This window comes from Bremerella alba (assembly GCF_013618625.1).
Taxonomy (GTDB): Bacteria; Planctomycetota; Planctomycetia; order Pirellulales; family Pirellulaceae; genus Bremerella; species Bremerella alba.
On sequence record NZ_JABRWO010000014.1, the window covers coordinates 57,672 to 173,014 of the forward strand.

The 115,343-nt window shown below is 52.9% G+C and carries 75 protein-coding genes and 1 tRNA gene (2 of these 76 cut by a window edge); 22 read left to right on the forward strand and 54 right to left on the reverse strand.

What is annotated here, in order from left to right:
* From HOV93_RS26510 to HOV93_RS21905, 3 genes are all read right to left on the reverse strand, one after another.
* Positions 1–576 carry the 5' portion of a transglutaminase-like domain-containing protein gene (locus tag HOV93_RS26510; RefSeq protein WP_207398687.1) on the reverse strand. It extends 393 nt beyond the left edge of the window, so the window shows 576 of its 969 coding nt (coding positions 1–576); the start codon lies at positions 574–576; its stop codon lies off the left edge, out of view.
* Positions 569–1,534, reverse strand: a complete 966-nt coding sequence (locus HOV93_RS21900) for a transglutaminase-like domain-containing protein (protein ID WP_207398688.1) — start codon at positions 1,532–1,534, stop codon at positions 569–571. Before HOV93_RS21900 ends, HOV93_RS26510 begins: the two co-directional genes overlap by 8 nt.
* A 356-nt stretch (positions 1,535–1,890) precedes the next feature.
* Positions 1,891–2,130 carry a hypothetical protein gene (locus HOV93_RS21905; protein ID WP_207398689.1) on the reverse strand — a complete coding sequence of 80 codons (240 nt, stop codon included), beginning with the start codon at positions 2,128–2,130 and terminating at the stop codon, positions 1,891–1,893.
* Between the two features lie 217 nt (positions 2,131–2,347).
* Here HOV93_RS21905 and HOV93_RS21910 point away from each other — a divergent pair, with 217 nt between their 5' ends.
* The gene (locus HOV93_RS21910) at positions 2,348–3,355 is read left to right on the forward strand and encodes a hypothetical protein (RefSeq protein ID WP_207398690.1); all 1,008 of its coding nucleotides are present in this window, start codon (positions 2,348–2,350) and stop codon (positions 3,353–3,355) included.
* A 125-nt stretch (positions 3,356–3,480) separates the two neighbouring features.
* Here HOV93_RS21910 and HOV93_RS21915 read toward each other — a convergent pair whose 3' ends face one another.
* The gene (locus tag HOV93_RS21915; RefSeq protein WP_207398691.1) at positions 3,481–3,723 is read right to left on the reverse strand and encodes a hypothetical protein; all 243 of its coding nucleotides are present in this window, start codon (positions 3,721–3,723) and stop codon (positions 3,481–3,483) included.
* A gap of 367 nt (positions 3,724–4,090) precedes the next feature.
* On the opposite strand from HOV93_RS21915, the gene HOV93_RS21920 reads away from it, so the two are divergent.
* Positions 4,091–7,102 carry a tetratricopeptide repeat protein gene (locus tag HOV93_RS21920; RefSeq protein ID WP_207398692.1) on the forward strand — a complete coding sequence of 1,004 codons (3,012 nt, stop codon included), beginning with the start codon at positions 4,091–4,093 and terminating at the stop codon, positions 7,100–7,102.
* A gap of 37 nt (positions 7,103–7,139) precedes the next feature.
* Here the strand turns inward: HOV93_RS21920 and HOV93_RS21925 are convergent, their stop codons facing one another.
* Complete coding sequence (locus HOV93_RS21925; RefSeq protein ID WP_207398693.1) at positions 7,140–8,240, reverse strand: GNAT family N-acetyltransferase; 1,101 nt, start codon at positions 8,238–8,240, stop codon at positions 7,140–7,142.
* A 500-nt stretch (positions 8,241–8,740) separates the two neighbouring features.
* Between HOV93_RS21925 and HOV93_RS21930 the strand changes: the two genes are divergently transcribed.
* From HOV93_RS21930 to HOV93_RS21940, 3 genes are all read left to right on the forward strand, one after another.
* Positions 8,741–9,682 carry an AAA family ATPase gene (locus HOV93_RS21930; RefSeq protein ID WP_207398694.1) on the forward strand — a complete coding sequence of 314 codons (942 nt, stop codon included), beginning with the start codon at positions 8,741–8,743 and terminating at the stop codon, positions 9,680–9,682.
* Positions 9,683–9,769: 87 nt separating this feature from the next.
* The gene (locus HOV93_RS21935; protein WP_207398695.1) at positions 9,770–10,996 is read left to right on the forward strand and encodes a DUF58 domain-containing protein; all 1,227 of its coding nucleotides are present in this window, start codon (positions 9,770–9,772) and stop codon (positions 10,994–10,996) included.
* Positions 10,993–13,458, forward strand: a complete 2,466-nt coding sequence (locus tag HOV93_RS21940; RefSeq protein ID WP_207398696.1) for a transglutaminase TgpA family protein — start codon at positions 10,993–10,995, stop codon at positions 13,456–13,458. The genes HOV93_RS21935 and HOV93_RS21940 overlap by 4 nt, the downstream gene beginning before the upstream one ends.
* Here HOV93_RS21940 and ychF read toward each other — a convergent pair.
* The 11 genes from ychF to HOV93_RS21995 form a co-directional block, all read right to left on the reverse strand.
* Positions 13,448–14,539: a redox-regulated ATPase YchF gene (gene ychF / locus HOV93_RS21945; protein WP_207398697.1), complete on the reverse strand. Its 1,092-nt coding sequence runs from the start codon at positions 14,537–14,539 to the stop codon at positions 13,448–13,450. The two genes, HOV93_RS21940 and ychF, sit on opposite strands and share 11 nt — an antisense overlap.
* Positions 14,540–14,738: 199 nt before the next feature.
* The gene (locus tag HOV93_RS21950; RefSeq protein ID WP_207398698.1) at positions 14,739–20,666 is read right to left on the reverse strand and encodes a hypothetical protein; all 5,928 of its coding nucleotides are present in this window, start codon (positions 20,664–20,666) and stop codon (positions 14,739–14,741) included.
* A 140-nt stretch (positions 20,667–20,806) separates the two neighbouring features.
* A complete protein-coding gene (locus HOV93_RS21955) occupies positions 20,807–22,207 on the reverse strand; it encodes a type IV pilus modification PilV family protein (protein WP_207398699.1) in 1,401 nt (466 codons plus the stop codon).
* A 4-nt stretch (positions 22,208–22,211) separates the two neighbouring features.
* Positions 22,212–23,432 carry a pilus assembly FimT family protein gene (locus HOV93_RS21960; protein WP_207398700.1) on the reverse strand — a complete coding sequence of 407 codons (1,221 nt, stop codon included), beginning with the start codon at positions 23,430–23,432 and terminating at the stop codon, positions 22,212–22,214.
* A complete protein-coding gene (locus HOV93_RS21965) occupies positions 23,429–24,463 on the reverse strand; it encodes a type II secretion system protein (protein WP_207398701.1) in 1,035 nt (344 codons plus the stop codon). The genes HOV93_RS21960 and HOV93_RS21965 overlap by 4 nt, the downstream gene beginning before the upstream one ends.
* 13 nt (positions 24,464–24,476) lie before the next feature.
* On the reverse strand, positions 24,477–25,418 hold the full coding sequence (locus tag HOV93_RS21970; protein ID WP_207398702.1) for a prepilin-type N-terminal cleavage/methylation domain-containing protein: 942 nt from the start codon (positions 25,416–25,418) through the stop codon (positions 24,477–24,479).
* A 160-nt stretch (positions 25,419–25,578) separates the two neighbouring features.
* The gene (locus HOV93_RS21975; RefSeq protein WP_207398703.1) at positions 25,579–26,970 is read right to left on the reverse strand and encodes a type II secretion system F family protein; all 1,392 of its coding nucleotides are present in this window, start codon (positions 26,968–26,970) and stop codon (positions 25,579–25,581) included.
* A 72-nt stretch (positions 26,971–27,042) separates the two neighbouring features.
* Complete coding sequence (locus HOV93_RS21980) at positions 27,043–28,767, reverse strand: GspE/PulE family protein (RefSeq protein ID WP_207398704.1); 1,725 nt, start codon at positions 28,765–28,767, stop codon at positions 27,043–27,045.
* Positions 28,768–28,827: 60 nt separating this feature from the next.
* Entirely contained in the window at positions 28,828–29,928 is a 1,101-nt protein-coding gene (locus tag HOV93_RS21985; RefSeq protein WP_207398705.1) for a type IV pilus twitching motility protein PilT, read from the reverse strand.
* Between the two features lie 371 nt (positions 29,929–30,299).
* On the reverse strand, positions 30,300–32,021 hold the full coding sequence (locus HOV93_RS21990; protein WP_207398706.1) for a GspE/PulE family protein: 1,722 nt from the start codon (positions 32,019–32,021) through the stop codon (positions 30,300–30,302).
* Between the two features lie 265 nt (positions 32,022–32,286).
* Positions 32,287–32,961, reverse strand: a complete 675-nt coding sequence (locus HOV93_RS21995) for a hypothetical protein (RefSeq protein ID WP_207398707.1) — start codon at positions 32,959–32,961, stop codon at positions 32,287–32,289.
* A 176-nt stretch (positions 32,962–33,137) separates the two neighbouring features.
* On the opposite strand from HOV93_RS21995, the gene HOV93_RS22000 reads away from it, so the two are divergent.
* A complete protein-coding gene (locus HOV93_RS22000) occupies positions 33,138–33,992 on the forward strand; it encodes an outer membrane beta-barrel protein (protein WP_207398708.1) in 855 nt (284 codons plus the stop codon).
* A gap of 268 nt (positions 33,993–34,260) precedes the next feature.
* Here the strand turns inward: HOV93_RS22000 and HOV93_RS22005 are convergent, their stop codons facing one another.
* Positions 34,261–34,941 carry a hypothetical protein gene (locus HOV93_RS22005; protein ID WP_207398709.1) on the reverse strand — a complete coding sequence of 227 codons (681 nt, stop codon included), beginning with the start codon at positions 34,939–34,941 and terminating at the stop codon, positions 34,261–34,263.
* Between the two features lie 597 nt (positions 34,942–35,538).
* Positions 35,539–36,885 (reverse strand): hypothetical protein, encoded by a 1,347-nt coding sequence (locus HOV93_RS22010; RefSeq protein WP_207398710.1) that lies wholly within the window; start codon positions 36,883–36,885, stop codon positions 35,539–35,541.
* 210 nt (positions 36,886–37,095) lie between these two features.
* Between HOV93_RS22010 and HOV93_RS22015 the strand changes: the two genes are divergently transcribed.
* Positions 37,096–37,179 (forward strand) — tRNA-Ser (locus HOV93_RS22015).
* 193 nt (positions 37,180–37,372) lie between these two features.
* Entirely contained in the window at positions 37,373–38,542 is a 1,170-nt protein-coding gene (locus HOV93_RS22020) for a tyrosine-type recombinase/integrase (RefSeq protein WP_207398711.1), read from the forward strand.
* Here HOV93_RS22020 and HOV93_RS22025 read toward each other — a convergent pair.
* A complete protein-coding gene (locus HOV93_RS22025; protein WP_207398712.1) occupies positions 38,539–40,818 on the reverse strand; it encodes an AAA family ATPase in 2,280 nt (759 codons plus the stop codon). The two genes, HOV93_RS22020 and HOV93_RS22025, sit on opposite strands and share 4 nt — an antisense overlap.
* A 1,021-nt stretch (positions 40,819–41,839) precedes the next feature.
* Between HOV93_RS22025 and HOV93_RS26670 the strand changes: the two genes are divergently transcribed.
* From HOV93_RS26670 to HOV93_RS22040, 3 genes are all read left to right on the forward strand, one after another.
* On the forward strand, positions 41,840–42,037 hold the full coding sequence (locus HOV93_RS26670) for a helix-turn-helix domain-containing protein (protein ID WP_207398713.1): 198 nt from the start codon (positions 41,840–41,842) through the stop codon (positions 42,035–42,037).
* Positions 42,018–42,422 (forward strand): hypothetical protein, encoded by a 405-nt coding sequence (locus HOV93_RS22035; RefSeq protein ID WP_207398714.1) that lies wholly within the window; start codon positions 42,018–42,020, stop codon positions 42,420–42,422. Before HOV93_RS26670 ends, HOV93_RS22035 begins: the two co-directional genes overlap by 20 nt.
* Before the next feature lie 89 nt (positions 42,423–42,511).
* Positions 42,512–44,980 (forward strand): bifunctional DNA primase/polymerase, encoded by a 2,469-nt coding sequence (locus tag HOV93_RS22040; protein WP_207398715.1) that lies wholly within the window; start codon positions 42,512–42,514, stop codon positions 44,978–44,980.
* Between the two features lie 366 nt (positions 44,981–45,346).
* Here HOV93_RS22040 and HOV93_RS22045 read toward each other — a convergent pair whose 3' ends face one another.
* Both HOV93_RS22045 and HOV93_RS22050 read right to left on the reverse strand, forming a co-directional pair.
* The gene (locus HOV93_RS22045) at positions 45,347–46,108 is read right to left on the reverse strand and encodes a glycosyltransferase family 25 protein (protein ID WP_207398716.1); all 762 of its coding nucleotides are present in this window, start codon (positions 46,106–46,108) and stop codon (positions 45,347–45,349) included.
* Positions 46,109–46,294: 186 nt separating this feature from the next.
* Positions 46,295–47,062 (reverse strand): DeoR/GlpR family DNA-binding transcription regulator, encoded by a 768-nt coding sequence (locus tag HOV93_RS22050; RefSeq protein WP_207398717.1) that lies wholly within the window; start codon positions 47,060–47,062, stop codon positions 46,295–46,297.
* 182 nt (positions 47,063–47,244) lie between these two features.
* On the opposite strand from HOV93_RS22050, the gene rpe reads away from it, so the two are divergent.
* The 3 genes from rpe to HOV93_RS22065 are packed head-to-tail and all read left to right on the forward strand — an operon-like array spanning position 47,245 to position 51,244.
* Positions 47,245–48,981, forward strand: a complete 1,737-nt coding sequence (rpe, locus tag HOV93_RS22055; protein ID WP_207398718.1) for a ribulose-phosphate 3-epimerase — start codon at positions 47,245–47,247, stop codon at positions 48,979–48,981.
* Between the two features lie 59 nt (positions 48,982–49,040).
* Positions 49,041–50,108 (forward strand): galactitol-1-phosphate 5-dehydrogenase, encoded by a 1,068-nt coding sequence (locus tag HOV93_RS22060; RefSeq protein WP_207398719.1) that lies wholly within the window; start codon positions 49,041–49,043, stop codon positions 50,106–50,108.
* A 32-nt stretch (positions 50,109–50,140) separates the two neighbouring features.
* Positions 50,141–51,244 carry an alcohol dehydrogenase catalytic domain-containing protein gene (locus HOV93_RS22065; protein ID WP_207398720.1) on the forward strand — a complete coding sequence of 368 codons (1,104 nt, stop codon included), beginning with the start codon at positions 50,141–50,143 and terminating at the stop codon, positions 51,242–51,244.
* Positions 51,245–51,247: 3 nt separating this feature from the next.
* On the opposite strand, the gene HOV93_RS22070 is transcribed toward HOV93_RS22065, so the two are convergent.
* Entirely contained in the window at positions 51,248–56,173 is a 4,926-nt protein-coding gene (locus HOV93_RS22070; RefSeq protein WP_207398721.1) for a PVC-type heme-binding CxxCH protein, read from the reverse strand.
* A gap of 236 nt (positions 56,174–56,409) precedes the next feature.
* Between HOV93_RS22070 and HOV93_RS22075 the strand changes: the two genes are divergently transcribed.
* Complete coding sequence (locus HOV93_RS22075) at positions 56,410–57,795, forward strand: right-handed parallel beta-helix repeat-containing protein (RefSeq protein ID WP_207398722.1); 1,386 nt, start codon at positions 56,410–56,412, stop codon at positions 57,793–57,795.
* A 73-nt stretch (positions 57,796–57,868) separates the two neighbouring features.
* Here HOV93_RS22075 and HOV93_RS22080 read toward each other — a convergent pair whose 3' ends face one another.
* The 14 genes from HOV93_RS22080 to HOV93_RS22145 all read right to left on the reverse strand — a co-directional run bounded on the left by HOV93_RS22080 (position 57,869) and on the right by HOV93_RS22145 (position 71,975).
* On the reverse strand, positions 57,869–58,375 hold the full coding sequence (locus HOV93_RS22080; RefSeq protein ID WP_207398723.1) for a DinB family protein: 507 nt from the start codon (positions 58,373–58,375) through the stop codon (positions 57,869–57,871).
* 118 nt (positions 58,376–58,493) lie between these two features.
* A complete protein-coding gene (gene acpS / locus HOV93_RS22085) occupies positions 58,494–58,904 on the reverse strand; it encodes a holo-ACP synthase (protein WP_207398724.1) in 411 nt (136 codons plus the stop codon).
* Positions 58,905–58,920: 16 nt separating this feature from the next.
* The gene (trpS, locus tag HOV93_RS22090) at positions 58,921–59,904 is read right to left on the reverse strand and encodes a tryptophan--tRNA ligase (RefSeq protein ID WP_207398725.1); all 984 of its coding nucleotides are present in this window, start codon (positions 59,902–59,904) and stop codon (positions 58,921–58,923) included.
* 135 nt (positions 59,905–60,039) lie between these two features.
* Complete coding sequence (locus HOV93_RS22095) at positions 60,040–60,957, reverse strand: dihydroorotate dehydrogenase (RefSeq protein ID WP_207398726.1); 918 nt, start codon at positions 60,955–60,957, stop codon at positions 60,040–60,042.
* Positions 60,958–61,165: 208 nt separating this feature from the next.
* Entirely contained in the window at positions 61,166–61,384 is a 219-nt protein-coding gene (locus HOV93_RS22100) for a hypothetical protein (protein ID WP_105356031.1), read from the reverse strand.
* Between the two features lie 123 nt (positions 61,385–61,507).
* Positions 61,508–61,948 (reverse strand): HU family DNA-binding protein, encoded by a 441-nt coding sequence (locus HOV93_RS22105; protein ID WP_207398727.1) that lies wholly within the window; start codon positions 61,946–61,948, stop codon positions 61,508–61,510.
* 338 nt (positions 61,949–62,286) lie between these two features.
* Positions 62,287–62,718: a YkgJ family cysteine cluster protein gene (locus HOV93_RS22110; RefSeq protein WP_207398728.1), complete on the reverse strand. Its 432-nt coding sequence runs from the start codon at positions 62,716–62,718 to the stop codon at positions 62,287–62,289.
* A gap of 85 nt (positions 62,719–62,803) precedes the next feature.
* A complete protein-coding gene (locus tag HOV93_RS22115) occupies positions 62,804–63,964 on the reverse strand; it encodes an aminotransferase class V-fold PLP-dependent enzyme (RefSeq protein ID WP_207398729.1) in 1,161 nt (386 codons plus the stop codon).
* Between the two features lie 146 nt (positions 63,965–64,110).
* Positions 64,111–65,118 (reverse strand): GTP 3',8-cyclase MoaA, encoded by a 1,008-nt coding sequence (gene moaA / locus HOV93_RS22120; RefSeq protein WP_235990790.1) that lies wholly within the window; start codon positions 65,116–65,118, stop codon positions 64,111–64,113.
* A gap of 4 nt (positions 65,119–65,122) precedes the next feature.
* A complete protein-coding gene (locus HOV93_RS22125) occupies positions 65,123–65,566 on the reverse strand; it encodes a molybdenum cofactor biosynthesis protein MoaE (RefSeq protein WP_207398730.1) in 444 nt (147 codons plus the stop codon).
* 9 nt (positions 65,567–65,575) lie between these two features.
* On the reverse strand, positions 65,576–65,821 hold the full coding sequence (locus HOV93_RS22130; RefSeq protein ID WP_207398731.1) for a MoaD/ThiS family protein: 246 nt from the start codon (positions 65,819–65,821) through the stop codon (positions 65,576–65,578).
* Positions 65,818–68,799: an anaerobic glycerol-3-phosphate dehydrogenase subunit C gene (locus HOV93_RS22135; protein ID WP_207398732.1), complete on the reverse strand. Its 2,982-nt coding sequence runs from the start codon at positions 68,797–68,799 to the stop codon at positions 65,818–65,820. The genes HOV93_RS22130 and HOV93_RS22135 overlap by 4 nt, the downstream gene beginning before the upstream one ends.
* A 278-nt stretch (positions 68,800–69,077) precedes the next feature.
* Positions 69,078–70,220 carry a hypothetical protein gene (locus tag HOV93_RS22140; protein ID WP_207398733.1) on the reverse strand — a complete coding sequence of 381 codons (1,143 nt, stop codon included), beginning with the start codon at positions 70,218–70,220 and terminating at the stop codon, positions 69,078–69,080.
* A gap of 150 nt (positions 70,221–70,370) precedes the next feature.
* Positions 70,371–71,975, reverse strand: coding sequence for a hypothetical protein (locus tag HOV93_RS22145; protein WP_207398734.1), 1,605 nt, complete (start codon positions 71,973–71,975; stop codon positions 70,371–70,373).
* 271 nt (positions 71,976–72,246) lie between these two features.
* Between HOV93_RS22145 and HOV93_RS22150 the strand changes: the two genes are divergently transcribed.
* From HOV93_RS22150 to HOV93_RS22175, 6 genes are all read left to right on the forward strand, one after another.
* Entirely contained in the window at positions 72,247–73,197 is a 951-nt protein-coding gene (locus HOV93_RS22150) for an AAA family ATPase (protein ID WP_207398735.1), read from the forward strand.
* Positions 73,197–74,510: a DUF58 domain-containing protein gene (locus HOV93_RS22155; protein ID WP_207398736.1), complete on the forward strand. Its 1,314-nt coding sequence runs from the start codon at positions 73,197–73,199 to the stop codon at positions 74,508–74,510. The genes HOV93_RS22150 and HOV93_RS22155 overlap by 1 nt, the downstream gene beginning before the upstream one ends.
* Positions 74,511–74,615: 105 nt before the next feature.
* Entirely contained in the window at positions 74,616–76,481 is a 1,866-nt protein-coding gene (locus HOV93_RS22160; RefSeq protein WP_207398737.1) for a DUF4129 domain-containing protein, read from the forward strand.
* Between the two features lie 110 nt (positions 76,482–76,591).
* Entirely contained in the window at positions 76,592–77,230 is a 639-nt protein-coding gene (gene nth, locus HOV93_RS22165) for an endonuclease III (RefSeq protein ID WP_235990792.1), read from the forward strand.
* Positions 77,231–77,417: 187 nt separating this feature from the next.
* A complete protein-coding gene (gene dcd, locus HOV93_RS22170; RefSeq protein WP_207398739.1) occupies positions 77,418–77,990 on the forward strand; it encodes a dCTP deaminase in 573 nt (190 codons plus the stop codon).
* Between the two features lie 34 nt (positions 77,991–78,024).
* Positions 78,025–78,951, forward strand: a complete 927-nt coding sequence (locus tag HOV93_RS22175) for a TIM barrel protein (protein WP_235990793.1) — start codon at positions 78,025–78,027, stop codon at positions 78,949–78,951.
* A gap of 26 nt (positions 78,952–78,977) precedes the next feature.
* Here HOV93_RS22175 and HOV93_RS22180 read toward each other — a convergent pair whose 3' ends face one another.
* The 14 genes from HOV93_RS22180 to HOV93_RS22245 form a co-directional block, all read right to left on the reverse strand.
* A complete protein-coding gene (locus HOV93_RS22180; protein ID WP_207398740.1) occupies positions 78,978–79,817 on the reverse strand; it encodes a hypothetical protein in 840 nt (279 codons plus the stop codon).
* A gap of 139 nt (positions 79,818–79,956) precedes the next feature.
* Positions 79,957–81,093, reverse strand: a complete 1,137-nt coding sequence (locus HOV93_RS22185) for a 5-(carboxyamino)imidazole ribonucleotide synthase (RefSeq protein WP_207398741.1) — start codon at positions 81,091–81,093, stop codon at positions 79,957–79,959.
* On the reverse strand, positions 81,090–81,584 hold the full coding sequence (purE, locus tag HOV93_RS22190; RefSeq protein WP_207398742.1) for a 5-(carboxyamino)imidazole ribonucleotide mutase: 495 nt from the start codon (positions 81,582–81,584) through the stop codon (positions 81,090–81,092). Before purE ends, HOV93_RS22185 begins: the two co-directional genes overlap by 4 nt.
* 255 nt (positions 81,585–81,839) lie before the next feature.
* A complete protein-coding gene (locus tag HOV93_RS22195) occupies positions 81,840–82,865 on the reverse strand; it encodes an NAD(P)-dependent alcohol dehydrogenase (protein WP_207398743.1) in 1,026 nt (341 codons plus the stop codon).
* 784 nt (positions 82,866–83,649) lie between these two features.
* Complete coding sequence (locus HOV93_RS22200; protein WP_207398744.1) at positions 83,650–87,471, reverse strand: hydantoinase B/oxoprolinase family protein; 3,822 nt, start codon at positions 87,469–87,471, stop codon at positions 83,650–83,652.
* Positions 87,472–87,542: 71 nt separating this feature from the next.
* Positions 87,543–88,967, reverse strand: coding sequence for a hypothetical protein (locus HOV93_RS22205; RefSeq protein WP_207398745.1), 1,425 nt, complete (start codon positions 88,965–88,967; stop codon positions 87,543–87,545).
* Positions 88,964–90,445 carry a class I adenylate-forming enzyme family protein gene (locus HOV93_RS22210; protein ID WP_207398746.1) on the reverse strand — a complete coding sequence of 494 codons (1,482 nt, stop codon included), beginning with the start codon at positions 90,443–90,445 and terminating at the stop codon, positions 88,964–88,966. The genes HOV93_RS22205 and HOV93_RS22210 overlap by 4 nt, the downstream gene beginning before the upstream one ends.
* Complete coding sequence (locus tag HOV93_RS22215) at positions 90,430–91,782, reverse strand: aspartate aminotransferase family protein (protein WP_207398747.1); 1,353 nt, start codon at positions 91,780–91,782, stop codon at positions 90,430–90,432. The genes HOV93_RS22210 and HOV93_RS22215 overlap by 16 nt, the downstream gene beginning before the upstream one ends.
* Positions 91,783–91,831: 49 nt before the next feature.
* Complete coding sequence (locus HOV93_RS22220) at positions 91,832–93,322, reverse strand: SDR family oxidoreductase (RefSeq protein WP_207398748.1); 1,491 nt, start codon at positions 93,320–93,322, stop codon at positions 91,832–91,834.
* A 21-nt stretch (positions 93,323–93,343) separates the two neighbouring features.
* Positions 93,344–94,108: an SDR family oxidoreductase gene (locus tag HOV93_RS22225; RefSeq protein ID WP_207398749.1), complete on the reverse strand. Its 765-nt coding sequence runs from the start codon at positions 94,106–94,108 to the stop codon at positions 93,344–93,346.
* Positions 94,105–95,268: an aromatic ring-hydroxylating oxygenase subunit alpha gene (locus tag HOV93_RS22230; protein ID WP_207398750.1), complete on the reverse strand. Its 1,164-nt coding sequence runs from the start codon at positions 95,266–95,268 to the stop codon at positions 94,105–94,107. Before HOV93_RS22230 ends, HOV93_RS22225 begins: the two co-directional genes overlap by 4 nt.
* Entirely contained in the window at positions 95,259–95,942 is a 684-nt protein-coding gene (locus HOV93_RS22235; RefSeq protein WP_207398751.1) for a 4'-phosphopantetheinyl transferase family protein, read from the reverse strand. The genes HOV93_RS22230 and HOV93_RS22235 overlap by 10 nt, the downstream gene beginning before the upstream one ends.
* Entirely contained in the window at positions 95,939–106,714 is a 10,776-nt protein-coding gene (locus HOV93_RS22240; protein WP_207398752.1) for a type I polyketide synthase, read from the reverse strand. Before HOV93_RS22240 ends, HOV93_RS22235 begins: the two co-directional genes overlap by 4 nt.
* Before the next feature lie 467 nt (positions 106,715–107,181).
* Positions 107,182–108,015, reverse strand: a complete 834-nt coding sequence (locus HOV93_RS22245; RefSeq protein ID WP_207398753.1) for an MBL fold metallo-hydrolase — start codon at positions 108,013–108,015, stop codon at positions 107,182–107,184.
* A gap of 141 nt (positions 108,016–108,156) precedes the next feature.
* Here HOV93_RS22245 and HOV93_RS22250 point away from each other — a divergent pair, with 141 nt between their 5' ends.
* On the forward strand, positions 108,157–110,430 hold the full coding sequence (locus tag HOV93_RS22250; RefSeq protein ID WP_207398754.1) for an efflux RND transporter permease subunit: 2,274 nt from the start codon (positions 108,157–108,159) through the stop codon (positions 110,428–110,430).
* Between the two features lie 12 nt (positions 110,431–110,442).
* Here the strand turns inward: HOV93_RS22250 and HOV93_RS22255 are convergent, their stop codons facing one another.
* From HOV93_RS22255 to HOV93_RS22270, 4 genes are all read right to left on the reverse strand, one after another.
* Complete coding sequence (locus HOV93_RS22255) at positions 110,443–111,534, reverse strand: hypothetical protein (RefSeq protein ID WP_207398755.1); 1,092 nt, start codon at positions 111,532–111,534, stop codon at positions 110,443–110,445.
* Positions 111,535–111,562: 28 nt separating this feature from the next.
* Positions 111,563–112,933: an FHA domain-containing protein gene (locus HOV93_RS22260; RefSeq protein WP_207398756.1), complete on the reverse strand. Its 1,371-nt coding sequence runs from the start codon at positions 112,931–112,933 to the stop codon at positions 111,563–111,565.
* Positions 112,934–112,938: 5 nt separating this feature from the next.
* The gene (locus tag HOV93_RS22265) at positions 112,939–114,594 is read right to left on the reverse strand and encodes a protein kinase domain-containing protein (protein ID WP_207398757.1); all 1,656 of its coding nucleotides are present in this window, start codon (positions 114,592–114,594) and stop codon (positions 112,939–112,941) included.
* A 396-nt stretch (positions 114,595–114,990) separates the two neighbouring features.
* Positions 114,991–115,343: the 3' portion of a PepSY-associated TM helix domain-containing protein gene (locus tag HOV93_RS22270; protein ID WP_207398758.1), read on the reverse strand. It continues 265 nt past the right edge of the window; 353 of the gene's 618 nt are visible here — the last part of the coding sequence; its start codon lies off the right edge, out of view — the gene reads right to left on this strand; it ends in the stop codon at positions 114,991–114,993.

The following is a 115,343-nucleotide window of genomic DNA, read 5'->3' on the forward strand; positions in this document are numbered from 1 at the left end:
ACCATTTTCGTAAGTCACATTCTGGTGCACAAAGTCGTAATACGCTTTCACTTGCTCCCATGGCGTGGCATCGGGAATCGCCAAAGAACTAGTTGCGTTGGTGATCTTCGCGTCCCGGCTCTCGATAAAAGGGCTGGGAAGTAGGTACTTGCGTTGATCGCGATCAAGATCTTTGCTCGCTGGTAGCGTCAGTTGCTCAGGCTCACTTGGCGGCGCTACGCCTTGCCGGTGCACTTGAAACCGGAGCAATACCTTAGCCGTATCTCTAGCCAGCAAGCGAGGTAAATCGACGCGAGCCTGACGTGTGCCATCGAGATCGACGAATCGTAAATTTGCCCCGGCAGGGTGGATCTCTTGATGGACAAGTTCAACTTGTTGATCTTCCCAATTCGAGGGAACGGGAAACGTCGCTGTGACACCCAGTGCCGGTCCAGAGACCTGCAGCGTGAATCCGGTCTCATAGGATTCGCCGTCGGTCAGCTTTGTCGGAGGCGTTTCGATCGCTCCAAACTGGCCCCACGCGTTCGGGCAAATCGCCAGGACAAGCACTGCCGCATGTAAGAGACACTTAGCCACCGAGCACCTCGCGGACGAATTCGACCTTTGGTTTTCCTCCACCACGAATAGCTTTGCCGCTTAGTCTTTCATTCACAAATCGCACTGCATCCTTACGGCCAGGAATACGGAAGTTATCCCCCTTTTGTACGATCACCGGATGGTCTGGCATTTCGCCAAACGCACGATCGCCGGCGACCCGGCAAGGATACCAATGGCCTTCCCCCTCTTCGTCTTCCAGGTAAAACTCGGCATAGCTGGAACTTGGGATCCATACCGTGCGAGCAGGAACATCCGCGGCACGGCAAAGAGCGATGAATACACCGGTGACATCCTCGAAGTCCCCTTTCTTGTCACGCAGTGCGGTGACGGCGTTGGTCGGCTTCATTGAGGTATAGGTGATATTCTCTCGAACCCAATCATAGATCGCCTCGACCTTCTCCCAATCGGATTCGATGTCTTCCACGATGTCGTTGGCCTGTCGGCGGATCTCACCGTGGCGTGACTCGATGTATGGGCTCGACCCCAAGTAACGTCGCATGGCTAAGGGAAGCCTTTTGGGAATCTTCAAGCCTGAAGTGTCTTCGGGGGGTGCGGCCGAGCGCCGTTCAACTTCAACCGTGATTAACGCGACAGCCGTTTGGCCAGGGTTAACGCGTGGAACGGTGATCATCATCTCTTTCACGGTTCCCTCGACCAGGCGATAACCGACTCGCCCAATTTCGGGTGAAATCTGTTCATCGGCTAGACGTACCGTTTGTTCTGGCCAATCGGCTGGTACCGGGATGGTTGCCGTCAGTCCGCCACAAGGACCGCCGACCGCTTCGATTTTAACGCCGACCTGGTACTTGGTGGTTTTCGAACTACCTAAGACCGTTGCGGACTTGGCTTCATCCGGCTGGACGTTATCGAACTGGGCCCATGCCGTTTGAGGGCAAAGGACACTTAGAATGAGCAGGGCAAAGGATGATCTGAGCATGAAACTCTGGTGAGGTTGGAAGATCGAAAGGGGTTCGTCTCTTCCATGAGAACCGTCAGGCAAGCATTCCTTTTCCCACCGCTCTCTACTCTATCTTAGTCAGACAGGACGTGGCGGAGTAATCTGGGGAACGGATTCCGGAGAGTTGCCTAATCGTTTGGGAGTTCTAAGAGCGGCAACTGTTGTGGCAGTCGTGCGGATTAAGCGGACTTCAACAAACAAGCCGGGAATCAAGTGGCATTCGATCCGAAAAGAACGTTAGCCAACAAAAAAAGCCGCCTCACTATCGAGTTTGACTCGACACTGAGGCGGCTAATTGACTGTGGGTCCCTTGATGGAACATCAAGGTGAATCGTTTAGCGGGCAGGGGCCGGCAAAATGGATTCCGGCGATACGATCATGGATGAACCTTCGTTGTACGAGCCTTCGTACGAGATGGTTGGATCGTAGGTGGTTACCGCAGGGCCGACTGATTCAACAGGTCCGCAGCAACCACTGTTGCTCGATTGACCGCCGAATAAATTACCCCCGCAGCGGCAACCGGCGGTCGCGGCGAGTAATGCCACGCACGTCAGTAATAGCGTAAAGCGCTTCATGGGAGTTCTCCTCATGGGAACGTTGCGACTGGGGAAATGAACTAAGTACAGGTTTGGCTGCCAAACACTACCCCACAAATAACGATGTGCAACTTCAACATGAGAAATTCCTGCAACATTGATTGTTGAAAAAAAGCATCACACCGCGTCTTTTAGATGGTAGAGTTACGGCGATGGATTGCGTGACCGCCAAACTCCCCCCAAACCAGCAACTTTGATGAACGCATACGCTTTGCCCACCTGCTCAGTTCGTTCTGGTCTGTTTGTTGCCATCTTAATGTTGGTATTCAGCGCGAACGTGTCTGCTGAATCGACCGGATTTCGTGAGACTCTCGATGGCTACCCGAGCGGCTACGCGTGTAAAGCGCCTCGCCCTGGCGACGAGATCTTTCTTGTCTCGACCCGTTGTCTGCCTGGCGGTTGCGGGTGGGAATTGCCCATCGAGAAAATCCAGGTCTCGCAGTATTTGCCTGGCGAAGGTTGGGTTTCGATCGACTGGGAGACCTTCACTCAGATGCCATCGCCTGGCGGACTAACAAGCGTTTACGTCCACGGCAACTGGATGAATACCTATTGGGCCGAACGTCGCGGGTGGGAAATGTACCACGAAGTGACGCGGAACCTTTCGATGGATCAGAAAATCCGACACGTCATGTGGTCGTGGCCGACTCAGGAAGAAGCCAAGCCGCTGCAAACGGTTCGAGAGCATGCGGTGCGTGCGGACGACGATGCCTACTACCTAGCGTCGTATCTAATGACCCTGCCAACCCAAGAGCAAGTTTCGATCTCGGCGTTCAGTTTGGGATCGCGTGTGGTAACGGGGGCGTGCCACCTGATGGCCGGTGGATCGCTGCGCGGACGGTCTCTTCCACCGCATGAAACGAACGAGCACGGTTATCGCGTGGCGATGTTTTCCTCGGGCGTGACCTATTCGGCGATCTATCCAAGTGGACGCAATGGTCAGGCTCTTGATGTGATCGATCGCATGTACAGTGCTTACAACAGTGCGGACAAGATTCTGCGTTTTTACCGCCTGGCCACCCAGCGCAAAGGGGATAAGTCGGCAGGATCCATCGGATTCAGTTTGACGCATGATCAACGGCATCAGGTCGAACAGGTCAACGCGGCCAATATCCTGGGAAAAGAACATAGCTGGGATAACGTAGTTCGGGCGTTCTGTTTGATGGAACGCGCTCGCGATTATTTGCAATGGCGTGACGTCTAGCCGCGGAAGTGCCTGGATTTAGTTCAGGGGTTGAACGCGAACCAGGCAAGCGCGCAGCAAAACACCGCGCTGCTGGGTGAATGCAACGCGGTGCTCCGTGTTGTTTGCTGTGCAATGGAAACGACTTAGTAGTCGTAGTCGCCTTCCAGAGCTTCTTGTTCGGCCTTGTAGGCTTCCATGGCATCCGATTCACGTTGCAGCTTGAATTCCGGTCCTTCGGAATAGTACTGAACGTCGTCGCTCATGTAGTAAGGGCTGGGCAGTGTCTGTCCACCGACATCCACTTGGCAACCGGTACCGGCCAGCAGAGCAAGACATCCGAGACCGGAGTACAACGTGGTCTGAATCCAGGTGCGTTTGGTTTCCATCCTTGGAAGTCTCCACCAGGTCGGCGACAGGTTCGTCCTGAACCACTATCCAAATTTCGCCGCGGGCTGTAAGGGTCGCGTGAATGAACAACGCATAAATTGCGTAAAGTCGTTACATTCGATATCGACCCTTCGAGGGTGAAACTTTGCATCAAAAAAGAGAAAAACCCGTACAGGCATCCAAATCGGTTTATTCGGTGCAAATTAACTCCATTGTGATAGCACAATAGTCCGGTTGGGTTTCTGTTACGCAACCATTTTCGCTGTCTGGTGCCTAGCGTTTGTGTCTTTTTTTGTGAAACGTTTGCATGTGGGGGGTACAATGGCGTTAACACCACCGTTGACGCAATTCCCAAGGAGCTTGCCGATGTCATTGGCTAGCAGCCGTATAATCTTCGCGCTCATCCTCGCTACCATTGCCGGTCTCGTGACACCCGTCGAGGCCTGGGCTCAAAATCGAGGGAGAGGCTCCGTCGTCCCTAGTGATGCCTACTACGCCGGCTTTATTCCTTTCTATCAGGGAGATTACGAGCAGGCGGGAGAAGTGTTCAATGCCGCTGGACGTGCGGGGGTTCGATCTACGGAAGGGCGTTGGATTGACTCTATCTGTTACGCAACCATGCTCGGCGAATGCCATTTTCAAATGGGTAACAATGCCCAGGCACTCGAGAATTACACCACCGCGCTGCTTCTATTCGTGCAGCACTCTAACTGGATGCTGCGGATTAATCCCGAAAGTTTGGGGCCCATTGGGCCTGTCAGTAATGACCTGCGGAATAATGTGACTTGGGGAAAGTCGGGTCGAAATACACTGATCGGCGATTATCCCAATTCGCTTCCCACTTTTCAGGGACAAACCGACGCCCAGAACCAGGCGGCCGCTCGTGGTGGCGGAGTACTTTCGCCCGGCCGAATCATGCCAGTTCGAGCTAGTGAGATCGCGCGATGTATTGCTTTGGCGATCTACCGTCGACAAGAGATCCTGGGTCCCATCAGCCAATACGATGGGCTAACAGGGCAAGTCGTGGGTGTGTTGCAGCGTCGCCCGGCCCCGCCAAACCATTGGACCGGAGCATGGGTTGATGTGCAGCACGGTTTGGCTTTGGCGGCTGCTGGAAAGAGCGATGAAGCCGTCCAAACTCTCCAGCGAAGTCTAACGACAGCCGGCCAATATGATCACGATCTGACTTCATTGGCGCTTTTACAGTTAGGACGAATCGCCCTCGAGCAGCAAGACTTCCCGGCAGCGCAAACGTACTTTTTGGAAGCAACTTACTCGGCAGCGGCGTTTCAGCAGTTTCAGCAAATCGAAGACGCCCTGGATGGTCTGGCGAAGGTTAGCATGATCACCAAGGCGGGCCAAATGCCGCAGGGCCTACTGGCGATCGGGAACTGGAAGGAACTTCGTAAGCTCGATGCTCTACGGGCCAAGTTGAATTTGGCACTCGCCGAGGCCAACTCGTATATGGGCAACCTGCCAGGTGCCAATGGTGCTTTGGAGGATGCCAGGCGGGCCATGAACCGCCGTTCGATGAGCAAAGGACGCGTGGGCATTCGTTATGGATACCTCTCGTCGCTGCTGGCCTTTCAAGGAGGTAATGCTGCCGCTGGTGCCAGTAACTTTACCTCGGCTGTTGCTGCGAACCGGTCTGCTTCGACACGTGTTTACCAAACCGAAATGACCAACCAGCTTTTTGTATCGAATACGATCACCGAGCGATCTGCCCAACTTCTTTACGATGAACTCCTTCGAGAGCCCACCGATGCCGACTGGATCTCAGAGCCGTTTGAGACGCTTACGGTCCTGCTGACCCCCAATGCGACGGCGATGGAGAATTGGTTTAACACGGCCGTCATGCGTAAGCAACCAGAGTTAGCTTTGGAGTTGGCAGATCGTATCCGACGCATGAGGTTCTTCGCCACGCTTCCCTTAGGTGGACGTTTACTGGCGCTTCGCTGGGTGCTTGAATCTCCGGATGCCTCACTCGATACCAAAGGTAAATTGCAACGGCAAGATTTGCTGGCCAAGTATCCTGAACTGAAAACATTTCAAGACGAAGCCAATCGCCTCAAGGGTGAGTTACTACAAATTGACTTGCAACCCGAGGATAAAGACGCGTATGTGAAACAACGCGATCTCGTCGAGAAATTGCAGAACGTTTCCGATGGCTACGAAGTTTTGTTAGGTGCCATCGCACTGAGACGGACGCCAAGTCAGTTTCTGTTTCCACCTTTGAAGCCGACTGCCGAGATTCGCGAGAAGTTGGATGACACTCAACTCGTGCTGACATTCTTCTCAACGACTCGTAGCGTGCATGCGTTTTTGTTTACTAAGAAAGACTATGTGCACTGGACGCTCGACAATCCACGAGAGATTAAAGGGCAGATTGGGGACCTGCTTAAGCAGATAGGTTTGATCAAACGTGATGCCCCGGTTCAAGCGAAAGACCTGGCCGAAACCGAATGGAAAACGACCTCGGCCGAACTGCTCAAACGGTTCATTCCGGCCTTGAAGCCCGGTTTTTGGAATACCTATTCCGAATTGGTAATTGTTCCGGACGATGTGTTGTGGTACGTCCCCTTTGAAGCATTGCATACCGACGACGGTCTTGGGGCAGGGCACACGGTGCCGGTTTCGGAGGTCATTCCGATCCGATATGCTCCGACGGCCAGCTTGGCGGTGCCGCAAAAGGATGCTCGGCCGCGACCACAAAATACGGCGATTATCGTAGGGCGTTTGTTCAACTCGGACGAGTCTGACATTACTCTTGAGCAGTACGACCAGTTGAAGGATGCCTTCACGGCTCCTAGCAAGATCGACCGTCCACCGGTAGGAGCGACAAGTATGTTGGCCAAGGTCTGGGATCAAATGGTCGTGATTGATGACAGTGAAGATGCCAATCGAGGCGATATCTGGAACTGGTCACCGGCGCAAGCCGATCGAAGTAAGTCAGGTAGCGAGCTTGCCGCGTGGTTGCGATCTCCTTTAGGTGGACCAGAAGTCATCTACCTTCCCGGGTTCCATAGCGGTGCTGAGGACGCGTTGAAAGGGAATACAACCGGCGGCGATATCTTCCTGACTGCCTTGGGGCTTATGGCGACCGGTTCCGAAACGGTCGTCCTCAGTCGTTGGCATTCTGCCGGTTCCGCCAGCATGGCAACCGTCGAGGGAATCGCCAGACGCATCGCCGACATGCCAGCAAGTACGGCTTGGCAAGAGACAATGGCGGAGGTCCGAGACCTTCCGCTTGATCCGAATAAGGAGCCTCGTCTCAAGGGTAGTGGAGCAGCCATCCCGCAGACGCTAGACCACCCTTACTTCTGGGCCGATATGATGCTGATCGATACCGGCATCAACCCAAAAAAAGAAATGCAGTAGCTGCTTTCGATGTAGTGAAACCCAATGTTCTGAGGCATCAGGCAGCACTTCGATGGTATTTCCACCAGTGTCCCATTCTCAGAACATTGGCAGAGAGCGATAGCCTAGAGTAATGGCAGATCCGCTGTGACTCTAACGTTCGATTGATCCAGCGTGACTTGATCTCGAAGTGTTCTGGCCCGAGGTCAATGATCTTGTCGCCGCGATGGATCGAATCGCGAATCTGGTGCGCCAGCATCACAGTTCCTGGGGTGAGCTTTTTGCTATCTCGCTCGTATCCCATCCGCATACCTAGCAGATTGCCTTGATGATGGAGGTTGTAGCTGAACGCAATCATGCGATCTTCATGACGCAAGGTCATGATATCGATCATTCCGAGACGTGAAGCTTGTACAAAGCACTCTCGAAAGTAGGCGGCAGATTCTGGATGAGAGATCGTCGTTCCGGTAGTACTGCACGCTTGCCAAGTTCGCCGTGCAAGTAATACGCACTCGTCGTAAAGGGCAAAATTAGGCTCAGCGTTATCGGTCGGGCAAGTCGTTGGCCGAAATCGAATACTCTCGACCCCTGCTTCGTCTGCTCTGCGAAGTGTGCGACGAATATTCGCACGGAACTTGGAACTGCGCGTTGAAACGAACTCTTCAAAATCATCTGGAAGTTCGATTGCATACGATGGATTCCAGGGCAATACCTTAGGAGACATGCCATGGCAGCGCATGGTGTTGAAGATTCGGCCTCGGTCGACAGTCGGGTCGATAAAACGCAGGTCAAGCAAATCCCACGTGCGCGGTGTCGCTTGCAAGTACTGCATGGCTGCGTACAGCGTAGCGGTCTGGTCACTACCAATGGGGCCATAGAAAGGTCCCCAGCCATCAAGTGGATAGGTGAGGATACGTACAGGCCCTGCTTTGGTCCGCTCGGTCTGTTCGATAAGCGGCAGGATCCCCTTGATTTCGCAGTCTACCTGAACCAGTAGTACTCGCAACTTTTTGCCGTGACCAAAAAACTTCCAATAAGTTTCTAGCCAGGGCAGGGTTTGAAAGAACGTCGCTTGCGGGGTCTTAGCGAACAGGCGATTCCAGAAGAAAGCATAGCCCCGCAAATCTTCGATTTCGTTGACTTCGATTACTTCCGACATGGTTTGTTCCCAGGTTGATGCAGTAACAAGGACCCTGGGAAATCACTTGCAATGTTGATGCCACGCCTGGGGGGAGGTTTCCAGTTACTGCCAGAAATCTGCCTAACCTACTGGCAAGATAAGTCTTACGGCGACGAGTGCTTGTAAGACAAAAACTAGGGGAATGTTTCAGAAAAGCAACGCTGTTTCGCAACGGCAACATCCCTGGAAAGATGCCGGTAGAGAGATAGCTTCTGATATTGCGCACGATAGTAACCTTTGAAACTTTGCGGGGTTGCATTAAGTATTGCGCGCTGTCCTGAGAATCTTTTCGCAGACTCTCCGCGCGAAACGAGTCTTGGAACACTACTAATCCGCATCGTTTCGCTATAATGTGGCAGCTCAGACGAATGGTGACCTGTGGTACCAAATTGATGCCGCATCAGCGTTCGCCGGGTGCGCCTACCACGAAGCACACCGATGAATTTTAAGTGAAGATCAGCACGCGCAAGGGATGTTGAATGCCAGCCGAGCTCTTAAGCCTCGTATCCGAGTTGGAAGCGAATATCAATCAAGTTGTGGTGGGGAAACCCAAGGTCGTAAGAAAATGCCTGGTGGCATTACTCGCGGGCGAGCACATTCTGCTAGAGGACGTGCCAGGCGTGGGGAAGACCTTAGTAGGTAAGGCGCTGGCTCGCAGCTTATCTGGCCATTTCTGTCGCTTGCAATTCACGCCAGATCTTTTACCGAGTGATATCGTCGGCTCAAGTATCTTCAATTCGAAGACGAACGAGTTTGTATTCCACCCTGGGCCGATATTCTCAAATATTGTGATCGCGGATGAAATCAATCGTTCTTCCCCGCGAACGCAAAGTGCGTTGTTAGAAGCAATGAGCGACCATCAAGTTTCGGTCGATGGCGAAACGCACAACCTGCCACCTCCGTTCATGGTGATCGCCACGCAGAATCCCTTTGAATTCGAGGGAACTTATCCACTTCCTGAAAGCCAGTTAGATCGCTTCTTGATGCGGATCTCGATGGGGTACCCGGACCGTGCCGCCGAACGCACAATTTTGGAAACGCATCGCATTGGTGAACCGGTTCAAGACTTATCGCCGGTAGTGACGTGTGATCAGATTGCCCAGTTGCAAGATTCGGTGCGAAAGATCGAAGTGAGCGAGCCCATCAGCGAGTATTTGCTGGACATCGTCGATGGCACGCGAACGAGTGATGATTTAGAGGTTGGGGCGAGCACCCGGGCTGGACTCAGTCTGTTTCGCGCTGCTCAGAGCCAGGCCTTGCTGGAAGGTCGCGATTTCGTTGTTCCTGACGACGTAAAGCATCTTGCGGTATCTGTGCTGGCCCACCGAGTGATCCCCAAAGGATTTCTTCATGCGGGGCAGCGAGAAGCGGTCGAATCGATGGTCGGCCGGATTGTGGATGAAATTTCGATACCTGTGTAGAAACGTTTGTGCCGTTGATATCTACGGCAAAAGGGTTTCATACCGAAAGGACTAAGCAGCAGGCTTATGTCGGAGGCCGGTTCGAGGATGTTTTCATGGTTTCGCTTGCGTGGAGTCTCCATTACGCAGGAGGGGACCTACTATTTTCTCGTCTTTATCTTCATCCTTGCGGGGGCGATCGTACGTAGTAACATTCAGTTGCTCATGATCCTGGCCTGCATGCTGTTAGGTCCGTTGCTATTCAATCTATGGGTGGTCACCAGCAGTCTTCGGAATTTGAAATTCTCGCGACGGGTTCCTTCGCTTATTTCGTGCGATGAACCATTTTTTGTCGAACTTACGGCGATGAATGCCGGTCGACACGTTACCTATGCGGTCGTTATCGAAGACAAGCTCATCCAAGTTGAAGGGTATGACCCTGAGCCTGCCCAGGATGTGGATGTCTTCTTTGCCAAGATCAGCAACAAAGATGAAGCGGCTATTTCGTACAAGGCGGTCATTCGCAAACGGGGTAAGTACCAACTAGGTCCCCTTTCGGCGACAACCGCGTTTCCACTTGGGCTAATGCGAAGTACGCGAATCGACACATTGGTCACCACGATTGTGGTTATGCCTCGGCTAGGACTAATGACGCCTGCCTGGCGCAGGATGATCCAGCAGGAGAAATCAGGCTTCGCCTCGTCCCGTCGCCAGCATGGTTTGCTAGAAGGAGACTTTTACGGCCTACGAGAGTGGCGAAACGGTGACCCCAAACAGTGGATCCATTGGCGCAGCAGTGCCAAGCAGGGAGAACTGGTGGTGCGCCAATTTGAAAAGCAAAACCAGCAGGACTTTGTGTTAGTTGTCGATGCGTGGATTCCCGATACGCCAACCGATGAAGACAAGGACCGTGCCGAACGCGTCATCAGTATGGCTGCTACGGCTGTTCGCGAATTGGCATTAGTCGGAGGTTGTCAGCTTCAACTGATTAGTTGTGGAGAAACGACCGAGAGCATCGTTGGGAATGTCTCTCAAGCATTCGTCGTTCAGGCGATGCACGATTTGGCGGTCCTGGTACCCACAAGCGAGCTTGATATCGGCACCACGATGGCAAACTGCCTGCAGACCTCCAGGCCAGGGGCAAGGGTTGTGCTGCTTACCACTCGCAAGACCGACCTATCGGATACGGAAGTCTTTGCTGCCGTCTGGAATGATGCAAAACTGCGTAGTGAATTGGGCCGAGTGAAGACGGTCTCAGCGGGACGCGGCGATGACGAAAAATTCTTCCATATGCCATCGCTGCGAAATATCAAGAAAACGGAGAGCTTGTTATGAAAGTCGAGCGGCTTCTCCAGATAAGCGTTGCCCTGTTGGCGGCCCTGGGTTCCCTGTTTCTCGCTTTTGGACAAGGCGGAAACTCCTCGCTGCCATTGTTAGCGACGATCGGGGCGTTCTTGTCGGTTTACCTGACCGATATCAAGGGTTGGATTACGCTGAATCGAAACCTGGCAAACTTCGCTGCCTTGGTCGCGGTCGTGTTTTCCTTTTTCGATTTTTGGGACGATGACAGTTCCAAGCTAATTGCCATCGCCAAATTGCTCATCTATTTGCAAGTTGTTTTACTATTCCAGCCGAAGACTACCCGCGTTTATTGGCATCTAGCCGTATTGAGTCTGCTTCAAGTGGTGGTGGCTGCTGCGCTGGATTTTGGGGTCACTTTCGGTCTAATGCTGATTCCCTATATGTTCACAGCGTTAACGACGCTCTGCTTATTCTTTGTCTATCGCGAAACATTGCGAGTCGATCCCGAACTCAAAGCGGCACATGATGCCGTCGAAAACCGCCCGTTGTTTTCCTTTTGGACGAAGAAGCCCGCGGAATCGAATGATTCAACCGTTGTTTCCACGCCCATGATTACGCTGTCGGGGCAACTGCCTGGCAACTTGGCATCGGTCTTTTCTAGCGGAAAGATGTTTGTCCAAGTCTTGAAGATGGGCTTTTTCACGCTTTGTGCGACGGTTGTTTTGTTTTACTGCTTCCCGCGTTTCGATCAGGGACAATTATCGCAGTCGTTTGGTGGTGAGTTTGGCGCCACCACAGGATTCAAGGACCAGATCTCGTTAAACGACATGGGACGCATCCTGCAGAGCGATCGATTTGTGATGCGGGTCAGACTGTCCGACATTAACACCGAAACGGTTATCGATACAGAGTACGAGCCATACTTCCGTGGTACGTCTTTAAGTACCTATTTTCCCAACAGCAAGACGTGGATTGTTGGCAACCTGAAAAACTATCGGGTTAGCGAACTCAAGCCTCCTCCCTTGAAGACGAATTTGGTTCGTCAGCAGGTAGCCACGAACCAGTCGATTCACTTCGATCGGACCAACGAAGGCGTGTTGCTCTTTAGCATCTACCCGGCGTACTCATCACTGAACACCGCTCGCGATCTGGTGGACAATCAAACGCTCGGTATTGTCTCGATGGCGACCGACGCACAAGCCCAGGTTCGCCAACCAGATCAATACGAGATGCTGGTTCCTTGGAATCCTTTTGGGGCAGATGGGGATTTGATTCCATGCCGACATCCGCTCGACGATCGCCAGTTCTATCATTACGTCAATAACGATTTAACACAGGTTCCGCTTGATAAAGAGTTTGCCGATACACTCTTTCATGGTTTGACCGAAACTGCCGCAGAATTGGCCGCGGATATTCCTGGAAACGGCAACGAAAAGCCAACCCAGTTTGCGATTGCCCAGCGGATGGAGCGGCACTTCGTATTGGATGGTAACTATACCTATTCGTTACATGTGCCGGTGCATATGAAGAATACCCGGTTAGATCCAATCGAAGATTTCGTGGTCAATCACCGAACTGGCCATTGCGAGTTTTTCGCCAGCGCTTTGGCAATCATGCTACGTGCCCAAAAGATTCCCTCTCGGGTCGTGGTGGGCTATAAGGGGGGCGAGTTCAATTCGGTCGGCGGTTACTACGCGGTCAAACAGAAACATGCCCACGCGTGGGTCGAGTGCTTTTTGAGCCCAGAGAATCTTCCTGTTGGGGTCGCCAAAGAAAATTATCCCCACGGGGCATGGATGCGACTAGACCCGACGCCTGCCTCGCGTCCTTCGCCGAACAGGAAGGATAGCGGTACTATCTTCGATACCTTCCTCGATTGGTTCGACTATGTCGAATTGGCCTGGCGTGACTACGTGGTCAGCATGAATAGCGAACGTCAAGAGAAGGACATCTACAAACCACTGACCGACAATCTGGTCAAACCGTTTGAAGGATGGGTAAGCCGCGAGCAGTGGGCTTCGTTTTTTCGGGGTAGACTTGCCGCGATGGGCATTCACATGAGCGATGAGTGGTTTAGCGGATTTGCATCGATCTTTACGATGTTGGTGCTGCTCATGGTCGTGGTTGTATTCGAATTGATACGGACTCTCATTCGACGCTACTGGACGAACATTAAACGCCTGTTCATGCGTTGGTTCCCGAATAAATCGCACCGCACAGGGTTCTATTTTCGGGCCGAGAAACTGCTGTCCAAAGCGGGCTGGCAGCGAAAGGAATCAGACACCCCACGCGAGTTCATCTCTTCGGTCATCGCCGATTGCAAAACACGCGGGGTTGGCAGCGAAATGGTTTCCCCGTTATCTGATCTTACCGATTGGTACTATCAAATTCGCTATGGGGGCAAAGATTTGGCCCCGGCTCAGCAAGAGTCCATCAGTGAGCATCTGCTGCTGATCGAGCAGCAGACGCTCGCCCTGCGGAAGTCTAAACGTTGAACAGGAAGTGGCAGATGTCGCCATCGTTCATAACGTAACCTTTGCCTTCGACGCGAAGCTTGCCAGCTTCGCGTATGGCCTTTTCGCTTTTGAAAGCTTCCAGGTCTTCCAGCGAATATACTTCGGCCCGAATGAAGCCTCGTTCGAAGTCTGAATGAATCACACCAGCCGATTGGGGCGCCGTGGCTCCGATCGGAATCGTCCAAGCCCGAACTTCTTTCTCGCCAGCGGTGAAGTAGCTTTGCAGGCCAAGTAGCTTGTAGGTGGCCCGGGCTACGACCGCCAATGCAGGTTCTTCCAGGCCGACACTTTCCAGCATTTCTTTATGGTCGTCCTCGTCCAGCTCGATCAGTTCCGACTCGATCTTGGCACAAACGGGAACGACTTCACCCCCTTCTTCGGCGGCCCGTGCTCGAACGCGTTCGACCACTTCCCCTTCGCCGGTCAGGTTGTCCTCGTCGACGTTGGCCAGGTAGAGGACACTCTTGGCGGTAAGGAGCCCATAATTCCGCACGATGTTATACATTTCTGGATCGTGCCATTCGGCCGAACGCAGCGGCTTGCCTTCGGCGAGCAAGGCCTGGCACTGATTTAATATCTCTACCTTGGCCTTGGCATCTTTGTCGCCAGAGCGGGCCGTCTTGGCGGCTTTGTCGCGCGCCGATTCGACCGTTTGCAGGTCGGCCAGCATCAACTCGGTATCGATCGTGTCGATATCTCGAATTGGGTCGACACTTCCATCGACATGCACGACGTTCGGCTCTTGGAAGCAGCGAACCACATGGATAATCGCATCGACTTCGCGGATATGTGACAGGAACTTGTTGCCCAGACCTTCCCCTTCGGAAGCGCCTCGTACAATTCCTGCGATATCGACCAAACGTAAAATCGCCGGAATCACCTTTTGGGTTTTGATGTAGTGCTGAATCACGTCCAGACGAGGATCTGGGACAGACACAATCCCCACGTTTGGCTCGATCGTGCAGAAAGGGTAATTCTCGCTGGCGATGCCTGCAGCGGTTAACGCGTTGAATAGGGTCGATTTACCGACATTCGGCAGCCCGACGATTCCGGCTTCCATGAACTCTCGCTTGATTTGGCAAAAGATTCGCTCTTCAAGGCAACTTCGACGAGAAAGTGCCTGCTTGACGTGGGAACTAAACGGGTGATTTTAACCGAAATGAAAAAGGCGACTAGTCGTCATGACCGGTCGCCTTCATATGGTTTTCCGTTTGAGCCCTGTTCCTGCGGTCAGAAGTTGGGCTCAAAGTGCCTCCGACTTACTCGATAAATCGCTTCAGCATGATCGTATCTTCGACGTTCATGTCCTCGCCGGGCATGTAGCCCACAGGAACTGAACGGTCGATGATGTAGAACGCACGGTGACGATTGATCTCGCCGGTATCGTTCCCCAGCTCTTGTCCCAGGCTCCAACCATCCGGGTGAGTGGCATCGACCGTGGCTGGTTCCACCTCGAAGTAACCGATAGTGATCCAAACGGCAAAGACGTTCGACTGAGTCCCGGTGAGGTTCCCCAGGCGTTGGTAAGCCTGGTAACGAAGCATCGGGTTATCATCCGTACGGTAGTGCCGCATTTCGTCATTGCCCAAGCCAGGGGTGGTTAAGCGAAGGTCAAACAACGGTTCAACCGGCGAAGCACCTGGTTTGGATCGCAGCAGTCCCGCTTCAACCGGAGAGACTTGCAGTTTGGGGTCAGCTGCACCTGTAGAATCATTCAACTCTGCCATCATCTCGGCCGCAGCGGCCGGGCGGAACGGTTGGGAGAAACGCGAAGGGAAGGTGGTATCATGCGTCGTTCCCAGATAGCCCTGGCGGCTTTCTTGGAACTCTGCCCAAGTGGCGAATTCTAGACCCGGGTTTGATTGCCAGAACCTCGTATCGAAGATCGAATTGAAGACCGATTCGGTCGGAATCGTATTCAAGTTGATCTTGCCAGGTTCGCGGAACTCGGAACGACGATGGAATGGGAACATATAACCCAAACGGGCATCCGTCGTTTTCGTGTTATCCAACGGGTCCTTTCGGAGGTCGGTCGAATCAGGGTTGAACTGCGACATATTGAACCATTTGTTCGTGCCGTTGTATCGCGATGGGACATGCACGAAGTCAAACAGGCGAGACATCTGCATCGCCATCCTTGGCAAGTTCGTGGCCAAAGGATCGGCTGGATTAATATCTTGCGACCTCGATGAATGGAAGAAGTTGAAGAGATTCGCGAACGGAGCAAACCTGGCGTCCAGGCTTTCACCATCGGTGGAACCCGATTCAAAAAACATCGGGATGTCCACGTTTGAATTGTCTTTGCGAGCCCTCGAGTACTCGAACAAAAGCCGCTGAGGCGAACTGGTTGGCACCATCATCAGATCGTACTCACTGACGAAAGGTGCATTTGGCCAGTTGATGTAAGCCAACGGATTGTTTTCGCAGTTGATGACGACCGGCATGGTGCTATTGTCGTACGGGTCAACCCTACGACCGGTTTCCAGCGGATTCGGGCTCGGTTGGTAGATCGCTGCGACGCCTGTTCCTATCTGCGCACCCAGGTTGTGATTCACATATCCCAGCGTATGGACCACTTTGCGTCCGAAGTGCTCATCAGTTTCGGCGACGTCTGTCACCAGCACATCGTCGAGAGGACTCGGATGGATGGGTGGTGTTTGGTTGAACGACGGAATCAACTCCGTAACATTGCCCACCATCGCCGAAGTCCAGCGTTTGATCGTGCTAAAGTGATTTCCGCTCGAGAAACTTGGAGTTGTCGCGTCCCCCTCAAGCTCGGCAATGCCAGGGTTGTTGGCTGGGTTATCATCTTCGCGGCGTCCCTTTTCGCGACTAGCGAAGTAAACTTCGTTCGAGGCGCGGGGGTCGGTGTTATTCTCATCAGGATCCCATTCATTTTCAGCGGGCGGTGAACCCATGCCCATGTCCAGCCCAGCAGCGGCGTCAAAGCTGTCTTCGCCATTGAAAACGGTCACGTCAATTCCGAGATGATCCACCGAGATGTACGGATTGAGCGTGGCGTGATGGTCGCATAGAGGATTCGCTAGACGCTGGAGAATCGCTGTCTTGTAATCCTTGATAACATCAGGAGCCGATTTACTGCTCTTTCGGGGAGTGGTTCCCGTTTGGCCGATCGTGGCCGAAGCACTCAGTGGAAACTGGAAAGGACCAGCCGGCGTAGTACCTACTTCTGAGGTGTCGAAAGGGACATCCACCGCAGCATCCGCGCCAATGTCTCCGTCGGTGTAAAGATCGATTACATCTAAATTGGGAGCCACGTTCTGAATGGTCGGTTCTGGATAATAGGTGTCTCGCAGCGGTTCGGTGACACTCAGGCCGATGCCGATGGTCGAGAAACTTCCGCCGCCTGGCAGGCCATCGGGGTCATTTTCTGCGGCAGAGTCGTCGTAGCTGGGGGGGGCGCTGGCAACCACGGCAAAGTCTTGGTTGACTCCGTTTCGCGCACCTGTTGGCGAGATCATATTGGTAGAAGTATACACACCTTCTGAGTCGCCAGATAAGACGATCGACTGCGAACCAGGTATGTTCGATTTGTAATCGGGCATCCCCATCATCGGTGTTGGCTTCGAGCCGATATAGGTCGTCTTGCGTGGGCCAATTACGGAATAACTATCAGGCACAATCCGGCGTGCAGCGGCGCCAGGATAATAGAATTCGTTTTCTGCCGGGGCGCCCGGGGGCGTGGTGAAGTAGATGATACGATCGATGTCGTAATTTTCTTTCGAGCCCAAGGAAGTACCGTCCATTGCCAGAAAGCCTGGGTCGGAAGCCGGATCACTCGCGTTGGCAATCGAGTCCAGGGGCTGGAAGTTGATCGTGTCGGGACGTGTGGCGATCTCGTCGACTAGATTCGTGCGTGTGCCACCATTGGTTTCCAATTCCGTCTGCGTGATGATAATTCGCCAGACGGGGTCACCACCGGAAGTTTTCCGATCCAACGCCAAGCCGAAGGTGGCCGTGCTTACATCATACAACTCAGGTGGGAAGTAGCTGTTGTTCGATGCCATATTGCGTGGGTTGTACATCTCAATGAACAGCGAACCCTGGGGAATACGATATTGATCCAAGTCTTCGTCTGGGTCGGTCGTGGTGAAACGCGATTTTCCATCGGGATCCCATTTCGTATCCTTGGTTCGGCGATCGTGGAAAGCCAGCGTTTCCGACAACATCAACTCAGGTGCTTCGGCTCCCCATACGACGCGACGGAATAAAATATCCTCTTCGGTCGCCAAGTTGCCATCGACATTCCAAGGGTCGTTGTTCCCGGCGCCAACATCGTCAGTGAACGGATTGAGGTCATATTCAAACGGGGTCATCACGGCGTCACGATCTCGGAAATCGACCACGTTGATCGCCCATTGGGCAATGCGACGTTTGGTCAACTCTTCTTGTTCCGCTGGCGTCAGGCTGGTGTCAATCATCGGCAGCACGTAGTCTGGTTCCATCAGCAGAAGCACCATCACGTATAGGTAACGGGCCATCATCTGACGCGAGGCGCTGTACGACGTGGGATTGTTCGTGTTAATCGCCGGAAGCGATGGCGAGTTGCTTCCCACGCCGTTGCTGCCGGGGATCCCGTTGATGAACTGCGAATACGAAATATCGGAGGTTGTGCCGCCGGTTGGGTTGGTGGGGAATGCGATCGTAGCTGTGGATGCATTCTGCAGATCGAAAACGTTATCGGCCACCGCATCTGCGGGAGCTTCTAGAATGCGATTCAAATCGAACGGTTCGCCACGCATGATTTCGGGGGGCAACAGTTGATGGATCTTCTCATTTAAAAGCAATTTGTGGTTAGCGTTGGTGGGGTCCCAGCTATTTTCCTCGCGTAGCCGCTCTTGCAATAAAGTCACGAGTGTCGGGGCAGGGCGGCGGGCCGTATCTGCTCGTTGATCAAGCATCATGTTGAGCGGCGTGCCACTGCTGTCCTCGCTACGCTGATCGAAGGGGATATCGACCCGGTTGGCGGTCGGAACCTGAAAGCTAGACGTGGTGACCAAGCGGCGATTGGCGGCAGACGTGGCGGCTTCGGCTGGGGTGGCATTGGAAGTAAATGCGGCCGTGGCCAAGTTCAACAAGCGGTCTTCGTAGGCGTCTGGGCTGATGCCGGAACTGATTTGGCCCGAGTCGTATTCCTCGTACCGCACGATCCGCTCGAGTTCCTGGTAGGAGTACGGCGAGTCGTATCGATAACCATGCAGTGGGTCCGACTCGTAAGGGTCGTCGGTTCGTTCCGTGAAACCGGCTGGTGGAATCTGTTTGCCCAAGCGGTTTCCCTGGACTTCCGGCTGAAAACGTGGGCGGCCGGCGTAGTCGATATAGGTGCGCCCCATGCCGAGGCGATCCGAAGGCGTTCCAAACCGATTGTCGACGAGGAAGTTTGGAATCACAGTCACGTCCGTCGGCCAAAGCCCGGTGGCTGTGTTGAAGTCTCCTAACAGTCCCAGCGTATCCATCCGGCTGCGCACGTCATCGATAGCGTTCTCGCCAGGAGTTCCTGGGTTGGAGAAGTAGCCTGACATGCCAGCGTAGCGCGAGTTGATCAGGTCGAATGCTTCCTCAGCAGAGAAGATCCCTCGCAAGCTCACTTCAGCCGGGCCGTAGCCACTGCCTAAAACAAGTTGCATGTCTTGGGCGGTCGGGCCGGTCGCGTCCCACGAGGGTGAAAACAGGCTGTGCCTGTCCGATCCGCTAACCATCGCTGGCAGCAGCGTTTCGGCATCCGTTGCCGCGCCGGTGGGTGGAAATGTGCCGTTCTCGAAGGACTCGAACTGGGTGTAGAACCCGTGCGTGTTCAGATTGATCAGCCCGTCCATGTCCTTGACCAAGATGGCAGCAAGCGGCTTGTAGCGACGCCCCTGACTATCGGTCTTCAGCGGTAGGCCTACATCAATCCAAATACTGTCATTCACGCCGTCCAGGTCGTTGTCGATATCCCAACGGGCACCAGGTGTTGCGGCAAGAATATCAAAGTTGGGGTTGCTGCCGGTAAAGTTAGGGTGGTCTTCGATCAACGGCCGAAGGATGATCTTCCGGCGAATTTGCTTGACTGCTGTAATTTGTGCGTTGGTAGGAGCCGTGGACCACGAACTCGTATCAATATTGGGATTTCTTAGGAAGGCGTCCAAGTCGTCCAACATGCTTAGCGAGGAATCGGCCGCAACAAGCTGAGCAAACCAATACTCGATCAGATCCTGACGATGAAACGAGGGAAGAATCGCTTCTGTCTTATCCTGCACCGTCGCGGTTGTGCTTTGAACGATTTCCTGCGGAAGGAACGCCAGGAACATGTTTTGATAGTCCGCCACGTCGTACGGTTCGTCGGCACCGCCCGCTTCAATGGAATAACCACTGGCCATACCGGTTGGGAAGTTGCCCAAGATATTCGGCAGCAACGCAACCGGGTCGTCGTCAACATCCCGCAGATTCAAGGTACGCTTGTTCGTGCCAGTCGGTTCTTCCGGGTTGAAGCCATAGCCGGTACCGTTGAAAGGGGGATCGTTGACGACGAAGTCATCCCCATCACTGGGATTGATGCCGCCGTCGCCGTCGATGTCGATCAGGTTCTCGCGGGCCACGATCGGGTCTTGGTCGATGACGAACACGACCCCCTGGGCAACGGCCGGCGTTCCACTGGTATCGAATTTTTCACGGTATTGCAGGATTCGATGCGACTGGCCTTTGAGTTCGCCTGAGATGAACGTCAGGACCGAGCCGGTGTAGTACTGTTCGACGCGGAATAGCCCCGCATCATCGGCTACATCCTCGGCAACTTCAATTTCCCAAAGCTGGTTGATGTCGGTGCCTGCCGAATCTTGCGGACGCGCGATCGTTGTTGCGTCTGTCGAAGGATAGCTATCGTCATTAATTACGACCGATTGATTGCCCCACATGTCGCGGAGGATATCGTGACCGAGGGTGCTGCTGAGGGTTCCTGCACGGGGGCCGCGGAGCAATTGCATCATCACGGCATCGGCTTCGTTGGGCGCTTCAGCTTGCTGGATGTCGCGTTCCAGGTTGGCCTGGGCGCCCGTATTGAAGGCCAGCGCCGCCACCACAAACGTCAGCCCAACCATCGCAAAGAGGACCAGAATGCTAAGAACCACCAATAGCAAGGCACCGCGGCGCGGCTGCTTGGTTTTCATCATGTTCTGGGTGCGTTTCATAAGTCTTCTATCCTTGCTCGCTCTTGTGGAAACCAGCCCCCGCAAAGTTTCCGAGTTCGCTTTTATGTCAGGCTCGGCCTGGCTCGCCGAGTTGTGGGTTTAGCTTGGAATAGGAAAAGGAACCGTGATAAGTTGCCCGATCAAGGGGACCAAGGTGATAAGGTCTCGAGTCGAACCCGCTTCGAGTACACCCCAACAACACCATCGACGATGATCGCGTGAGTGGGCGAGCTAGGCAGCGTGGCCTCGTTTGTATCGACATCCGCGTCGGTATCAGCAACCGGCCAGTCGGGGCCGTTGATGGTCAATCGACGTGTGAAATTTCCGCTACCATCGGGCACCACTTCGTCGACCATGACAACCTTGTACCATTGGTAGATATCTCCTCGCGGATGACGTGTGTTGGTACCGCTAACTCGACGTGCAGGAAGTCGGCGGGCCAAGCAGATCCAATCACCATTGCTGATTTTAAGGGTGTGATCCTCCGCCAATTCCAGGGAACCGCCTTGTTGGAAGATGGTGACCTCTCCGGTCGAGTAACCGCCGCTACCAAAAAAATCGGTGACTCGCAGAACCCGTTCGTTCGTGTATTCAAGTGACTCAGGATCGGCGGAGTCTTCCCCATCGACGGCACCAGCGGGAATGGTTCCTAAGCGATTTCGCATGATAATCACATGGGCAACATACTCATCCGTAGCTGTTCGATTCGCGATGATTTGCAGATCGCCGGAGCCGCTAACCCCTGTGTTTGAATAATTTACCGGCGAGTTCAACCAGTTCTCCTGGTCTCGCGTCAGATTGCCAGAAAAGGTAGTTCGTTCATATGTCTCTATTGGTTCGGGGACCAACATGACCATCCAGCTATATTCACCTAATGCCTGACGTTTTACGTTTGATCCGCTTCGTTCAAAAAATCGCTGAAACGAAGGGAGCTCGCCATCGTTGGGACGATCGAAGGCCAGATCGTCGTTCGCTTGAAATGCCTGTTTAGCCTGCGGTAAGGATAAGCCGGCACCCGATCCGGTCAAACCTAGTCGCCACATCCGGATGAGTTTGTTGCCGTCTGCCGAAGGACCGTTAAACCGAGTGGTTCCGTTCCAGGTCGTGGTTATATTGGCGTCATCGTAAGGATCGACGCCCGTGCCGCCACGGGCAAACTTCGTCGGGTAGGGGAAAACGCGTCGCGAAGGGGCAACGCTAGTCCCACCTAAAAACATCGGGTCAATTAGGTATGGTTGACGGACAGGTAGATAAGGAGGAGTGTCGGTCATGAATGTTGGACTCGTACCACTCGCTTGGTCAACCCAGTTGTACGGATTGAACAAGCCCCGAGCTCGCGCTTCGTGAAACGCCCGAGGCCCGATGCTGGCGATGCGATCGGCGCGGACGCCGCGCTCGGTCAGGTGAGTACCCAACGGGATCAGCGCGACCAGTCCTAAAATACCCAGGCTGACCACCATGGTGGACATCATCACCTCGATTAAGGTGATACCCAGCCGTGGGTGAAAGCGGTTCTTGATGGTTGGCATGGTGAAGAGCATAAGCCTACTGGTTCCCTTCTCCCTGAACGAGGAGCACGCGTTTCGCATAATCGCGAGATGCGGCAATAATATCGTCGTTGATGGCCGCGTCGAGGGTCATGATGTCGAGCGCAGTCGGATCAAGGACTGAGGTCGGAATGACGCGGTTTCTGGTTGTAGAAACTTGCCCGGTAATGTAATTGACCGAAACCCACATCGACGTCCCGTCACCCAGGTTGGTTGTCAGGTCTTCAAAGTCCGAGTTGTAGTCGCCTGGGTAAATGAAGTGCTTGTAGTTCACACTGCCAAGGGCCACATCGCCGGCAAGGCCATCGGTCCCCAGGATTTCGATGGTATCGACCGCCTGGTCGTACTTGCCGACTAGCAGGTGGACGTTTCCTTGTGGGTACTCGGCATAGCCGTCGTCGAAATAGATTCGATAGATATTGCCACGAGGGCTGAACGTAAAGCGGATCGAGTTATAGCCGCCGGTGCCCGTCCAGGCAGCGAATTCGCGATCGACGTTCCCGGTGCCGGAGCAACTCAAGTCGATGCACATATCGGTCGGCAGCTGCAGCGGTGTCGCCATGCTGCGGATCGGCTGAGGGTAGATTTGGAATGGAACGGTTACGGTGCCGGTATGCGTTGGTTCTGCTTGCCCCGGATCCCAGGTCACTTTAAAGCTACGCGTACTTGTGTCCACAGGGCCCACAATGCGATACACGGGGCCGCGATACGCGAAGCGGATTTGATCGCCGTTACGAATGAAATCTGCGACGGTAATCATCGACGTGGACGCCGAGTCGGAGAAAGTAGCTGTGAAATATCCCTGAGGAGCCAGCGGTTCGTAGTTTGCATCTCCCGAAGCGGGCTTCACGACGGGGGTCACGCTCGTCACGGCCGTCGACGTGTCGCCGGCGTAGGTGGGTGGCGTTTCGATGGTGTACATCAATAGCGACGTATTCACGAGGCCGATGTCAGGTATGGATGAACCGGTTGTGCTTCGCACGTTACGTACAATCTCAACCCCGACAGGGCGATTGAGCTGAACGGCTCGAGCCTGAGCGGCGGCGATGTACGCATTGACTTGCCGGGCCGCTTCTCGTTGCTTCTTGCCCCGGGTGCCGGTCTTCACGGCAGTCGCGGCAATCCCCAGGAGGATGCTCATAATACCCAGGACAACCAACAGTTCGACAATCGTCATACCGTGGCGAACTTCGCAGTAGTTTCGCTTACGCAAACTCATTGACTATTCCCCGCGATCACGAGTTGGTGGTTGGTGATGTTATCGAAGAACTCGTCCACGCTATTACTATTTGAGTCGAACTCTGTACCCAAAAAGCTGCCCGTTCCGTTATCGTAATAAGGGTTGTTAGGTGGTGAACCAGTGATCGTCGCTTGGTTGTCCAAATCGTCGTCGTACTTCAGAACAATATCGAGTTGACCATCTGGCCCCTCGGACATAATTAGCGGATACAGTGGGAAGTGATCGTAGATCCCTGTTCCAGAAGTTTGGAGACGGCCACCACGTACGCCTAATGGGTCAAGTGGGTCGGGCGCATCATTGCGATGCAAGTTAGAACGGGGAGCAACGTAGCCTGGTGCCCACCGAAGGAAGTGAATCGGATTTCCCCAGCCATCCAAAAGCTCTGGCATTCCGTCTCCGTCAGTGTCCCCAATTTCGGAATCCTTGAAGAAATCGAGTCCATTCGTTTCACCATTCTGTATGGACTCGAGAATTAAGTACAAGCACTCAGAGTCGTCATTCTCTTTTGTCCAGCCCGTTGTGTCGTTAAACGTTCCGTCGGAAGTTCTATTCGCGACGGCACGACGATAGCGGTGCCAAAGACCTGGCTCGTTGGTAATTAGTGACGTTGGATCGCCTATGTCAATGACGTCTCCAGCGGCACCCAATTGGACATCCTGTCGATGACACGGCATTTCCATACGCATAAGTGCACGAAGGCGATCCACACGATAGCGAGCACGAAGCTTGGCCGTCTGTGATGTTGCGGTTATCGTACCGGAAACATCGGATGAGTAGGCCGGATCCACACGGCGATACCGATACTCTTCCCACCGCGGCATTAGCAGCTCGTGGATCTTTTGAACCTGGCTGCGGGTGCGGTTGATGCGGGCCTGTTCGGCGGCGGATGAGAGGCCCACCAAGACCAGGCTGCTGAGCATCGCGAGCACGCCCATCACGACCAGCAGTTCCACCAAGGTGAAAGCGGGACGCATCCGGTCTCTTGCGAATTGTCTTGCCGTAATAGGCATAGGAAAATTCCTTTTACAGGTCGGTGTCGCTCTCAAGCGTGGAAGCCTCGCCGAAGTTCACGATGTTGTCGAAGTCTTCCAGCGTGTAGGCGATACTGGCCGGGGCAACACTTTCAGCAGTGCCGGACCAGTACATCTTCATTTCGTCGGGGTCGTTGTAGGTGCCGAAGTCGCCATCTAAGCCGGCACATAGCAGTTGAAACTTGCCGTCTTCTGCCCAAGCAAAAGCGCCATTGGCGTTGATCGTGCCGTAAGGACGGGCAGTTCCTTCGGCCATACCGTCGATTAGCGGATCGGTAAAGTCGACTTCTGCCACGTTGCCCGCGCTGTCCTCATAGGTCTTGGAGTTGAAGTAGACGTATTCCGCTTCGGAGTAGCTGGGGTGGAACGACCACCAGCCGTCGTCGTCTTCGTCGGTCAGACGCGTCTGGTCGAATTCAAACAGGGGCGTGCGGTCGCCGGTGCCGGTGATCGGGTTTTCGATGTCAGGGCTGAAACCCATCAGGAACAATACGTAGGTCTCGGTTGGGTCCAACGCTTCAATGGTGTAAGCGTTTGCGGCCCCGGCCCCGTCACGGATCATACCGGTAGCAGCTGCAAAATCGCTGATGTAGGTTTGCCCCGCGGTGGTGCTGGGATCGAAGAGATCGGTCGCTTTGTTTCGCTGCCCAAACTTCTTGCGAAGATGGTTGTTGAACGCATTCTCGCGAGCCGCAACCGTTGGCAAGGCAATGGTGTTGCCGTCAGGCGGATAAGATCCGTATTGCTGTTTGTACAGATCAAGTGCCTGGGCGATCTGAGAGACTTCGATCTTCATGGCCGCATTTTGAGCGGCGCGAACGGCAGATTGAATACCGACGAGGGCAAGACCGGCCAAAATGCCGATGATGGTGATGACCACCAGCAATTCGACGAGGGTAAAGCCACGATGGCATGCGCGTGGACGGGATGTCATGGTAGACCTTTCCTGGTACGAAGCGGAGCTTCGCCCCTGTGTTGGTAAATGGACTGGCGCTACGGCACCAATCTGGCTGTTGAATTTCAAGATTTTGGTTTTCCAGTCATGGCGTCCCGAAGCCCCTGAACCGGGACGCCGCGTCAGTCGTTGGACGGTCTTAACTCAGGTTCTGAATCAAGTCGACCAGCGGAAGGAACAGTGCGACCACAATGAACCCGACTGAAAAGCCGAGGAACACGATCAGCAACGGTTCCATGATCTTGGTGAGTGAATCGGTGAGCACCGAGACGTCTTCGTCGTAGGTGTCGGCCACCTTGTACAACATGGTGTCGAGTTCACCCGTCTCTTCCCCCACGTCGATCATGTTGGTCACAAACAGTTCGACCATTCGTCGCCGCAGTGTCAGGAAGTACCAACCGGCACCAATGGCACCGGCCACGCCGACTGCCTGCCAAGCAAACGGCTGCATCGCAGGAATGAAGAAGAATGACGCAAAAGGGGCCACCGGAAAGACAACCCATAGGAAAAGCGCGATCGGATGGAAGGGAGCCCGACAGTTCTCTTCCATTGGCTTGAAGATCGATTCACCCTCTTTGACCGATTCTGAAACGTTGTGATACATACGCTCGAACATCGCGTTGCCGCTCGTATCGCGGGCAATGTTCAGGCATTCCAGAATGGGAACACCGGAGGAAATCAGTGTGCCCAGTGTTCGCGTGGTACGGGCAAGGACGTTCTTCTCGACCAGGCCGCCAAAGATGGGAATGTTCAGGAAGAACAAGTCCCAGCCCATACGGCCATGTTTAAATTTGCGAAGCAGCTTCACGAACAGGAACACGGCCACCGGAATCAGCGGGATACAGTACCAGTAATTGACCACCCCGTTACTGATGGTGATCAGCAACTCGGTTGGGGCGGGCAAATCGAGCTCGAATTCTTCGAAGATCTGACGGAACGTCGGCACGATCTTGATCATGATAAACGTCAAGATACCGACGGCCACGGTGATCACCACGCACGGATAGATCATCGCCCCTTGCACCTTGCGGCGAAGGTCGGCGTCGCGTTCCATGAAGTCGGCTAGACGCATCAGAATGACTTCCAACGCACCGCCCGCTTCACCAGCACGAATCATATTCACGTACAAGCGGTTGAAGCACTTAGGGCATTTGGCCATGGCCTCGGACAGGCCGGCCCCCGATTCGATGTCTTCGCAGACATCCATCAAGCTGTTTTTGAGTCGGCCTGGTTTGGCCTGTTGTTCGAGAATTTTGAGACTTCGCAGAATCGGCAGACCCGCGTTCTGCAGAATGGCCAACTGCCGCGTGAACGTGGTGAGTTGTCGATGGCTGACGCCGCCGATGGCGAAGCCCCGATTGGTTTTTTTACCCTGAGCTTTCTTTTCCCGCGACTTCTTTTCGTTAATCCGAGTAACGAAGTAGCCCATCTGCCGAATGGTAGCCTGGGCATCGTCTTCGGTCGGGGCCTCGATGACGTCGCGGATCTCCTGACCTTGAGCGTCCATCGCTTCAAATTGATAGGTTGGCATGGCTACGTCCGGCTTTTGCTTTTAGGGTCAAATTTGGGTGTACTTTGATTGCTGGCCAGCAATTGTTTTGTCTTAGTCGACGACCGTTTCGCGAAGCACTTCATCGAGGGTGGTTAGCCCATCAAATGCAAGTTGTAAACCGGCATCACGCAGCGGCGTCATGCCAAACTTCCGGGCTTCCTCTCGCAACTCGTCCGTCGACGTGTTTTGCATGATCATCGAGCGAATGTCATCGTTCATGATCATCAATTCAAAAATGCCAATACGGCCTTTGTATCCGGTTCCGTTGCAGTTTTCGCAGCCAGCCCCTTTGAAGAACTTGCGGCCTGCTAACTCTTCCTCTTTCAATTCCAAGAGGAAGAGGGCATCTTTGGAAGGCTCGTGTTCTTGGCGGCATTGGCTACAAACGCGGCGCACCAAACGCTGAGCCAAAATGGCTTCGACGGTCGCCGAGATCATGAACGTGGGAATTCCCATGTCCTTGAGACGCGTGATGGTGGACGGGGCGTCGTTGGTGTGCAATGTGCTGAACACCAAGTGCCCCGTGAGGGAGGCCTGAATCGCGATTTCGCCGGTCTCCAGGTCGCGGATCTCACCCACCAGAATTACGTCGGGGTCTTGTCGCAAAATGGCTCGCAAGCAGATGGCAAATGTGTTGCCGATATCTGCGTCGATGGGAATCTGAATGATACCTTCGATGTCGTACTCGACGGGGTCTTCCGTCGTGATCAACTTCTCGTTGACAGAGTTCAGTTCGCTGAGCGCCGAGTATAGTGTGGTTGTCTTGCCGGAACCGGTGGGCCCGGTCACCAGCACAATCCCGTTAGGCTTATGCATGACCTGACGGAATTCCTTGAGGGTTGCGTCCCCCATGCCCACTTTTTCAATGTTGAGCGAAACCACGCTGCGGTCTAACAGCCGCATCACGACGCTCTCGCCAAACATGGTTGGCAGCACACTCACGCGAAGGTCGACCGGGTGACCACCCACGGTCAGTTCGATGCGACCATCCTGCGGCATGCGACGCTCGGCGATGTCAAGGTTTGCCATCACTTTGATACGCGTGGTAATCGCGAAAGCCAAGTGACGCGGCGGGGGAACCATTTCAAAGAGGACCCCATCCGCTTTGATGCGGATGCGAAATTCTTCTTCAAAGGGCTCGAAGTGGATATCGCTCGCGTGGTCTTTAATCGCCATCAACAGCACCATGTTCAGCAGCTTGCGAACTGGGGCACTATCGGCGAGAGCTTCCGCGTCGGTAATATCGATCGGGCCGTCCCCTTCCAGGGCAGCGGCCGCTTTGGCAAGGTCGTTGTCGCCTTCTAAGTCGCGGACAAGTCCTTCGAAGCTCTCGGAATCTTCCGAGTAGTAACGATCGAGTGTTTTCTGGATGTCGCGTTCCGTGGCGACGACCGTTTTGACATCGTAACCCAAAAACTGCCGCAGCTCGTCTTGGGTCGACAGGTTCTGTGGTTCACAAGTTGCGACTGTCAGCTGGTTGTGGTCTTCCTCGTACGAAACCGGGATGACCTTATACAGTTGGGCCATCGGTTCAGTGATACGACGAAGCAAATCTGGGGCAATCGAAACATCGTCCAGGCTGATAACCTGCATGTGCAGCTGTTCAGCCAAGGCTTGGGCCAATTGGTCGTCGGTAATCAGATTCATATCCTCGGCGATCTTGCCAAGGGGCTGATGTTCGGCCTGGGCTTCTTGCTCTTCTAGCAGCAGTACGAGTTGCTCGTCGCTGATGAAGCCAAGGTCAACCAGAATCTGTCCAAGTCGGCGAACTGCCATGAAATCGTCTCGTTGTCCGTCAGGTAGTTAAAAGGAAAAGGAGAGAAGCGTTGCGACCGGTTATGCGGCACCTTCTTGATCGTCCACATTTCCACGTCTGGCGTCGGCGATACGTTTTGCCAGGTCATTGGGATTTTGGGCTTTGGCCAGGGCGTCTTCCATGGTGATACGATCGGCCCTCCAGTGATTGAACAGGGAGTCGTCCATGAGGATCATCCCGTGCTTTGAGCCTGTCTGAATCATCGATGGAATGCGGAATGTTTTGTTTTCACGGATCAGGTTGGAAATACCTGAGGTCACGTTGAGTAGCTCGTAAGCAGCACAGCGACCGCCGCCAATCTTGGGGCATAAAGTTTGAGCAAGCACGCCCAAAAGTGCCGAACCCAACTGCGTACGAATCTGATCCTGCTGACCAGAGGGGAACACGTCGATGATACGATCGACGGTACCTGCGGCACTGTTGGTATGCAGCGTTCCAAACACCACGTGCCCCGTTTCTGCCGCGGAGATAGCTGCTTCAATTGTCTCTAAGTCACGCATTTCGCCCACCAGGATCACGTCAGGGTCCTGACGCAACGCACGGCGAATGGCTTCCGAGAAGGACGGCACGTCAACGCCGATTTCACGCTGGTTAACGGTCGACTTCTTGTGGTAATGATAAAATTCGATCGGGTCTTCAATTGTGATGATATGGTGGTCAATCGTTTCATTAAGGTGATTGATCACTGAAGCCAGCGTGGTCGACTTACCAGAACCCGTCGGCCCGGTGACCAGGAACATGCCACGCGGTCGATGGCAAAGCTCAAGCACTTTCGCTGGCAGCCCCAACTGCTCGGGGGTGAGCATGTCATTGGGAATCTGACGCAACACCATCGAGATGTTCCCACGTTGTCGGAAAATCGACACCCGGAAACGAGCCAAGTCGGAAAAGGCAAAACCAAAGTCGGAACCACCTGATTCCTGAAGTTCCCGCTGACAGCGTTCTGGCGTGATACTTTTCATCAACGAGACGGTATCGTCTGGCTCGAGCGATTTCGTATCAAGCTGTCGCATACGACCGTGCAAACGAAACACAGGTGGCTGACCCACCGTGATATGAATATCGCTTGCGCCCTGCTTAATCGCGGCCTGCAGCAACTTGTCAATAAGAATCGTGGCCATTGGCTCCCTTTTACCGCTGATGGAACCATCACCCTGGCGGGCCGTGAAGTAGTGGCCCTGCTGGGGGTGTTGGTCCAGCCTCTATCAGATCACGGGCGCTGAGACGATGTCTGTTCTGGTCGCTGCCCATCCGAGGCAATCGCCAAAACTCCCAGTGTGCCAAGCCGACCGTGAACTGCTGATGAATTTAGATTGAAAAGCGTTGGAAAAGCTGTCCTGATAGCAGTATTGTTGGGTTCTGCTACCCAAGACTCAAATAAGTCGTGCTATTTTCGCGTTTACGAACCCATGGCACGTAAACGCTTGTTTTATCTCGATTTGCCGTTTTGTTGACGAGCAGGCTTATTGCTATGCCTTCTCGCCAGCCTTGGCTACTTCTCGACAACCTTGGCCACACGGAAGACTTCTTCTAATGATGTCTTGCCGAGCATAGCCTTTCTGACCCCGTCATCGAACAGGGTAGCCATGCCACTGGCGACGGCGGCCTTGCGGATATCTTGGGTCGCGGCTCCTTGGAACGCCAGCTCTCTAAGTCGTGCATTCATAGGCATTAACTCAAAAATACCCATGCGTCCCTTGTAACCGCTACGCTGGCAATTACCGCATCCTCGACCCTTCATGAAGGTCGCTCCTTCGGCCATCTCCGGCGTTATGCCAGCAGCATCCAGGGATTCCTGAGATGGTTTGATCGGGCCCTTGCATTTCTCGCAAATCACCCGGACAAGTCGCTGTGCCAGCACACCAATAATTGTACTAGAAACCAAGTACGAGGGAACACCCATGTCAATCAAACGTGTAATAGCACCGGGCGCATCGTTCGTGTGTAGAGTGCTGAAAACCAAGTGTCCAGTAAGTGAGGCTTGAATCCCCATAGAAGCTGTTTCACTATCGCGCATTTCACCGACGAGGATAATATTAGGCGCTTGACGCAGCATGGCCTTAATAATCTTCGCGAAATCGAGCCCAATCGAGTGACGCACCTGGGTCTGATTAATCCCAGGCAGGTAATACTCGACAGGATCTTCGGCGGTGATAATTTTTGTGTCGGGACGGTTCAGCTCGTTCAGAGCAGCGTAGAGGGTGGTGGTCTTCCCCGAACCGGTGGGTCCGGTCACCAGCACGATACCATTGGGCCGCTTGATGAGATTGTTGAACTTGATGAAGTTCGCGTCCGACAAGCCTAACTGGCGAACCCCCACTTTGATGCTGTCTTTATCCAGGATCCGCATCACGATCGATTGACCGTGATTGGTGGGGATGACACTCACGCGAAGGTCGATGGTCTTCGTTCCGACGTCTGCCTTGATTCGTCCGTCCTGGCAGCGGCGACGCTCGGCGATGTCGATGCTTCCTAGAATTTTGAGGCGAGACAGGATCGCCCCGAGCATACGTCTGGGGGGGCTGTCACGTTCAATTAAGCGACCATCGATGCGATATCGAATGCGGACGCGATCTTCAAACGGCTCTACGTGGATGTCGGATGCCCGGAGTTGGACCGCTTCGTTGATCATCAACTGGACCAGCCGCACCACAGGTGCGCTTGTCTCGTCGATAGTCTCGTCACCGGCCATGGTCATGGTGTCTTGTTCCATGGTGTCGGTGAAGTCGATCGCCGTATCGGTGAATTCCTGCAGCATTGTATCTGCAGACTCACCTTCCTGTTGGCCGTAATAGCGGTTGATCGACTCGAGAATGTTCTCGCGAGGTGCCAGAGCGATTTCGACCTTCCGGTTTAGGATAAATCGAAGTTTATCGATTGTCCCCAAATCGAGCGGGTCGGCGATAATGACCTTTAAGGCACCATCGTCCTCGGCCATCGGCATCACCACGTTTTCACGTGCGACCGATTCAGGCACTAATTCTACCGCTGACATCGGGATCCGGACTTCGTCTAGGTCAATAAACTCAAGACCGTGTTCTTCCGCAACGGCCTTCATCACGTCGTTCGCACCGACGTAGCCGGAACGAATCAGTGCCTCGGGAACCGCGATTCCCTGAGCATCGGCCATGGTTTCGGCCTCGCGCAATTGGTCGGGACCAACGAGGCCACGTCGAATCAGAATGTCCGCAAAATTTCCCAGGGTTCCAGCCAAAGCGCTATCCTCCGAGCGGAATAGTGAAAGAGAGTCGTTATTGAGAGAAAAAAGATAAGTGCATTACTAGCCTACCATGAGGCCAAGAATGCCGTTAAGCCTTTTGTGCGTGAATTTTACGTCTAATCACGCAATCTTATCATCCTTAAAGGGCAGGGGCTTCGTCAAGCTCCTGCCCTTCTAGGGGGGCGGTGTGTGCTTGCCTGCAAATGTATGACATCACGCAGAGATGTCCTGCCCCCGTGCGAGCTACTGAAAATAACAATTAGGGAGCCCTACGCTGAGAAGCGTCAGAGGGCTGGGATTGTTCGCTTGGGTTGTTCGGGGCGCCATACTGCGGGACAGGTTTTGATCGGATTGACGGCAGTGTGTGTGAAGGTGGCACGTTATATCCTGGCAAATCTTTCGGTGGATTGCCCGCAGGCCGGTAAGGCTCGGCTGCTCTTGGGGCATGGTACGGCCGTGTTGAATAGGGGTTGGAAAGTTCTCGGGCTGCTTCCCATTGGCGGCGAGCCATCCCTCGTAGTTGATCGGCGAGGGCAAATTCGGATAAATGTTCGGCCTGAGCAGCCATCTCCTCCAGGTGCCGCGCATCGTGGCGGAACTTATTGACCAACTCACGAACTTCTTTGTAGAGCTTGGTCCCGGGCCATTCTTCGTCAGAATTGTCACTTTCCGGAGGCTTCGCTTGAGAGTGATCTCGTTCGATCCCTAGCGTTTTGGACTCAATCGAGTACTCAGGCCCTAATTGCTTGCGGATCTCTTCGACTTCTTTAAGCATGGAGCCATTAGAGCCTTCTGCGAACTTCCACTTCTTTTTCGCCCCAGATGCTTTCGATGACGGATCCTCGAGTTGGAACGCGGGTGGGTTCTCTTCCGCTAGCGAGATATTAGTCGCGAAAAGGATCAAGGTTGCCGCCATGATTAAGTGGTTCTGCATCTTTCCGTTCCATGGATTGAAGGGGGGGGCTTTCAGCAAGCATCCCTAAAATTAGCAAATTCGACAAGGTTCACCAACTTTGACTCAAGAATCTGCATTGACGCCGAAGGAGGACGTTTCGATAATCCGCTGCCCGATTTGAGTAGCTATCAGTGAAAGTCCGCGAAGGTTGGTGGATGGGTCCTACGTTTAGTCATGGTTTCTTGGTGCTTCTGACGCTCAGCGTCATGGCTGGCGTTGCGCCTGTGGCAAACGCTCAGGAGTCGAACTCATCCGAAGTTTCAACGTTAGAAGAGATTGAGCCACTCCCCCAGTCGATTCTCGAAGCAGAGACGATCGACGTAGATTCAAAGCACGCCTATGAGCAGCCAGTCTCGACAGAGAACTGGTTCGGCGGAAAGCAGGGGCACGGTCAGTTCTCGCATCGCTTCGACCTGGTGCATGATCACCCGGACGACCCTGCCCGGCATATTGGTTTCGGGCAACCGCTGGCAGGTATGAGCTGGCGCAATCGCCCGATTCATGCGGATGTATTCGCTGGTGCGATCATGTTACAAAATCTCATTCCTGGTGAAGTCGAACAGGAAGGCTCGTTCTTCGATGGTGTGCGTTTAGGCTACGACTTCGATCACTACTGGGGAGCGGAGGTCCGATTAGGTTTGGCGGAAGGGCGTTTGACCTATCCAGCCAATGCCTCGTTCTCAGGAAAAAGCCAGCTGATTCTGCTCGACTATAACGTGCAGTTCTATCCGTGGGGTGACTCGGCCTGGCGACCTTACGCAACGCTTGGGCTTGGTGCCGCCGTGTTTCAATACGAAGACGCGATAGGACGAGATCGAGGTCAAGCTCAGGTATCAATGCCCTTTGGTTTGGGGCTAAAGTATTTCATTCATAAGCGGCTCGCTCTGCGATTCGAGTTGCTAGACAATATGACTCTTGGTGGCACCGACGCGAGTTCCTCAAGCAACTTCTCGGTCACCGGCGGGTTTGAATACCGCTTTGGCGGTAGTGCTCCTGGCTATTTCCGTTGATCGAATCTGTGGTGGAACTTGGGCGGTGTGATTCCGTCGTCTTAGTGAAGGAGTTCCGAAGCGAAAGAGTTTTTGCGACGAATTCCGCGAGTAGCCACGGATAGGGGAACGGAGTCCTTATAGGCGACTCTTAAGAGTAACCGTGAATCGTTCTCTCCTTCTGTAACTGAGAGAACGCGACGGCATAGAAACGGAGCGTTAACAAAAAAAGAGACGCGGTCACGATGTGACCGCGTCTCTTCAAAAGCCCCCCTGGCTATTAGTTTGGTTACATGCTTCCGCGACCAAGGTTGTGCGGATGGCGTCCGGTTGTGGAAGTTGGGTAGCTTCGCATCGATCCGGGGTTCATCTCGTACATGGTTTGATCGGATGGGGAAGCCGGCATAGGGGTGCCGTACTGCATAGGGACTTCCGAGTCGTACAGGATCGTCGACTCGCCTGGGAGCATTTGTTCATGGCTCACCATTTGCGATTTGGCTTGGCAGGCACAGCTGTTACAGGGGATGCCTTGGTCGCACATGCTAGAACAGCACTCATCGCCACGACGGATGCCTGTGATGCCGGGGCGGCAGCGACCGCCGACTGGGCCGACATAGTTACCAAAGCAGTCGCAGGGATCGCATTTAGGTGGATCGGAAATCCATTCGCCCCAATAGACTTCATCCGAGCAACCCGCCGAGCATGTCAGGTTGTTGCGTAGATGTTGGCGAATTTCTGCGAAGGGTGGTTTGGGCAGGCAAACTTCGTAGTTGGGGCCGCAGCTTTTTGCGCAGGTCGTAGGGCAACCACACGAGTCGCCGCAGGTGGCACCGCAATCGTCGCAAGCGCATCCGGAACTTGGAGAGAACTGCCCCATTTGGCATGAGTTGCAACTGGGAACGGTGCGGCAGCCGACCGTGGCCAGGAGGGCAACGGTGAATAAGCTGAGGATTAAGTGGCGTGACATCATGTCGAGAGCTTCCTGGTTCACATCAAACGAACCACCCTGAACTGTCAGGGCAGGGGGGAGTGGGAACGTGACTCAAGAACGACTATCGGCTAGGAAAGTTCGCATAATCGAGAGAATTGCCGTAATCGGCAAAGTTTGCCACAAAAAGGCGGGGGTGCTATCAATGCGGGCATGTCAGTCGGCGCATAAAAAAACCGCTGTGATCCGCCCCCAGATGCACAACGGCTTTCTGCTCACGATTGAAATCGTGGCATTTCGCTATGTAATAGCATCGGTCAATTGCATGACTTGCGCGATAGATGTTGCCGGGAAATTCGGGGAACCGCACTGTGTGAAGACGGCAGTTCCGGTCGGGAGGTCGCGCATAAAAAAAGCCGTCAAGTGGGGCAGGTACTTGACGGCCTTGACCAGGCGACCGAGGTCGCCAGTCATGATTGAGGAGAATGGACAGTGTCCATGTAGGTGTTGATCGGCATTGATCTCAAAAGATAATAATCGCTGGTGAGATCGTTGGTAAAACTTACCTTCCCGGTAACAACTTGAAGTAACTATCTGTCTGATTTGCTTTAGATTCTGGAAATCAGGAAATGGTTAGAATTACGTTTTACTATTTTGCGGGATGGAATGATCGTCCGGGGTGTCTGCCCCTTCCCCGCTGGGCAATGGTTCGAGTGCGAGGTCATCTGGTTTGGGGGAGCGACGAAAGAAGCTTCTCCAGATTGTATTCCAGGCGGTTTTGGCCATTGTACTCAAGCGGAAGTCTTGGATTTCGCTCGTCTTAAACACGGTGGCCAATGCTTCTTCTCGGCCGCGATAGGACGCAGGGAAGCGAACGATCAACTGGGTGCCCTTATACGTTTGAGTCAGCAGCCCTGGAAACAACGAGCCTTTCGCAATCACGTATGGTCCCGGTGCAATCGCAATCGAATGGGTAGGGCCGATAGAAAATCGGCGATATGCGAACGTCCACGTTTCGTCCTTCTTGACCAGCTTGCCAAGTGTCATCCAGGGCAGGGAGCCTCCGATGGATGCAAATGTCGTGAGTCGATCTCGATCTTGTTCGACCTTGTCTGAACGGAAAAGAATGACATCGCCAGCCAAGCGGAAGCCAAGAAGCGTTGTTCTTAAGGATCGCTCGAAGGTGAGCAGCGAAACGATCAAAATGGGAATTGCGATCATGCCGCCTAGTGCTGGGTGGATCCAGCAAGCGGCGTACATAAACAGTAAAACTCCGATTCGGCTAACACGCAGAAACGTGTCGACCAGTGGAAATGGATTGATAAGAATCAATACTTCAAAAACATTGCTCAGCACCCAAACACTTGTATAGAACGCGAACATCAGAATGATGATGCCGATGGTCAAGATCGTGCCGAGCGGTCCTCCTTCTGCTCCGAGGTTGATGTCCAGAAAATGGTAAACGAGTCGGAAACCAAGCAGAAAACCAATCAAATGAAACAGGATGCCTAGAATGTCCAGGGGCATCTTTAAATAGCTGGCAAACGTTAGGACCGTGTCCTTGAACGCCATTAGTAGCGTTACCAGGATAATGGGTATGAAGAACCATGGTTGATAAAGGAAAATCAGCTCTTCTCGCCGATCCGTTTCGGTGAGGAGGTAAACCGCAGGAGATGCGATCGATAGAACCATCAGTGGTGACAGGCCAGTTGCCGTGATCCCCACCAAATCTTCCAGGCCGTTCACTACGATGCCTGCCCGACGTTTTCCAAAGAAGTCTGCCAATATGCTTTGCGGCGACGTATAAACTTTGTCGTTCGGATCGTCATTGAGTGGATCGGCAGACGTTGAATAATTATCTTCAACGGGCACCACGGCATCTTGGGCGCAAGCTTGGGGTAGGTAATCAGAGAGCCCCCAGCCAGCTGCCAAAAGCAACAGGCAACCAATCCAGTTTCTGGAGTTTCGATGCGTGAGAGAAGTCATGCAAGTTGGCTTTGATTCACATCATTGTCATTCATCGTCCGGCCTATCATAACGTTATTGTGCGACACTATTCGAATATTGAGATAAGCGCACAAAAAACGGCAAATTGCTGACTGTCGATACGGCCGAGCAATCGTTTGTGCTTAGTTAAGTCAGCATTCGTCCCGTTGACATAAATCCGGGGGACCGTTAGCGTTAACGAAGATAAAAGGAGGCGAGCCGAATTGGTTAGGGAGCGGATTTGAAATCCGTCGCCGGTTACGCCGGTTGCAGGTTCGAGTCCTGTCGCCTCCGCTTGAGAAGCCCTTTGGTTTCAACGATTTACGTCAACGCCTTACGCATCGTAGCGTAAGGCGTTTTTTCGTTTCTTGAGGTGGCCGCACCGTATTTGCACGGGGTTTCGTGCAAATGCTGTGCAAATATGGTGCGGACAAAAACGCCTTCGTTGGTCGCTTTCAATCTCTCTCTAACCGGAGACGAAAGCGAAATGAAAGTCTGGCAAAAGCAAACGGTACGCTACGAACTCAACGGGAAGACTGTCCCTAAGGACACGCCGAAAGCAAAGCGGGTAACGATTCTCTCGAAACGCTTCTACGGTAGTCTCAAGACGCTAAGCGGGAAGACAAGGCAAGTCGCACTATGCGAAGACAAAGACGCTTCGATAACGCTTCTCCGTCGCCTTCAGACGCAAGAGGATAGAGATAAGGCGGTAGGCGTGGATCGACACGCCAAAGAGCAAAGACGACCGATTGAAGATCATCTAAGCGGATACGAAAAGCACTTGCGTTCTAAGGCCAATACGGAACGTTACGTCGTTCTAACGATGGGCCGTATTCGTCGCCTCTTGGATGCGGTTAAGGCGAAGGCGATAAACGATCTTGAATCAAGCCGCATTGCTAACACGCTATCGAGTTGGCGTAATCGCAAAAAGAAACCCGTCAGCGTAGTAACGTCGAACCATTATGCAAGAGCGATAAAGGGCTTCTCTCGTTGGCTATGGATTGAGCGTCGAACGCCAGACGATACGCTTTCGCCTCTGCGACTTCTAAACGCTGACGTGGATCGGAAGCGGGTACGGAGAGCGTTGACAGCCGACGAAGTTAAGAAGCTTATCGAAACAACGGAGAAGAGCGGTAAGCGTCTCCGTGGATTGATAGCGAAGGATAGAGCGATGCTTTACACGCTTGCCACTTACACGGGCTTGAGAGCGTCAGAGTTAGCGAGTCTCAAAGTTACTTCATTCGATATCGAGAACGGAACCGTTACTGTTGAAGCGGGATATAGCAAGCGAAGACGTAAAGACGTTCTCCCGCTCCATGCTTCACTTATTGAACGTCTTCGCCCTTGGTTAGAGAGCAAAGCGAAAGCGCAGGTAAGAACGTTGTTCGTTACAGACATTCATCACGCAGCCGATATGATGCGATCTGATTTGAAACGGGCGAATATCGACTACGTTGACGCAAGCGGGAGATACGCTGACTTTCACTCGCTACGCCATACGTTTATCTCTTCGTTGGCGAAGAACGGAGTTCATCCATCAAAAGCCAAAGAGCTTGCCCGACATTCGACTATCACGTTAACAATGGACGTTTACTCACACGTTGAGACGGATGAACTACGAGAGGCAATTAGCGTATTGCCCGATTTGCTCAGTTAGTTGTGTAACAACCTTAAAGCAGACCGTACCCAACTTCTTAGTTCGGTGTCTGTCAAAAGCTCACTGGAACTGGATGCGTCAACGTGGTGATGATCTGTCGCAAAATCATTTAGGTCTGTTAGTTCGTCTATTCGGTCCTGCCATTTCGCAAGTGCTGAGCCTTGGGGAGCGGAGCGAATGTCAGTAATCACCTGTCCTAAAGTCTTGCCATCGAGTGGGGTCCCAGGGCAGGTGATTTTAAGCAGTTCTTCTACGAATAAACGGATGTCTTTCACAACGTCTTTCGGACGTCCAAGATGCTCATCGTGGTACATCAAAAGTTGCTTGTATCGCATCACCCAATCTGAGCTAACCGCTTTCTCGATATCAAACTCCCGTAGCTCTGAGCCTTCTTTGGTTCTAAAGACATGAAAGCACGACTTGTCCCCATCTCTCTCGTTATGCTTTTCCCATACGTAGTGTAAGAATCGGGCATCGTGAGATAGTACGATAACTTGCTTGGCTTTTCGTCCGAGTCTGAGAATTATTTGCTGAGTACGAGTTCGTCTACCCTCATCTTGGCTTGTGAAAGGATCATCAAATACGACGATCTTATTTGCAATATCGGGGTCACGCTCAAGCTGAGCCACAAAGAACGAGAACGCTAGGGCCGAACGATCCCCCATGCTCAGAGTGTTTTTGAAGCTGGGTTTTTCGAGAGGCGTTTTCTGATCGCCGAGCGATATTCTTTGTCCGTTAATCCCAAGATAGTAGGACACACTCGGATTGCCCCCAAGGTACTGCGGTGTCGTTTTTTCTAGCGTGAATTCGGCCCCGAATGCATCAAGATATTGGTTAATCGCTTGCTCAAACTCGGGACAAATATTGTTGCTAAACTCATTGAGCTTTTCTCGGGCTTCGTCCTTCTTTTGGTCGAGTGTCTCCTTTTCTTTTTTGAGTCGTAGGTATTCCTCGCACTCTTTCTTGACGTCTTCATTGAACCGAAGTTTCTGAGCTTCGAGCTTTAATAACGCCGCTTGCTCTTCTCGCAAGTTGCCGGTTGAGAGTCGATCCTTTGTGTCTTGCGCCAGTGCATTAACTTGTTTAATGTCTTCGTTGTATTCCCTCACTTTGACAACGAACTCTTCCCACTGTTTCTGGGCATCCCTAAAGTCAGTTCCGAGTATTATCTCCTCAAGAGGCGACGCTGATTTGCGTGAACTGTAAGACGATAGAACCAGCCTCGTCGATTCCATTAATGGTGCTACGCCTTTCATCAGGTTGGGTGGAATAGCTTTCGGAAACCCAGCGTTTTTTCTCCATGCGTCCGCTAATAGTGCGTTCTCTCCTAATACCTTTTCAATTCTCGCAACTGCCGTCTCCCCAAACTCCATTGCGATCAAATCATGTAACCTTGCTGCACTTGACTTTAACGCAACATATTCTTGCGAGAAATAGCTTTTGAAAGCATGGAACAATTCAATCCCAGCTAACGGTTGATCGCAAAACGGACAGGTCTCTCCATTGGAAAATGAAGTACCTTTCTGAAGCCATTCTTCGCCCCCTTTCGGAAGACATCGATCGATATGATTTCGCACCGATTCTTCAGCACGATTTGAAAGGGTTTCAAGGGTGGACGCCAAGAATGACTCAAAGTCGTCTGGAATTTGAGGTACGCCAATCGTTTGTAGTAACCGACGATCAAGAATCGACTTGGCGTCTTCAAGTTGTTGAACTTCGCTTTTTTTGCTTGATAACTTGGCATCAATTTCTTTGTCTTCTTCGAAGGCAAGGAATTCAGAGAGAGAAACTCCCTTTGGCAAACGTGCTGAAATAACTTTCTCCGCACTTCGCAGGTCTCGCTGTTTCTCGACAATTTCCTTTGCCAATTTCTCGACCTTCTCACCTAATTGGCGTCCGTCGCTTCCCAACAGGACGTTGTACGCATTGCGTTTGTGGTCATGCAGCACGTAGTCACCCGCAAAGACGTTTTCATGCATGAAGGTCTTATCAAAAACGACAATATCAGCATGAGCGTTTGACCACTGGCCGTTCTTAAATCGAAAGTTGTCGTTGGCAAGACGAATAAGAATATCGGGACTATCGCTTGACCCTAGACTCGATCTGCCTTCCACGTACGCCGGATTGCCTTCTGAGAGCGATCTAAGGATATCGCAGAGTGTTGTCTTTCCTGCGCCGTTATCGCCATAAATTAGAGTCAGCTTCGCAGCTTCGATTGTTTGGCACGAATTGACGAACTTACCAACATTCTTAATTCGAATGATCTTCTCGATCATGGCTGCTTCTATCTTGCGAATGGGGTGGGCTAAATTATGAAACGAAGATACTCCCATCGCTCAAGGGTGATTTGCTCCACCCCAATGGGACCGGTCACAATATAGTGATGCGTACAGCAGATGTCGATAAGAAGAGCATCCGTTCCGTACCGTTCTAAAGCTTCTCGAATAACGCCTCACAGCACCATTAAGGCACGATCCTAGTTGGGCCGTTCAGTATGCAAAAATGGGCCTGAGCGACGTTCTATGAGCTTCTAAAGGCCGATTAGGACGTCAGGCTTCGGCCATTTTAGCGATTCGATTACTCGAAAACACGCACAAACGATCGGAGGAGATTGGGCGTGCAAGTCGCAATAGAAACCCAGAGGGGGATGTGACAAAGTGAATTTGCCGCAATTAGCATTGTTTCGCTGCTCGTTTCACGATGCACAGTTGCTTTTACCGGTCATCGCTGAGTTATGCATTTATAATATCTCGTTTTCTCTTTGCATAAAAAATACGTAGCACCCCGACCGGCTCGGACGCTGTGAGAGCTTAAAAAAACGACCCCTATACCCTCCCGTCTAATTGACACGCAAAACAACGAGATGTGTGTGGCGTATGGCGCTGAACGGGTACGCACTTTGCGTGGGGCATAGGGAGGGGATAACCCAAAAGAGAGATTCTAAGTTGCATTCTTCGCTCTCGCTTTTTCTCTCTGGGCAAGGGGCAACGGGCAACAGGACGTTTTAATAGCTCTCTCCTATTGCCCTCCTGTTGCCCGCGAAGAGGGCAACAGGTCATAAGTAACGTCCTGTTGCCTCTTGCCCTGTTGCCCCAAGGCTAAGCGGAAACGCAAAATGTGTAAATCTCTCGTTTCTGATGCCTCTTAACAAGTTCTACAATAAAACCAGAAAACGTTATTTGTAATTGCATAATACGCACTCTCTTATTCGTAACGACAAATTGCATAAGTCGATATTGTGTTAATTTCGCATCTTATCTATATTGCCACTCATGACACGCATGAAAGGAATTCATCATGCTTACACTCAAAGACGTAGCCGAGAGGCTACACGTATCCCGTGATACGGTTCGTCGAATCGTACTAAACGGAGAATTGCCCGCCTATCGGATTGGCGGCCAATACCGAATAACACAGAAGGACATTGACTCTTACTTGGGTCACAATCGTATAGACGAGAAAGAAGAGGCAGAAAATGCCATTGGAACAAATTAACAACAACGAGAGAAAGTTCGTCAACGAAACGTTGACGATAGAATCTAACAACTACGAAGTAGTACACGCTGGAATGTATCACGCACTTTTCAAGGGCTTGGAAGCCCTTGAAACGGACTACGGTAAAGCTTACCGATGGAGCTTTCTTATCGTCGGTGGCGAATACGATGGCAAGTATATCACCGAGCTATCGGATAACGAAAAAGCTCCATCGACACAAAATAAGACGGGTCGTTTTCTTTGCGCTTTGGCGAAAAGGAATATCGAGAAAGGCGTACAAGTGAACCCAAGCGACTACGTTGATAAAAAGTATATGCTGATAGTCGAACCGCATCTGAAGAAAGCGGGAGAAACGAAGATCACCACATTCTCGATGATTGACTAACTGCAAACGAAAAACGCCACACGTTGCGGTTCAACGTGTGGCGTATCGTTTCGACAAGAAAAAGGACAGTGTTAAATGATAAACGAGATATGTCTATTTATAACAACAAGATTGAAATTGCGCAAGCGTATTGCGATAAGGGATTACGTGTCTTTCCTGTTCACACGTTAGAGAACGGGCAATGCAGTTGCGGAAAAAGCGATTGCGACAACGTTGCTAAGCATCCGTTAACGGTAAACGGATTCAAAGCTGCAACGACCAATAAGAACAAGATGCTCGAATACTTTAGCGACAAATACGAGAGAGCGAATGTCGCTATAGCGACGGGAAAAGAGAGCGGCGTATTCGTTGTCGATGTTGACTCTATTAGGTCACTAACGGAACTCGAAAAGAAACATGGTGCGTTCCCACAAACGTGGGAAACGAAGACCGGAAACGGACGCCATCTGTTCTATCGCTTCCCGCAAACGGGAACCGTAAAGAATTCAACAAAGAAGATCGACAAAGAAATCGACATTCGAGGCGAAGGCGGTTACGTCATTCTTCCACCGTCTATGCACAAAGACGGAAAGCGATACGAGTGGATTCGCAATCCAGATAAACGTCTTGCTGACGCTCCCGCTTGGCTCTTGGCGTTGGTCGTTGACGACCAACGAGAAGCGAAGGCGGCAAACAAAACGTTTACCGTTGAAGCGGGAGCCAATGAGCGGCAACGGGCAATTTCGTATCTCGCTAAATGCCCGCCAGCGATAAGCGGAAGCGGGGGAAGCAACGACACGTTCGCTATCGTGTGCCGTTTGATAGAACTCTTCCCATCGCTCTCTGACGACGATCTTTTAGACGTTCTCGGAGAATGGAACGAGAGATGCGAACCGCCTTGGAGCGTCAAAGAGTTGACGCACAAAGTAACTTCAGCAAGAGCGAAAGTAGCGGATGCGGAGTTCGCGCAAACGACGCATGCTGACGAACCAAGCGAAGACGAGGAAGACGAGGAAGACGACGACTGGGACGTTGAAATCGTTTATCCCGAGAGCGAAGACGAAGAAGCGGATGATTGGCCCGTTCTCCATAAAGACGCTTATCATGGGCTTGCTGGCGATATCGTTAAGCGAATTGAGCCAGAGACGGAAGCGGACCCAGTAGCGTTGTTAGTTACTTTGTTAAACGCTTTCGGCTGCCTCGTTGGTCGTTCTCCGTATGTTGCGATTGACGGTTCAAAGCATCACGCAAATACGTTTGCTTGTATCGTTGGTCAAAGTTCACGAAGTCGCAAAGGAACTTCGTTAGGGCATATCCTTAACGTCTTGTCAGATAGTGACGTTGAACGAATCAATGGGCTTTCGACGGGCGAAGGTATTGTTAATCGTCTCCGTGATGCGGAAGACGGAATAACAGACAAACGCCTTTGGGTAGTTGAATCGGAATTTTGCCAACCGCTAAAAACGATGAAACGCAGCGAGAATACTCTTTCTCCCGTTATTCGCAATCTTTGGGATCGGGGCGAAGTATCAATTCTCACGAGAGCGAACCCGCTAAAAGCGAACGGTTGCCACGTTTCGATTCTCGGACATATCACACGGGAAGAACTTACGCAAAGCTTGGACAACGTTGACGTTTACAACGGGTTCGGAAATCGTTTTCTGTGGACGTTGTCGAGACGCTCTAAGAGCTTACCGTTAGGTGGTGAGGGGTTCGAGATAAACGATCTTAAAGAACGTCTCTCGGTTGTAACCCAAATAAGCAAGTTCATAGGCTCAATGGAATTCTCCCGTGATGCAAAGTTACTTTACGTCTCTCGCTACGATTCACTTGGAGAAGGAAGACGGGGATTATGGGACGCTGTTTGTTCGAGAGCAGAACCGCAGGTCGTTAGACTCTCGATGCTTTATGCGTTGCTCGATGGCGTGGCAACGATAGAAACGTGCCACTTGAAAGCCGCTCTAGCTCTCTGGGATTATTGCGATGATTCAGCACGCATAATCTTTGGTGCGAACGGTGGCGATAGCCTAGAGACAAAGGTATTGAGCGTTATTCGAGAGAGGTCAGGGATAAAGAAAAGCGATATCCGCAACGCAGTTTCGCATAAGCTGAAAGCTGACGATTTGAACGCTTCGTTGTCGTTCCTTGAATCACGGGGGAAGATCACGAAGAAAGTCGTTACCGAGAATCGTAGACGCTTTGAGCGTTGGTATCCTTGCCGTGGGCAAGGGGCAACGGGCAACAGGACGGAGGGCGATAGCGATTCTCCTAATGCCCCTGCCCAAGGGGCAACTGGTGAGAGCAACGGGCAACGTCCTGTTGCCTCTTGCCCCGATGCCCCGGCAACGCTTGCCGATCTTTTCGATTGGCGAAATATGAACGCAGCAGAGTTCGTGAAGAATGATACTGGTCTTGTTTGGGTCACTAAAGAAGAACGCTTAACGCCTTCGCTTCGTGCTGCTCTCGAAACGAACCAAGAGGCGTTAGCGTCTTTCGTGACAATCGTCAAAGAGGATAGCAAGCCGCTCTCGGAAGACGAGTATCTCGATCCGTTTATGAAAGAACTCACCGAACTCTGAGAGCGTAAAATGCGCTAACCGTTTCCCGTTTCCGTTGGACGAGAAACGGGCTATAGGGTAAGCTTTCTGTGCAAATATGATGCGGCCAACGATTTTCGTTTGTCGTAAGTCGATATTGGTAAGGCAGAAACGCTAAAAAGCGTTTGGGATTTGAAATCCGTCGCCGGTTATGCCGGTTGCAGGTTCGAGTCCTGTCGCCTCCGCTTGGAAAGCCATGTCGCCGTTTCTGGTTACATGGCTTTTGGCTTTTTCTGAGCAGCCGAGTTGGTTTTTAGTTCCGACCGAATGAGGGAGAGTCGGGCTGATCGTCTCTGCAAGATGCTCTGATCGCAAGCTGGAATTGGCTGATGAGTAGGCGTTTGTCGACTATGCGGCTTCGCACGAATGCCAGAACCGCTCGTCACATGCTTCATTCATAATATCGCTGTGATCGGCTGCTTGCCCTACGATCCACTTTGTCGGAGCGTAGACATTGGCTTTTTGAAGTTGGTGAATGGCTCCGAAGTGGTGATCGACGTGAATCGATCTTTCTCGGTGCGACTTGGACCATAAGTTTTTAGGCCGTGCAATCACGCGATTGACGAAATGGGCAAGCCCACTGCTGTTTCGTTGCTCGTATTGATCGATCGTCGGATAGGCAATCAGGTAGTCGTACGCCTGACGTAGATAGTCTCCACGCAATGCATGAGCATGGGTTCGATGCACTTGTGTTCCACGGACGACATGGTCGTTCACCGCAACGGGCGTTTTTATGTGCTCGCCCCCGAAGTAGAGATGATCCCAGTCATTCGGGACATGCTCTAAGAATTCTAAAATTTGCTGGAGAGTGTTTGCATTTAGTAGTGCATCATCCTCTAGGATTAGGATTGATTCGTGTTGGTCGAGCAAAGCGTCTTCAAGAATTCGAAGGTGCGACTGATAGCATCCCCAGGCACCAAGGCAATCGCGATAACGATTTCGTGCCCAGGCTGGGGGAGGGCAAATGCGCCCATCGACCGCTCGAAATCTCTCTACCTGTGGAAACGGCCAGTCGATCTGTTCAATGTTTTGTCCGAAGCGGTTCCAGCGATCACTGCGGCTATTCAAATTGATACAAACCACCCGCGAGAATATTGTTTCTTGAGACATTCGCTCGGTCTTCTGCGTTGAGGGATCGATAGGCACCGCATAGGTCAAATGCCTGAAGGTCATTGGTGTGTCCTTCGTTTGGGGGTTGTACTGAAAGTTCCAGATACGCGTCAACGCGAAAAAGTAAGCGTTTGATAGAAGCAGTCGCCCATAGTTTGATTGGGGTTCTTTATTCAGAAGATGGGGTCAGCTGGTATAGATTATTTTAAGCTTGATTCCCTCGTGATTCTCAAATGGCCGTGAATCTTGGGTTCTCTGATTGCTGACCAGGTAATCCAACTGATCTAAGTTTGCGATATGTCGCATGGCGTGACGACCAAATTTGGATTCGTCAGCTAGTACAGCGACTCGGTCGGCATGTTTGATCATAAGGCGTTCGCTTTCGACGACATGTTCGTTGTCGTTGAAGATGCCTGTTTCAGTGATCCCCCCAGCAGAGAGTAATGCCCAGTCTGCATGGTATTGCTCAATCGAGTATTGGGCACTTGGCCCGACCAAGAGCCCCGTGCCGGGAAAGAGGTACCCGCCGGTTAAAAAGACTTCCCAAGGCCCGCGACCCAGCATTCTTCTTTCGATAGCCGCAGCTAATGTAAGCGAGTTCGTGATTATGCGAAGCTTGATCGGTGGAAGGCAGTCTGCTAACTGCAATGTCGTCGTCCCGCCATCGACAAAGACGACGTCCCCTTCGCTTAAGAGTGTCGTAGCTCGACGGGCAATTTCCAACTTCTGGCCGGAATTCTTGACCTCTCGGGCACGAAATGGAAGCGGGTCAATTTGATTGACCAGTTTAATCCCGCCATGAATGCGTTCGACTAAGCCCGCTTCAGCCATCTGGTTGAAGTCGCGGCGAATGGTCGCAGGGCTCGCTTCAATTCGAGTTACCGCTTCCTCAACACGCAAAGCGCCTGTCTCTGAAAGGAATCGCAAAATCTGCTCTTGGCGAGTTAGCTTCATAAGCCATATTTGCTTTGATCAGTATCGGTCATGATCGATCACAGGTCATGGTCATTTCTGATCGAAGATGAACTGAGTACTTAAAGGGAAGGTGGTATTTAAGGAAATATAGTCGATTCTCTTGGGAGTGAACAGTGATCGTTATTGAGTGTAAGTGATCACTCCATAGGATGCAGGTGTCCATGCGAGCGGCTTCGTCTTCGCTATATGCCCGTACCTCAGAGCACCCCATCATGTCATTAAAGCTGAATCTTGGTGTTAAAACCGACCTGATTGAGTATCGATATTCGTTTGCTTGGCTTTTTCGGCTCTTGGCCGAAGAAGGTATTCAGCTAGTTCAGCTAGGCACCTGGTTCGAGCTTTATCAGTTGCCGGATGAGTTCTTCTTAAACCTTCGTCGCGAAGCAGAAGATCAAGGAATTCAAATCGCCAGCATGTTTACGGCTCATCGCGAACTGGGTGGCTTCTTTCGCGCAGAGCCTGGTTTCGAGAAGGTAGCCAGAGGAAACTTCGAACGCCTGATCGAAGTGGGGGCTTTGCTCGGGGCTAGGTCGGTGGGCTCGAATCCTGGTGCCGTTCTTCGTGATCAGATGGGGACGAAAACCAATGGCGTGAATTGCTATATCCGCCACATGAAAGAACTGATGCACCTGGCGCATGAGAAAGGGGTGTCGTGGCTGACGATTGAACCGATGTCGTGTCTGGCCGAGCCGCCTACCTTGCCCGGGGAAGTTGCCGAAATGGGGCGTGAACTGACGGAGTATCATCGAGAGCATGCCAACTCGACTGCCGCGATCGGTTACTGTGCGGACATCGCCCACGGCTATATTGATCATCAAGATCAGGTCGGATACGACCACATACAGTTATTTGAAGCCACCTATCCTTGGCTATACGAAGTTCATTTGAAGAACACCGATACACGATTTAATTCAACTTTCGGCTTCGGACCAAAGGAACGCGAAAAAGGAATTGTGGATGTTGCTCACTTTCGAGATCTGCTGATAAAGAATGCCGATCAGTTGCCGGTTCAAGAGATGACTGGCTACCTTGAAATTGGCGGCCCCAAGCTTGGTCGGGACTATAGCGATCATCAATTGGAAGACCAGCTGCGGAGTTCCCTTCGCTATTTAAAGGAGGCATTCCTCGGCGAAGCGGAAGCGGCTCCGACGGTCCCTGCAACGTGCGCGGCAGCCGATTTGCCTTCAGGGAAAAATAAGGTCGAGATTTCACCTTCGATGATGTGCGTCGATGCACTCAATTTCGAGTCTGCCTTGCGGAAGGTCGAAACGCTAGGCGTCGATATGCTGCATATGGATATCATGGACGGACATTTTGTCCCGAACATGCCGATGGGTTTGGGGGTACTCGAGCGTCTGCAAGATGCCACCCAGTTGCCGCTGGACGTGCACTTGATGGTCGCCGATAACGACTTCTTTGTTCAGCAGTTGGCCAACATGCGGGTCAATCAGATTTCAGTCCATTTAGAGTCGGCCATTCATCTTGACCGGACTTTATCTTACATCCGTGATCTAGGGATTAAGGCCGGCGTTGCGATCAATCCAGGAACGCCGTTATCGGCGATTGATTATGTACTGGAGAGAATTGATTACGTCTTAGTGATGACCGTGAACCCAGGTTATGCCGGGCAAAAGATGACGCCCGCATCGCTGCGAAAGATCGCCGATTGTCAGGAGCTTCTTTCGGCTCGTGGTTTCGATCTGCCTATTCAAGTTGACGGCAACGTCAGCTTCGAGAACATCCCAGGGATGGTCGCTGCCGGAGCGACGAATCTTGTGGCAGGCACCAGCAGTATCTTTCACAAATCGGGCACAATGCTAGAAAACAAGCGGCGTATGCTCGACGCGATCGAGGAAGGTCTGGCTGCCCAAAAGAAACCAGAACTTGCTGCAGTGTAGTTCTGCGTCTTAGTATTCGTTCTCGAAATTCCCAGACTTTCTGCAAGATGTGAAGAGCTATGACTTCAACCGAAGACAAGACAATGAAAGCCATCGTGCTGCACGCCGTGGGCGATCTGCGGTATGAGCAAGTGCCGATTCCCGATGTCGAGCCCGGCAAAGTGCAGGTCCGGATCGGATTCTGCGGCGTATGTGGTTCTGATATTCCGCGCTGTTTCTCCAAAGGGACTTACCACTTTCCGACGATCTGCGGTCACGAGTTTGCCGGTGTCGTGGAAGCTTGTGGCGATGGCGTTCAGGACTTTCAAGCAGGGGACCGCGTTGCCGTGTTTCCTCTCTTGTGGCGTGATGATCACGCTGCATGCGAACAAGGCAAGTATGCCCAGTCCGATGGATACGACTATCTTGGCTCGCGAAGCGATGGTGGTTTCACCGAATTTGTAATCGCTCCTGAGCGAAACTTGATTCGTGTGCCTGACAACGTTTCGTTGGAAGAAGCTGCGATGACCGAACCGGCGGCCGTAGCGCTACATGCGGTTCGCCGCGCGAGCGTTCGTCTTGGTGACACCGTCGCCGTGTTTGGACTTGGTCCGATTGGTTTGATGGTTGCCCAGTGGCTGAAAGCTTCCGGGGCAGGTCCCATCCTGCTGTTCGATATTCAGCCAGAGAAGCTGGAAATCGCAAAGAAGCTTGGCTTCGAGCATACTTTCGATAGTCGCACCTGTAATGTGAACGAGGTTGTCAAGCAGCACACCGATGGGCACGGGATCCATGTGGCGATCGAAGCGGCCGGTGTTCCGCCGACGATGTTAGCAGCGATTGAGGGCGTCCGTCGATCAGGTCGCGTCGTTTTACTTGGAAATCCGGCAACGGATGTAACCCTGCCCGCAGCACTAATTTCTCAGGCGATGCGTCGCGAAATCGACATACTAGGTGTGTGGAATTCCGACTTTAGTGTCTACAGCGATGACGACGATTGGCGAACCGTTCTTGCCGCTATGAGCAGCGGGATTCTCAATCTTCGGCCGCTTATCACGCATCGTGTTTCTCTGGTTGAAGCAATCGCGGCGTTGGAAATGATGCACCAGCAAACCGAATTCTTCACCAAAGTCCTCATTCATCCCTAAGTCGAAATAGCCCCTTTCAGCGTGCAAGAAACATGAATGCTCAAGTTCAATATCTCGATCAGCCAGGCGGAACGTTCACAGCCAGTTCGCAAGAGATCGCTACCCCAGGCCCCGGTGAAGTTCGCCTTCGCACGGTTACTACCTCGGTGTGTCAGTCTGATGTGGTAATCTACAAGCAGGGGCTACCACGAATTAAGAAGTGGCCTGCGGTTCTGCTTCACGAAGCCGCTTGTGTTGTGGATGAAGTCGGCCATGGCGTCACCCAATTCGAACCAGGCAACCTGGTTGGCCTTGGCTGTGACATTCCTTGTGGTAACGCCGATTGTATTTACTGCGGAGAAAACGGAACCGGTGATTGGACCAGTTGCCCTAACACCTGGGCCACCGGCCACGAGTACGACGGCTTTGCCCGCTCGCATGCGGTGCTGCCAGATTGGTTTGTAAAATATGGTCCGATTGTCAAGTTTCCCAAGGGTTTTGATCCTTCGCATGCATGCCAGTTAGAGCCACTGGCATGTTGCCTGGAAGGGATGACTCGCGTGAATCACTGCATCGAGAATCGGATCGTTGTGCTGATCGGTGCTGGTTCGCAAAGCACCTACGCATTGCAATGTGCTCAGGCAATGAACGCTCGAAAGATTATTGTGATCAACCGCGGTCAGGAGCGTCTGGAGCGAGTTTTGCGAGACTTCGGTGGTGATAATGTTGTGGGGATTCGCTGGGACGAGAACGTTGTTGAAAACGTTACCAAAGAATGTCAGCCGTTCAATGAACCTCACTTCGTCATGGTGAATGCCCCGGTAGCAGCCGCCTATGAACTGGCTCCAAAATTGATGGGCTATGGAACGGTAATGGATGCCCATGCCGGCGTTAAGGGAGCAAGTGGCAAGCCGCGACTTGCTCACGAAGTCGACTTGAATAATGACATCCACTATCGTTTGCAATGTTACCAAGCCACCCACGGATCCAGCATGCGCGGGATCCGGCTGGCTCACCAGTTTCTCTCGGAGGGACGCCTGCCGAAGATCGACTTGATGACTAACGATACCGAGCGATTTGGCAGCGACGATATTTTGGGGGCCATTACCCGAGCCGCCGATTCCGACAGTTTGAAAGTAATCGTCCACTGGGATTAGTCGTTACTTCTTCGGCAAAGGAGATTTCAAAAACTCGAGCAAGTTGGCCATGTGCTCCGGCGAAATCTCCTTTTCCAGGCCATCGGGCATAAGCGACCGATTGCTCGTCTGGAATAATTCGATTTCACTGCGCGGAGTCTCTTGCATCTTACCGTCAGCTAGTTGTAATACGATCGACTGAGCTGACTGATGCGCGACGATACCACTGTAGGTTTGACCATCAACGGTCAAAATCTGGCTAGAGGCATATTTCGGTTCGACCTTTCCACTGGGATTGAGAATGTCGAACAAGATGGCTTCCCGCGGGCGATTGGAGGAGTCGGCAAGGTCAGGCCCAACGCTTGGCTGGCCTGCCTGGGGCGGCACATGGCACTTCGCACACTGCTTCAAGAACACCTCACGACCAGCCAAAGGACTGCCGATCGTCTGTGTGGCAGATGCGTACTGCTGGAGTACAGCGGCTCGATCTTTATTGGCAGGACGCCCTAGCAATTGCTCGGCACGCTTGCGGAAAGACGCATTGCGATGCTGTCGAAGTTGCGTTTGTTGATCGATGCCCAAGGAAGTCGTGGTTACGGTTCCGTCCTGGAGGCCTTTGAGGATGAAATCGACTCCGCTTGTTGTCTTCAACAAGAGTGAGAGAGCGGTTTGCTTTACGGATGGCTCTAACTCGGGCCAGAGATTTTCAAGTAAAACTTCTTGCGTCTCGGTCAAAGGACTGGCAAGTGCTGTGACGGCGGCTTGTTGTACCGATGGCGGCTCGCGGGGGGAGCAAAGATTCGCAAAGAATTCGTCCTCGGCAAGCGAGGCAAATCGCAGAAGCGTGATGGCATCGCTACGTAGCTGAGCTGATTCATTTTCATCGATGGCCAAAGCTAAAAGCTTCTGTTTGATGTCCTGCTTGCCGCTAGGGATTCGCGATAGGTACTCTTCAAAGCGTTTCCCTTGGGCCACGCCGTCGGCTAGTCCTCGGAGAAGCCCTAATTGCTGTCGTGAATCCTTTAGCGCTAAGGCCCTCTCAAAGATCGTTTTGAGTTCTTCCTCATTGCCTTTTGCACCTACCACGCGAGCCAGGCGATTGGTGAGGTCACTCGTGCTCTCACTTTGGTCGTGAACGAGAACCAGTGCGGCGCAGTCTTGTGTGGCAGTCACTATTGCGTCGGCAAACGTAGGGTCAGCTCCATCGCTTGAAATTAACCGATGGAGCACGGCGACCTTGCGAGTATCAGTGGTCGATCCCATTGCCAACGCGAGTTGGTAGCGGACCCAGGGGGAAGGGTCCTCCGCCATGGCAAGGACGCTCGTCAGTGTCTCCGGACGATTGTGCCAATGTCGTGAAGCGAGTCGAATGGCACCAGCACGGACTTCACTATGCTCATCAGCGAGAGCTGTTTGTAGCGTTGCATCGTCAAGCAGGCTTAAGCCTTCCAGGGTCCATAATGCATGCAGACGCGCGAGAGGGAACTTTGAAGTACTAGCCAAGGCGATGAGGGCCTCGGCTGCCTCGCCTTTCTGCCCTTCGACAAGAAGCTGCTGGGCGGTGCGACGTCGCCAGCCGTTGGCATCTTCAAGCATTTGGACAAGACCGGCAGTTGATTTCGGTAGCAAAAAGGTTGGCTGAGAAGTCGATTGATCAGGCACCACTCGCCAGATTCGTCCGCGATCTTCCCCGGCTCGCCAGTCGATTTGAGCGGCGATCTCTGGCGGAAGAAACTTCGGATGCTCGACCCAAAGTCGATACATGTCAGCGAGGTACAACATGCCATCTGGCCCATTGGCTAGGCTCGCGGGGCGAAACCAAGTATCGGTTGAAGCTATAAAGTCGGCGTCTTCTCGAGCACGCTGCGATGAAAGCCTCGCTCCATCGCGAGTAACGATCGTCCGGGTGACCAGATGTCCGATAGGCTCGCAGGCCAGGACACTGTTTTCCATTGCCGCTCCCAGACCATCACCGACATACGCGGTGGTGCCGCAGGCCGACGTGTGCGTTCCAGCGTGCGAAAGCCAATTGCTTTTCATTGCCACCAGTGGAAATACCTTCGAGTCACCTCCGGAAGGGGCGACATCGTATTGCACGCGATGAAGTGGAGCATAGCGGTTACGGCCTGCCTCTTCGGTCGACATGGTGGTGGCGATGATCGGATTGCGGTTGGTGCTAAATAGGCGATCTCCCCAGGCCGTGATTGTGTTACCGTATTGTCCTGTTCCACTGGCGGAGCCAAATTCGTAGGTGAGTGGATCAATCCAGAATTCCGTACGCCCTATCGTCGTCGGTTCCTCCTGATCAGGTCCTAGCACCTTTCCAACGCCGTAGTTGAAGTAGATGCGATTGTCCAATCCCCAGCGAGGGCAACCGACTTGCATCTGAGGATGCGCCGGTTGAAAGCCACGAAAGAGAACTTCTCGCGAGTCGGCAACGTTGTCACCGTCTTGATCTTTCAGCAAGATCAACTCGGTTTGAGCACACGCTAGGATGCCGCCGTTGAGCGGCATCAGGCTATGACAGAAGTTCAGTTTATCGGCAAAGACCGTTCGCTGGTCCATTTGCCCATCATTGTCGGTGTCTTCCAATAGTACGATTCGTGATAAAGGGGCTGCTCCCTCCTCGGACGGTCCGACGGGATAGTCCCCATACTCAGCAACGAACATACGTCCATTGGCGTCGAACGCAATCGCAACCGGGTCCTTTACCAGCGGTTCTGCGGCAACCAACTCCAGGTGGAAGCCAGGCTCGACTTGCATTGTTTTTAGTTGCTCGGCAGCCGACTTAGGGGGCGGAGTCGCATCGTCGATCCAGTGTCGTCCTCCTTTGGTTTTGTCTTCCTCGCTGAGTTTGGCGGTTGTGTTGTTAGAGACCGATCGGCCATCATCTGCCAGGGTAGAAATCTCTTTGAGAGACAACGCTCGATCAAAAATAGCCACTTCGTCCAATCGGCCTTCCCAATTGTTGGTGTCGTCAGCATGTCCCCCGATGTAAACCTCACCGGTCGCGACAACTGGACTTGCCTGGGTTTCTATTTCGAGCTTTCCGTTCAAGTAAACACGCACGACGCCATCCTTCTGAACGAGGACGACGTTTGCCCAACTCCACCGTTGCACAGGCGTTTGGCCGTATGAACGCTTGGCATCCGACGTCTCTAGTACGAGTTGGCCTGCGTGATCTCCTTGACCGGCGATTCCGAGAGATACACCTGCTGAGAGAAACCAGCCTGCGATTGGTCGGGCCTTGAGGTCGTGACCATTCCAGATCCATTGACTGATCGAGAATGCATCATCAAGATCAGGGACTTCCGCAACGATCCGTCCGTTAGCGAAATGAGCCGCCCGATTGAGTTCGGAATCGGTCGCGAGAGATGGTCCGTCCGCTCCTTCCAGAAAAAACACGACCCCGTCTTCGATTTGTGCTGGTGTCATGTTGGGGGAGAAGTCACGTGCCGTCGGTCCTTCCATGTCATGCAAAGGAAAGTAGCGAGTTGGCTTCAGCTTCTGAATCGACCTCGCCATCTTACTATCGGGAGGCAGTGACTCCCGGCGAGGCTTTCCTACGACTTTTTCCAATAACGCTAAATCGGCCTCGACAATTTTCGGTTCTGCGGATATTTCCAACCCAGCGGAGCGAGCTGCCCAGGTGTTATAGCCTCCGAGGAAATGTTGTTCTGGCGGGGGAATGTAACCGTCTCCCCCGTTGGCCAACTCGATCACCATGGTCTGCGGCACAGGGCTACGTCGTTTGAGCTTGAGGCCAGTCAGTGCGTAAGTTTCGTTAGGGGTTGTCGCGATCGCGATCGAACCGATTCGTAGGGCCTGAAGGACGATCTCTGTCGATTGACTATCGTCGAGAAATATTTGTTCGCGGGCATAGACTTCTGGTGGTGTCTTGGGACCGCGATCTCCCATCTCGGCGACAATCTTTTTGGCCCAGTTCAGTCGCTCGGCGCTGGGAACGCGGTAGTTCAAACGCATGCGAGTTTCGGCCATGGCTAATGGAGCATCTCGCTGGTACTGAATTTCACCCAACGCTTGACGTGTTTTCGCAACCATGCCGTCGACAAAACCATCAAAGGTTTGACTTGTGCCGGTACGGTAATCAACGCGCCAAATATCGCCACTACAACCGTGTGACATTACGGCGACAAAGTTAGGCTGGTCCTTCCCCTTTGCCCCCAGGGTCTCTTCGAGCTTTTTGCAATAAGCACCAAAGTAGTCGGCCGAACCGCCGCCGCTGAAATAGTGCATTGAAAAGTTCGCCAACAACGCAATCGGTTTACCATCAAGTGACTGAAACGAAATGACCGATAACTCAGGGTCTTCCGGACCGGACTCGCCGGTGACGTTCTCAAGATTGTTCTTAGCCGTGTGCATACTTGCGCGAACGGTCATTTCTCCGAATGGGTCCTCACGCTCCTGGCCAGGACGTAGGATCCATCTTCGCAAAGCTGTAAACTCGTTGGCATCAATCGAACCCCAGCCGACTTCAGCAGGTTGCAAGTTCTTTTCTGCTTCAAGGATGGCTTCTGCCAACTTGATACGAAGATAGGGGACATATGTCGGATCGGCATCGGTTCCCAGGGCTCCCATCGTCGACGGTGCTGTATGCGTATGGGTCGCTGAAATGAGCATGTGATCGGGACGGATCTTTGCCCTTTGGGCGGCAAGCTGCTTAGCGCTATCAATCAAATCCTTCGGAAGCATGCAACTGTCGGTAACCACGATGGCGATCCGTGTTTCGCCATCGTCCAGGACAATGGCCCGGGCATGAATATCGGTGGGTTTCCCTTGGCGCGAATAAAAGCTTCCGTTGATTAAGACGGGAAAAGTCTGCGGAGTAATATCGATCGCCGCCGCACCTACTTTTAGTTCGGCTTGAAGCGTAAGCGGGAAAACGAAAAGTACGAACAACGCAATATGAACATAGCAACAACGGCGCATAGTCAGATCTCCGGTCGAGGATACCGAAATGTTGGAAGGAGGGGTGTGGTGTCAATATGCCACTTCGCTCATGCTGACGCAAACATTCTTTTGACTTTGAATGCGTTTGCAGAACAAAAATCGGCAGAATATGATGTCTCGTGGTATGTGCTAGTTCCTTTGGGCATCCAAAACGCTGAAATATCCATTCACGTGAGGGGGAGTGTGATGCCACTTGCCCTGGCAAGAGAATCAAAATGAAACGCAATCAGAAGTGCAGAAACTGCTTTCCCAAGCAGTTCACGGGGCTATGCCTATTCTGGCTTGCCGTCAGCGCGATATCGGTGAATACCACTGTCGCGGCTGAACCAGAGCCAATCCCGAAAACGACGGAAAACGTCAACCCGACGTTTCGAGCGGTCGGTGATGGCGTCAAGGATGACACCACCTCGCTCCAAAACGCAATTAATGCAGGTACATCCGCGATTCGCTTGCCGAGGGGCACGTACCGGATTTCTAAACCGCTGATTGTGGACTTGGACAAAGTTGGCGTGACGTCGATTGTCGGAGATGGGACGGCACGTATTATGATGACCGGATCGGGACCGGCCATTCGATTCGTGGGAACGCATCAAGGTTCGGCGTCGCCTAAGACCGTCAAACCAAACGTTTGGCAAAAACAACGCATGCCGCTGGTCGATGGAATCGAAATCATCGGTACCCACGAAGAGGCAGACGGAATCGAAGCCGTGCGGACCATGCAGTTAACGATTTCTCGCGTCGTCATTCGCCAGACCCGACATGCGATTCGCCTTGTCGAGAGAAACCGCAATGTCATCCTTTCTGACTGCCACATATACGAAAACCATGGTGTGGGCGTGTTCCTCGATAATGTGGATCTGCATCAGATCAATCTTTCGGCATGTCACATTAGCTATAACGACGGCGGTGGATTTGTCTCGAAAGGGGGGAACGTTCGAAACATCCATATAAGTGGTTGTGACCTGGAACAGAACGTTCAAAATGTTTTGATCGACAGTGACGGGACCAAGTATGGGACGGCCGAAGTTGCGATCACTGGATGCACTATACAGCATTCGGGCGGACCAAATTCGGCGAACGTTCGTTTCATTGGTGCCAACCCAAAGGGAGAACCTTGCTGGGGATTGGTGACCATCGCCAACAATATTCTGAGTGATGTCGAAACGAATATCGACATTCAGAAAGCTCGCGATGTGATCATCAACGGGAACACTATTTCCAGTGGTTACAAGTTCAATATTCGCGTAGAAAACAGCATGAACGTGGTAGTAGGCCCCAATGTTTTGGGCCGGAATCCACCGTACCGAGATAACGAAACATGCGACAACGGGGTGCTTTTTCGGAACTGTGTTGGCGGTACGATCACAGGCCTGCATGTCCACGATACGCGTCGCACCGAGGCGGGAATTATTTTGGATGCCTGTCGACGATTTCACATGACCGGCTGTACCGTTCTCGACTGCGATAACGCCGGGCTCTTATTGAAGGATCTGGAAGATTGCCAGATACGGGGTAACATGCTTCGTGGAAAAACACAATCGGATATTGAATGGAAACCGATGATCGTTTCGGGCGGTCGCCTCAACACGATTGAACCTTGAAAGAACGAACACGGTGATCAGGCGTCACAGAGGACGAAGGACGCCTGACCGCCGGCAAGTTATGCTTCACTTATTACATCGACTCATCTCCGGATGGTCCGTACAACGCAGGTACTGGGACAGCATTGACACGCAAATATACCGTAAGAATCGCGCGATGATGAACAAGATGATTAATGACGAACGTTCGCATTACGGCCATCTTCGGCATGGTCAATAGAACGTTTCCACCATCAAGCAGCGACCAGGGCTTATTCAGGTCTTCTTCGGTGATACCCGCGATCGCCACTCGAGCCGTTGCCACGTTCTTATCAAATAGTGCGAGCGCATCAGCGTGGCCATTTAACTGAGGTGGCTGATAACCAGGACCGCCAGGAGGGTTGATGTCTAACTGGTCATGATCCCAAAGCGATACGGTCCAGGCAGGGATTTCTGCTAAATGGCCGGTCACCCAGCCGATCGTGTTCGACTTCTCGTGGATTTTCCAATCCCACTTATCGTCAGGCACACGTTCCAGGGTTTTACGGGTATTGGCGATCTCTTGCTCAAAATCGGCGAAGACAATTTGACTCAGGCTCATAGCAATCGTCCCTAATTTCAGAGTGAATCTAACAAAACGAGTTCCTGCCCCAGAACGCCTGAAGTGTATACAAGTGTTCAGTTGGACGCAACTGGTTTTAAAAGCTTCTCTAACGAACTTAGGGGCGTGGATTGCTAAGTTGAGATGTGTCGCCAAGGGCAATTGCATAGGCGACGGCATGCGTGCGGCAGTGGCTGATGCTGATTTGAACTTCTTCGATACCCCGTCGTTTGGCAGAATCTAATGCTCCGCCATAGAGATGAATTATTGGCTTGCCGCCAAACTGATTGGCAACTTCTACGTCTCGCCAGGTGATCCCTTTGATCCAGCCGGTACCGATTGCTTTCAGTACCGCTTCTTTGGCGGCCCAGCGGCCGGCATAGTGTTGTGTTGCCGCTTTGCGTTCGCTGCAGTACTCGATCTCGTGCTGGGTATAGACCCGGTTGATGAACATCTCGCCATGACGCTCGATCATTTGGGCGATCCGCAGGCACTCGATGATGTCGGTTCCGATCCCGATGATTTCCATGGATATATTTATCTGCCTACTTTATTTTTGAATGCCAGCTAGAAATGCCCGATGCCTCTTGAGCCCGGGTGAGTACTTCGCGGGCCTTCTTTCGCGCGACCTGTGCTCCGTCGCCGAGAATCTGCTTTACGCGATCCGGATTGGCAACCAATTCAGCACGGCGCTGGTGGGCCTCCGCAAAATAGGCTTCCGAAGCATCGGCCAATGCTTTTTTTACATGTCCGTATCCGAAGCCACCGGTACGGTAGAGATCGGCCATTTCCTGCAGCGGTTCTGGCTCGGCGAACAATGAGAACAACTGGAATAGGTGATCCGTTTCCGGCTCTTTCGGGTCTTCCATCGCGCGGGAGTCCGTCACGATCCGCATGATCTTCTTGCGAGCCTGCTTTGGCGGCTCAAACAGTTCGATAATGTTGCCATAGCTCTTAGACATCTTTTCGCCATCGGTGCCTGGCACCTTGGCCGAATCATCGAGCACCTTTGGCTTAGGCAGCACGAAAACTTCGCCAAACTGGTGGTTGAAGCTCTGAGCGATGTCTCGGGTGACTTCGATATGTTGAACCTGGTCTTGCCCGACCGGGACCACGTCGGAATCGTATCCCAAGATGTCCGCCGCTTGCAGAACGGGGTAGGTGAATAGCCCCGCATCCGCTTTCAAGCCTTTGTCCTTTTTGTCTTTATAACTGACACAACGTTCCAATAGGCCCATGCCGGTGCCGGTCATAAGGATCCAGCACAACTCGCTGATCTCAGGCACATCCGACTGAACGAATAGTGTTGCCTGGTCGGGATCTAAGCCGAGGGCCAGAATGTCGAGGGCCATGTCGATGGTGGCCTGTTCGAGCTTCTCGCGGTCGCGAACGGTCGTCAGGGCATGCAGATTCGCAATAAAGTAGAACGACTGCTCGTTTCCTTGCAGCTGGATATACTGCCGAATCGCACCAAAGTAATTGCCCCAGTGGGGACGTCCTGTCGGCTGAATACCGGAAAGAACACGCATGGATCTAGTCAGATTAATGGGAGGAACAAAGTCAAAACTAGCAGGATATTATGACGCACAAACGGGGAAAGTGTCACCCCGGGGCAAGAGAAGGGGACCACGGTTACCACGTATGAGAAGAAATACAGAGGAGGTCTACGTCGGCAGTCGTAGCGTACCAACAACTTCTTTCACGCTTGCTGCTCCTAGCATGCGGAGTGCTCCGGGAAGCTCGTTGACGACCCGATTGCAGAGCGTCGGGTCGAAATAGTTGGCCGTGCCAATCTGCACGGCGGTCGCTCCTGCAACCAGGAACTCCATCACGTCATCTAACGTGCTGATGCCTCCGATGCCTATGATCGGGACACTTGTTGCCTTGGCGATCTGGAAGACACACCGTAGGGCGACCGGTTTAATGGCTGGACCGGAAAGCCCGCCAATTACGTTGCCCAGCATTGGCTGCTTTCGCTTCCAGTCGATGGCCATTGCTTGTACGGTGTTGATTGCCGAGACGGCGTCCGCTCCGCCCGCTTCGGCTGCCTTGGCAACTGCGGCGATGCTGGTGACGTTGGGGGTCAATTTGGCGATGATCGGGTGCGGGCACGCAGCCCTGACTTCGGCCACCAGATTCTCACATGTGGCCGGGTCAGTCCCAAAGTCCACGCCACCGCTAACATTGGGGCACGAGATGTTTAACTCGATGGCTGCGATCTGAGCGTGTTCTCCTAGTTGGGCGGCCATGTTAACAAAGTCTTCCTTTGTCTTTCCGGCGATGCTGACGACTAGGGGAGAACCAAGCGAGCCTAGGTAGGGCAGGTGATTGTCAATGAAATAGTCGATGCCATCATTGTCGAGCCCGATACTGTTAAGCATCCCACCGGTGGTTTCGACGGTCCGCCATGGCTTATTGCCCGGACGAGGACTGCTCGTGATCGTCTTCGGCAAGATGCCGCCCAGCTTTGCCAAGTCGACGATGCCAGCCATTTCTTTCGCGTAGCCGAACGTTCCGGAAGCGACCAAAACAGGATTGGGGAGCGTAAGTCGCCCCAACTGAACGGCAAGATCAACAGACATGCGTTTTCGCTGGCGAGGGAAACGATTGGGAGCGGTTTTCACCGCAGAAAGCTAAGCCAATCGTATCGAGGTAGAAGAGATCTCGCAACGAGGGTCGAAATGCGGCAAGGGGCTATCGCGCATATGAAAAGACACCACCAATCTGCGCAGCGGCAGACTGGTGGAGTCTCGTTTCACGGATTCGGAGTATTTCTGCAGTCGGGCGGTATTAGATAATGCCGCCGTGTGTGCGGTAAGGAGCCAAGTGGCTAGGCTGGTCAAGGAACCAGATGCGTTGCCATTCTTCCAAAACGTGTCGCAGGTTTTCCGAAGTGTAAATCAATTCGGTTGTACGAACGCTCGGGTCGGCCGAGTAAATCGGCAAGAAGCAACCGGTGTTGCTCATTAAGGCGAATCCAAGCAGCAAAGCGATGATGAAGTTACGCATCTCATTTCCTCCGTGAAACTTATGAATCGGCCATCCTGACCGTCTGCGTTCATTTATCCATCAACCAAGGATTGAATCTTGGAGAGTTCGGAGAGATCTGATTTCGCTTAGCTACCGATCAGCCTAGCTACCGTAGTCACCGGGCCCAGAGCTCGGTGGATTGGGCGGGCTAGGATAAGCCGATGGGTAACCGGGCGAATCGTTCGACTGGGGAGGGGAGTAGGGCTGCTGCTGGGGTGGTGCCGATTGTTGCTCGGCTTCGAGTCGGCCCTGTCGGTCCTTCTCTTCCAGCTGTCGAACCCGTTCTTCCATCTCTTTGCCAGGCTTAAAGGTGACGACGTACTTTTCGTCGACATCGACCTTGGCACCCGTCCGCGGATTGCGGGCCTTACGAGCGGCACGCTTCTTGACCTCGAAAACGCCAAAGTTTCTTAGTTCGATGCGGCCATCCTCAACGAGGGTAGTCACAATGGCATCAAACGTCTTTTGGACGATTTCTTTCGTCTTGAGTTGTGTGAGCCCGATCTCTTCAGAAATCGTCTTCACAATCTCTTTTTTGGTCACGAGGCGACTCCCACACGAGGATGAATAGAGTTGTCGTAAGTTTTCGAGACTTCCGTCAGCAATTGCTCCAAGTGTAGGTGCCACAAGCACTAGAGTCAAGCTCATTCTGGACTTGCGCACATTTAACGCAACGCAAGCAACTTGACTGTTGCCCCTTTTTCAGGTTTCTCCGAACTATCCAATTTTCAAAGATCCAAGGTTCCGAAGGCCGTAATTCCGAGCCAATAGCAAGACTTTTCAGTCCCGCCGTTCGAACGTACCGGTCTCCGTGCAATCGTTATCGACGGAATAATCGGTATACCTTCAATCCAAACCGGCTATTTGGACCCGAATTTTCGTTAAATTCGGATCTCGCTCGCTCGGTCCTGGATTTCGTCGAGGCTGTAGAGACGCCCCTTACCGCTACCGGGGCAGAAATCGCAGGTAGCCTGCCAATCTTCCGGCGTCTTAATGTTCGAGTCCCAGAATGGCCAAGTACGGCACTGACGGGGCCGTGCCGAATAAACCGTACAGCCCTTGCTTTCGGTATCGAGAAAAACACAGTCCCCGGTTGAGTATTCCTTCAAACTCTTTCGCAAACCGACTTCCCGAACATAAACCGATTCGAACTGCTCGACCGTCATGTCCGCAAACTCTGCCATTGCTTGGATTTCCGCTGCATTCACCCAGACATAGCCGGGACCACCGGTGCAGCAGCCACCACATTGGGTGCATTCGAAATGAAGCCCATCCTGATACCAAGGTTTGCTTTGATCGGGTTTCTTACTCATGGCTATTTGTGGGTGTCTATAATTTCGTCCGATGGGAAGCTTAGGTGGCATATCACCTTGGCCCCATAGTTAAAATGCGTCATTGCTATCGTGCGATTGCCTGCATTGCATCCAACGTCCGTTCAATTTGTTCGGCGGTCGTGAAGATACTTAGGCTGAATCTCAGTGTACCGCCGGAACCTAACGTGCCCAGGTGCTGGTGCATAAGAGGGGCACAATGTAGCCCAGCTCGACACTGTACGCCGAAAGCCGAATCGAGTGCCGTAGCGAGTTCGTGCGGGTCAAACGATTCGACCTGAATGCTTACCACGCCGGTGCGGTGCTCTAAGGTTTGTGGCCCCAAGATGCGTACCTTAGGCATCGTTTGGAGGCCTTCAATAAGCCGGGTTACGTTTTGCATCGTATGACGATGCAAAGCTGTGACGGTTTGTTCGCGGATATATTCAACCCCAGCACGCAGCCCGAGAATTCCGGGGACATTGGCATTGCCACTTTCAAACTTGGCGGGAAGTTCGGTGGGCTGCTCGTCCGATTCGCTTTTGGTACCGGTACCCCCTTGGCGTTGGCTGCGAAGTTGTTCTGCGACTTCCGATTGCAGAATCATCGCACCGGTACCTAGCGGACCCAGTAATCCTTTGTGTCCTGAAAAGGCTACCATGTCGATGGGAGTCTCTCCCAAATTAAGATCGAGATGTCCGGCCGATTGTGCCGCATCGACGAGCATCCGTACCCCACGATTCTTGGCAATGTGATAAATATCCTCGACCGGCTGAATTGCGCCCGTAACGTTGGAAACATGATTGATGGCGATCAATCTTGTATTTCCTTGAATCGCGTTTTCAAAGGCATCGGCTGGCACGCGGCCATCTTCGCCTGCTTCAACGTGGGTTACCTCAATCTCAAGCGTCTTCTTTAAGGTGGAAAGGGGACGCAGGATCGAGTTATGTTCGACCGTCGTGGTGATAACGTGATCGCCGCGTTGCAAGAACCCGTGCAGTGCCAGGTTCAGCATGTCAGTGCCGTTGTAGCCAAAGATGACATGCTCTTGCGAATGGGTGCCAAACAAGTAGGCGATTTGTTTTCGTGTGTCCCCGATGAGTCGTTCGACTTCATTGGCTTCGCGATAACCACTTCTGCCGGCACAGGCCCCCAGTTCAGTCATATGATGCTGGACAGCCTCTACAACGCTGGCCGGCTTGGGCCAGCTTGTAGCTGCGTTATCAAGGTAGATTCGTTCTCTTGCCACCGTGAGTGTGTTTCCTTCTTGGCCGATGATTCGCTAGTTGCATTGAAACGTCGGCATGACTGCGTGAGGTTTCAGGTTCCAGATTTTATTCCCAATCGCATCGTGCGTTTACCGCCTTGCTACTGCTGAAGTCCGGAAGTTTATGCTTAGCCCCCGATTTGATACATGGCTCGCTCTGGCGGAATGAACTCGGGGGAGTCTATCCCGTGCGAGGGTTTCTTAGCTTGGACACAGGCGTTCAGCAGTTCAGACAAGCCGGTGTCCGTGCCATCGTCACGCAGAACCTGTCGTGCATCCCATTCTTCGGTTCCAAACAGGCAGTTTCGCAGTTGTCCTTCTGCCGTGATCCGGAGCCGGTTGCACGCGCCGCAAAACGGCTCAGTCACGCTGTTAATAAAACCAACACGTTGTCGACCGTCGGCATACCGATAGTCGACCGCCGGTTGGCTCTGGTCCTGACCATCGACATCCAGCAGCGGGGCGACTTCTCGGGAAATGATTTCACGAAGTTGCCGACCGGATATGACTTGGCTTTTATCCCAAGCCCGATCAGCATCCAGGGGCATGAATTCAATAAAGCGTAAATGGAGGTCGTTTTCACGCGCAAAATTGGCGAGTGGAACAATTTCACACTCGGTGAGATTCTGAATTGCGACTGCGTTTAAGCGTATGTTTGAGAAACCAGCAGCTTGAGCAGCCGCGATCCCATTAAGCACTTTTTGCACGCCCTGCCTGCGTGTGATTCGCTCGAAGATCTGCTCACTGATGGCGTCGAGACTGACATTTAATCGATCAAGTCCTGCTGATTTTAGGGCGGTGGCCTGGTCGGGCAGCAGGATTCCATTGGTTGTGAGGGCAATTTCCTGGATTCCAGGCACCTCTTTAAGCAATCGAATTAGTTGCCCGAGATTCGACCTAACCAGAGGTTCTCCACCAGTTAGTCGCAACTTATTCACCCCGTGTCCAGCCGCCACGCGTACGACACGTGTTATCTCTTCGAACGTCAGCAATTCGTCACGCGGCTTAAAGCGTACATTCTCTAGCGGCATGCAATAGAAGCAGCGAATATTGCAGCGATCTGTCACGCTTACACGCAGGCTTGTATGCACGCGACCGAAGCGGTCGATCAGAGGTGTGTTTGGTTCAATAGACATACTGTTATTGTAGCGTATTTTCGTCAGAACGATGAACCAAACCGGGATGAACCCAATCAGTCGATCCACTAGCCCAATGTTCTTTTTTCCATACCGGGACCAACTCCTTGAGCCGATCCATCAGCCAACTTGCGGCCTCGAAAGCATCTCGCCGATGCGGTGTGGAAACAGCCACTGCCACGCTGGCCTCGCCGATGGGGACTTCCCCGAGCCGATGGATGAGAACGCATTGATCGACCGGCCACCGTGCTTTGGCCTGGTTTTCGAGCTTTTCCATTTCGCTAGATGCCATGGGGGCATACGCGGTGTAGGTTAGCGTCACCGTCTCTTTGGCGTTGGTAAACTGCCGTGTGGTTCCTAAAAACAAGACCACGGCACCCGATGTGGGCGAAGTAACCATGCGGGTAATTGCAGCAGCATCGACAGGCAGGTCGGTAAGTTCAACCATTGTTGAAAGTTACCCTCCACTTACGGGAGGCAGGCAGGCGACTTCGTCGGTTGCTTGTACCTCGACAGCGTTGACGGCATATTCATTATTTACCGCGAATGCGCAACTGGCGAGGATAGGACGCAGTTCGGCAAACGTTTCACCCAAGTTTTGGCGAATTGCACCAACGGTGACTGGTCTTTCCAGGTCTAACGACACTTCCTCGCATCCGGCCAGGTCTCGGGTCAACGCAAACAGTTTGACGCGTATTTTCATGTCACAAACAAATCATGAGGAGACGGCGAGAACAGATCGACGTCTGGATCAAGTACGCCGTACGACTTCGCCAATAGTTTGATCGGATGGACGACGGCCTTGTTGCCGGCCTGTTCGATCTGCATCTTGCAGGCGCTGCACTCGGTGGAACCGATCTGAATCTGTTTGGCTCGCATCGCCACGATCAAATCCCAACCGATTCGCAGACTACTTCGGAAGTTGTTGGTAGTGAGACCAAAGGTGCCTGCCATGCCGGAGCATCCTTTTTCGATAGGACGTACCGAAAGGCCTGGGATCAATTGCAAAATGCGTTGTCCATACGAAGCCTCGTGCAAGGCGCGAAGATGGCAAGGGACATGAAACCCGACAGTGAGATTCATGGGTTTCAGGTCCAGCTCCAGCTCGCCATGGTGATGAAGATCCCACAGGAATTCACACGCTTCGCGAGTATTCTCGGCCACAATCTTGGCGTCATCTGAATCCAGGAGGTTGCGGTATTCGTGGGTCAATGCCATCACCGCAGATGGTTCGGTTGCTACGATCGTATAACCTTGACGAACAGCTTCGGCCAAGGATTTCACATTTTTATGGGCCAGGCGTGCCGCCATGGTGACGGCTCCCTGCGAGATCGATGGCATCCCGCTGACTTGCTGGTTCGGGTGAACGTAAACTGAGATTCGATTGTGATCCAATACGTTCACAAAAGCTTGAGCGAGTTGCGTGTCGAATAAGTTCGCGTAGAGATCCACAAAGTACAACACCTTGCGTCCGCTACGGCGGGTAGCAGTCGTCAGGCCACGTCTCGCAGCTTGTTTCACAAAACTACGATTGGCTAGCCGCGGAAGCTTGCGCTGTTTAGCGAGACCGATAAAGCGTTCCATTAGCCAACGCATCGCGCGATTGCCTAGCGCCCAGTTGGCGACGCGAGGAAAGCGATTGCCCCAAAGAGCCCAGCGATGAATCTTGGCTTGCAGTGAACCGTCTTGCGTAAGCCCATTGGCATCGACATTGCGGGCTCTCATTTCGAGAACGATATTGGGGATGTCGACATTGGATGGGCAATCGATGCGACATTGATGACAGTGAAAGCAGGTATCGAGAATTTCTTTAGTTTCCGGCGAATCCAAACTTTCTGGCGGAAGTTGGCCAGATAGAACGCCACGAAGTAAATTGGCTTTGGCTCGCGGCGACGCATCTTCGCGAGAGTCGAAGCGAAAGACCGGGCACATTCGTGTATCCGTGCCGTAGGTTCGGCAACGCCCACACCCGTGACAGCTTCGCGCAGCGGTCGCCATTTCCTCCGCCGACCATGTCAAAATGGGAAGCTCAAATTCACTAGGATCGTTGTCTTTCTTTTTGTTTGTATCCGTTGAACCGTTGCCTGCTTCAGGTTGGGAAGCCAACTCGACACGTCGTACCAATTCCATCGGAGAGAACGTCGAAGAGAGAACCTTCTTACCGGGATTCAAGATTCCGGCGGGATCGAAAAGTCGTTTGATTCGTCCGAAAAGGTCGTACAGAGGTCCGTATTGCCGGGGAAGGTAAGGCGTGCGGCTGATGCCATCGCCGGATTCGCCGCTGAGTGAGCCACCCAGTTGGAATAGCTCTTCATAGGTCTCGTCGGCAATGCGTTCAAGCTTGGCCAGGTCGTCTCGGTTGGCCATGTTTAAGAGCGGACGAACGTGTAGGTGTCCGTGCGCCGCGTGTGCAAAGATCGACGCGATCGTTTCATGCCGCTTCATTACATCCTGAACTTTCGTCAGGAAGTTGGGGAGCTGCTGCGGCGGGACGGTCATGTCTTCAATGAATGGAAGAGGACGCGTATTTCCTTTCAAACGATAAAGAATCGGCGTCATTCTGCGAGCCAGTTCCCAGTACGTTCCGACTTCTTTGGGGCTGGTGGTAATTAGCGAGTGAAAAGCCAGCTTGCGGCGACGTCGAATTCGATCGGCGATCTTTTCCAGTTCTGCGTGAACATCGGCTTGGGTTTCACCAGAAAATTCGACCAGAAGCATTGCTTCCGCGTTTTCTGGAATCAGGTTGGAATAACGCGGATCGGTTTCACGGGCGATAGCCAGGATTCGACGGTCTAACAAATCACACGCACTAATCCCCGCAGAACTCAGCTGCACGGCTGCTTTGGCGGCGTTGTCCAGGCGTTCGAAAAAAAGCAACACCAGGCCGCGTGCTTTGGATCGAGCCGATGTCCGTAGCTTGGCCTGCGTTACCAGAGCCAGGCTACCCTCGGAACCTGCGAGGATTTTTGCCAAGTCAACGACTTCGTTGTCGACCACGCCGGAAAGACGATACCCACTTCCCTGGTTGAACGTTTTAGGCAAATTGCCTTTTATCTTGTCGGCATTCGATTCCATTAACTCGGCAATGCCAGAGGTAATACGAACCAACTCGGGCGACTCCAAATGAGCCACTTGATCGAGATGAGTCGGCTTGATGGTTGCGACTTCACCGTTGGCCAAGACGACTTGTAATTCCAAAATGTGGTCACGTGCTGACCCATGCTGCGGCCAGTGACTTCCAGAGGCGTCTAGTGCGATGACGCTTCCCATAGTGGTTACACTGCGAGTTGCTGGATCAGGACCAAAAATGCGATCACGCTGAGCAAGGTGACGATTCAAGTTCGCCAGCACCACACCAGGTTGAACGCGGACCCAGTCGTCTTCCGTTTCCAGAATGCGCCGCATCGAGTGGGCGAAGTCAATCACGATGCCGGTACCGAGCGATTCACCGGCCATGCCGGTGCCGGCACCGCGTGCATGAATGGGAATCTGGTTTTCAGTCGCATACTGTACGGTTGCCGAGACATCGGACGTTCGTCGGGGACGAACGACCGCCAGCGGCTTGACCTGAAAAAGGCTGGCATCCGTCGAATATAGCTCTAGGAACGTATCGTCACAGCGGATCTCACCATCGAGGACACCACGGAGATCAGCTCGTATTCGTTCTCGTTCTAAATCCATTGATTGCGAGTCAGAGGCGACCCGTCACAGAGCGGCACGTACAAAATGCCTAATACGCAGTTTCAGGCTTGATTGAAATGACAGTGAAGCGGGCCAAACAGAAAACGTTAAGGTGGCACCACCACTCTTCAATGGTAGTCTCACGACACGACTCTGCACAGGGATACCCTTACGGCACCGCCAGTTAAGTCAGCCGTTAACGTTTTGCCAGATTGCCATGCTTGATGGCAATTATTCCCACGCGTTGATCAGATTTCCAGTGGAAATCGCCGTTTGTTCTATCCATAGAACTTCTTGGAAAGTAATGACAACGCACCAATCGCTACGACGGCCCCCCCAACAATGTACAGGATAGGGTAGCGTTCGTACCATGCTTCGACCGGAGGACCGGTGCCGGGGGTGACCCACTCTTCCAGGAAAACATTACACCGTGGACAATGGTCACCGGGGCCGACACCTTGCGGAAGTTCCATACGGCAATTTGGGCAGAAGCCCGGCTGGACACCACTGGATTTATTTCGAAAACGATTGCTAAATCCTGGGGAAGAATCACCCTCACTGGCCTGAGAATTCGTGTCGGTACCACTACTATCGGGTGAATTGGCTGCGACCATTTCTTTCGCAGGATCGACTTCTCCAAAACTATTGTTGGGCGTGTTGGTAGCCGCTGAGTTGTTATTGCCACCTTGATTGGGATCGTAGGGGGCTTCTGGATTCGATGAAGTTGGACTGGTTGGCCCTCCACCGGAATTCATGTTCTCTGCCGGCGGCTGATAAGGAGTGTTCCCGGGAGGGACATAAGCTGGGGTACGCGAACCGCCTGGCCGGTTGTTGCCTGGTTGATTATTTCCGGGTACGGAAGGACGCCGGGCAATGTACTGATTCATTTCCGTATGGACGCTCGGATCTTCCAGTTCCATTTCATCCGGCGAGACTATCTTGTCCTCTTCTCCACGCTTTTGTAGATGTCCTCGCAGCCAGTCCTGATCCTTCTTGCTGAGGATATGGAATGAGACCTTCTGGGCGTTGGCACCTTGCAGCAAAATCACGTAGCCTTCGTGCATGCGAACGAATTTGGCTCTGATCGATTCGTCTTTGTAGTCACTCCAGTCGCGATTCTCGAAAAGCGAATCATCGCTTTTGTCGATTCTGGGCTTCGGCATTTCCTTGGGTTTGCTGGCGTTGGCTTGTTGCTGCTTGGCGTATTGCTGGTCGGCTTCCACAAAAGCACTAAGTGGAATCACGAAGATTTCACCGTTGGAGTCAATCCGAACGTTATTATCTGCCGTTAACTCTAAAAATTTTCCGCTTAGAGATCGGCCATTGGCGTCGGTCCACTCTCGAGCTTCCTGCGCACTGACGCCGACGGCGAAGAGACAAATGAGTAAGGGTACGTATAAAAAATGTCGGCTGGCCAACATCGGTGGAACTCCCAGCTTCAGGGATTAATGGGCAGGTAAATGGATGATTGAGCGAGGCTCGATTCGGGCTTAGCCCTTAATTTTGATTTAACTCTGCTGGCGAAGATAAGTCTTCTAATAAGTAAGCAATCTCAGGTATTTCTGCTGAGTCTAGCTTACACCCACTAGGAGGCCAAATCCCCCCAACGTGAGGCATATACCCAGCAGCATTCCTAGTAAAGGAACGCTCGACTTTTCCATATCGGAAAATCCTTGGACGATGGCCATCCCGGGGATTAAGCTGCGCAGGCCAATTTCGAGGCTCTCCAGAAACGCCAGGGCGATGAGCCACAGGTAACCCCCTGCGATCATTAAACTGCCTAGTGCAAGTAACAAGACACCAAACATTTGCAGATTCCAGTCCGCCGTTGTGTATTCACGATCTTCAACGACTTGCATCGGCGTGAAATCTGAATTGGGCGTGTAGGTTTGAGCTTTAAACTCATGGTCGGAAACAGAGGCCAGATTGGATCCACTGTTTTGCAAAGGCTTTTTGACATCATCGGCAGGAGACGTTGGGGCTCCGGTAGTAGAAGTCGGTGATGTCGTGTCCATGTTGCCCGTTTGATTGGACGAACTGGATAGTTCCGGGGTACCTTCTTGAGGAGTCGAGCCGAAGCCATTGGAGCGACTAGGAACCGAGGCGACATCGAAAAGAGGAGAATCCGAACTACTCGAATTAGCGTTCGCGTTGCCACTGATTGTCGAAGAAGGCACTCCTGTTTTTTCAATGCTCGTCGATGACGGGCTGGGGACTGAGCTAAATGAACCGTGTTCTTGCGTGACTTCCGCTGGTTTGCTCACACTTCCAAAACCGCCAGAAGGAAGTTTCAATTTCGAATCGGACGACGAATCTTCCTGGCTTGAAGGGGGAGCCGTGCCAAAGCCGGATGGCGGGAGTTTTACGTTAGCCCCAGGCTCTTTCGATGTCGCGCTTCCGAATCCACCAGGCGGCAGTTTCGTCGAATCTTGAGCGGCTCCAAAACCACTTGGCGGAAGCTTGACGTTATCAGTGGCACTGCCAAAACCGTTGTCTGGAAGACTAACATCGGTTTGATTGGGCGGAGACTTCGACGGACCCGGCATCGGCGATGAGGGAACTGGTGGGTGATCGCGATAGGGAGGCCCTTCGCTAGTTTGTGGCTCGGCATCTAAAAGGTCTGGTCGGACCGGCGGGATTAAAGTTTCTTTTCCGATGGCGCGATGGGCTTCCGAAAGAAACTTTCGATCGTCGATTGAAAGATCGTAGAACTGGATGCGATGGTAGCGGGCCCCTTCACGCAGAAGGATGGTTCCTTGGACGATGCGGATGAATTGAGCTTCAACGGCCAAGCCTTCCCGTGAACGCCAAATACGTTTGGCCTTCAGGCGAACCGGATTGGAGTTGTCATCTCCTCGCTCATCTTCCGAAACGGCCTCGTCGATCTCGCGTTGTAGTTCTGCATCGGATATCGTCGGCATCGAGTCTTGCAGCCCTTGGATGTACCCTCGATCTTCCGAGGATAGTCGTTCCAAAGGAACGGTGAATCGATTGCCTTTTACGTCGAGGATGACCGATTTGCCTTCCTGGACGACTTCAACCAGTTCTGCTTCGACTTCTTTCCCCTCTAAGGTTGTCCAGGTGCGCGCATGCGCAGTGGAAAGGAGAAAAGGCCCTGCGTAGATCGCGAAAAAGGCCAAGCTATACCGCCAGAAGTCGGTTTGTCGCCTAAACATGGGAGTCTCTTTGATGCTGGCCAAGGGAGCAACTGCTATGGATGTTGTCCCCTTGATATCATTCGTTATACCATCGTTGCGATAGCTAAGACGAAATTGCTTGGAAAATGGATTTCGTTACACCCCCGCAGAGGTATTTGATCATATTCTTCGTAGTAGCCACCCGTCAATCGGAAAATTCCAATCTTAACGCGGGCATTTCACCTAAATCTCGAGATAATAACGATATTCGGGAATCGGCCACCGCAACTTGCCCCAGAAATCAACTTCTATGGATGTCGCCTCAACGGTCAAGAAAATTATAGGAAATGTTGAAAAAGTCATACTTGGAAAACGCCAGCAAGTCGTGTTTTCACTGGTGGCTTGGCTTTCCGAGGGGCATGTACTCATGGAAGACGTCCCAGGGGTCGCGAAAACGATGCTAGCAAGGGCCCTCGCCAAGAGTGTTGGTTGTACGCTCAAGCGTGTCCAATGCACGCCTGATCTCTTGCCAAGTGATGTCACCGGGATGTCGATCTTCAACCAGAAGACATCAGAATTTGAGTTCCGCCGTGGACCCGTTTTTACCAACATTTTGCTAGCTGATGAAATCAATCGTACGACCCCTCGTACCCAGGCTGCTTTGCTGGAAGCAATGGCCGAGTCGCGTGTCACGATCGATGGTGAGACGTATCAACTTGACCCGCCGTTCTTAGTTTTGGCTACACAAAATCCAATTGACCATGAAGGAACCTTTCCCCTGCCAGAGGCCCAGCTCGATCGCTTTCTAATGAAGTTCAGTCTCGGCTACCCAAATATCGAAGATGAAATCAAGATGCTCACCGCATCCCGCAAACAGCATCCGTTGGAAACAATCGAAGCGGTGGTCACCAAAGAAGAGTTGCGAGCCTGTCAGAAGGCTAGTCGCAGCGTTAAGCTTCACGAAAAGGTCCAGCGCTATATTGTCGAACTGGTCCACGCGACACGCCGACACGATCAGCTATTGCTCGGAGCGAGCCCCCGGGCATCGCTCGCTTTGTTTCGTACTAGCCAGTCGTTGGCGGCGATCTTAGGCCGTAGCTATGTTCTACCGGACGATATCAAACGCGTCCTGACGCCGGTGATGGCTCATCGCTTGATCCTTCGTCCAGAAAGCCGTCTCCGCAAGGTGACCACCCAAGAAGTTCTGGACGATATTCTACAAGAGGTCCCGGTCCCCATGCTTGATGAGGCGCCAGTGTGATGCGATGGCTCTTGGGAACCGCGATCCTGCTGGCACTTTCCTTCGTGTTGGGCCTAGGGTTGATGACCTATGCCATGTACGCATTGGTTGCGGTCATTCTTGGTTCAAGAGTTCTGGTCCGCTATTGGCTGCGTCATCTTTCGGCTACGCGGCATATCAGTCGCGTTGATGTTGAGGAAGGAGACGTCATCACAGTCGCTTTGGCGGTTCGCTACTCTGGGGCGATCCCTATGCCGTGGATCCTGGTCGAGGATCTATTGCCTCGGCATGCTGTGATAACGCGTCCCCCAGCACTCGAAGTGGATGGTAAACGGATTTTTCTGGCCATGCTGTGGCCACGTGCAACCAAATTGCTTTCCTACCGAATTCAATGCAATTGCCGCGGATACTATCAGATTGGTCCCGCCGTGCTCGAAACGGGAGACGTGTTCGGGCTCTACAAGCAATTCAAGATGATTGCCGGTCCAGAGTTTATCACGGTTGAACCTGCGATAATTCCGCTAGAAGGTTTCGATCTCGTATCGAAACGTCCTTTGGGCGAGATCAAGATGCAATCGCGGTTATTTGAAGATCCATCACGCATTGCCGGCATCCGTCGCTATCAGTTAGGAGATCCGCTGAATCGAATTCATTGGGCCTCGACAGCCCGAACCGGCGAGTTGCATAGCAAACAGTACGAGGCGACTTGCATCGCTGGCGTGAGCATTATTCTTGATTTGCACCCGGATAGCTTTCCGGAGAAGGATGAACCGATTCGCAGTGAACTGGCCATCAAGTGCGCGGTCGCGATTGCTAACACGGTCCAACTGATGGATCAGCAAGTGGGTATCTTTACCAACTCAGTCGATGCGGCACAACGGATGAAATACGAAGGCTGGGACTTCGATACACGCACGCGTGACGCGGCCAGAAAGAGTGCTGGAGGGATCGACCATGACCCCCGTCTGAGCCCACAGAAGGTACGAACCAAACGTGGTGCCCATCAGTTTCAGCAGATCCGTCATATGATGGCCCGAAGTGAAAAGAATGAAGGGCTTACGCTGCCATCGCTGTTACTGGAAATTGACAGTGACCTACCACGTGATGCCACCGTTGTTCCCATTCTGAGCAAGGTCACGCCTGAGGTCGCGATGGCTCTGGGTAACCTCGTACGGGGAGGGTACGCTGTTTCGCCTATCGTCAATTGCTGGGATGAATATGAATTTGCCCAAGCCGCCGGGATGCTGTTGGCTGAACGCATGGTGGCCAAGCAACTCAAATCGCTGGATGCCATTAGTCAGATCTGCCAAGAACAAGCCTATCCGCTGTTTTAAAGTAAGAGTGGATGTTTTCAGTGTTCAGCAGAAGGGAAGAGACTCCGATCGTGGAATTGCTCCTGTATTGAAAACTGAACACCCTAAACTGAAAACTGAATTCCTATGCGACCTCGACTTACCGAACTCGACTATGCCATTATCGCCGTTGCCCCGGCGTTAATCATGGTCTTGGTGGGCAGTTTCGTGCTGTTTTCGGTCGGGATCTTCTACGACGGCCCCCATGCCTGGCGACTGAATTTCATCATGTGCATGTTTGTAATGGGGATCGTTGCGAATGCTCGTGTCGGGATTGAAGAAGGTGGAGCACGGGCTACTATTCTCGGCGGAATTCTTGGCGTCTGCGTCCTCGCCGCGGTAATGCGGTTTGTCCCTGAGGCGGTTGTCTTGACGGCTGTACTGCTAGGGCTTGTATGGTGGCTGAGTACCCGCTTGGTATACGACTGCACCGTGATGGCAGGCTCCGTCGACGCGTCTAAGAAGGGACTCATGCAGTGGATTCGTCGAGATGAAACGGAAGCGGACTCTTCTCAGGAGGTCACTCCGCCAGTCGAAGAAGAGCAGGGCGTAACTGGGCGAACCGAAGATGAGCGGCAAACGCCAAAATCGCTTCTGGCAAAGCTCGATGCTTGGGTAAATCCCACCAATACAAAATTTGCTCCTGGGGCATGGGTTGTCTACTTCTCGTTGGCGGCGCTTCCCATTTTTGGCTTTGGACAAGCATTTGCTGGCAGTCAGGTGGAAGAAAAGAAGTGGCATCTCTTTACGCTGCTCGTCGCGTACGTATTTGCCGCTTTGTGCCTGTTGGTGACCACAAGCTTTCTGGGGCTTCGCCGTTATCTGCAGTCGCGAGGTCTGATGATGCCGCTAAGTATGACGGGAACATGGCTGGGTGTTGGCTTTGGCGTTGTCGCTTTTGTGTTGATCGTCGTGTCAATTCTACCCAGGCCCAACGCCGAATACGAATTGGCCCAGTTGCCCTTCTACCAAGATGAACAAGAACGCAAGGCCTCGCAGGTTGCCGTGAACAAAGACGGCACCAACGACAAACGCCAAGAACGATCGCAGACAACCGACAATCAAGAGCGGACCGACGAGAACTCGCAAAAGTCGAACGAATCACGAAAAGACGGAAAAGATCCCAGCGACAAGACCGATCCCGACGCGAAGAAGACGAAGTCTGGCGAGTCTCAAGAAAAAGGTCAGCAGCAAAACGAAAACTCAGAGACGGATGACAAAAGCCAGAGTCAAGACAACCAAAAGTCGGAGCCGCAGGAGAAGTCTTCTGATCAGTCGAGCACGCAAGAACAAGAGCAAGGCGATCAAACTTCCGACAAGTCAGACCAATCACAGCAAGGGCAACCCCAGGAAAAGGCAAAGCCAAACGAATCAGAAGAGGGGACATCGGAGGAGTCATCGCAAGAGCAGTCGGCGCAACCGCCACCTGAACCGACTGGGGGCCCCTTTTCTAACCCGCTGTCTTCGCTGGGGGATTGGTTGAAAGTGCTGGTCTACGCGGTGGTCATAGGCCTGATCGCTTTTTTTGTTTGGAAGTTCTGGGATGATATTGTCAAAGCTTGGAACGACTTTTGGGCGAGTCTCTTGGGTGGCAAGAAAGACAATGGGTCTAAGGAAGAGGCAACTGACAAGCCGGTAACGAAACCGCGTCTTGCATTCTCGGCATTTCGTAATCCATTCCAGGACCCCACTTGGAAAGGTAAACCGCTGGAAGAGTGGGTTCGATATTCATTTGCCGCGTTGGAAGCATGGGCCGCAGAGCAGGGGAGTCAGCGTCGGGAAGAGCAAACGCCAGGAGAATTCGCGACGATGCTTGAAAAGAAGCACGGCGATCTAGCGAGTACAGTTCGACCAACGGCCGAGTTGTACGGCCAGGTGGCTTACGGAAGCGGAAAGGCCCCTAGGGAAACGCTCGAAATTCTGCGAAAATTGTGGGAACGCCTAAGAAGTTAGGTGAGATGTAACCACGACTGGCCTTTTCCGTGCCTTCTGTCGGGGTCTCTTCCCCTTTGCTGAAAACTGAACACTTCACACTGAAAACTACCCTCCGAATGATCGAAGACTTGAAACAGCGTAAAGTCCAGGCTCGCCGGGTTGTCCGGCAGTTGAAGAAGGACTACGCCGGCGCTGAATGTGCGTTAAATTACGAGACCCCCTTTCAATTATTAATCGCCACAATTCTCTCGGCCCAGTGTACCGATGTGCGAGTTAACATCGTGACGAAAGATTTGTTCGCGAAATATCCTGACGCCGATTCAATGTCACGGGCCTCGGTCAAGACTTTAGAGAGCCTAGTTAAGACGACTGGGTTCTTTCGTAATAAGGCCAAAAACATCCACGCCGCATCCCGTGCATTGGCCGATGAGTTCGATGGTGAGGTGCCTCAAGATTTAGACGCTTTGGTTGCCTTGCCAGGCGTAGGACGCAAAACGGCCAACGTCGTGTTGGGAACCGCATACGGAATTCCTTCGGGGATTGTGGTCGACACACACGTCGGTCGGCTGACCAAGCGGATGGGACTGGCAGACAAAGCTGACGCGGTCAAAATCGAACGCGAGTTGATGGAGGTAGTTCCCAAGAATGAGTGGATCGACTTCTCGCATCGCTTGATCCATCATGGTCGAGCTGTCTGCGCAGCGAGGAAGCCCAAGTGCGAAGCGTGCAATTTTCTGAAGTTCTGTCCGCAAATCGGAGTTGACTGAATAAGCCGAAGGTAGGGCTCCGTCGAAGCGACATGAAATGGTTGGACTGGCAACGGTTTCGCTTCCCTAGGAAAGAAGTCCGTTTTAATTTCCCGAGATCCCTCTATAATCAGCACTTCGGCTTCATCTACGAATTTTCGCCTGCGACGGCTCATGACTACCGTTGTGGACAACTCAAGGCCCATCCATGATTCTTTCCGGTAACGAGATTCGGAAACATCTCGGCAGTAAGATCTTTATCGAGCCTTATGACGAAAGTCGTTTAAATCCCAATAGTTACAACCTGACTCTCAACGAAGAATTGATGACATACGAGGAGTTGATCCTCGATATGCGTCAGCCTCATCGGGTTCGGCGAATTACGATACCTGAAGAAGGGTACGTGCTTAATCCGAACCAGCTTTATTTGGCACGAACCAATGAGATGACGGAAACACACGGTTATGTCCCAATGATTGAGGGGCGTAGTTCTATCGGCCGACTTGGGCTGTTTGTGCATGTGACCGCTGGTTTCGGTGATGTCGGGTTCAAGGGATTTTGGACCTTAGAGATGTTCGCGGTCCAGCCGATTCGGATTTATCGGAATGTTCCCATCTGCCAGATCTTCTACCACGAGATTACTGGTGACATCACTGAATACGTCAGTGATAAATATCAGAACAATCAAGGAATTCAACCTAGTCTGCTATTCAAGGAATTGAATCCCGAGGCCCAGCCCCCCGACGAATCGCAGATGGCCTTTCCCTTTGATAACCCATAAGACACCTCAAAATTGAATGCGGGATCTTACTGCCATGACTCAACGAAATTTCCACCTATCGCGTCGTAGTCTCATTAAAACAGCTGTTGGCACCTCAATGGCGGGCTTGGCCATGGCCACAACCGCGCGTGCCGCCGAGCCTTCCGCTGATACCAAAGTTCCCTCGGAAGATTTCAAGGCGAACGGTAAAAACGTTAATCAGTCGGTGATGGCTTGGTGTTTCAATCCGATGCCGATGGAAACTCTGATTCCCGCTTGCGCGAAGATGGGGCTCGTGGCGATGGAAGGGCTCGATCCCAAATGGTATCCGCTGATGAAAGAGCACGGCCTGAAGGTATCGCTGTGTTCGGGGCATGGCTTTATGGAGGGTCCCGTCAATCCCGACAACCATGAGATGTGTACCGAGAAACTCAAGGAAGCGATCGACACCGCTGTGAAGTGGAACTGCCCTAGCGTTATCACGTTTACGGGAATGAGCGAAAAGGGCATTGGCTTCGAGCAAGGAACCGAGAACTGCGTCAAGTTCTGGAAGTCGGTGATCCCCTATGCTGAAGAAAACAACGTTCAGCTAGTTCTCGAACATCTTAACAGTCGCGATGACTCGCACCCGATGAAGGGGCACCCCGGGTATTTCGGAGACGATGTCGATCATTGCCTGGACATGATCAAGCAGGTCGATTCGCCCAAGATGAAACTCCTGTACGATTTCTACCACGTGCAAGTCATGAATGGTGATGTCATTCGGCGTTTTCACCAAAGCCTGCCGTATATCGGACACATTCACACGGCAGGAAATCCAGGCCGCTGCGAACTGGATGAAACGCAAGAGATGAATTATGCGGCCATCATCAAAGCCGTTGCCGAGTCGGACTACGATGGCTACGTCGTTCAGGAATACATTCCGACTTGGGATGACAAGCTTGCCTCGCTGCGGCATGGTGTCGCACTGTGCGACGTCTAAGATTTGGCAAAAGTGATTGGGGCTCGTTAGCGAGCCCCGTGCTCTTGCAAGCTTTGCTGGAATGTTGAGTAGAACGACCGCTGCTGTTCGTACTGATCCTGGGGGATCTGGTGTTGGAAGTAGTCCAAGTAATCGAGCATTTGCTCGGTTAGGTCTGTGTACGAGTAGTTGGAATCGGCCTGAGGATTGACCCAGTTGGGGTCGCCCGGCTCGGTGTGGCCCACGTAACGTCCCTGATCATCTATTTCAAAGTTGGCCAGTAGCGTGGGAAGCTTCATCTGCAGTTCGTAGAAGCTCTTTTCCATGGGATCCATATCAGTGGTAGTTTCGTTCCAGGCATTCACAACGGCTTCCGGAGTACGGCTATCGGGGAAGCGAATCGTGTAGCCTTGGCCGACCTGGGTTAAACCGTCGTAATTCAGGTCAACCTGTGCTGGCCGCGGGATCAACAAATTGAGAGCGGCCTCAGGCGTTAGAGAGTCCACATCGATCGGTTCGGCCAAGCGGTGCACGTGTTGCACGGTGGCTAATTCATCTTCGGTGAGGTTCTGTAGAAAACCCTGCGGATCAGCATAGCCGCCTTCGGTGTAGGTGCGAACCAGCAGGGTGCCATAGTCGCCAGGAAGGGCCTGGGCATCGACTTTGCTTGGATAGTTGCCGGTATTGGCGACGGAGAACCAATCGTTCCAGTCTTGCTGAATGTCCTCTGGGATCGAATTGTCGGATTGGTACTTTTCAGCGGAAGCATAGCCAGGCTGCTTGGCGGCCGTAAGGATTTCGTTGAATAGGTTTTGCAGTTGCTCCCCGGCGGCGTCCTGTTGTTGCTGGCGGGTTAGCGTAGACGAGGGCTGAGTTTCGATGCGCATCACAAAGTCTCGAAAGGCCGAAGTTTGTCGATTGTATCTAAGTACAATCTTCGGCCGCCTCAGCAGTTGAATTCAGTCTGAATCCCCTCTATAGCGGATGGCTGCTAAGATGCGAGTTCATCGCAGAATAGAGAAGCTATCACTGGCCCAATAGGCGGGCTTTCGCCAAGTAAGCTGATTCGACGGCGGCGTCGACCGTCTCCGCCGTCACGGTCATGTGCCCCATCTTCCGACCGATGCGGGGTTCGTGCTTGCCGTATAGATGTAGCTTGAGGTCTAGCTCGGAAAAGGCCGCCTTCCAATCGGGCGTTCCGGTCTCCCAAACGTCTCCTAGTAGATTAATCATCGCAGCAGGTCGCAATTGTCTTGTGGAGCCCAGTGGTAGGCCACAGATCGCGCGAACTTGCTGTTCGAACTGGCAGGTAATGTGTGCATCGATCGTCAGGTGACCCGAGTTATGTGGTCGCGGGGCGAGTTCGTTGATTAACAGCGAATCTCCGGGAGCGAGAAAGAATTCGACGCACAGAACGCCCACAACATCTAGCTCTGTAAGAACTGCCCTGGCGATCTCCATCGCTTCTGCCGTCGCTTTCTCGGAAAGTCGACCTGGTGAGACGGAAACATCCAGTACGTGGTTCATGTGGACATTCTCGATTGGCGTATAGCACTCGACCTGTCCATCTATTCCACGGGCCGCGACAACGGAAAACTCTTTATCAAAGTCGACCAATTGTTCCAGAATGGCTTCCTGTTTCAACTCGTCTTTCCACGCGGTATTCAGCTCTTCACGATTGGCAACTTTGACTTGTCCTTTGCCGTCATAGCCCCAGGCTGCCGTCTTCAGCACGCCGGGTAGTAGCTGGTCAGGGACCGCGTCGAGGTCTTTGGCTTCACGAATGGCGTGGAAATTGGCGACTGGAAAACCGTGATCTCTTAGAAACGTCTTCTCACGAAGTCGATGCTGAGTCGTATGGAGAACACGACCGGCAGGTCTTACCGGCACCTTCTGGCTCACAACGTCGACCGTTGCCAAGGGAACGTTTTCGAACTCGAAGGTGACGACATCGACTTGCTCGGCAAAGCGTGCCACTTGCGTCAGGTCGTCATAGCTGGCGGTGATCTCAAGATCGGCAACTTGGCCCGTTGGTGTATCGGTTTCAGGAGATAGAACGTGAACGCGGTAGCCCATGCGACGTGCCGCGATGGCGAACATTCGGCCCAATTGTCCGCTTCCGAGGACACCGAGTGTTCCGCCGGGAAGTATGGTCTTTGTCACAGTTGGGAATCCTCTAAAACCTTCTGCGTTTGTTCTTCCTGGAATTTGGCGAGTCGCTGGTGGAGATCGGAATCGGTAGATGCCAAAATTCTGACAGCGAAGAGACCGGCGTTTTTTGCACCGGCGTCACCAATCGCTAGAGTGCCAACAGGAACGCCGCCTGGCATTTGTACGATCGAAAGCAGTGAGTCGAGACCGCTAAGAGCACGGCTTTTAACAGGGACGCCCAAGACTGGAAGTGTCGTTTGTGATGCGACCATACCAGGCAGGTGAGCGGCCCCGCCCGCTCCGGCGATAATGATTTTGATTCCACGACCTTGTGCCGTCGTAGCATACTCGTTCATCCACGCAGGGGTCCGGTGCGCTGAGACGACCCGTTTTTCGTATGGGACCTCAAACGATTCCAAAATTTCACAGGCATTCCGCATTGTTTCCCAATCGGACTTGCTGCCCATGATCACGCCAACCAGCGGCTGGTTTGTTTGGGACATTCCTGCACTCTCCATCGTCGGTGTCGGCTAAGCATCTACGAAACGCCGCGATGCTCCAAAGGACAAATGTTAACCCGAAACGCAACTTCTCGCACCGGGATATAGCACGACAAATGGGCAATTTTCGATACACCTTGCGGCATTTCTAGAAAAGAGGCAAGGATTGCGGGTCGCGAATTTGAAGTTCCGCGCATAAAAAAGCAGCAAAGACCCAGGGGAGGTCTTCGCTGCCAAGGGGGGAGAATATCGGATGTTCTACTGCTCGTGCTGCGATTGCTCGTTTGGCATTTCTTTAGTCACATGTAATACGATTTTGCCGACAACATGCCCCTCTTCGCTTTTCAGGTGTGCTGCAGCAATCTCGTTGAGCGGAAAAACGGTATCTAAGACCGTTCGTAATTTTCCCTCGTTTGCCAATGAAGCTAACGACTTCAAGATCTCTCCGTCGGGTCGAGCCAGCACAACATGGCAAGATTGCTTTTGAAATTTTGAAATCATCGTCATCCCGACACTTTCCACCGATGGCAGGGTCGCAATGTAATGTCCCGTCGGTTTCAGGATTCGTCTGCACTCGTGGAACGATGACTTACTGACGGCGTCGAAAACTATGTCAAATGTTCGGCCAATTCGCGTAAATTGGGTTGCGTGGTAGTCGATAGCTTTATCTGAACCCAGTTCATGAACCAGCTCATGGTTGTCTGAACTGCAAACAGCAGTCACATTAGCGCCAAGGGCTTTCGCGATCTGAACCGCGAACGATCCGACCCCACCTGAGGCACCGTTGATCAGAACGTCGTCACCGGCGTGAAGTTTTCCAAGCTTTACCAATGCTTTCCACGCAGTGGTCGCCGCTAAGGGAATACCAGCGGCTTCCTCAAAGGAAAATTGCTCGGGCTTGGCGATAATAACTTTCGAGTCAACAGCTATGTATTCGGCATAGCCGCCGCCCAGATTATTGTCGGAGAACGCCATCACTTGGTCACCGACTTTCCAGCCTTGCTGCTGGGCACTGTAGCCAACTTCCGTGATTTCGCCTGCGACATCAAAACCGAGGATCGCTGGAAGTTGTTCTGGAAGGATCCATTTCAGCATGCCTTGGCGAATCTTCCAGTCGATTGGATTGATGCTGGCTGCATGAACGCGGATGAGAACCTGATCTGCCGTGATCTTGGGACGTGGGACACTTTCCAGCTTTAGGTTGTCTTCACTGCCATATTGCTCAAGGACAACGGCCTGCATCAAGTCGGTATGAACTTCAGGATTTGCTTCGACTGTGGCCATTTAAATTCTCCTAGCTGATATTGATGTTCCCCGAGATAACTTTGGGCATTATGTAATCGTCGAGTTATAACTCGGGGGATCGCTGGCTGGAAAGGTTTCTTCCAGTGCTTCTTGGACCTCATCATCTCGATTAACAGGAAGCTGGCGATTGATAGGTTTCTCGTTCTTTAAGCTTGCTCTTGGAGCTAACGAAGTAATCAAAATGGCACTATCGATCTGTGCTTCGAGTCGGAACGGGGAACCCGCAGGAACATGTAAGAGCTGGTTAGGTTCAAGTAGGTGGTGATGGTCATGAACCTTTGCGTCGATTTTGCCAATGACACAGAAAATCAATACCTCGCCGGCAGAGGCATGAGTGCCTAAATGCTCTGCCTCTTTAAGTGGGAGATACCGGGCCTCCGTTTTGACTTGAGCACATGCATTCGAGGGAGGTCGATAACTTGTGTTGCCTCGCCCAGACGCGGCAAGTCCGTGATGGAAAATTTAGTGGATGTTGTAGTCATGGCAGACTCCTTTACTAGCAAAGAACAAGGTATGGAGTGCATATTGCATGCCAATGCCAGATTGACGGCCTGACTAGTAGAGGAGTCAAAAAGAAAGGGGATTGCCAATGTCCCGATTTCCTGTCCCATCAAATTAAGAGCTGGTTTTGAATCAAATCCAGGCGTCCGCACGAATAAAGGCATTTGTTTACCCTTAACATGAAGTGGCAAACGCCTGACCATCTTGAACGAATGATGACCAGGACATTGTGTAAGTCAGTTAAAGAGTAGACATAAGCTAGTTATTCGGTGTTGGGATTCCCGAAGCCGCCTCCACCAGGAGTTTTCAAGATAAGGACATCTCCGGCATCTAATGAGAGACTGATCGTGTTGGGCAAGCGTTTTTCAGGCTCGTTGTTACGACGAATTGAATTCTCACCACACTGACCTGGCTGTCCCCCATTCATCCCATACGGCGCATACGGTCCACGACGCTGAGTGAGTAATGAAATATCGAGCGGACGTAAGAATTCAATCTCGCGAATGATTCCATCACCGCCATCATTATGACCGGAACCGCCTGATCCTCGTCGTATGGCAAATCGACGAATTCGCGCCGGAAAGCGTAGCTCGAAGACTTCGGCATCGGTTAGCCGTGTATTGGTCATGTGGGTATGAACGGCTGAGGCACCAGGGGCATTATTGGTAGCTCCAGATCCCCCACAGATCGTTTCATAGTAACCGAATGTCGCATCGCCTAAGGTCAAGTTGTTCATTGTTCCTTGGCTGGCGGCTGCCATGCCGAGAGCACCCAAGAGGACGTCGACAATACGCTGCGATGTCTCGACATTGCCGCCAGCGACGGCGGCACATTTTTCCGGAGACTCTCGCTTCGGCGGATTAAGGAAGCACTCGGGAAGAGTGATTGCTACAGGCTCGAGCACGCCTTGATTCAAGGGGATGTCCTCGTCGAGTAGGCATCGTAAGCAGTACATCACAGCGGCTGTTACGATCGCTCGATTCGCATTAAGATTGCCAGGCAGCACTGGTCCGGTGCCAGTGAAGTCGATCGTGGCAGTTTCTCCTTGCAGGTCGATTGCTACGCACAGAGGGGAGCCATCGTCTAGGTGGTCGACAAACTTGTAGCACCCAGAGGGAATCTTCGCGAGCGCCGCACGTGTCTTGCGGGATGCAGCCGTCTGAATGTGTTTGGCGTAAGCCACCACGGTCTGTAAGGAGTTTTCCTCAACCATCCGCCTGAGGTCCTCAATGCCGTGATGATTCGCGGCGATTTGAGCGGCGATATCAGCCAGGTTATCGGGAACATTGCGAGAAGGAAAAGGGCCTCCCGTGAGAATACGTTCCAGCTCTTCCCAGTGTGGATTCCCGGCTTCGATTAGACGAATGTTTTCGATCAAGACGCCTTCTTCCGCCAAGTTTGTCGACCCTGATGGCATCGATCCAGCTGCAATGCCACCAATCTCGGCGTGATGAGCCCTGCTGGCGGCGAAGAATGTTGGCAATGTGTCCGAGTCACTTATGAACATCGGTGTAATTACTGTGACATCGGGCAAATGGGAACCACCATGGTATGGGTCGTTCGTGACGAAAACGTCTCCACTTTTCATATTGGGGTGGTGATCGATAGTCGCTTTGACGGTCTCGGACATCGCACCTAAGTGAACCGGTATATGAGGAGCATTCGCAATCAAGTCGCCTGTAGAAGTGAACAACGCACAGCTAAAGTCGAGACGTTCTTTAACGTTCACACTGACCGATGTGTTTTGGAGGGCAACGCCCATTTGCTCGGCAATGGCCGCGAATTGATTGTTCAGGATCTCCAGCAGGATAGGGTCTGGGCTGTCAAGCGACTTCATAGTGCTATGAAGTTGGGTCTGAATCGGTTCATCCGATCGCCTCGCCAGCAGTTCACCTCCGCTTAGCATTTCTGCTTCCCAGCCTGGGTCGATGACGGTAGTTGCTAGTGACTCGGCGATCAGCGCAGGCCCGGCAATGGTTGCTCCTGGTCGTAGTTGATCGCGGTCGAAGACTTGGGTGTCAACGAATGCTCCTTGAAAGAACAGAGGGACAGTCTGGACAGCATTGGGTACGTATGGCTCAGCCGACTCGCTAGGCGGGGAAACGGTTGAGCCATGGCTAATCGCTTCGACTCGAACTGCCACGACTTCGATCCGTTGCATCGTGCGTTGATAGCCATAACGCCGTTGATGTTCCTCGTGATACCTCTGCTCTAAGGAAGCGAAGGGTTCTGCTTCGATCGTTAGCGAAGCTTCAAGACCTTGATATCTCAATTCGATCTGATTCTGGTAGGTAATCGAATGTCGGTCGACGTCTTCTTCAAGTAGCTGGGTCGTAGCTGAGTGTTTCAATTCTTCGAGTGCGATTCGCAGTTCCGGTAACGCTTCTTTTAAGGCCAAGTAAAAAGACTTGGTTGCAAACCGAGATGTATCGGCTGCGCCAATTCCCACCGCGCTGAGGATACCGGCACTAGGGTGAAACAAGAGTTGCCTGGCACCGAGAATCTCGGCTACCGAGCACGCATGTTGGCCGGCGGCTCCACCAAAGGGAACAAGCAGATACGATCGCGGATCGTAGCCTTTGGCAACGGATATAGTGCGAATCGCTTCGGCAATATTGGCATTGGCGATCTTAAGGAAACCGGCGGCTAACTCTAGCGGTGTCAGTTTTTGGCCGCTCACCGATTCAACTTGGTGGCAGACTTCCGCCAACCGGCGTTCGACCGCTTCGGCGTCGAGCGGAAATGGTAACCGGGCTGCTTTTAGCTTGCCAAGGGCAAAGTTGATATCCGTAACGGTTAAAGGACCACCTCTGCCATAACAAGCGGGGCCAGGGTCGGCACCTGCACTCGCTGGGCCAACCACCAATTTCACACCATCGTAGGCACAGATCGAGCCTCCGCCGGCGGCAACCGTTTCGATGGCCATCATCGGTGCGACGATCCTCACGCCTGCCTTTTCGGTTTCAAATTGGCGTTCGTAGGTGCCGTCGAAACGAGAGACATCGGTGCTAGTGCCACCCATGTCAAAGCCGATCGCTTTGTGGAATCCAGCTGATTTAGCGGCGGCAGCAAACCCTACGACGCCGCCAGCAGGTCCCGAAAGGATGCTGTCCTTCCCAGAAAAAGACGCTGCAGCGACTAAACTTCCAGCAGAAGTTAACAGACGAAGACGGCTTCCCGTGCCTAGCTTCGATTGAATTTGCTGGATGTAGGCTCGTAGAACTGGATTGAGGTAGGCATCGACAACCGTGGTGTCGCCACGCGAAACAATTTTGATCAGAGGAGCGACTAAGTGGGAAACACTGATATCCGTAAATCCAATATCGGCGGCGATTGCCTTCGCAGCGAGTTCGTGCTTGGGTTCGCGATAAGCATGCAGAAAACAGATCGCCAGACAGCGAACCCCAGTATTGTATAGATTGCTCAGTTTGTGTTTGAGGTCGGCTTCATAGAGCGGTGTGAGAGTCGTTCCCCCAGCATCGATCCGTTCTTGAGCTTCGACTATTTGCGATACAAGTGAGCTTGGCTTCTTAATATCCAAATTGAAAAGTTGTGGACGGTTTTGTGAAGCGATCTCGAGGATGTCAGCGAATCCTTGAGTGACCACCAAGCCGACTTTGGCGCCGGTTCGCGTCAGTAAGGCATTCGTTCCTCGCGTTGTTCCCAGACGCACGTTTACCGAGGGAATCGCATCGGTCAGAGACAGGCCGAGTAAATAACGTATCGATAGCAGAGGTGCTTCTTCATTCCCCGATAGCTGATAAACGTTTCCCGGTCGTGGCATCTCGGTCAGCGGACTTGCGAGCGTCATCTGGCCGCTAGCGGTATCAAACGCGGAAACTATTTGCGATTCGATCCGACTTCCTTGGTGGTCGAATAACTCGAGTTGATAGCCGCGCCAGACGTCGGGTGGATCGTTGCACCGTATCGGGTCATTAATAATGTTCGGCGTGCTTCCCTTGCCGATGGTTCCTTGCATTTTGCCAGAACTAAGAACCTTCTTGCGGCGGGGAGATTGACCAGGAACACGGAGCAGGCAATCCGTGAACGTTCCTCCGACATCAATCCAGAACTCAGGTCGCATGTGTCAGTCGCAATTGGCTAAGAAGATCAAGGAGTTGTCAGTGAAGCTCCTATGATAGGCCAAATGAATGCTTACGCGGAAGGACCATCGGCACTGCGGGTAATCTGATCGATATAACTTGAGAGAAGTTTGTGTGACTCATCCAAGGTAAAGTGAAATGGATCGTGCTTCAGACTGACGAATATCTGATCGGCTGAGGTGCAGACGCAAAACGCGGCTGCGGTATTTGGTCGGCAAGGAGGCGTGCCGGTGAGACCGTCGTAAACAAGATTGCCTGCAGTCAGACCGCCATCTGTTGGAGGAAGCTTGGCCTGAAACCGTCGCCACGAGTTGCCGAAGTTTGTGAGGACCGCAGTGGAAAAACAGGAAGAGCCATTGAGCAGCGATGGTAGCAATCCCAGCGTTTGCACCGCGGCGAGCCCGCCAATGAAATGGCGAGATAGATTGTCCTTGCGAATCGCCGCCGTTTCTGGGACGAGCGACTCCAAGAGCTCATCCGGTTTGCGAATCATATTGCCACGACGTGCTAGAAACGCAAAACCAATGTCATTGGTGGTAGGCATTGCGCCGTCGCCTCGACCTCGCAGGCTTTGCGGCATGAGTATTCTCAGGTAACGCGAACCGATATCAATCCCTTGGTTCGACATCCAGTCGTTAAGCGTAACGAACAGATCACGCAGTAGAACATCATTTACGGTGACCTTTCGAGCGGAGGTCCATTTTCGCATGGCCAACGTGGCTTCTGGGCTGACTGCCTTGGTGATATGTCCGTTCTGTTGGCGCATGGCATCATCACCCAAAGGCGAGCGTTTGTCGGTCAGCGGCAAAGGACGCTGCATGAAAAAGTTGCTTGCCCCGTAGATACCGCAATAAACGTCATACAGGCCACGTTTCCAGCCTGGATTTTTTAAGGCCGAATTACAACGGTTCAGAAGACGTTCAGGCTCCCATTTTCTGGGCTTTACGAACTTTGTTCCGGGCGTAGCGTTATGATAGGCCGTCAACAAATCTTCGACGAACGCGATCGAGCCAACTCCATCTGAGGTGGCGTGATGAAAATGAAGCAGAAAGGAAGACCGCTCGCTACCTGACCGGACGTAAATTCGAAGCCCGAGTTCCTGGAAGAGATCGACGTAGTTGTCGTAGCCTGTCAGGCAAGGAACGCCAAATTCGTCCCATTCGACCTCCGGCATTCGATCGGTCAACTGCCAGACCAGTCCGAGCTTTTTGTCATTTTGGACAACACTTTGAAAAAGCGGAGCACGTTGGACTGCAAACGCCAAGGCTTCCTCGAAAGGGCCGCGCTGGATGGTACCTTGGACGTGGACCTCGATATCGCACATCATCGGATATTGCGAACGTCCATCGGCCAGCATGAATTTTTCGACCGGCGAAAGAGGCAGCGGAAAGAGCTTGTCCAACGGAGTATGGATTTCGGAATGCGGCTGCATGGCAAGCTGTGACATGTTGGTTTTCTGCGGTTGCGAAACAGTCAAGGAAGCTCTTTCACTTGAATCTTGCCTGCTGGGTTTCGGGGGAGCTTGGCGACAATAGTGATGTCTCGTGGTCGCTTGTAATAAACAAGGTTTGCGTCGCAATAAGCTTTTAAGACTGTCTCGTCGATCCCGTCATCGACCGCGACTGCGGCTTTCACGATCTCTCCCTTAGACTTAAGTTGTCCTGCGTAAACCTTGACTTCACGAACGCCTGGCATCGCCGCAATGACCTCTTCGACTTCGCACGGAACAACTTTCAAGCCCAGGATGTTGATCATTTCGCCTGTGCGACCACGAAGATGGATCACGCCATCCTCCACGGTTTTTGCGAGATCGCCTGTTTCAAAGAAACCATCGGAGTCCCATGGTTTCAGGATCTCACCGGTTTCGGATAGATAACCGGTCATCATTGACGAACTCTTCACGTGAATCTTCCCCACGCTTGGTTCCAGACCTAGTTCTTTGGCATTGGCAGGCGAACGTACTCGGACTTCGACACCGTCCATCGGTGGCCCGACGCGGCCGTCGACATCTTGACCGTCAGCGATCGTTGCAACCGAGATGCCACCTGTTTCTGTAGTGCCGTACAAAGGACATACGGTCACGCCGGTCTTTTTTCGGAATTGAACGGCCGATCGTTTGGGCATCATGGAGCCTGCGGTGAGCAGCCAGCGTAAACGACCAAACTCGATACCACCTCCGAATAGCAGAATATCGATATGGGCTGGCACCATCGGAAGGATGGTTACGGGGAACTCTCGTAATATTCGTGCCAATTTCCCCACACTGAACTTTGATGTGGTAACGATACTGGCTCCGGTTAGTAAGGGAACCATGGTTGTCAGACCGTAACCGTATGCATGGCTCATTGGTGGAATGGCCATTAAGCAATCATCCTCACAAATCGCCATTGTTGCGGTGTAATGACGAGCTTCTTCCATCGCCGGAAAACCTGGACGGAGTGCAATTTTAGGAAGTCCCGTCGAACCGGAAGTTGGATGAAGGGGCACCCCGCGAAACTCAGGACCAGGGATGCTGGTTGGTTCGGAGAAACGGCCTAGTACAAGACTCCAATCATCGCCAGCGAGGATCATGCCATGCTGTTCAAGAACCGAGTCGACCTGTTCGTCACCACCCGACGAAATAAGCCACTTGACGCCAAATCGCTGGGCGTAACGAGCTAGCTCGGCCGGAGGTGTCATCACGTGAACCAGCAGCGGAGATGCATTGCATGCTAGAAGTGCCGTAAGTGCGATAGGGAACATCGGGCCATTAGCGATCGTGACCAATACACGATCGCCAGCAGCGATGCCTTTCCGCTTTAAGGACTGCGCGAGATGTTGTCGTAGGCGTTGGAATTGATCGGAAGAGATACTGCGGCCAGAATCCAAATCGATGATTTGACCGCGATAGCTTTCCGCCGCCTCAAGTATGGGATCAGGGCTCCATACGGAATTGGGCGTTAACGTACTAGGCATTGGCGTGCACCTTCTTCCCATCGCTCCAGGACTTCGTCGATGTCACGCGACGAATGAGCGGTGGACAGGAACATCGGTTCAAACTCGTTGGGGTGAAAATAGACACCACGCTGCTGCATCCAATGTTGGAATTGAATGTAACGTTCAAAGTCGGCGTGACGTCGGACATCTCGATAGTTGTAAAGTCCCTCGGTTTCTTCTTTAGTGATCATGGCTGCGATTAGGGGGCCCAGGTGGTTCACTTGAGCGGGGATGTTCAGCCGGGAATAGATATCTTTGACGCCATTTGCGAGTTGATCGGAAACTGTGTGCAAGTGACCGTAAATACCTTCTTTGTCTGCCAGAACCGTGTCGAGTACGGCTTCTGCAGCTGACATCACAATGGCATTGCCGGAGAATACACCACCATGGAATAAAGGCCCTTTAACGATGCACTGCATCATTTCAGCCGATGCTCCGAACGCGCTTACCGGATAGCCGCCACCCATTGCTTTGGACATGACGGTGATATCAGGGCTGACCATATAATGCTCTTGGGCACCACCAGGCGAAACTCGCATGCCAGTGATTACCTCATCGAAGATCAGCAGCGCACCGCAGTCATGAGCCATTTCCCGAACCGTCGCCAAGTAACCATCGTGAGGCATCAGCAAACCAGCATTGCCTGAGATGGGTTCCATCATGACCGCGCACACTTCGTCGCCATGTTCAGCGAGTGCTCGCTCGAGGGCATCCAGATCATTCCATTGAACCGTGATGACGTCCTTGATGCTGTCCCCCATGCCAGAAGTGCCGGGAATTGCAGGTCCGTAGCCTTTTTCCGGAAGCTCCTCCAGTGGTGCATGGTATTTGGTGAACACGGCTTCGCTCCAGCCGTGGTAATGACCTTCGAACATAATCAGCTTGTTACGACCGGTGTACGTCTTTGCAAGACGGACAGCGGATGCGCAGGCTTCGGTCCCCGAATTTGCAAAACGAAGGAGCTCGATGCTTGGGAATAGCTTCTTGATTTTCTCAGCCACACGCATCGTGACTTCGGTAGGAAATCCGAGTTGGCTGCCTTGTTCGGAGATCTGACGATAGACAGACTCGATCACGGCTTTGGGACGGTGACCCAAAAGTAGTGGGCCGTACGACATATTGAGGTCGATATATTCATTGCCATCAACATCCCACAAACGACAGCCTTCAGCGCGATCGGCAACTAACGGAATGTGGTAAGGCAGAACCCGCATGGTGCTACTATCGCCACCGGCTAAACTATTCTTCGCACGGTCGAGAACCTGTTCGCTTACGGCGCAATTAGCGGCTTCAAATTTGGAAACGGTACCGGACATAATAAATCCCCTGTGATTCGCTGACGATGTTGTCAATCGTGTTTTGTATTTACTGGATGGAACTGGCGGCATTCTCGGTCTTGGTGGCGGCCGAGAACTCTTGAAAACATCGGGCGATTTCTTCGGAACTGGTAGCAATTCCAGTTGTGAACAATCGTCCTGATTGTAGTGCGGCTTCCCAGCTAAGTTGGCCGCAAGTAATTCGATGGAATGTATCCGAGTTGAGGTAGCAGGTTGAACTGTCTCCGTTCTTGAGCCCAGATCCGACACCAACCAGACGGCCGTGGTCTAGAATCATGTGCCACTGACCACCACTGTTTCCGCTGACGCGAAGGCAAACGTAGCGTCGATCGTCAGTATCGCCTGACGTATCGGTTTGAAGCATCCAAGGTGCCAGCTCTTCGGCGATCGGAAACTTACGACTGACCGGTGCTTCTCTCGGCCATCCGAAATTCTTGTCGATGGCATACTTCACCAGCAGGTCCATAAGCGACTGGTCGACCTGGGGACAAGGCAAGTGAGGTAAACACGTTTCAGTGCGGGTACTATCGAAGGTCGGGTCGTCGCTCCAATACGACTGATAGACTTTCATCTGGTCGCGGAACGAGTGCATCATCTTTTCTGCATCATCGGAAATCTTCGAATGATCCGACTTCTCGTGCTTAGCCAAATCGAGAACTGCTTCGCCCATGGATGCCAGCATGTCAGCCACAGTGGCCGCATTGGGATTGGTGAAGTGATAAGTCTCGCCATGCAGTTCTTCGCGAGCGATCACTTCTGTCATCGCAGCCGAAACCCAGTCGACAGGAACGAGGTTCTTTCGTTCTTCTCCTGAGAGGGCCAAGGTCCCTAGCCAGTCACCTTGAGCGATCACATCCCAAGGCAAGGTAGTTACAAGCGTATGCACCAGTCGAAGTGGTGTGTAAAAACCGTGGTACGAAGTGGTGAATCCCGTTTGGGAGTCTCCCACGATGATGGAAGGTCGATGAACGGTTAGCTTATCAAAACCCGCAGCCCGCACTTCCTTTTCAGCCGTGATTTTACTGGCTTCGTAATCATTGCTGGGAAGTTGGCCGACATCGAGTTCGTCTTCACGGATGACTTCTCGACGCTGACCACAAACATAGGCGGTCGAGACGTGGTGAAACTTGCGAATGCCAGTTTCTCGGCAAAGAGCGAGCATGTTGCGCGTGCCATGGATATTGCTACGCCATGGTTCGCCATCCTCTTCTTCGGCATAAAAGGTCAGCGAAGCCGCTGAGTGAATCGCCGTGTCGCAGTACTCTTGGACCCATTGCTGGTCTTCGCGCGACAGACCGCACATCGGCTGCGTGATGTCTCCTGCAAGCACGATGGGACGCACTAAGGCGTGACCTAGTTCCATTTCCCAATGTGTCATCGCTGTCTCAATGCGCCCCACAGCCGATTCAAATCGAGATGGACGCACGATAACCGCTAGCGGGACATCGGCTAAAGTCAGATCGCGAAGTAAGTAGCGGCCAAGTAAGCCAGTGCCGCCGGTTAACAGGTGATACTTCATAGTTGCCCTAAGTTTGTCTACTTAAACGTGAACAGCTGCGCCGCCATCGACGACCAGCGTTTCTCCTTGGACCAAGTCGGATAGAGGGGAGGCCAGGAAAACCACTGCATTCGCGATGTCTTCGATTGAAAGCATGCGATCCCCCATCATCGTCTTGTCTTTGCGGTGGGCAAACATCTGCTCAGCACCAGGAAGACGCTTGGTCGAATCGGTTTCAACGAGACCTGACTTGACAATATTGACGTTGACCCCTTTGTCGCCCACTTCAAGTGTCAGGTGACGAGCAAGGCTTTCCAGTGCAGCTTTAGAGCTGCCGATTAAACCGTACCATGGTAAGGCCGTGTCGCTGCCATGACTGCTGATGCCGATGACCTTCGCGCGGCCCTGACTCTTCTCTAGCAGCGGCATTCCGGCTTGAACCAGATAAAGCATGGCCAGCACGTTAGTGTGGTAAGTGTTCTCGAAATGCTTTTCATTGGCTGCAAGCAACGGACGAAATCCGCCGGTGGCAGCGTTGCTGACAATTATGTCCAGCTGTTGGATGTGCTCTCCGATATATTCCATCATCGATTCGACATCGTCCTTCTGGCTGACATCGGCCTTCACGACGAAAGAACGACGTCCCATCGCGCGAATGTCTTTGGCCGTTTCCATCGCAGCAGATCGGGAGGTCACGTAGTTCACAATGACATCCGAGCCTGCTTCAGCCAGACGAAGCGCACATGCGCGACCCATGCCCCGCGAACTGCCGGTAACCAGAGCCATCTTTCCCGTCAAGTCAATCATGAAGTCTTACCCTTATAGCTAATCGGAATGGTGTCTCGTTGGGGGAGACCGTGGCCATTGTTTAAGGCTCGGTCGATATAATCTTGAAAGTGATACACACGTTCTTCACGCGTAGAAATCAAACCACCTGTCGGTTGATCGACAGAATTTAGGCCTTGTTGAACCTGCGTCATGACCTGGGCGTCTTCCTCGCCAACCTGTCCCAGGAAGTCGTTGGCCCAGCGACTAATTAAATAGCGATTCCAGAGGCGTCGCAGTTGACCCTGCTTGCCGACGTGACACATCAGACGAACGACTGACGTAGAACAGTTAGGCGAGACTGGTATCACGCATTCCACCCAGCGATAAAGTGATAGGTGGGCAATCAACACATTGGGGTAGTGAGCGATATGGCGGTAAACGGGGTTCCGTTCACGTCCGACGAGCCAATGCCCGAACTGGTCGAGCGATGACCGGAATGACTGTTCCTGACTGAAGTCGACAGAAAGAGAGCTTCCCCATTCGTCTAGCTTGTGCTCGCAGTCTTCTTCAGAAGGAGACTCGCCAAATGTTTTAGGGTGCACCTCCGTCGTGTGATATGTTTCCAGTGCATTCTCGACTAGGCATTTCCAATTCGCTTGAATCGGTCGGTTAAGCACGACTGCCGTATGCATGTCAGGCGAGAACCACTCTAGGTAGGTCGAGTACATCTCGCCCAGGAAATCTCGAAGCGAAGGGCCTTCCTCTGAAAGATTGATGAAAACCAGCTCGCCGCAGGTGTCCAGGCGATACTTCTTCAGCCCCAGCATGCCCTGCTTCAAAGGGCGAAACGATTTGGCATCAGGGATCTTTCGGACATTGCCGGTCTCGTCGAATTGCCAACCGTGATACTGACAGCGAAGCCGTTCGCAAGTGCCACCCGAGTCGCTACGCAATTTCGAGAAGCGATGCGAGCACACATTCAGGAAGCAATGGATCTGGTCGTCACATCGCCAGAGAATGATCGGACGACCATAAATCTCGAAAGTCACATAGCTTCCATCGTGAGGAAGCTCGCTTTTAACGGCAACAGCGTGCCAGGCAGGAAGCAGAAGTGAATCCACTTCTTTCTGTAAAAACTCTTCGCTGGTATAACAGTCCCGAGTGAGGATTTGCGAGTGGTGTTGGGTACTTAGGAACATAACGCCACCTCGCGTGTTGCTATGTTGCTCCAAACCGCAGTTGCGGCTCCACTGCTTGTCGCGCGGATCCACATGGTTAAAGGATCTGTGTCGAGGCCATGCATGCGGCCGTAGACTCGATTCTTCTCTATCGCAATAAGTTCAACTGATCGAGGATCCCATTTGCTTCCGTTGCCGCAGGCCTTGAAGATCGACTCCTTCAATGCCCAAGCAACAGGCAAGCGAATGGGGATATCACTTTCTATCCACTTGATTTCTCGTTCGCTAAACCAGCGTGCTCGAAAGCCGGACGTATTGGGGACACCGGCTGCTACGTCGACGCCAATCCGTGCATCGCGATGCGTGATTCCAACTAGAATCGCTTGATTGCTGTGTGAAATCGAAAGTCGGTAAGAAGTGGCAATTCCACCAAGGGAAACAGTCGGAGATTTCCCAAGGCCGTCTTCGCCGCGGGAAAGGATTTCCACACCTCGCATTGAATCGGTTCGCGATGAGCGCGTAACCAGCCGCTTGGCGATCCACCTTCCGGCCAACCATTGGCGACGTCGTGACGAATCGTTCCAGAAGGAAAGCTCCGCCAACTCCGCTTCGGTCAACCAAGATAGTGTTTCGGGGATGCCCAGCTTCTCGAAATTTGCGACGAAGCGAACAATGCGTGGGAAATTGGAAATCATTTGACCTCCCCTCGCATAAGAATCACCTTCTCATAGCCGGTTGCTTTGAGGATGACGCCGCCGTCCTGCCCGACGACAACCATGTCGTACAACGCAGACTTTTCGGCGATGTTGCGACAAGTGAAGTGAACGTAGCAGTTCTCGCCATCGTGGGCAGCGCGGCCGAGTTCGAGCAACTCGATCTTACGTGGCAGCGACACGGCACCTTCGCCATGCAGATACAAATGACATCCACATGCGTAAAGAGCCGAATCGAGAACGCAAGAGGGAATGAGCCAGCCATCGCGTTTGGACTCGCCGGTCAAATCAACTAGAGGCTGTGCCAGAATATGCCCCCAACCATGGGTTGCTTCGCAGCTAATTGCTTTGAGGCAGCGAAAAGGTTGGCCATGGTAAATAGCGCTATCTTCCGGGTAGGCGACGGCATGCCACTCGGTTGGGAACGTTGGCAGCGTTGTTGTCAACGTGGAAGGTGCTTCTGCGACAACGGCTTTCGCTTCAAGGTAAAGACGATCTTTTTGAATTAGGCCGCCGGTCCGGTTACGGAAATCGCAAGTCCAACGGCATTGAACGAGTTGATCGTCTATCATCTGCCCACGAGCTTGGGCTGTTTGCGGATTATCGGTGTGAAAAACAAGTCCATCCACCATGTCGACATCACGGAATGCTACCACCGTTTTGCCGCTGGCAATGGCAGCCGCTTCGCGCAGGGCTTCCAGGGTGGCAACAACCGGCATGATCGGTTTGCCACGCAGACGATGTTGAATTAAGAACGGGTCGACGGTCGGGGCGAGTGGTACGTCTCCAACCAACTCACTTCCTTCGCGGCGCGTGGTTTCGATTAGCGGAACATCGCTGGCCTCTTCTCCTGAGCGTGGCTGGAACTCGCCTAGCGGGTACTGCTCTGAGGGAAAAAACATGGGGTAGAAGTCACCAAACGTATAAAGCGTTTCGGACTTCTTTCCACCACCAGCCAATTCTTCTTCCAAGCGGCGAACGCCTTCTTCCGGCAGCATGTATTTCATCTTCATCACGCTGCGTGGACCCCAGGCAAAACGAGACAGGGTCGCGATGCCAGCCCCTTCCCATGACTCCCAATGAATGCATAGCGTTGTACAATCAGGACGGATCTTGCGATGCCATCCGAGAGCCTTCGACATCGAATCGTTCCCGGCAGCGTAGTCACTGAGACCGTTCCCACCGAACCGACCGCTGATGGATCCGAAGCCAATGCAGTGGGTCAAAGGGTCATTCTTGGTGAGTGCGAACAGGTGCATGAGCCCGTCGAACTTGGTACGTACAAGTTTTTCGACAAAACCGCGACGCTTGTGTTCGAATCGACCTGGCTCGATGAGCCCGGCACCATGCATGAGTCCAGTGACTGGGCCGTCCGTCGCACGAACTTTAGCTAGTGCGGTCGCAAGCTCATCTCGGCTAGTAACATCGCACTGATGGTAAGTGGCCTGGATGCCAGCTTCGGCAAACTTCTGCAGGTTCTTGAAAATCTCGCAATCCTTCAAGACACGATCCCAGGCTGCCCCGGGTGATTGCCCATCGGCGACGGCCTGGCGGGTAATCTGGGTCTTATAGGTCTTGAGTTGCTCTTCGTCGAAATTGCGCCACGGAGCGTTTTTGATGGGCGGAGGACTCTTGCCAAAGAGATGGAGTTTCCAGTCATAGCGTCGAGCGAGTTCTCGGGCGGCAATTGCTGTGATGCCTCGTGCGCCGCCGGTAACTACCCAGTTGCCACCTCTTGGAATATTAGCAGCTGGACCCGGTGGAAGGTCGACCGAAATAGGACGGATCACGCTTCGATTACCTGCGACCCAACTCACTTCAACTTCCGGTCGATCTGACGCCGCTTCACGCAGTATTGCGTCAACAACAGTTTTTGAAGGGTCTCCCGTCGGAGCATCGATTACTTTGCATCGTACTGCTCGATCATCGCGACGAGAGTCTTCAATATGCAGCGACTTGATGAACCCGGTCATGCCGCCGCCATCAGGCAATGAAACTGTCGACTCGAAGCCAAAGTCACCGCCAAGACTTGTTGCGGCGACGAGCGTGCCTGGGCCATGTTCTGGAGACTTGATCAGGCGTTTGACCCAGCTTTGGGCAATGAAAAAAGGAGCGATAATACCTTCATGCCGTCGCTTTTCGATCGCTTCGACAGAGAGTAGATCCTCCTGAGTCACATCACGTGCTGAAAGCAGGAACAAGTGACCAGCAGGGCGGTCAGGGTGAAGCCCGTCAATGTCGGCCAGCAGGGCATCGAGGTCTTCGCGAATACCAAAGCGATACACCTCGACTCCGAGTTCCTTAAGCCTCGCTTCCAGAGCAATGGCATCGGCATTTTCTCCTACAATCCATGCTGGATTCTTAAATGTGGGAGTCGCCGGGCTATTGGCATCGAGAGGAGCTTCGATCAGCTTAAGCTCGCAACGCTGTGTTCTAAGTTCTACCGACGCATCGGCAGGACCAAGCGATTCAGTCGACTGTGGCGAAGTCGGTGCCGTATTCTGAGGGGTAGCTTCACGCTTGCTCTCAGCCAACTGCCCCAGGCCGTCAGCGAATCGTTGCCAATGGCGACGTTCGGTGATCAGAATTTCACTTCGTGGCGTATCGGCTTCGATTTCACGGATGAAATGTCCCAGGCCTTCTGCCAGTGGCATGAGATTCAAATCGCTTTTTTTCTGCAATACACTTTGCGTTTCCGGACGAGCCGCCATGCCGACTTCATCCCAGCCATGCCAGTGGAAGCCTACGGCGCGAACCCAAGGACGATGACGACGGTAGGCACCCATCAGCTTGCAAAGCAGATCACTTGCCTGACAGTAATCGGCCTGGCCGAAGCTACCTAGGCGACCAGCAATCGAACCGAATCCAATCAAATGCCGAATAGGATCCTTGCGGGTAAGAGCAGCCAGGTGAACCAGACCGCCGGCTTTGATGCCGAGCGTGGCGTTGACGATGTCGAGCCGTTTCTTCTCGAAACGACACGACTTATCGATTCCGGCACCATGTAATATGCCAGAGATCGGGCCATCGGTGCTACGAATGTCCTCGAGCACTTTCTCAAGCGAATCGCGGTTGGAAACATCGCACACATGATAGGTTGCCGAAACGCCCGCTTCTTCGAATGCCCGTAGCGAACGATCGATTTCAAGACTCTTCTGCACGCGTTCCCATGCTTGAGGAGCCTTTTGGCCGGCCTTGCTGGCGGCGATCATCGTTTCTGCTTTGAGTGTTTTCAGGCCATCGTCGTCGAGGCTGCGCCAGCTTGGGTCGATTTCTGGAAGGGGACTGCTTCCTAACAAATGAAGCTTCAAGCCATATCGCTTGCCCAGTTCTAAAGCGCAAGCAGCTGTTATGCCACGTGCACCGCCGGTAACAATCCAGGTTCCTTGAGGAAGGCTCGACTCGGCTGCAACTTCGTCAGCAGCCACATCGACGGCAAAAGGAACCTTTCGCGAACCGCCGGACCATGAAACTTCATAGTCGAGATTTCCGGAAGCCAGTTCGCAGATGATGTTATCGGCAATTTGACGAGGACAATCGCTTGTGTTCGTATCGAACGCTTTCACGCGTGGGCCTTGGCCATCACGCATCACGGTGTACTCGATAAAGATGGCTTTCATGAGCCCGGTCAGCGCGCCACTGTGAGCGCCGATCGAACCAGAATCGAAGCCAAAGTCACCGCCGAGTGACGTCGTTGCGACCACCGTGGCGTGCGGCAACCAGCCCTGCTTGTCGGCGATCGCTAACCACTTCTGGCAGACGAACAGGGGCGTTTCCATGCTCGATCGCTGCTGCGAATCCCATCTTGAAAGATCAGTCAATGCAACCGACGAATGTCCATCTCGCCCAGTCGTGATAAACAGGTGAGGTGCTGGACCCGCTTCGCAGATTTGTGCTACTTGCGAAACGGCAGCGTCCAGGTCCAGTGCATCTGCAATATGGTGGACGACGACACCATGCTCTTGAAGCTTCGCAAGTATAGCCGAGGCTGTTTTGCCAGAGCCCAATACGATGGCTGCGCCTTGCCACGTCATGCTCGTCGGAACTGAAGCGGACAACGGAGCATCACGCATTTCGAGTTCGAAGCGAGCGGTAACCTTCGGCGACGTTAGAGGGCTGCGATTGACGGACCGCTGGGATTGCAATCGCGGCTTAGGCGTTGCTTCCAGTGCGGAGAGTTCGTAGGGAACTGTCTGTACTTCGCCGAGTCGATGCTTCACGCAGAGCGTGTTGTTGACGTAATTGAAAGCGAGGACTAAGGCATCCTGGTTATCTTCATCGACCGGTTGACTTATTTTTTCATCACTCCAATCGGAATCGATCATTGAAAGCGAAGAAACGGATGAGACGGCAGCCAATTCTGGTTGACGCAACCGCGCAGATAGCACGTCACTGGAAACCTGAACACCTTGCGGGGTGAGTTCCAGGGTCGCAAGGCGCCCGGTACTTCGCTCGCTGAGCGTTACGTTTCCGTAAGGATGACTTCTAAACGAAGTCATCGCATCGATGGCCTCTTCCAGCGAAGGCGATGTAGCTAAGACTTGGAATAAATCGGGATCGCCGGTCGCTGTTGCCGCGAGACCGTCGCGGTTCATCCCACCCAGGCAGTAGACCGTACCGATTGCGGTCACGCCGATATAGGGGATTCCCGTCGACGGTTTTCGTAGGAATGTCGCCAGGCAAATGGTATCGCGCAGTGGTCCTATCTCTTGGGAAATGATTCGCGCGACGTGAGTCATGTCGGCGTCAACATTTCCCTCACTGGCGACCTGCTCGGATTGAGATAAGAGTTCCGCCGTTACGAAGTGATGCACCAACAAGTTGGTTAAAGGAGCCTCTATTGCATCTGCAATCCCTTGTAACTCATCCAATTGATCGGGAGAAAGCAATTGGAAGGCTTGCTGACTGCGATGCGAGCCGGGCAGCTTGTCGACCGAATGACCAACGTACTCAGTATACGTTTGTAAAGTTCGGCGGATCTCGTTGCAGAAGAGGGTTCCATGGGTGTAGCCCATCTCATAAGGAGTGCCTGCAAGCATCTGCAGGCACGAAACGTCCACGTTCGACTTATTCTCAGAAATGTCCGTAATATCGACCTCTGTGGAAGGCGAAGCTACGGCCGGCGCGTTGGTTTTAGTTTCCCTGGCCGGCGCCGGAGCGGCCGGGGAAAAAGACGATGCCTCGTTGGCGTCGGAAGTCGTAGTGACTTGCTGAGCATTCGCCGAGAGGAAGTCGAGCACATGTCGCAGCGTAGGGAAGTCGTCGAGTGACAACTCGGTGGCTGAAGTGCTGATCTCGAAGTACTCCTGCAACTCGCCGAACAACTGAGCCTTCTTGATGCTATCGATGCCCAAGTCAGCTTCCAGATCGGCATCCAGATCGACCACTTCCGGCGGATAGCCGGTTTGTTCGACGACGAAGTTCACCAGGAAGGATTCCAACTCCGCCGGGATTGTTGTTGATTCCGACGATGGCACTGCGCCACCATTAGCGAACCCATTCGAGGCACCATTGGTAGAAGGTGTGGGTATAGGGGGCGACGGTTCCGGTGGTGGGGGCTGAATGGGTGCGACCGCAACTGGAGGGGCAGGGGATGCCTGTGCCTGGCTGGCCGATTGTCCGTTAGCCGATAGGAAGTTAACTACATGTCGCAGGGTAGGGAAGTCATCGAGCGACAACTCGGTGGCTGAAGTGCTGATCTCGAAGTATTCCTGTAGCTCGCCGAAAAGCTGGGCCTTCTTGATGCTATCGATGCCCAAGTCGGCTTCAAGATCGGCATCCAGGTCGACCACTTCCGGCGGATAGCCAGTCTGTTCGACGACGAAGTTTACCAGAAACGCCTCTAACTCGGCTGGGCTTGTGGAGCTTACCGGTGCGGCAGGTTCCGGGGTGGCTGCTACAGGCGCTGGTACAGCAATCGGGGGAACAATAGGCTGCGGAGCAGGAAGTGGCGGAGCAGCGACCGGTGCCTGTGTGGCTGCTGCCGCTGTGCCGGTTGCTTCACTGTTAGCCGAGAGGAAGTCGACGACGTGACGCAAGGTTGGGAAGTCATCGAGGGACAGCTCGGTGGCCGAAGTGCTGATCTCGAAGTACTCTTGCAACTCTCCAAATAATTGAGCCTTCTTGATGCTGTCGATCCCCAGATCGGCTTCCAGGTCAGCATCCAGATCGACCACTTCCGGAGGATAGCCGGTTTGTTCGACAACGAAGTTCACGAGGAACTTTTCAAGATCTACCGTGTTGGACTTCGGTGACGAAGTGGTAGCGGCACCATTGGTCGAGCCGTTGGTATGGTAACTTCCAGTACCGTTCAAGGACGTCGCGACCGGTGGTACAACCGGCTGCGATGCCGTAGGCGCCGAGGGAGGCGTAATTGGCGGGAGCGGCTGAGGGGCCGGTGGAGTCGGCGTTGCTACCCTTGGCGGGCTGGCAGGCGGCGGAACTGCTGGAGGAGCAGTTTGGGCCTGCGGCGTAGCAGCCACCGGGCGATCCGAAACGCCTCGCATCTTTGCTCGTCGACGTTCGGTCGCATCAAAGTGCGGAATATCGTCCATCAGGTTCATCTCTTGGGAAGGTGTTAACGCGGATATCTCAGCACGCGGAGGCGCTGCGGAAGTTTCAGGAGCAACGTTAGGTTGGGGTGGTGTGGGCTGGACCGAAGCCTCGCCCACGCCTAGGCAATCGAGAAGAGCACGAACGCCCAATATAGTTTCCAATGCACCCCGCTTGGGATTGTCAACGGCGATTACGTTGGCATCGCCCGACAAAATTTTTCGGTTCAATTTGGTCAGCGTTTGCTGAGGCCCGACTTCGACGAACACGGTAGGAGCGTCGCGATCAAGCTGCTCAATAAGGGGCACGTATTTGACAGGTGTTGTCAATTGAATCCCTAGATTTCGCTTAATACGCTGCACATCAGTGACTTGCCGATTGTCGACGGTGCTGAGAAACATCGTCGACGGAGGAGCAAGCGTGGCGGTTTCTAATGCTTGTTGCAGCAAGCGGCTAGAGCCTGCCATAAGCGGAGTATGAAACGCCGCCGGCACAGCCAATATTCGAGCTGGGTAAGACTTCGCTTTTAACGCGGTAGCCAACTGCTGCAACGCGACCAACTTTCCACCAATGACGGTCTGATCCGGTGCATTGAAGTTGGCCAAGTAAGCCTGACAGCCGCATTCAGCAATTAACCTCTTGATTTCTTCCGGAGTGGCAGTCGTTGCTAATAGTCCGGCATCATTTTTGGAAGTTGCCAGAATGCCATCACATCGAGCTTTGGTCATGCGGATGACATCGTCCAGGTTCCAAACGCCTGCAGCAAACAGTGCTGGAAACTCTCCGTAGCTATGTCCCAGAACTAGGTCAGGGGAGATACCTTGCTGCTTGAGGGTTGCCAGGCAGGCTAGGTCGGCCAGCAGCATGGCAATCTGCGTCTGAAACACATCTTTGCCAAGCTGGGTGGGAACATCCCAAGCCAACTGCGAAAACGTCGGGAATCCCTGACGCTGCATTGCCGAATCTGCCTCGGCAATTGTTTTGGCGGCCTCTGGCGAGACGGCGACCAGATCCTTTAGCATTCCTTCGTATTGCGAGCCTTGCCCCGGAAACACGAATGCTACACGCGGGGGTGTTAGTGGACGTTGACGATAGAAGATGCCCTGTTGCTCCAGAACCTGCTGTGCCGAGGCGTTCCCCAGTTGGCTTGATGCCAGCGAGAGCTTCTTGGAAAGGCTCGCTAAGCTGTCTGCGACAATCGCAAGTCGAAACACGTCGTGGGACGAAAACTGATCGGATGTCGCGCCATTCCAGATCGACTCGGCGCGGCCAACGGCGCTGCTAAGCTTCTCAAGTAACCCTTGGTGGCTCTTGGCTCCGATGCGAATAATTTTCGCATCATTCGATATGGAGGCTTCGTTAATTACAGGGGAAGCGACTTCCGGCTTGGGGCTCACGTGCGAACCGTTGTCCAGCAAAAGATAGAAAGCCTGGCCTTTAGCCCAGTTGGCCACACCCCCGAGGCCTCGTTGGCTCAGTTTGGTATTGCTGCGGAGTGATGTTTCTAAGTTCGGTCTGGATCCTTTCTGTACACCAATCCCGTGAGCAACTTCCTGTTTTTGGGATTCGAGCGCGGCTTTGACCAATGCGAGCACCGGGCCACCACCACCCATTTGACCGAATTGGGCGGTGGTCGACGCAAGATTAAGCGGTTGCTGCCGTGAACCTTCGACGTGGGAATGAGCAAGCATTGCCAGAGACGACGAACAAACTTCGGCGCTCTCGTCGGTTTCGATGTCGACGAACTCGACTTCCGCCGGATCGATGCCCGCCATGGCAGTCGATCGCTCGACCGCAAGACGCATCGCTTCGGCTGGGTTGTCGTGCGTGCCAGTGCCGAGACCTCGAATGACCGCTCGAATCTTATCCCCGTCACGGCGAGCATCGGCCAGACGTTTCAAAACAACGACAGCGACGCCTTCACCGGGAACAATTCCATTGAAATCCGCGTCCCACAAGTTTTTGGCTTGGCCATCTTTGCTGAGAAGTCCAGCCGCGTTTAGGCCGTCGAAAATGGTTGGTCCCATGCGGCGTTGACCTGCGGCACAGATCATCATGTCGTTGTCGCCGGAGAGTAGCGAGTCAATGCATAACGCGATGCCTGACATTCCGCTGGTGGCACCGCTATCGATGGCGACGGCTCCCCCTTTGAGATCAAGCGTCTTGCTGATGCGCGAGGCTAATGTGCTGCTGGTAAAGCTGCCGGTTTCGTCAACCAAGGCAGGCCATTTCTTCAGCAGGTGCTTGCTGAAGTTCTCGTTAATGGCACTGATTTGTTCTGATGACAATCCCTGCTCAGCCAGGCGACGCGAGAGGATGGCCTGCATTTCGGGAATGCGAAGCCCCATCTCAAGTTGATCGGAGAAGTCTCCTCCAAACTCGGTGCAGACAACGACGCCAGCTAGTTCTTTCGGGATCGAATCGCGATCGTAGCCTGCATCGGCAAGGGCCTTTTCGCTGGCATCCAGAAACATAAATTGAAGCGGATCCGCTTCTTGGACTTGCTTGGGGGGAACACGATGTTTCCGCCAGTCGTATTCGTACTTCTGGATGAAGCCGCCCAGGGGAGAATACCCTTGTCGCTTGGCCCGCTCGCGTGACTGAGGAGACCAGCGATCGACTGGGGGTTGGGTCTTGGGATCGGTGCCTGAGTGAACGAGGTTCCAGAACTGATCCAGTTCATCGGCTCCTGGAACGATACACCCCATGCCAACGACGGCAATGGCTCGATCGTCGACTGATTCCTCGGCTGGCTTACTTGGTCCGCAGATTTGTTCCGTTGTTTGCCCAACGTATTCATCGATCACAACGTGCATGTTGAGCCCGCCGATCCCGAACGCATTTACCCCAGCGCAACGAGGTCCGCCATCTTCTGGTGCTTCCCAAACGGCTGGTTTCATCGGAACAAAGAAGGGTGACTCTGCCCAGGGAACTTTCGGATTCAACTGTTGAATATTAATCGCGGCTGGGAATTGCTTGTGCTGCATGCACAAAACGGTCTTGATCATTCCAGCAACCCCAGCGGCTTCGAGCGAGTGCCCGATGTTGGCTTTGGCGCTGGTAATCGGAATCTTTTTGCCGGGAGCGAACAGGGGCTCAAGGACTTCCCGCAGCGTTTCCAACTCGGTGGCATCGCCTACCTGGGTCGCAGTCGCGTGGCATTCCTGGTATTGCAATCGCGAAGCATCGGCGCCGCTTCGGTAAGCGCGACGCATCGCTCGTATTTGGCCTTCTTTTCGTGGTGCCCACAAGCTTTTGCCGCGTCCATCGGTAGCAACTCCCAGCCCACGGACAACTGCTTGGATGGGATCACCATCTGCGATGGCCCGGTCGAGGGTCTTCATGACCAGAGCGACGTAACCTTCCGACATAATCAGACCGTCGGCATTGGCATCGAATGGGCGGCTGTCGTCTTTGGTCAGCGTTTGGGCGTTGGAGAAGAGTACCAGCGAGTCCGACTTGCAATCGGAAGCTCCTCCCACAACCACGGCATCTGCACGACCACGCTGCAAGGCTCGAGCACCCATTAACATGGCATGTAACGAAGAGGCACACGCCGAGTTCAATGCCAGCCAACTTCCATCAAGGCCGAAAGCTTTGGCGACCGTCCCGGCCACCATGTTGCAGTTCAGAAACCGTGTGGATTCAGGTCCAGGCGGCAATTGCTGGCTGAGTTCAGCGAGCAGCTCCTGTTCGGCGGCCTGACGTATTTCAATCGGGAGTTCCTGAAAGCCCGGCGTTTGTTCCAACAGGGCGATCGCGTCATTTAAGTAGGTCTGAAACGTTAATTCTCCCAGACGGGAACTTCCCTGGGCATGACCAATGAAGACGGATACGTTTCGATTGGAGAGCTGAAACGGATCGTATCCAGCGTGCCGAAAAGCCTCGGCAGCTACCTCCGTCATCAATAGATGAGTGTTGTCGACCGAATCAATCAAAGATTGCGGAAGAGGACAACGCTGGCGGTCGTACGTGCGGTCGCTAAGTAGAGCAGCCTTGGTGGAGTATGTTTTGCCCCGAGTCCCTTTTTCGGGATGGTAATAGATCTCTCGGTTCAGCCGATCCGGCGGTACTTCGCCGACAGCGGACTTCCCCTGAGAAATAAGTTGCCAGTACTGCTCTAGATTCGCCGCGCCTGGAAGCCGACAAGCCATACCAACAATCGCTACCGGAACATCGGTTCGATCGGTCGTGATTGACATCGAAATATCCTGAAGGCCGACCGGGACACCTCCTTTCGTTCGGTCATACCGCAATGGGACACTGACTTAATCCATCCGTGTCGTGATTGCCTGATATGTGGACGGTTGTACACACCCGGTCGCAGCGAATACTCGACTGCTAAAGTCGTGCAGATATTAACGACTGGGTGGGACTTCCAGCTACATCGTTCAAGGCAGGATCAACGAAACCCTATAATTACACAGTATGGGTAAAAAAGGCAATAAAGAGATGGGGTTTTTCCTCCGGAAAATCATGGGGGGGATGATCAGCAAGTGATTGGGATAAAAGGGATTTGGATCAATTTAGTCTAGGTTGTGAGGGGTAGGATCCCTCAAGAACGCTTAAAATGGGGGGTAATGTTCCTTTCGGTAAAATTCTTGTAAAACGCAATTCATGACGGCTTCGATATGGGCTTCCCAAGATTTTATTCGCTAACTTGTAAAACCTAGATTTCTACGAGGTAGTCGCGTTTGGGATGCTTTGCTATTCGGCTCAAAGGAATATCGATATCGTGATTCCAAGCTACCGAATACGCTTTTTGAGCAGCGAAGTCAAATAGTTGCTTTTTGACTTCTCTCGTTCGGATTAAATCCAGGTCGTACGATGTACACCACAAATTTTTGATGTGATGAGAAGTGGGGCCGATGTCCCCCAGGTAGATCAGGCCGCTTCCTTCCGACTCGACAAGGATGGCCTGATGCCCGAGCGTATGGCCACCGGTATGTAAGACCTGGATACCAGGAACGATTTCCTCCAGGTGATCGACCAAACGCAGTTGACCGTATTCTTCAAGCGGTAAGTAGTCCGCCGGCACATAGCCCCCGGATCGTTCGAATTGTCCTGAAGTAGCATCTGCCCATTCCTGTCGGTTGATGACATATTGGGCGGAGGGGAACGTCGGTTGGATAGAGCCATTGACTCTAGAGGTCGCACCACCGCAATGATCCCAGTGCAAGTGGCTGAGTACGACATGGTCGACCTGCTGCGGAGTAATTCCCAGTCTGGCAAGCTCATCTAATAGAGGCCAACCAGGTAAAAGCCCGTGGGATTTCCTATCTAGAGGCGAAAGCTTGGAACCATGGCCAGTATCGATGAGTACACAATGTGAATCGTTTCTTGCCAGGACGCAGTTCATCGCCAGGGGGACCAGATTTTGTGAATCGGCCGGCTGAACGGACTGCCAGATCGACTTGGGAACGATGCCAAAAAGCACGCCGCCGTCGTGCATGAATCGTCCGCCAGAGACGATATCGATTTGCCAATTTCCGACTTGTATCATGTACCGTTCCCGAAATATGTAGAGGTGGCCGAGCTTGCCGTTTCTATATCATCCTATTTCAAGCACGACGCTTGTGTTATTCTCAATCGGCAAAATCCGCAGTTTGTCGACGCCCATTGAATCGCAACTTGGTTGTTTTACATGTCCCAGTCTTCGTGGCACGACCGTTTCGGTTGGTTCATCCTCATATTCTTTTTGGCCGTTACTCCCATCGTCATGATTGGGACTAAGGGCGCGTGGGATGGCATTAAAAATCGGGTCGAAGACTGGTTGCCTGAATCGTTTGAAGAAACACAACGGCTGATTTGGTTTTACGATCGATTCGGTACCGACGAATTGCTGATGGTGAGTTGGAAAGGATGCACACTCGAGGATCCTAGGGTTGCTCAATATGCCCAGGCAATCAGCAAATCGGATGAAGTCGATGGCAAGGAGGTTGTCTGGTTCGGCGACGTCGTAACTGGACCGGAAGCATTGCAGTCTTTAACTTCCGAGCCTCTAGAATTGCCGGAAAGCCTTGCTGTTGATCGACTCAAACATTGGTTGATCGGTGAAAATGGCGACCAAACCTGTGTTGTCGCCGTCGTTTCTCCCGAAGGGGAGGAAAACCGGGCCGCGGCTATCGAATATGCTTATGAAGTAGCCAATCAGGTCGATGGACTCACTCGCGAGGATCTCATTGTTGCTGGTACGACGCTCGACGGTGTGGCCATTGATAAGGCGAGCAAAGGCTCGTTGGCCGCATTGAATCTTGGTTCCTTCGCCGTATGTATCCTCATCATGGCGATTAGTTTTCGCAGTGCCAGAGCAACGATCATCGTTTTTGTGCTGGCAATTTTCTGCGAGCAACTCAGCATGGCCATTATGTATTTCAGCGGCCAGCAGATGGACTCAGTCCTCACGCTCGCATCTAACTTAACATACGTTCTGAGCATTTCCTCGGGCGTTCATCTGATGAACTACTACCGAGAGTCGCTTGCCCATCGCTCGGCGAAAGAGTCAGTCGGATGGGCATTGCGATCTGCGTTGGTTCCTTGCCTGCTTTCGGCGGGAACCACAGCCGTGGGAATGTTGTCCTTGACGGTCAGTCAAATTCGCCCAGTATCAAATTTTGGCGCTTATGCGGCTGCGTCCATTCTGGCAGCGGCCGTAGTTTTACTGATTTGGGTCCCTGCTGCGATGTACAAGTTTCCTGTCGATCCAGCGACTTGGCAGCGTAAAAATGATTCGGCTTCCCGGCTTCAACCGATCTGGGAAATGCTCTCGCGACATATGGGGTCAGCCAAGTGGCCGATTTTTGGGGGCTCGCTTGTTGCACTCGTTGTATCTGTGGTAGGTGTGCAGAAGATCTCGACCTCAGCCCAACTTCATGATTTGTTTTGGTCGGATGCTCCCATTCTGCGAGACTACGACTGGTTAGAAGAAAACGTAGGGCCACTCATTCCGATTGAAGTCGTCCTGAGAGTCGACCAGCCTGAAGAGGTTCAAACGGACGAGCGGTTCCGAATGATCGATCACGTGCAGCAAAGCATTCAAAGTGTGGAAGGGGTCTCTGCAACGATGTCCGCCGTCACGTTTGCTCCGGTCATTCCACCAAAAGATGAGAAAGGATTCCGCGCCGTGATGCGCCGCGCATCCATTCGAAAGATTTTGGAGGGACGGCTTCCGCGGTTCGTTGAGATGAATTATTTGAGGCTTGAGGATGGGGATGAGTTATGGCGAATCAGTGCTCGCGTACGCGCAAGCGATCGCCTGAATTACGGTGCGTTTATGCAGCGTCTGCGTGCTACCGTCGATAATTCTTTGCAGGACTATCCGAGTGTCGAACCCATCTACTCCGGTTCCGTGCCGCTCATATTCAAAGCCCAGAGCGAGATGCTCAGTGATCTGATCAAGAGTTTTGGTCTGGCGTTTGTAATGATCGCCATCATCATGATGATTTTGCTCCGGAATGTTGTCACTGGGCTTTTCAGCATGATTCCCAACGTGCTGCCAACACTCTTGGCATTTGGCACGATGGGCTACCTTGGAGTTCAGGTCGAAATTGGTTCTCTGTTGACAGCGAGTGCCGCTCTGGGAATCGCAGTAGATGACTCGCTGCACTTCATTAGTTGGTTTAACAAAGGACTCAAAGCTGGGAAAACTAAGGCCGCAGCTACTCTGCTCGCCTACGAGCACTGCGGACTAGCGATGATTCAGACCTCGTTGATTTGCTCGCTTGGTCTGTTGGTATTCTCCCTGAGTCCCTTCACGCCGGTTTCGCGTTTTGCGTGGCTGATGTGCGGACTGCTACTGACGGCTTTGCTTTGCGATCTGTTGATTTTGCCGGCAATCCTGCTTTGCTTCACAAAAAAGCCCAAGCCGACCCCTGAATCATCGGAAGCCGGCTTGGGAGACGTACGCGTAGAAGATTAATGCACTAAGAGATTAAGGATTTGGGTCGGCCGCTGACGTTGCAACGTATAGGCTCTTTGCCATCTCAAATAGCTTTTGGTAAGTATTCTCGTTGCCGGGTTCTGGCGGAGCGAACTCAACCCCGTTGCGAACCATGTACGAGAGGAGCGAGGTCAAGTTTTTGCCATCAACCGTTGGGTTGTAGCCATTGATGACCAATGCCCCATCGGCCTTGCCAACTCGCTTTAAGCGGCGTACTGCATGCGAAAGACTTTGCAGATGCTGCTCTGACTCGCGGTAGAGATAGTACTCGCCTACCCCTTGGCGGGCCATGGACTGACCATCGACTTCCTGAAGGAAATTGTTGGCCAATTGCAGGATCGAGTTCTCTAGTTTTTCAATTAGGATCGGATCGATTTCGGTCTGCTGAGAAGATGCTTGACGTACTTCCTCGAGGTTGTTTTCGATCTTTTCTCGGTCTTCTTTGAACTTCTCATTTTGTAGCAGGTGAGGCCACCACTGGAAGTTGCCTAGTTTACCGGTGTCGGCCTGGAAGAAACCCGTTTCCCCACGGACGTTGGTTAGCTTTAGGTTGATATTGGAAAGATCGTCTGGCGTCAATTGAAAGCGAGCCATGAGTTCAGCCACTTCAATGTCATCGTTCAGATAGTCGAACGAGAGAACACTCGATCGGAGTGCTTCCTTCATCGTATTCAAGGCTGCTCCATTGGTAAGTCCTTCTCCGGTTAGATCCGGATGATCTACCAACCGACGCAGGGCTTTGTCTTTGCGAGTATCGGCCTCGTCTAAATGGTTCTTCAGTACTTTGGCATCTCGCACAGCGCGGCGTTCGAAATAGATTTCGACGGCTTTCAAAGCATTGTCCAATTCCTTGTCGTAAGCATCGGCAGCAATCGCCCGAGCAGCCTGATAGTCGATCGCAGCTTCGCCCTGGGCTCGTATCAGTTCGGCCTGACCAAAAATAAGGCCAACTTCCATGTGCGGCGAACGCGAGTAGTAATAGGGACGCCTGTCATCTTCGACAACAACTTGTGCCTGCCCGGCAACTACCGGAGCAAGCATAAGCCCCAAAGTCAAGCAAATGAGAGTGTTACGTTGGGACATCGATCTATTTCCTCTGCGCTAAACAAGATTAGTTTTTCGAGAATCGACGGATAAACGGCATCACGTCAGCTATCACGGTCGCGTCGAACGTCTGTCCAGAGGGGGGCGACCCCAATGTCATCTCAGGCGAGAGACGCGAATAGATGGCAACGAGTTCTCCTTGCGAATTCAGCAGAGCGGATCCATTCCAGTTCGTTTCGCGATGAGCTTCTGGGGTGAGCGAATCAAATTTGGCAATCAACATGCGAGCGTTGTCTTCCGCCCCAGCTTCGCCCACCGAACTTTGAATGCGTGTTGTCTTCTGGTCGAGAGGAATTTCGCTATTGGGTGGGATATACGGCGCGACACGATCGAAACCATGCCCCACCAATGTCAGCTTGGAAAGTGGTGGCAGCGTTGCGGTCTTGGCCAAAGGAAGCCAGTAAGGCAACTCTTCTTGAACGTGAATGATGGCCACGTCATAGTGGTGCGGCTTTTCAGCAATCACCATGAAGTGACGATAGGCTTCTTCAAGTGTTTTCTTCAGGTCGGAACTGATGTCGTTCATGTCGACCTGTGAGAAAATGTTATGAAACTTGGCCTCCGCTACATCCCCTTTTTCCATAGCCAAGACATAGGTGGGATGAGGGACAAACTGCGTGACCGTAAATTTCTTCGGACCCAGCAATAATAGTTCAGGCAACTTTTGCTTGGCCAGTTCGGATATCGTTTTGGCTGTCCCTGTCGTGAGAATCGTATTAGGACCAATCGCCAGGGCGGTTCCGATACGATACTGTTGCTCCAAGTTCGGATCCGCGACCGCCAGCACATAAACGGCGTCTTCCGGTGAATGCTGCGGAGCGGTTGCTTGAGACGCAGGCTCAGGTGTTGGTTTGGAGGGGATTGTTTTCGGAGGCTCAGGAGTGGGATCGTTGCTGGTGGGATCGCTCTCGCCAGGGCTTGGGTCGACCAGACCGACTTCATCTGGATTGTTCGCGACCGCTTGGCTTCCGTTAGAACTACCACTCCAGGCCATGATGGCAAAAAGAATAATTAACAGAAGTACGGTGGCACCCACCCCACCGGCAATCATCAAATGGGCAGGGAACGCTTCCTCGCCATCGGTTGCCGAAGCACTCTTCTTGGGTGGTTCTGGTGGCGGCTTCGGACCGGAAAGTTGTGACGGCATAGGCATCGTCACGTTGCGCCCTAGCGTCACCAGCGAGTCAGGATGGATTTGCTTTTTCTTGTAGATCCGTTCCCCGTTGATAAATGTGCCGTTGGTGGACTTAAGGTCCTCGATAAATACCCGACCGTCCTCGAATTCAAGGCGGCAATGTTCGCCTGACACCGTCGCCTCATCGATGACAATATCGCATGTATCACGAGCACCAACAATCCAGACCTTCTTCGATCCCATCCGCTCTACAACCATCCTTCCTTCTTCATAATCACTCGAAGCGCATTTTGCATTTCACGAGCATTGGGGAAACGTTCACAGCATTCCGTCTGCAGCGATGTATCAAGTACATCGGCCAGACCATGATGGAAACTGGGGTAGCGTTTTCGCAGTGGTTGAACCTCGCCACTGAGGATCAAAGCCAACGGGTCGCTGCCTTTTTCATCGCCTCGTGGATATCGTCCCGTGATGATGCGATAAAAACTAGCGCCCATGCTAAAGACGTCACTCGCAGGGTTCACGTACTTGTAGTCGGTTAACTGCTCGCGCGGCATGTAAGGGAAACTACCGGTGTAAGTGCCGGTCGCAGTCATGCCTGAAAAGCCTGCCTTTTCAAAGTCCTTGGTCAGACTGAAATCGGAAATCTTGGGAATCCAACGTTTGTTACGTTTGGCAGCCAGCAAATTGGACGGCTTCAAGTCGCGATGCACGAGCCCTTTTTCATGAGCGAAAGCCAAACCGTCTAGCAGCAGATAGAGCGACACAGCTACGTGCTTCGGTTGCACGTTAGACTTCTTCTGGCGAAACAGCTTGGCGAGTGGACCACCGTCACAATGCTCGTTGACAACGTAGAACTCGTTGCCGATGCTACCAGCCCCGAAGGATTGGACGATATTGCGATGCCGCAGTCGACCGCTGACTTGCATTCCTTTGATGAACGAATCTCGAGCGTCATGGTTCACGTTGATGCGAGACCGCAAAAACTTGATGGTCACGAGGCTCTCGTCGATCGTACGCTCGGCTAGATAGACCTCACCTAAGCCACCGGCTCCTAAGAACTCTTTGAACTCGAATCCGTCCAGCACGGGAAATTCGCCAGGCTGCCGCTCGGGCGGCTCGTAGGCGTTTTCGCTGTGACCGATCCGACTACCAAACGCTCCATTAGGGGCATTCGCACCTTCGACCATCGTCGCTCGTCCTGCGATTTGCGAGATGTCGACTGGGGGCGGCATTTCGTTGATGGTCTGTCGACCAACGTTTGAGTCTCGTGCCGGTTGGGGCAATTCATTGATTGTCTGTCGGCCAGCGTTGCCCGGCATTGCCGGCGGCAGTTCATTCATCGTTTGCCGTCCCACAGCTGATGGAGAACTGGGAGGAGGCAATTCTGTGATGGTGCGACGAATGTCACCACCGCCGGATGAGGACTGCTGCGCGTCTTCGTCCATAAATTTGTCGAAAACACAAGTTGCCGTGATGGCTTTCTTTTCTTCTACGAAGACTTGGAAGACGGTCTTGCCTGCTGTGATTACGTCGCCGTTGGTCAAGTCAACGGATGCCCTTCCGACTTTGCCTTCGTTTTCGAGGCTGGCAAACGATACGCGACCGCCGTGCTTCTTGCCATTAACAAAGGTTCCGTTGCGGCTACCTAAATCGCGAAGGCGAGAGAGTGGCGGATTGACCTCTAACAAGAAATGATGACGCGAGACGAACGGATCTTCCTGGATCGAAGCGTGGCAGTGCTGTTCGTCACGCCCAAAAAGGAAAATATCGTGCCCTTCAAACTCGTAGACCCGACCTTGCATCGGGCCCTTCTTAACTTCAATCCGAATCAAATCATCGCCTCCGCTGGGAAGTTCACGGCTGGTGGCTCCGAACCCAATCAGGCCCAGGCAGCGGCTCATTGGAATGGGACGCGGCGGAATGGCTTAAGTTAGTTACATCCCTGAACCGCTGAAATCAGCATCCGGCGCTTTCGATAACCTGTCGAGGTTATCGAAATGTTTACATTGCCGTTGCCAAAAATCCCCCAATAAGGTGTCAATAAAATACCACAGATGGTTTCGCAAAAATCGATTCAACCGCTTTGCCGTATAAGGGACTTGCTTAAGCGATTTGCGAAACCTCCGCTATAGTAAGACCTTAACGAATCAGTTTACTCTGATTTTACGGTGCATCAATCAATCGATGCAAACCATTTTCGCGGTGAAATTCGTGGGCAAGAAACAATCCCCAAAACGTCCTTAAGAGGGCCACGATCGGCTATTTCGCGATTTTCACTTGGATTTCGCGTGCTCGAACTACGGCACCCAGAGCATCCAGGCAACGATTAGGAGGATGGTGCCTACTAGCGTGACGACTAAGCCAGCACCCCGCTGGCGTTTCAAAAATAACAGCAGGATGAGACCTGTTACGGAAACCAGCACCATGAGGACTGCGGAAATATCGATTACCCACGACCATTCCGCGCCCGAGTCGCGTCCTTTATGAAGGTCGTTCATGATCGCGATCATACCGCTGGATGTCTCGCTGACGGTATATTTCCCCGTCTCCCGGTTGATAAATACGTCTGCTACGTAGCCAGCGCTCTTAAAGGTTACCATGCAATCGAAGTCCGAAACCTCGAACTCCGCGACTTTGCCTTTCAAGTGGT

Excerpts from the sequence above, each read along its gene's own strand:
- HOV93_RS21900 (WP_207398688.1), bottom strand. The coding sequence starts at position 1,534 with ATGCTCAGATCATCCTTTGCCCTGCTCATTCTAAGTGTCCTTTGCCCT.
- HOV93_RS21905 (WP_207398689.1), bottom strand. The coding sequence starts at position 2,130 with ATGAAGCGCTTTACGCTATTACTGACGTGCGTGGCATTACTCGCCGCG.
- HOV93_RS21910 (WP_207398690.1), top strand. The coding sequence starts at position 2,348 with ATGAACGCATACGCTTTGCCCACCTGCTCAGTTCGTTCTGGTCTGTTT.
- HOV93_RS21915 (WP_207398691.1), bottom strand. The coding sequence starts at position 3,723 with ATGGAAACCAAACGCACCTGGATTCAGACCACGTTGTACTCCGGTCTC.
- HOV93_RS21920 (WP_207398692.1), top strand. The coding sequence starts at position 4,091 with ATGTCATTGGCTAGCAGCCGTATAATCTTCGCGCTCATCCTCGCTACC.
- HOV93_RS21925 (WP_207398693.1), bottom strand. The coding sequence starts at position 8,240 with ATGTCGGAAGTAATCGAAGTCAACGAAATCGAAGATTTGCGGGGCTAT.
- HOV93_RS21930 (WP_207398694.1), top strand. The coding sequence starts at position 8,741 with ATGCCAGCCGAGCTCTTAAGCCTCGTATCCGAGTTGGAAGCGAATATC.
- HOV93_RS21935 (WP_207398695.1), top strand. The coding sequence starts at position 9,770 with ATGTTTTCATGGTTTCGCTTGCGTGGAGTCTCCATTACGCAGGAGGGG.
- HOV93_RS21940 (WP_207398696.1), top strand. The coding sequence starts at position 10,993 with ATGAAAGTCGAGCGGCTTCTCCAGATAAGCGTTGCCCTGTTGGCGGCC.
- ychF (WP_207398697.1), bottom strand. The coding sequence starts at position 14,539 with ATGGAAGCCGGAATCGTCGGGCTGCCGAATGTCGGTAAATCGACCCTA.
- HOV93_RS21950 (WP_207398698.1), bottom strand. The coding sequence starts at position 20,666 with ATGAAACGCACCCAGAACATGATGAAAACCAAGCAGCCGCGCCGCGGT.
- HOV93_RS21955 (WP_207398699.1), bottom strand. The coding sequence starts at position 22,207 with ATGCTCTTCACCATGCCAACCATCAAGAACCGCTTTCACCCACGGCTG.
- HOV93_RS21960 (WP_207398700.1), bottom strand. The coding sequence starts at position 23,432 with ATGAGTTTGCGTAAGCGAAACTACTGCGAAGTTCGCCACGGTATGACG.
- HOV93_RS21965 (WP_207398701.1), bottom strand. The coding sequence starts at position 24,463 with ATGCCTATTACGGCAAGACAATTCGCAAGAGACCGGATGCGTCCCGCT.
- HOV93_RS21970 (WP_207398702.1), bottom strand. The coding sequence starts at position 25,418 with ATGACATCCCGTCCACGCGCATGCCATCGTGGCTTTACCCTCGTCGAA.
- HOV93_RS21975 (WP_207398703.1), bottom strand. The coding sequence starts at position 26,970 with ATGCCAACCTATCAATTTGAAGCGATGGACGCTCAAGGTCAGGAGATC.
- HOV93_RS21980 (WP_207398704.1), bottom strand. The coding sequence starts at position 28,767 with ATGGCAGTTCGCCGACTTGGACAGATTCTGGTTGACCTTGGCTTCATC.
- HOV93_RS21985 (WP_207398705.1), bottom strand. The coding sequence starts at position 29,928 with ATGGCCACGATTCTTATTGACAAGTTGCTGCAGGCCGCGATTAAGCAG.
- HOV93_RS21995 (WP_207398707.1), bottom strand. The coding sequence starts at position 32,961 with ATGCAGAACCACTTAATCATGGCGGCAACCTTGATCCTTTTCGCGACT.
- HOV93_RS22000 (WP_207398708.1), top strand. The coding sequence starts at position 33,138 with ATGGGTCCTACGTTTAGTCATGGTTTCTTGGTGCTTCTGACGCTCAGC.
- HOV93_RS22005 (WP_207398709.1), bottom strand. The coding sequence starts at position 34,941 with ATGATGTCACGCCACTTAATCCTCAGCTTATTCACCGTTGCCCTCCTG.
- HOV93_RS22010 (WP_207398710.1), bottom strand. The coding sequence starts at position 36,885 with ATGACTTCTCTCACGCATCGAAACTCCAGAAACTGGATTGGTTGCCTG.
- HOV93_RS22020 (WP_207398711.1), top strand. The coding sequence starts at position 37,373 with ATGAAAGTCTGGCAAAAGCAAACGGTACGCTACGAACTCAACGGGAAG.
- HOV93_RS22025 (WP_207398712.1), bottom strand. The coding sequence starts at position 40,818 with ATGATCGAGAAGATCATTCGAATTAAGAATGTTGGTAAGTTCGTCAAT.
- HOV93_RS26670 (WP_207398713.1), top strand. The coding sequence starts at position 41,840 with ATGCTTACACTCAAAGACGTAGCCGAGAGGCTACACGTATCCCGTGAT.
- HOV93_RS22035 (WP_207398714.1), top strand. The coding sequence starts at position 42,018 with ATGCCATTGGAACAAATTAACAACAACGAGAGAAAGTTCGTCAACGAA.
- HOV93_RS22040 (WP_207398715.1), top strand. The coding sequence starts at position 42,512 with ATGTCTATTTATAACAACAAGATTGAAATTGCGCAAGCGTATTGCGAT.
- HOV93_RS22045 (WP_207398716.1), bottom strand. The coding sequence starts at position 46,108 with ATGTCTCAAGAAACAATATTCTCGCGGGTGGTTTGTATCAATTTGAAT.
- HOV93_RS22050 (WP_207398717.1), bottom strand. The coding sequence starts at position 47,062 with ATGAAGCTAACTCGCCAAGAGCAGATTTTGCGATTCCTTTCAGAGACA.
- rpe (WP_207398718.1), top strand. The coding sequence starts at position 47,245 with ATGCGAGCGGCTTCGTCTTCGCTATATGCCCGTACCTCAGAGCACCCC.
- HOV93_RS22060 (WP_207398719.1), top strand. The coding sequence starts at position 49,041 with ATGACTTCAACCGAAGACAAGACAATGAAAGCCATCGTGCTGCACGCC.
- HOV93_RS22065 (WP_207398720.1), top strand. The coding sequence starts at position 50,141 with ATGAATGCTCAAGTTCAATATCTCGATCAGCCAGGCGGAACGTTCACA.
- HOV93_RS22070 (WP_207398721.1), bottom strand. The coding sequence starts at position 56,173 with ATGCGCCGTTGTTGCTATGTTCATATTGCGTTGTTCGTACTTTTCGTT.
- HOV93_RS22075 (WP_207398722.1), top strand. The coding sequence starts at position 56,410 with ATGAAACGCAATCAGAAGTGCAGAAACTGCTTTCCCAAGCAGTTCACG.
- HOV93_RS22080 (WP_207398723.1), bottom strand. The coding sequence starts at position 58,375 with ATGAGCCTGAGTCAAATTGTCTTCGCCGATTTTGAGCAAGAGATCGCC.
- acpS (WP_207398724.1), bottom strand. The coding sequence starts at position 58,904 with ATGGAAATCATCGGGATCGGAACCGACATCATCGAGTGCCTGCGGATC.
- trpS (WP_207398725.1), bottom strand. The coding sequence starts at position 59,904 with ATGCGTGTTCTTTCCGGTATTCAGCCGACAGGACGTCCCCACTGGGGC.
- HOV93_RS22095 (WP_207398726.1), bottom strand. The coding sequence starts at position 60,957 with ATGTCTGTTGATCTTGCCGTTCAGTTGGGGCGACTTACGCTCCCCAAT.
- HOV93_RS22100 (WP_105356031.1), bottom strand. The coding sequence starts at position 61,384 with ATGCGTAACTTCATCATCGCTTTGCTGCTTGGATTCGCCTTAATGAGC.
- HOV93_RS22110 (WP_207398728.1), bottom strand. The coding sequence starts at position 62,718 with ATGAGTAAGAAACCCGATCAAAGCAAACCTTGGTATCAGGATGGGCTT.
- moaA (WP_235990790.1), bottom strand. The coding sequence starts at position 65,118 with ATGTCTATTGAACCAAACACACCTCTGATCGACCGCTTCGGTCGCGTG.
- HOV93_RS22125 (WP_207398730.1), bottom strand. The coding sequence starts at position 65,566 with ATGGTTGAACTTACCGACCTGCCTGTCGATGCTGCTGCAATTACCCGC.
- HOV93_RS22130 (WP_207398731.1), bottom strand. The coding sequence starts at position 65,821 with ATGAAAATACGCGTCAAACTGTTTGCGTTGACCCGAGACCTGGCCGGA.
- HOV93_RS22135 (WP_207398732.1), bottom strand. The coding sequence starts at position 68,799 with ATGGATTTAGAACGAGAACGAATACGAGCTGATCTCCGTGGTGTCCTC.
- HOV93_RS22140 (WP_207398733.1), bottom strand. The coding sequence starts at position 70,220 with ATGTTGGCCAGCCGACATTTTTTATACGTACCCTTACTCATTTGTCTC.
- HOV93_RS22145 (WP_207398734.1), bottom strand. The coding sequence starts at position 71,975 with ATGTTTAGGCGACAAACCGACTTCTGGCGGTATAGCTTGGCCTTTTTC.
- HOV93_RS22150 (WP_207398735.1), top strand. The coding sequence starts at position 72,247 with ATGGATGTCGCCTCAACGGTCAAGAAAATTATAGGAAATGTTGAAAAA.
- HOV93_RS22155 (WP_207398736.1), top strand. The coding sequence starts at position 73,197 with ATGCGATGGCTCTTGGGAACCGCGATCCTGCTGGCACTTTCCTTCGTG.
- HOV93_RS22160 (WP_207398737.1), top strand. The coding sequence starts at position 74,616 with ATGCGACCTCGACTTACCGAACTCGACTATGCCATTATCGCCGTTGCC.
- dcd (WP_207398739.1), top strand. The coding sequence starts at position 77,418 with ATGATTCTTTCCGGTAACGAGATTCGGAAACATCTCGGCAGTAAGATC.
- HOV93_RS22175 (WP_235990793.1), top strand. The coding sequence starts at position 78,025 with ATGACTCAACGAAATTTCCACCTATCGCGTCGTAGTCTCATTAAAACA.
- HOV93_RS22180 (WP_207398740.1), bottom strand. The coding sequence starts at position 79,817 with ATGCGCATCGAAACTCAGCCCTCGTCTACGCTAACCCGCCAGCAACAA.
- purE (WP_207398742.1), bottom strand. The coding sequence starts at position 81,584 with ATGTCCCAAACAAACCAGCCGCTGGTTGGCGTGATCATGGGCAGCAAG.
- HOV93_RS22195 (WP_207398743.1), bottom strand. The coding sequence starts at position 82,865 with ATGGCCACAGTCGAAGCAAATCCTGAAGTTCATACCGACTTGATGCAG.
- HOV93_RS22200 (WP_207398744.1), bottom strand. The coding sequence starts at position 87,471 with ATGCGACCTGAGTTCTGGATTGATGTCGGAGGAACGTTCACGGATTGC.
- HOV93_RS22210 (WP_207398746.1), bottom strand. The coding sequence starts at position 90,445 with ATGCCTAGTACGTTAACGCCCAATTCCGTATGGAGCCCTGATCCCATA.
- HOV93_RS22215 (WP_207398747.1), bottom strand. The coding sequence starts at position 91,782 with ATGTCCGGTACCGTTTCCAAATTTGAAGCCGCTAATTGCGCCGTAAGC.
- HOV93_RS22220 (WP_207398748.1), bottom strand. The coding sequence starts at position 93,322 with ATGAAGTATCACCTGTTAACCGGCGGCACTGGCTTACTTGGCCGCTAC.
- HOV93_RS22225 (WP_207398749.1), bottom strand. The coding sequence starts at position 94,108 with ATGATTGACTTGACGGGAAAGATGGCTCTGGTTACCGGCAGTTCGCGG.
- HOV93_RS22230 (WP_207398750.1), bottom strand. The coding sequence starts at position 95,268 with ATGTTCCTAAGTACCCAACACCACTCGCAAATCCTCACTCGGGACTGT.
- HOV93_RS22235 (WP_207398751.1), bottom strand. The coding sequence starts at position 95,942 with ATGATTTCCAATTTCCCACGCATTGTTCGCTTCGTCGCAAATTTCGAG.
- HOV93_RS22240 (WP_207398752.1), bottom strand. The coding sequence starts at position 106,714 with ATGTCAATCACGACCGATCGAACCGATGTTCCGGTAGCGATTGTTGGT.
- HOV93_RS22245 (WP_207398753.1), bottom strand. The coding sequence starts at position 108,015 with ATGATACAAGTCGGAAATTGGCAAATCGATATCGTCTCTGGCGGACGA.
- HOV93_RS22250 (WP_207398754.1), top strand. The coding sequence starts at position 108,157 with ATGTCCCAGTCTTCGTGGCACGACCGTTTCGGTTGGTTCATCCTCATA.
- HOV93_RS22255 (WP_207398755.1), bottom strand. The coding sequence starts at position 111,534 with ATGTCCCAACGTAACACTCTCATTTGCTTGACTTTGGGGCTTATGCTT.
- HOV93_RS22260 (WP_207398756.1), bottom strand. The coding sequence starts at position 112,933 with ATGGGATCGAAGAAGGTCTGGATTGTTGGTGCTCGTGATACATGCGAT.
- HOV93_RS22265 (WP_207398757.1), bottom strand. The coding sequence starts at position 114,594 with ATGAGCCGCTGCCTGGGCCTGATTGGGTTCGGAGCCACCAGCCGTGAA.